Consider the following 114,190-nt stretch of genomic DNA (forward strand, 5'->3'; position numbering starts at 1 on the left):
GCTGACAGGGGCTTTTTTTATGCCTGTAGATTATTCGAAGTCGGGACAGAACTTAGCTTTAAGTAACTGCATAAAAGCCATAGTGTCCTGATCGTTAATCGAGTAGTAGATGCTTTGGGCTTCTTTACGAAAGGTCACCAGGCCCTGCTGCCGTAACACAGCCAGATGCTGGGAAAAGGCTGATGGACTTAGCGGAAAATAATGGTTTAATTCTCCGACACTTTTCTCACCGGCAGCAAGATGGCAAAGAATCTGCAGGCGGTGTTCATTTGCCAGCGAGCGCAAAAATGCCGCAGCATCGCGCGCTTCCTGTTGTTGCATATCGGAAACAGACAAAGTATCCATTCGACAAACCTCAATAATGCTTATTTGGCTAGTTCCCGTTCGGTTTTAAGGCCGAAGACCTTCCGCATAACCATGGATGCCGGGCAAAAGCCAGTAAATGACTGTTGAAATAAATTGGCGCCTACAAAAACCGTTAACCACATAAAACCCGGGTGAACCCAGACGCTCAGGGCTACCGATAATAGCACCATTATGCCTGCAAAGGCAGTTAATGCACGCTCTACACTCATACTCAACACTCCTGATTAAGATAAATTAAAATGCGTATCTGACCCGCAGATACAAATTATTGTTGTCGTTAAACTGCTTAAAAAAGGTCTGTTGCTGCTCCCCGAAAAACAGATTCAGGCCACCGGCGATATACCAGTGATCATTCAGACGGTAATCCACAGTCGGGCGTAGATAGCCATCATTCGCCGTTGGAGAATAGAAGGTAAAAAATGACAGTGTCAGATCGCTCGCTTCGTTCTGCCAGGTCAGACGGGACGTCACTACCAGCCGATTTTGATCAGGCTCATCCTGGCCAGCTGGCAAATTGTCCAGTAACGCGCTGTAATCGCTAAGGTGTTCCAGGTAGGCCTGAAAACCGCCGGTAAAGCGCGTCATCAGCTCCTGCTCATAGCCAACCAAGAAGCGCCACTGGCTATTGGGCACCAATGGCTGCCCCCCGTGGGGGTCATCAGTACTGCGATGGTAGGCCGTTTCCAGGTTGATTATCCCGGCCGCGAACGGGCGGCGCATGGAAGCGCCCACAACCTGCAATCCGCTAAAGGTTGGCACCAGTTGCTCAGTTAATGCTTCAGGGCTCTTAAAATAGCCGTCATAACCGTAGAGTGCCCACTCGGTGCCTCTTACTGTCTTAAACAAGCGGATAGCGATTTCATCGCCAGACGGCTTATCGACAGTGGTCATCTGCTCCGGACCAACAAGTTCTCCGGCCAACGGGTTAAAGAACGACAATCGTTCGCCGGAAATAAAGCGGTCAGAATCAAATTCCGGGGTCCAGACCAGATCAACATTGAACCAGTCAAAGTAAGCTGATGTTTTCAGCGCATCGGATGGTGCCTTTAGATACTCGTCATCGCGACCAGCAAAAAATGACTGCCAGTCTTTCGGAAACAAGTCATTAAGAAACAGATAGTCGCCGGTACCCCACGTCAGGATCTGACGGCCGGCCTTGATGTCCAGATTGTCGAGCAAACTGAACTGGGCATTGAGCTCCCGGGTGCGACCCTTCCATCCTCCGGCGACATCGTCGTAAGCCAGATCGCCTTTGGCGGTATAAGTTACGCCCTGCCAGGTGTAGTCGCTACCTAACCGTAAGCGCAGTTCGGCAAGACTCAGGCGCTGATGATAAGGGCTTGAGCTTAGCCGGCTGCCCATAGCGGCTTCAACAAAGCCGTATACCGGCACGCCGGTTGGCTCTTCGATTCCCCAGTCATCACCCCAGTCGCCGTCCAAGGTATTGTCCTGGGCTGCGACCGTTGCCGGGAATTGTAGCAACAGCAAAGCGCCGATGATAAGTAGTAGTCGCATATCAGTCTCTCAGTTCCAGCCATTCGGTCGGCGGATTACGCATGCTTCGTTCGCTGAATATGCTGTCCGGCAAATCCAGGTTGTAGCTGGTGAAGCGGAACTGCATTTCCGTCTGCCCACCGCTGACAAGATCCTTCACCCGCGAATGGGTGACCGTCGGATAGCCTTGTATTTCCTCAATGGTAACGGCTTCAACCTCGCGGTAAGCCTCTCCTTTAGCGTTATAGAAGCGACTTTTAAGTGGCAGCATGGTGTTCTTGTCGATCCGTACCTCATAGTGACTGAATTCGACACTGGCCGGATCCAGTGGTGTCGCTTTCAATACATAATGCGCATCGGTTTCGCTGATAAGTTCAAAGTCATCAAGTGAGGTGCCGCGTCCCGACACATCTTCGTAGAAAAAGTGCGAGCCGACAAATGAGGTACGTTTATCTCCGGCCGAAATACGTTTGATCAGATCCAGGCCTGGCAGGTATAGCCATCGATCGTCTTCACGTTCGATATTCTTGGCGACCCGGAACACGGTATCGCGCACGTCAGCTGGTCTGGAAAAAAATACCAGCATGTCCTGCCGGCCGCCGTCACTGTGATCCTTGCGTAAGATAATAAACTGGCGCAACTGCGTACGTCCCTGCGCATCGGTAATCATCATGCGAGCTGCGCTGCGGCCATCGTCGCCGGCATAATAGGCGGCGATTTCGGCTTGTTTGGCGATCGCATGGGGATCGGTTATCTCCTGCGCCTGCGCCCGGTCGAACGGCAGCACCGAAGTTACAGCAAGTAATGAAAGAAGCGTCAAAATTCTCATAGTTAATTCTCCGTTTTGAAGATTAGCCGCCGTGCCAACGTCATAACGGCAGGCAGCATGATCAGGGTAACCAGGGCAGATATCGCCATAATACTGGCAAGGAATACGCCCACAGTGATGTAGGGCACCAGCGGTGCGAATAGCAACGGCGTAAAACCGACGGCGATGACTATGGCATTGCGGGATATCGCCCGGGCCGGCTCATCAAACAAAATCGACAAGGTCGACTGCCAGTCCTTCGTTTCTGCCTGGGTGGCGCGGGCCCGCTCAATAAAGTGAATAGCAAAATCAACTGACAAACCTAATGTCAGTGACGACAATACCGCGATCGGCATATCGTAATCTTTGCCGATCCAACCGATCAGGCCATAGATAAAGCTGATGGTTAAAGTCAGCGGAAGCATGGCAAGCACACCGAACACCAGCGAGCGAAACAGCACCACCATCATCACGAATACCACCACAAAAGCGCTGATCAGGCTGGCCAGCATGCCTTCGACCATGGCTTCCTGCCACACCACGTTGAGGTATGCTTTACCGGCCCAGTTCAGTTCAAGCCCCGCGGGTAGCGGGTGCGTATCAAGGTAGGTATCAACCGCCGCGGTGACTGCCGTCATGTGCTGGTTATCGCCGCTGGTCAGTTGCAGCCAGATGAGCGACTGCTGATAGTCTGGCGTAACAAAGTGCCATAAGTCCTGCGGGCGATGGGACGACTGATATTGCATCAGCACCTGTGCCACACCCTGAGCGCTGGCTGGGATAGCGTAATCTTCTGGCGCGCCGCTGCCCAGCTCGCGGTTTACGGTTTTGACCACATCAGCAAGGCTGTTGGATTTACCGACCAGACCGGTAGTCAGCAGATAGTCCTGCAAGCCGTCCATGTACGCGAGGATCGCCGGTGAAGTAAAAGTTTTACTGTTGCTGCCAAGTTGCTCAGCGCTTTGCATCAGCTCACTGAGAGCCTCTGCTTCAGCACCCTTCACTTCATAGAGCTTATCCTCAAGGTTCCAGATGAACTCGCCGGCTGCCATATCGCCCAGCAGAGCATCCCGTTGCTCAGCCAGCCAGTTCCGGGTCTTAGTTGTTAATGCTGCATTTGAAAGTTGCTTATCCATTGCATTCACCAGCAACTGCTGAGAGTCAGCTTTGGATTGCAGCACCAGGTAAGCATCGTAGGTTCCGGCAAAATGCTTATTCAGAACCTTATCGGCAACACGAATTTCATGGCCCTCTTTGAACCAGCGGATAGGATTATCGTTAATATTTATCTGCTGGATACCCACCACGGATATAGCGGATATCGCGATAAAGGCAGCGACCCAGAATTTGGCATAGCGACCAGACCGTTTTCCCAGACCCTGAATAGTTCGCGCAAACCGACCGCCTTGAGCCGCTTCAACTTTACTGAGCCTGGCCAGGGTTGCCGGTTTCAGTGCACTGATATAAGCAGGTACGAAGATAACGGTGATGACAAATGCGAGTAAGATCCCGAAGCCGACAAAGGCGCCGAAGATCTGCACCGGAGGAATGGGTGTCAGTAAGAGGGACAGGAAACCGACAGCCGAGGTTACCGAAGTAAATAACATCGGTTGAAACAGATGGCGCATGACGTCAGCCAAGGTGTTCTTCACATCATCACCTGGTTTATGCCGATCAGCAAACTCGGAGAGGATATGCACTGAATCGACGACGGCGATGGGCATCAAAAAGATAGCAATCATGGAAGACATGATATGTACGGTGAAGCCAAGCCCAATCAGCAGACCCATAGTAATCACTACGGTTGCCATGGCAACGATCATGGCGGCAAGGATAAAAGGGACGTTCCGGAAGAACATGTAGAGCAAAATGAAAATCACCAGTCCGGCCAGCGGCGCGGAGATCCCCATCTGCACGAACATTTCGTAGCCGAACTGGTCTTCGGCCACCGGTAGGCCGGTGATATGCCAGTCATCAGCAGAGTCCAGACTATTGATATGGCCTCGGATCTGTTCAGCCAGACGATAGCTTTCATTTTTGTCTTTGATGGGAACATAAATAGCCGCCGCCTGATCACTGTCGGCAACTATGGTGTTATACAACAGGGGCAAGTCAGCGACCTGGTCGCGGATTGCAAGTGCTTCGCTGACCGTCTCCGGCGGTGTCTTCATCATCCATTCAAAACGGATAGTACCTGGCTCTGCCTGGCTGATATTGTCCACATCAGCAAGTGACATGAGGTCTGCCGCAATCACGCCGTCAAGGCCGGCGCTGAAGCGTGCCACTGAGTGCAATGCGGTAAGGGTGGCGGGATCATAGATTGAGTTTTCACTCACCACGCCAACCACAATCATATCGTGCATGGAGAAGGTTTCTTTCGCCTGATTATGAAAGGCTCGCTGCGGATGATCGACCGGCAGCATATTCTCTGGATCGGTATCAATGGTGATACGGGGCAGCTGGCTGGCCAACGCCAGGGTGAGGGCAGCCAACGCCCAGAACACCCAGCGTCGGTGCCTGGTTGATAGTGTCAGTAGCAGATTAACCATATGAACCTCATTACCGCGATCAATTCGCGATCATCTAATTTAGCAATATGCGAAATAATAAGGTATCGAAAAAGTCCTGTCCATCATTATTTCGTGTTTGTCTAAACAAAGGTATTGCTTGGTCAAAACCACTATTCGTTGGGCAGTTTCACCTACTAAACAAAAGCGCTGAGGCCCATGGCACTTTAAAATCAATAAAAATCATAACGTTATTGAAGTATTATGCGTCTGGCACGCTTCTTGAATGATCTCTGTCAGATTTATACAAACGGGTTATCTTCTGGAGTAAAACAATGCGATCAAAATCAAGTTCAAATTTCTGGTGGATTGTCGCTGCAATCGCCCTGCTGTTTATTTTTGGTGACGAAATCCTGGGTCTGATTGCTGGGGTATTTGCCATGCTGCTGGCTATCGGTATCACCGGCATTGTGGTTATTGCGGTGGTTGCTGGTGCCTTTGCGCTGGTACTGATGATTGGTGGGAGCGTCGCCCTGGCGATGATGGCCGCGGTCTTCGCCCTGGCGGTAGTGCTGTTCAGCTGGCTGTGGCCGTTCCTGTTATTGGCGGCAATTATCTACCTGATGGTGCGCAAACGCCCAAAAGCTGTGTAAACTGTCACTACGATGATTTTTACAAGGGCTGAGTACCATGCGAAACGGGGTAATCAGTCTGCTGCTTTCGTTGCTGATTGTTGGCAGCGTTCAGGCAGCAGATGTTGAAGTAAGTAATGCTTGGGTGAAAGAGACAATTCCCGGTACCGAGAACGGTGCGGGATATTTTACCCTGACGAATCAGAGTAACGAACCAGCGCTACTGATCGGCGCCTCGACCGACGCCGCCCGCGCGGTAGAAGTGCATCAGCATGTACTGGTTGAAGGTATGATGCGTATGCGGCGGGTGCCGGAGTTGGTGATCGGTTCGGGACAGACGATAGTATTCCAGCCGGGCGGCTATCATCTGATGGTGTTTGGTGTAAAATCGCCATTTATCGTCGGTGGACAGGTAGAATTCACCTTACACTTCGCCGATGGTGAACAGAAGACCATTCAAGCTGATATTCGGGCCATTAATTAAAAAAGGAAGCCTACTTATGAAACCGGCGCTCACACTCGTTCTGGCAAGCGCATTAGCAATGCCTGCAGCCGCAAGCGCTGATACTATCCTCGGCATCTATGCTGGCGGGCAGTATTGGAATACGGACAATTCAGGCAGTTTTGGTACCGCAGACCGGCAGCAATCTTTTGCTTTTGACGATGAGCAGCAAAGCAGCTTCTATATCGCGCTCGAGCACCCGATTCCGCTTATCCCCAATATTAAAATTCGTCAGAACAGCCTGGATGTATATGGTGATATTAGCCTGGCTCAGGACTTCAGTTTTGGTGGCGCGACCTTTCCGGCTGGCACCTCCGTAAATAGTATGGTCGACCTGTCGCATACCGACTACACCTTCTATTATGAAATTTTCGATAATGATCTGGTGTCTGTTGATCTGGGCCTGACAGCAAAACGCGTCGACGGGGTACTGGCGGTTCGCGACGGCGCTAGTTCAGGCAACATGTCCAGTGATGGTTGGATCCCTACTGCTTATGGCCATGTGCGGATCGGCATTCCGGCCACAGATCTGACGGTTTATGGTATGGCGAACGCTGTCAGCGTTGATGACAGCGCTATTCGTGATATTGAAGCGGGAATTGAATACCGGTTAATCGAAAATCTGGCGGTGGATTTAAATCTGCAGTTGGGTTACCGGGATATCACCATCGAGCTGGATGATCTCGATGGTGTTTATTCTGACCTGAGCTTTAAAGGCCCTTATTTAGGCCTCGAGATACACTTCTAAGCGTCTTGCTCAGTAATAAGGCGTAACCGTGGCGGCTGTCAGCTGATAGCCGACCACGGCGACTTCGCCTTCAGCCCGCTCCACATGCATAGTCCCTTCAACCCATACGGCATCGAAGGTATCTTCATATTTCACGCCTTCCGGAAACTTCACCAGAATAATCTGATTCGGTGGCGGCGGTGGCACGTGTACGCAGGCGCCGAAATAAGGCACCAGCAAAAACTCAGTGACGCGCTCAGAATCACCCTCCAGCTGCACCACATAACCCGGTATCTTCACTTTTTTGCCATCCAGGCTTTCGACTACTGGGGCATCAAGCTCAGGTTGGTTGGCCAGCTCAGGGTTTGCCTCATAAAAGGCCTGACTGCGCACTGGTGGCGGCTTATAACCTTCAGGAACCAACTCTTTCCAGGTGGTATTCACATACTCTTCGGCGCTTAGCGGTGCGCTGAAGGCGAGCAAAGATGCAATAACAAGGGTACTGAATAACTTCATAATTTTACCGAAAGTCCATCCGCCAGGGCGTTGCGATAAGCGCGCCAGGCCGGAAATAAACTGAGAAGACCAGCAGCAATTAAAATAGCTGCCATAAGATACCATTCGTTTAATGTGATCGCGGTGGCACTCAGGGTAATACCAATGGTGTCCTGAATCGCGGTGCCGCCAAGCACAATAATTAAATAAAGCAGGCCAACGCCGATGGCGACGCCGAAGAAGGTTAATAACAGTGCTTCACTGATTAACAGACCAAAAATAGTGCCAGGGCCAGCCCCTACTGAACGTAAGACCGCCATTTCACGACGGCGTTCACGCAAGCTCGCCAATAGGGTGGTCAGCATGCCGAGCAGGCCGGTAGCCACGACCAACACGGAAATAGCCAGCAGTGCCTGTTCAAACAGCCGCAAGGTTTTCCAGAATTCCTGTAAGGCCATACCCGGCATAATTGCGGTCAGCGGTTCACCCTTATAGGTGTTGATTTGCCGCTGTAAGCGCAGCGCCAGGGGTTTACTCTCAAGGCCAAGCAATACAGCGCTCAGGGTATAAACCGGCGGTTCGTCCGCGGCGTCATGATCATGCTCATGGTCGGGACGCTCGTCAGCGCGGATGTATTCACCGTGCACCAGCCCCAGGCCTGCCAGCGGAATATAAACGGCTACATCGGTTGGCGTGCCCGTACGTGCCAGCACGCCGCTTACCCGGAACGGGTGGGCATCATGATCACTGAAACTGGTGCCGCCACTGCCATGTGAAACAACCAGCTCATCGCCGCTGTTCAGGCCCAGCTTAGCAGCTACCTCCGCGCCGAGCACAGCATGGGTTTCGTCAGCGAAAGCTTGGCCACTGAGGAACCGCAACGGTTGTTTATCACCGTAACGAAAATGGTCAAAGAAGTCCGTGGTCGTCGCGACCACCGGAAAACCGCGGACGCTGTCGCCCAGTGCCATCGGAATGTGCCAGGCCACGCCGGGCAATTGCTGCAGTTCGGTATAAGATTCCCAGCTCAGGGTATTATTCAGCGCGCCAATATGGAAAACGCTGCTTAGTAGCAACTGGGTGGAGCCAGTACGCGGGCCCACGATCAGATCCGTGCCGGAAATGGTATTGGCGAAATTATCCTTGGTTTGTTCGCGCACGCGTTCAACGCCAAGCAGCAACACCACACTGATGGAAATCGCCAGTACCGTCAGCCAGGCGCTGGTACGGCGATTCCATAAGCTGGCCAGGGCGAGTTTAATCATGTACCGCCTCCCGTGGCCTGATTCAGCCGGGTTAACTCAATGGTGCGCGGGAAATGGCGATCCAGAGTTGCGTCATGACTGACAAACAGCAACGTCGTATTTTGCTGTTCACACTCTGCAAAGAGCAGCTTCACGAACTCGTCGCGATGGGCTTCATCAAGGGCAGAAGTAGGTTCATCGGCAATAATCAGAGCCGGTGAGCCGAGCAGCGCGCGCGCTGCCGCAACCCGCTGCTGTTGACCTACGCTAAGCTGATGGGCTGGCTGCTGCTGATGCGAGCGACTCAGGCCCAGGTGATCCAGCAGTTGTCCGGTGGCAGCTTCGCGGGTCGTATGTTGCTGTTGCAGGCGCATCCGGCGGGCCGGCGCGAACTGACAGGAAAGCATCACGTTGTCCCGGGCCGATAAATACGGAAGCAAATTGAACTGCTGGAAAATATAGCCGATTTCATTCGCTCGCAGGCGATCCCGGGCAGACTGGTTTAATTGGCCAAGATCCTTACCAAGAACCTCGAGCTGGCCAGGTGCCGGGGCATGAATGCCGGCGATGAGGCTCAGCAAGGTGGATTTGCCACTGCCACTGGGCCCTCTTAACAATACCCGTTCGCCCTGGTCGATCGAGAGTTCCGGAATACTGAGCAGGGGAGTCCGGGCTCCAGGCCAACTGAAGCTTAAATTGTTCAGCGTGATACAGGAGCCCATACTATTTTACTTACTTGGTCTGTGCGCGTTCGAACGACGACACAATTTCAGCTTTGGCGTCAGCGATGTCGCCCCAGCCTTCAACTTTTACCCATTTGCCTTTCTCGAGCTCTTTATAGCGCTCGAAGAAATGCGTGATCTGCGCTTTCAGTAGCTCTGGCAGGTCGCCGATATCTTTGATGTGGTCATATTCTTTCGTCAACTTGCTGATCGGAACCGCGATAACTTTGGCATCTTCGCCTTTCTCGTCAGACATTTTCAGCACGCCAATCGGGCGACAGGTAATGACCGAACCAGCTTGCAGCGGGTAGGGTGTCGGAACTAAAACGTCAACCGGATCGCCATCCAGCGACAAGGTGTCGTTAACATAACCGTAGTTGCACGGGTAGAACATTGGCGTTGACATAAAACGGTCAACCCACAGGGCGCCGGTGTCTTTATCAACTTCATATTTGATTGGATCCGCGTTGGCCGGGATCTCAATGATTACGTTTACTTCTTCTGGCAGATTTTTGCCGGCACCAACGTTATTTAAGCTCATGGCTAGTCCTATTAATGTCTGATATTAAAAACTGTGTCGTATTATACGTTTCGCTTGGTTGATTGCGAACCCTCTAAATACCCTAAACAGGTTGAAACTTCGTCAGCAGAGCCAAGAATTACACCGACGCGCTGATGAATGTCGGTGGGTTCGATATCCAGAATACGTTGTTCGCCGCTATGCGCCATCCCGCCAGCCTGTTCAACCAGCCAGGCCATCGGGTTACCCTCATACATCAGGCGCAGTTTGTAGGGTTTGTTGGGCTTACGGGCGTCCCAGGGATACGCAAAAAGTCCGCCCCGGCATAATACCCGGTGTACATCAGCGACCATGGCAGCGATCCAGCGCATATTAAAGTTGCGACCGCGCGGGCCTTCAGTACCCAATAGCAAATCATCAATATAATCCCGCATGGCTGGTTGCCAGTGACGGTGGTTCGACATATTAATAGCAAACTCTGAGGTTTGTCGGGGAATCTGTACATCGGTATCGGTCAGCAGAAACTCACCGACTTTCTGGTCCAGGGTAAATACCCGGACGCCACGGCCGGTGGTAAAAACCAGCATGGTAGACGGACCATAAAGTACGTAGCCCGCTGCCGTCTGTTGGGTCCCTGGCTGCAGAAACATGTCCGGCTTGCCGCTATTACTTTCAGGGGTTGGTAATACCGAAAAAATGGTGCCAACCAGGCTATTAATATCGATATTTGAACTACCGTCCAGCGGGTCAAAGGCAACCAGATACTTGCCATCTTCAAAACCTGAAACGATGCCTTCCTCTTCTTCTGAGGCAACGGCGCGAATGTGCTTACATTCCAGCAGAATATCTTTTAACAGCTGGTTTGCGAGTACATCCAGATGCTTCTGGGTTTCGCCCTGAATATTCTCGTCAAGCGTTGAACCGAGCACTCCGGCGAGTTCGCCCTGATGTACCCGGAACGAAATCTCTTTGGCACAGATTTGCAGGGTATTGATTACAGAAATCAGAGCTTCGTCGACCTGGTCGCGGCGTAAGGTCGGAATTAGGCGTTGCATGAAGTCCTCGCGCAATTAAGGTAGTTCGGTGAACAGTTAGGTTGAACGGGCGTAAGTTTACCGCAATTTTAGCCAAAATGCCTGCCTGGGATCTCGCCCTTAAGTAGCTGCATGCTACACTAAGCCAATTTTTCGTATTGAGACAGCTTCATGCACATTCATATCCTTGGCATATGCGGTACGTTTATGGGCGGTATAGCGGCGCTGGCCAAAGCGCTCGGCCATCAGGTGACCGGCAGTGATGCGCAGGTTTATCCGCCGATGAGTGATCAGTTGCGTGCGCTTGGCATTGATCTTATCGAAGGTTATGACGCCGCTCAGCTTGAGCCCCGGCCAGATCTTGTGATCATTGGTAATGCTATGAGTCGCGGTAATCCGGCTGTTGAAGCAGTACTGAATAAGCGCATCCCCTACTGCTCGGGCGCGCAGTGGCTTCATGATGCGGTATTGCAGCATAAATGGGTGCTGGCCGTGGCCGGAACCCATGGTAAAACCACTACGTCCAGCATGCTGACCTGGCTGCTGGACTATGCCGGACTAAAGCCCGGCTTTCTGGTTGGTGGCGTGTTGGCTAACTTTGCCGCCTCAGCGCGACTGGGTGAGAGCGATTTCTTTGTTATCGAGGCCGACGAATACGACACCGCGTTCTTTGATAAGCGCTCCAAATTTGTACATTACTGCCCCTCGACTTTGATAATCAACAATCTTGAGTTCGATCATGCAGACATCTTCAGCGATCTTGCTGCTATTCAGCGGCAATTTCACCATTTAGTGCGGGTGGTTCCCGGTTATGGCCGCGTGCTTTACCCGCCCGCTGATGCCGCGGTTACTGAAGTACTGCAGCAGGGTTGTTGGAGCGAGCAAATGGCCGTGGGTACTAATGGCGAGTGGCAAGCGGAACTGGCGCAGCCCGATGGCAGCGTGTTCCGTGTTCTACACCAGGGGCAACTGGTTGGTGAAGTCAGTTGGTCACTGATCGGGCAGCATAATGTCGATAACGCGCTGATGGCAATTGCCGCGGCCCACCATGTTGGCGTATCCGGCGCGGTGAGCTGTGCCGCGTTGGGCGAATTTAAAAACACCCGCCGGCGGTTGGAATTACGCGGCGAAGCCAGAGGAATCCGGGTTTATGATGATTTTGCGCATCATCCAACCGCCATCGACACCACTCTGAAGGGGCTGCGCGCCAAGGTGGGTGACGCGCGCATTATCGCCGTGCTTGAGCCACGTTCCAATACCATGAAGCTGGGCGTTCACGCGCAGCAACTGCAGGCATCCCTGTCCGCCGCCGACCAGATTATTATGCTGAAGCCGCCTGGGTTACAATGGTCCGTTGCGGAGGTCGTACCAAGGGCTCAAACTGATGATACGGTCGAGCAGATTCTGCAACGGCTGGGTGAACTTGTGCAGCCCGGCGACCATATACTCATTATGAGCAACGGCGGATTTGCTAATATTCATCAACGTCTGCTAACCCAATTGCAGGGATAAATCATATGACGGTTAACGCAAGTAAAGCGATCACGCTGGCAATTACCGGCGCCTCGGGAGCCCCATATGCGCTGCGTTTGTTAGAGCTGCTGCTGGCGCAACGGCAGCAGGTGCACGTACTCATCTCCAGCGCCGCGCGGGTGGTATTCGCGACCGAGCTCAACTGGCAGTTACCGGCCGCACCGCAGGCCATGGGCGATGCCTTACGCGAGCGCTTTAACGTAACCGCTGAACAACTTCAGGTGTATGGCAAAGAGCAGTGGTTTTCGCCGGTCGCCTCGGGTTCAGCCGCGCCAAAGCGCATGGTAGTATGCCCCTGTTCAACGGGTACCCTGGCAGCTATCGCTCAGGGTGCCAGTGATAATCTGATTGAGCGGGCGGCCGATGTCGTGCTGAAAGAGCGCGGCCAGCTAATTCTGGTGCCCCGGGAAATGCCGTTTTCAGCTATTCACCTGGAAAATATGCTGAAATTGTCGCGCCTGGGCGTAACCGTAATGCCGGCGGCGCCCGGATTTTATCATCAGCCACAAAGCATCGACGATCTGGTCGATTTCGTGGTGGCCCGTATACTGGACCATCTTGGCCTGGAACAAAAAATCCAGCCCAAGTGGGGTTATGGCGAGGAGTAGTCTGACACTATGAAAGCATTATCTATCCGTGGTTTACGCAAGGTCTATAAAGGCGGCCTCGAAGCATTAAAGGGTATTGATCTGGATGTCGAAGAAGGCGACTTCTTTGCGCTGCTGGGTCCCAATGGCGCCGGTAAATCCACTACCATAGGTATTATCGCTTCACTGATTAATAAAACTGAAGGTGAAGTAAAAGTATTTGGCTATGATCTCGATACCCAGCTGGTTGAGTTAAAACGGCAGATCGGGCTGGTGCCGCAGGAGTTTAACTTCAATCAGTTTGAAACCGTGCGGCAGATTGTAGTGAATCAGGCTGGCTACTACGGCGTACACCGCAACCTGGCTAATGAACGGGCCGAAAAGTATCTCAAACAACTGGGCCTGTGGGAAAAGCGCAATGAACCTGCCCGCAGCCTGTCTGGCGGTATGAAGCGACGGCTGATGATCGCCCGTGCTTTGTTGCATGAACCCAAACTACTGATCCTGGATGAGCCCACCGCTGGCGTGGATATCGAATTGCGTCGCAGTATGTGGGGCTATCTGGAAGATATTAACCGCGAAGGTATCACCATCATCCTTACCACGCACTATCTGGAAGAGGCTGAGAGCCTGTGCCGCAATGTCGCCATTATCGACAACGGGGTGATTATTAAAAACACCTCAATTAAGCGCCTGCTGGCGACCCTCAACATGGAAACCTTCGTGCTGGATGTAGAACCCGCAGAAGGGGATGAGTTGGGCGAAATTGAACTCGGTGAATTCAACTGGCGGCAGCCTGACGAACTTAGCATCGAAGTGGATGTCCAGAAGAGCCAGGGCTTGAATAGAGTATTTGAGCAACTGAGCAAACAGGGCATTAAAGTGTTGTCGATGCGCAACAAAGCCAACCGGCTGGAAGAACTATTCGTCGACCTGGTCGAGCAAGGTCGTCAACCGAAACAGAAAAAGACAGGATCCTGACATGGCATCATCGTTTAATTTTGTTGCATTACAGACCATCTGGATAAAAGAATGCACGCGCTTTTTGCGGATCTGGATACAGACCCTGGTGCCGCCGGCCATCACCATGACCCTCTATTTTGTTATCTTCGGTAGCATTGTTGGCGAGCGCATCGGTGAAATGGGCGGCCGTCCCTATATGGAATTCATCGTGCCTGGTCTTATCATGATGTCGGTGATCACCAATTCCTATTCGAATGTGGCGTCATCCTTTTTTAGCGCGAAGTTTCAGCGCAACATTGAAGAAATGCTGGTCGCGCCCGTCTCTACTGCGGTCATTATTGTCGGTTATATCGGCGGCGGTCTGGCGCGTGCACTTATCGTTGCGGTTATCGTTACCCTGGTGTCGTTTTTGTTTGTTGATAACGTGCAGATCCATCATGGTGGCATCCTGGTGCTGACCGTGGTGCTGACGTCGACGTTGTTTTCGCTGGCCGGGTTAATCAACGGCATTCACGCCAAGACCTTTGATGATATCTCGATAGTGCCGACGTTCATTCTGACGCCACTAACTTATTTAGGCGGCGTGTTTTTCAGCATCAGCCTGTTACCGGGGATCTGGTCAACAGTGGCGCAGGCCAATCCGGTACTGTACATGGTTAACGCCTTCCGTTATGGCTTTCTGGGGATATCCGATGTTGGCCTGGGGGTATCACTGAGCGTTATCATCGCCTTTAATATTGTCTTCTTTGCAGCGGCGTACATCCTGCTGCAACGAGGCGTGGGTATTCGTTCGTGAAGGCAGAGTCACGCGCGGTAACCACCAATCAGCATGGTAACCACGACGATTTAGTCGCCGTGGTGATGCGCCATTTGCGCTCACCCTTTCGCAAACCCATTCAGGAACACAATCGCGAAGCCTTTCAGCAGGCACAGCAACTGGTGGCCGACTGGGATGGCCCCTTGATTCTTGATTCTTGTTGCGGCGTAGGCGAGAGCACGGCGTGGCTGGCGGAACAGAACCCCGATGCGCTGGTGATCGGGGTTGATAAATCCGCCCACCGGCTGGGGCGGCATGCGCACTATGAGCGCGCTGAAGCTGGTCCACGCTATCTGCTGGTGCGGGCGGATCTGCACGACTTCTGGCGGCTGGCGCTGGAAGCCCACTGGCAGCTGAGCCAGCACTATATTTTATATCCGAACCCCTGGCCCAAAGCCGCCCATTTGTCGCGGCGCTGGCACGGTGGTCCGGTCTGGCCGTACGTAATTGGTCTGGGCGGCGAGCTGGTGATGCGCTCGAACTGGGTGATTTATCTGACCGAGGTTGCCAGCAGTCTGGCACTGGTCAACTGTTCGGCTACGATTCACCCGCTCCTGGCCAGCCATGAGCCGGTAACGCCGTTTGAACGCAAATATCAGCTTAGTGGCCAGCAGTTATGGGAACTGCGAGCCAGTTTGCCCGAAGACGGTCGCTATTTTTCAGCGATCGAGGCAGAATAGTTGCCCGGTTTTCCGGATACGAAAAAGGATACGCAATTGAGCGATCAGGTTTTTGCAGAAGTCAGTCAGGAAGCTTTGCTGAAGATCTTTACGATCCCGGAGGCGCCCGACTCGACCCTGGGGAAGATTGAAAAACACTTATCCGAAAATCTCATGGGCTTTTTGGGTGAGCGTATTGTTGCGCGTGAAAAACCGTTGCATGAAATCGAGCAGAACTTCCGCGACAGCAGTGTGCCCGAGCAACCCCGCTACGTGTCTGATCATACCGAGTTTCTGCTGAATAATCTGGTGGCCCATTCGGTGCATACCTCATCGCCGCGCTTTATTGGCCATATGACTTCAGCACTGCCGTATTTTCTGCTGCCGCTGGCCAAGTTGATGGTGGGGCTGAACCAGAACCTGGTCAAAATTGAAACCTCAAAGGCGTTCACTCCGCTCGAGCGTAATGTGCTGGGCATGTTGCATCATCTGGTTTACCAGCGGGATGATGCCTTTTATCAGCGCTGGATGCACAGCGCACAACACTCGCTTGGTGCTATGTGCTCAGGCGGCACCATCGCCAACATCACCGCGCTTTGGGTGGCCCGCAATATGCTGTTGAAACCCGACGGAGACTTCACGGGTATCAGCAATGAAGGGCTGGCGGCCGGGTTGGCTCACTACGGCTATAAACGGCTGACTGTGATGGTCTCTGAGCGCGGCCATTACTCACTGGGCAAAGCAGCGGATGTGCTTGGCATCGGCCGGCGCAACCTGATTGCGATTCCTACCGACAGCGAAAACCGTATACGCACCGATAAGCTTCGCGAAGCCTGTGCCCAGGTAGCCGCTGATGGCGGTAAGGTATTGGCTATTGTTGGTGTGGCTGGCGCTACCGAAACCGGGCACATTGATCCGCTCAGTGAACTGGCGGACATCGCTGCTGAAGTTGGTGCTCACTATCATGTGGATGCCGCCTGGGGTGGAGCCACACTGATGTCGGGTAAATACCGTAAGCTGCTGGCGGGTACCGAGCGCGCCGACAGCGTGACCATTGATGCGCACAAACAGATGTATGTGCCTATGGGCGCCGGTATGGTGCTGTTCCGTGAGCCGAGCATGGTAAGGGCGATTGAGCACCATGCTGAATATGTGATCCGGCACGGCTCTAAAGATTTAGGCGCGCATACGATGGAGGGCTCACGCCCGGGTATGGCGATGCTGGTTTATTCGGCGCTGCATGTAATGGGCCGTCGGGGTTATGAACTGCTCATCGACCAGAGTATTGAGCGAGCGCATCAGTTTGCTGAACTTATCAACGCGCAGGACGATTTCGAAGTCATCACCGACCCACAGCTGTGCATCCTGACTTACCGCTTTATACCGGCCAAGGTCAAACAGGTGATTGCTCAGGCTAATGCCGAGCAAATCCGTCGCATCATGCCGCATCTTAATGCGCTGACCCGCTTTATTCAGAAGCGTCAGCGTGAAACCGGGACCTCATTCGTATCGCGGACTAAACTGACACCGGCGCATTATTTCCGCGAACCGACCGTAGTATTCCGGGTGGTGCTGGCGAATCCGCTGACCACGCCCGCTATGTTGGCTGAAATTCTGCAGGAACAGCGGGAAATTGCCGGACAGGCTATGAGCCTGCGAGGCGCGCTCTATACTGAATTGCGGGAATTGGGACTGGTCAGAGAACAGTCCCGGTAAGTGTTAAGACGGGCGATCAAACTGCAGGTTGTCAATAAGCCGGGTTTTACCGGCAAAGGCGGCAACCAGCACGACCAGTTCCTTATCATCGGCATCTGCCTGCAGTAAATCTTCCCGGCGGCGAAGCTCGAGATAATCAATACGCAGACCAGCCTGCTCAATGCTGGCATAACCTTCGGCCAGTGCCGCAGCGTCGCTTTCGCCGCTACGGATCCGTTTGGCGATATCCTGCAGGGTTTTGAAAATGACCGGCGCTTTGCGGCGCTCTTCGGTACTCAGGTAGCCATTGCGTGAACTAAGCGCCAGACCGTCGTCCGCGCGCTCAGTAGGAATGCCAATCACATCAACAGGCATGCTTAAGTCATGCGTCATCAGGCGAATCACCTGCAGTTGCTGAAAGTCCTTTTCACCAAATACCGCGACATCCGGCTGTACCATATTAAAGAGCTTGGTGACTACAGTAGCAACGCCAAGAAAATGGCCGGGCCGGCTTGCGCCGCAGAGCAGATCGGAGATAACCGGGACCTCAACGATAGTCTGTTGCGCTAAACCCCGCGGATAAACGTCCTCGACCGTCGGCGCAAATATTGCATTCACACCCAGCTCCGCCAGGGCGTGACAATCCGCATCAAAGGTACGTGGATAGCTGTCCAGATCTTCGTTGGCGCCAAACTGCATGGGATTGACAAAAATACTGACAACCACCTGGTCGGCGTAATCTTTGGCGGTTTCCACCAGGCGCAGATGGCCCCGGTGCAGATTTCCCATGGTTGGGACCAGCGCCAGAGTGCCGCGTTGCTGCTTGCGCCAGGCGCGCAGTTCTTCGAGGCTCTTCAATAACTGCATAAACTGACCTCTTTATTCGAAGCTGTGTTCAGCACCCGGGAAAGTACCGGCTTTCACTTCTTTCACGTACAGCTCAACCGCGCTGGCGATATCACCGGTTTCAGTAAGAAAGTTCTTCACAAATTTAGGCAAATAATTCGAGTTCAGGCCCAGCATATCGTGCATGACCAGGATCTGGCCGTCACAATCGGCTCCGGCGCCAATACCTATGGTCGGAATGCTGAGCTTTTGGGTGATTAGTTTGCCCAGCTCAATCGGCACGCATTCCAGCACCAGCAGCTGCGCGCCTGCTTGTTGCAGTGCCAGTGCCTGGCGCACGGTGCTTTCCGCGGCGCTTTGCTCACGCCCCTGCACCTTGTACCCGCCCAGCACATTGACTGACTGCGGCAGTAATCCCAGATGCGCACAAACCGGCACGCCGCGTTCAACCAGGCCACCGATGGTCTCAAGCAGCCAGTCGCCACCCTCCAGTTTCACCATATTGGCGCCCGCACGCATCAGCTTCGCCGCTTCCTGATAGGCCTGCTCAGGGGTGGCGTAAGACATAAAAGGCATATCAGCGACTACGAAGGCTTCCGGTGCGCCTTTACGGACCGCCCGGGTATGATAAGCGACATCTTCGGTCGTCACTGGCAATGTCGACTGTTCACCCTGAATGGTATTACCAAGGGAGTCGCCAACCAGCATAAAGTCCATACCGCAGGCCGCAAAGAGTCGCGAAAAAGTCGCGTCATAGGCAGTAATTGACGCGATCTTGTCGCCATTTGCTTTCATCTTCGCCAATTTAGAAATTGTCATGCCAGCCATGCCGGACTCCCGTTGGTATAGGTATATGCACCTTGTATCTGCCTGATTGTATCAGGTAATTTTCTGCAGGTCATGAGGGCTGGGTGCGGCTCTGAGAGCCTCCGACAGCGCCGCCAGCGACTGCCCATCGGGGAGTTTCAGGTCGGGCTCCAGCTCAGCCAGCGGCAATATCACAAAGTCGCGCTCGGTCAGGCCTGGGTGCGGAACGCTTAAGCGCTCGGTGCGGATAATCTCGTCGGCATAGAGCAACAGGTCGAGATCAAGGGTGCGCTCGCCCCAGTGGCGGAGCCTTACGCGGCCGAACAGTTGCTCGGTTTGCTGCAATAAGTCGAGTAAATCGTGCGGGGACAGGCAGGTTTCAGCTGCCAGTACAGCATTGATATAATCAGGTTGATCGGCTGGACCCATGGGGCGGCTGCTATAAAAGGATGAGCAACGAGCCTGATGCAGGTCGGGGTGCTGCCCGAGCACCCTTGCGGCTTCCCGGAGTGTCAGTAAAGGGTCGCCAAGGTTGGCGCCCATACCAATATAAACCGCGGGCATGACGGCTTATTCAGATTGCTGTGGTTTACGGCGGCGACGGCCACCGCGGCGGCCACGGCGCTTGGCCGGAGCTTCATCGCTCCGGGCCTGGTCAGCGGCGGAAGGGATCTCTACACCGCGCTGCTGACGGGTCCAGTAGTCGGCCTGTTTTTCAAGATGCGGGCGCTCGGACGGAGTCGCGGTTTTTGCCCGTAATAGCAGAAAGTCATAAGCAGCCCGGAAGCGCGGGTGCGTCAATAGCGTCTGTACACGCTTACCTTTAGCACGCTCCATGCGTTGCTGCATCTGCCAGATTTCACGGGCGGGAATGGTGAAGCGTTTTGGTACTGCAATGCTTTGTACCTGTTTCCCCAGCACGTCGGCGGCGGCCAGGTTCATCGCGTCCATATCCGACAGTCCGCCCTCCAGCTTCAGCTGCTCCATGCGTGCCTGCAATGGCCACCAGAGCAGGGCGGCAAACAAGTACGCAGGGGTGATGCGCTGATCATTACGGATGCGCAGGTCGGTATCCGCAAAAGTCTGGCGAATCATCTGGTAGGGGGCCTCATCCGGCGCCTTCAGATAGCTTTTAAGCTGGGGGAATAATTGCTGGAACAGATTGTATTCACTAAGCATTTCAAAGTTTGCTACGCCCTTGCCGGCGGCGAACAGTTTCAGTGACTCTTCGAATAAGCGGGCAGCGGGTATATTCTGTAGCAGGCTCGCTAGCTCTTTAACAGGGCCGGATACGGATTTATCCAAACGCATATTCAATTTGGTGGCAAAACGCACGGCGCGCAGCATACGAACCGGATCTTCACGGTAGCGGGTTTCCGCATCGCCGATCATCCGGATCACGCCAGCTTCGATATCCTGCATGCCGTTGGCAAAGTCATAGATGCTGAAGTCAGCGATATTGTAGTAGAGCGCATTGATGGTGAAGTCGCGGCGCTGGGCGTCTTCTTCAATAGAGCCGTAAACGTTGTCCCGCGTGAGCATACCTTCTTTATCTTGTCTGGATACTTTGTCGGTTTGCTCATCAGCGCTAACTTCATGGTGGCCGCGGAAAGTAGCCACTTCAATGACTTCCCGGCCAAATACCACATGGGCGAGACGGAACCGGCGGCCGACCAGCCGGCAATTGCGGAACAAGCCGCGCACCTGCTCGGGACTGGCATTGGTCGCCACGTCGAAATCTTTAGGCTCGATATCCAACAACATGTCGCGCACACAACCGCCGACCAGATAAGCGTCATAGCCAGAATTATGCAGACGATAGAGTACTTTCAGAGCGTGTTCGGGGATCTGCTTACGGGAAATCGGGTGACTGTCCCGGGGGATAATAACCGGTTCACTTAGAATATTGGCCGGTAATTCGGCAGCTGCCGGCTGTCGGTTCAGCATGCGATCGGCCATGGCCTTGATACGCTTAATAATAGTAATTTCCCCGCACTAAATAGTGGTGTTAAGTTTCATCATCGTTGTTAAATAAATGCTCTGCTGCGCTATTGTATCCTGCTGCGCAGCTTCAGGGAAGATGCGTCGCTGCCCAATGCTCGGTCGCAGCCTCAAGCATCTGCACCGGGCTTGCTGATGGCACCTCAGGCAAGCCAAGAAATCTGAACGCCGCCTGCAACTGTTCGCGCACCTGATCTGCCTGCAGCGCCGGCGCATGGTTCTGTTTACTAAGCTTGTTACCATTAGCGTCGAGAGCCAGAGTCACGTGGGCAAAGCGCGGCAAGCGCTCGGTAAACTGGCGCCATAAATTAATTTGCCAGCTGCTGGCGGTCAGTAAATCAGCGCCGCGGACGATATCGGTAATGCCCTGATCAATATCATCAATGACCACTGCTAATTGATAAGTATAGAGTTTATCGCGGCGATAGAGCACAAAATCTTCGCTGGCAAAAGGCGCTTCGATGTCCTGGCGACCCATCAGGGCGTCGTCGAATTCAAGTACCGGCTGATTATTCAGGAAGCGTATGGAGCTGTCTTCAGTACGCCGCTGACGCTGGCGACAGACACCAGTGTAATAAGGGCCCCTGGCTTTAATCTGTTTACGTGAACAGGTGCAGCGGTAGGTCAGATTGCTTGCGGTTAGTTGATCCAGCGCCTGCTGATACCGCTCATGTCGCTGGCTCTGGTACAGAATGTCATCGTCCCAGCTAAAACCATGGTCACGCAGTTGCTGTAGAATAATAACATCGGCACCGGCCACAGCGCGGGGCGAATCGATATCTTCGATACGTACCAGCCATGCGCCCTGATGCGCCCGGGCATCAAGGTAGCTGGCAACAGCGGCGATCAGCGATCCGAAATGAAGTGGCCCCGACGGGGTCGGGGCAAAGCGTCCACGATAGGGAAGTGATGAAGCTGACGATGAGGCCAAATTAAGCGCCCGTCATTTGCTTCTCTTTGATTTCAGCCAGGGTTTTGCAGTCGACGCACTGATCAGCAGTCGGCCGCGCTTCCAGCCGGCGAATACCGATTTCGATTCCGCAAGAATCACAGAAACCAAAATCATCGGCTTCAATTTTATGCAGCGTCTTCTCAATTTTCTTAATGAGTTTGCGCTCACGATCCCGCGTGCGTAATTCCAGGCTGAACTCTTCTTCCTGGGCGGCACGATCGACCGGATCAGGAAAGTTTGCCGCTTCGTCTTTCATGTGATGGACGGTGCGGTCAACTTCTTCACGCAACTGCGCACGCCACACTTCCAGAATTTTCCGGAAATGGTTGCGCTGTTCCGCGCTCATATACTCTTCGCCCGCCTTTTCCTGGTAGGGCTCTAAGCCTGCTTGCGCCAGAATGCCATGGCTCTTTTTCGGCGTTCCTTGAGGCATTTATACATCTCCTGTACGGGACATTTTAAAGACAATTTTCAAAAAGGGCGGTACATATACCAGAATCCCTTAACCCGCGCAATTTATTTATTACATTTCGTCATTTGCAACTGGCAGGCTGCCAATCGCTTCAATAGCCTGTGGTGTTATTCTGCAATGCAGGGCGTAAAACTCGACCCCCGCTGCGGTCGCCAGAGCGCAGGTTTGGGCATAGACAGGGTCAATATGTGCGGCAGCGGCGACCTGTTTGATACCGGTATGAAACACTACATAAAGCACGATGCCACGGTGCCCTTCGTTAACCATATCAATAAGGCTCAACAGGTGTTGTCTGGCTCTGACGCTGACGGTGTCAGGAAAAAAGCCCTGCGCTCCGGTAGCCAGCGTCACGCTCTTGACCTCGATATAGGTTTCGCGCTGTTGTTGATCAAGGCCAAACCAGTCGATGCGCCTTTTGTCATAACCGTAACCCACTTCGGCTTTTAACTCCCGCAACGGACCTATTTCGCTAATCAGACCGGACTGCAAAGCCTCGCCGGCAACTGTATTGGCGCGCTGAGTATTCACACAGATGGTCTCGCCATTGCTGGTTTCGGCTAATTCCCAGGTATACCGGTACTTGCGTTTGGGGTTGTCCGAGTCGCTCATCCACACGCGTATGCCGGGCTCAGCACAGCCGGTCATGGCCCCCGTATTGGGGCAATGTATGGTTAGTGGCGCCGTCGGGGCGTCGGGAAAATCAACGTCCGCAAGAAAGCGTTTATAGCGTTGCTGCAACCGGGCCGGCTGCAGCGGGTTGTGAAAGCGCATTGTAAGCCCCATGTAGCTCAGCTAGGATATAACTATATAAACCCGCAAAAACATACTGGGAGCAGTCTACTATGTCTACCGCATTATCTGTGTTTTTATCAGCAGACAAACCTGAACTGAGTGCCTGGAAGGCAAGCGCGGCCGCAATCCTTGGCGAAAAAGGTGCCACTATTTATCTGCGCGACAACGAAGCTGACAGCTTGCGCAAAATTCAGAAGGCCGGTCGTCAGCTGGATAATATGGGCGTTAAGTCGGTCAAGCTGGCTGGTAAAGACTGGGATATAGAGCGCCAGTGGGCTTTCAGCAAAGGTTTCACTGATACCCAGACCAAAAATTCGATCACCTGGGCTGATGATGTCGAATCGGCCAACCACCTCAATCTGCTACGCAGCACTGCAGCCTGGACCCGTGAACTGATCAACCTGGGGCCCGAAGCTATTTATCCTGAATCGCTGGCCAAACGGGTGACGGACAAATTAACTGAGCTGGCCCCTGAGCATGTTTCGGCTAAAGTCATTAAAGGTGACGAGCTGTTAGCGGAAGGCTGGGCCGGTATTCATGCTGTCGGCCGGGCGAGCAAGCGACCACCGCTGTTGCTGGCGTTGGATTACAATCCGACCGGCGACGACAATGCGCCCGTCGATGTGGCCCTGGTAGGTAAAGGTATTACTTTTGACAGCGGCGGGTACAGCCTGAAATCCAGCGAAGGCATGCTGTCGATGAAATGCGACATGGGCGGTGCAGCGACTTTAGCTGGCGCGCTGGCTTATGCGATTCAGCGCGGGCTGAAAAAACGCGTGAAGCTGATTTTATGCTGTGCCGAAAACCTGGTTGATGGCAGCGCCTTTAAGCTGGGCGACGTGATCAAATACAAGAACGGCATGACGGTCGAAGTGGTCAATACCGATGCCGAAGGGCGGCTGGTGCTGGCAGACGGTCTACTCTACGCTGGCGAAATCGGCGCTAAGATGATTATCGATGCCGCGACCCTGACCGGCGCCGCCCAGGCGGCTGTGGGCAACGAATATAATGCTTTGTTTGGCCTGGATGACAAGCTGGCCGAGGCCACCCTGGGCACCGCCGCACAACACAATGAGTTGCTCTGGCGTCTGCCGCTGCAAAACTGGCACCAGGACAATTGCCCATCGGCCTTCGCTGATACAGCGAACAGCCGCCCGCAAAAAGGCGGTGGTACCGGTGGCGCCAGTAACGCCGCCGGGTTCCTGTTGCGCTTCGCACCGAATAACGGCGAGAACTGGTTGCACTTTGACCTCGCCGGCGCTTACCACGGCAGTGCCACCGCCCTGGTGCCGACCGGAGCCACCGCGCTGGGTTTCCGTACGATAGCGGCGAACTTACTGCAAGAGCACTACTCACTCTGAAGAAGACCTGATGAGCGGTACAGCCGAGCTGCCGGTAACGGCGCTGATTCCTGATGTTATAGCGCGATTACCTGGCGGCCGGATGGTGCTTGAGGCACCGCCCGGTGCCGGTAAATCAACGGCGCTGCCGCTCGCCCTGCTACAAGCCGATGCCTGGCAGCAGCAAAAAATCATCTTGTTGCAGCCCCGGCGCCTGGCTGCCATCTCAATTGCTAACTTCCTAGCCAGCCAGCTCGGTGAGCAGGCTGGTGCAACTGTTGGTTACCATATCCGGGGTGACCAGAAAATCAGCAAAACCACCCGTCTGATTGTCGTTACCGAAGGCATCTTCACCCAATATCTGCAGCAGGATCCTGAACTCAATGGCATCGGGCTGGTCATTTTTGATGAGTTTCATGAACGTAACCTGGCCAGCGATCTGGGGCTGGCAATGTTGCAGGAAGCGCTACCGCTGCGGCCTGATTTAGCGGTTCTTATCATGTCGGCAACGATTCCGGCGCAGGTGATTGCCGACTGGCTGGGCAATGCTGAAGTATTGATCAGCGCCGGGCGGCAGTTTCCGGTATCCGTGGCGCACCGGCCGCCGCCTGCTGGCAGCAACTGGCTGCAGCACCTGCCAGTGGTAATTCGCGAAGCCTGGCGTGCAGCAGAATTGGGTGTGCTGGTATTTCTGCCCGGGCAACGCGAAATTCATCGCACTGCAGAGCAACTCGGTGACTTGACGGATACCGATATCTTTATTCTGCACGGGCAGGTGCCGGTGCGGCAGCAACAGCAGGTGCTTTCAGCCCCACAGCAGGGCCGTAAGCGCATTGTGCTGGCTACCAACATCGCCGAAACCAGCCTGACGATTCCCGGTATCGATGTGGTGGTGGATAGCGGGCGTGAGCGGCAGGCGCAGTTTTATCCGCAGCATGGCGTTACCCGACTACTGACCCGCCGCATCAGCCGCGCCTCGGCGACGCAGCGGATGGGCCGCGCCGGGCGACTGCGGCCTGGTCGCTGCTACCGCCTGTGGGGTGAAAACGATGAACATGGTCTGGCGGATTATAATCCGGCTGAACTGGATACGGCTGATCTTGCCGGCCTGTTACTGGAATGCCGGCGTTGGGGCAGCGAACCGGAACAGCTGCGGTTTCTTACCCCGCCCAATACCGCTCACCTGCAGGCCGCCGAAAACCTGTTAAGGATGCTTGGTGCCTGTACTGTCCAGGGGCAACTGACCGCCGTTGGCCAGCAACTGACTCAGTATGGCACCGAGCCGCGACTGGCACGGGTGCTGGCCTGGGCCAGTGACCAGCCGGCGGCCGTCCGGGCGCAGGTTGCTTCGCTGGTGGCGCAACTTGAAGATCGTCAGCCCGCAACAGGTGCGTTTCCGCTGCCGCCAGAGCGGCTATCTGGTCTCACGCGGGAGCGTTACCGGCAGTGGCTGCGTGCTTTGCAGGTTGATAGCGCAGCAGCAAAAGCGGGTGTCTCGGAAGTGGCCTCTCATGCCCTGTTATGGGGTTTCCCGGACCGGGTGGCGCGCCGGCGGGGCAGCAGTGACCGCTACTTGCTCGCCTATGGTGGTGGCGCAGAAATCCATAGAGACGATGCCCTGCCGCGCCGCGAGTGGTTGCTGGTGCTGGATGTTTACTTCAGCGAACACCACTCAGATGCAATTATTCGCACGGCGCTGGCGCTGCCTGAGTCGGACCTGGACCATCCGGCGCTGGCTGTGGCCAGTGATACCGAAATAACCTGGAGCGGGCCGCAGCAGCGGCTGGAATCAGCTCGGGTACGCAGGTTGGGTGCTATTGTACTTGATCGGCAAATCCAGTCGGCAGCGATCACCGCTGAGCAAAGGCTGGCCGCATTGGTCGCCAGAGTTCAGGAGCACGGTCTGGCGCAGTTAAACTGGAACGAGCAGGTGCTGCAATGGCTGGCGCGGGTACGCTTGCTAGCGGCTTGTCAGCCCGACAGCGGCGCAGCGCAAGTGCCGGACTTTTCTGACAGCGCTCTGCTCAGTTCCCTTGCTGACTGGGCTGCCCCGTACTGGACGGCGATAAAAACCCTCAAAGAACTGCAACAGTGGCAGCCACTAACCGCGCTCAGGAGTCGGTTGACCTACCAGCAACAACAGTTGCTTGACCAACAATGTCCCACCCACTGGCGGGCGCCCGGTGGGCGCGAGCACCACATTAACTACCTGGAAGCCAAGCCCACGGTGGCAGTAAAACTGCAGGAAGTGTTCGGCGAGCCAGTGTCGCCGCAAATTTGTTTCAACCGGGTGACCCTGACCCTCGATCTGCTCTCACCAGCTGGTCGGTTATTGCAACGCACCAGCGATTTAGCAAGTTTTTGGCAAAATGCCTATCAACAAGTAAAAAAAGAGATGAAAGGGCGGTATCCTAAGCATCCATGGCCTGATGACCCGATTGCGGCCCAGGCAACCCATAAAACCAAGAGACAATTGCGATGACCCGGAAGCGTGCAGCGGTGTTCCGTTATTTATTCTGGACTGCTATGAAGCTGGCTCTGCTGCTGGTCGTTGTGGTCGGTCTTTATACTATCTATCTGGACAGCGCCCTGACCAAACGCTTCAGTACCGAGCGTTATCAGGCGCCAGCCTTGGTCTATGCGCGCGCAATGGAACTGTACCCGGGCGCCTCGTTATCGCTGGCGACGGTGGAAGCGGAACTGCAGCGACTCAATTACCGACCGGTCATGCGACTGACCGACTCAGGGCAGTATCTGCGCCAGGGCAATAGTCTGGCGCTGTACCGCCGGCCCTTTGATTTCCCGGATGGCCCCCGGATGGCGCAAGCCGTAAAAGTAGAGTTTAGTGGTGCTGACGGCATCGCACGAGTGCTGAGTTTGCCGGATGGTCGTGAACTAAACCGGTTTTCACTGGAAGCGCCCTATCTTGGTCGCATCACCGGTGGCAACAACGAAGATCGGTTGTTGGTGGGTCTGGAACGGGTTCCTAATCTGCTGATCGAAACCCTGCTACTGATTGAAGATCAGGATTTCTACCACCACTCCGGCGTATCGGTCAGTTCGATTGGGCGTGCGGCGCTGGCTAACCTGGCGGCTATGAAGACAGTGCAGGGCGGCAGCACGCTCACCCAGCAGTTAGTGAAAAACCTGTATCTGACCCGTGACCAGACACTGTGGCGCAAAGCAAATGAAGCCCTTATGGCGCTGATCATTGATTATCGTTTCAGCAAAAACGAGATCCTTGAGACTTACCTGAATGAGGTTTACTTCGGGCAGGATGGCGGGGCAGCGATTCATGGGGTCGGGCTGGCCAGCCGCCACTATTTTGGCAAGCAGGTACAGGAACTTGAAGCGGCTGAAATCGCATTGCTTATTGCCGTAATCAAAGGGCCTTCTTACTATAACCCGCGGCGCTATCCGGAACGGGCGCAGCAGCGCCGCGATATGATTCTGCAACTGATGTTCTCTCAGGATCTGATAAGCAGGGACGGTTACCTGGTGGCCCTTGAACAGCCGTTAACTCATTCGCCCGAAAGTGGCCGCGGTACACAACAACTGGCGCATTATCTCGAGCTGGTGAAGCAGGAACTCACTCAGCTGTACCTACCAATGAACTGGCAACGTGAGGGGCTCCGCGTCTTCACCTATCTGGATCCGATCGCCCAGCGCGCCGCTGAGCAGAGTCTGGCGGGGCAGATTGAACGGGTAAGTAAAGACCCACTATTACAAGGCGCGGTAGTGATCAGTGATCACCAACAAGCCGGTATCACGGCTCTGGTTGGAGATAGGCAACCGCACCGGGCCGGTTTTAATCGCGCCCGCGATGCGATTCGCCCGGTCGGTTCGCTGATTAAGCCGTTTATTTACGGCATCGCCCTTGAGTCGCCGGCAACCTATAACCTTGCCACGCCGATAGCGGATGATCCGGTGAAACTGGCAGGGCCAGATAATCAAATCTGGGAACCTAAGAATTTCGACAATACCTTTAAAGGGTCGATGTTGCTCTATGATGCCCTGGCGCAGTCACGCAACGTACCGGCGGTGCGGCTGGGAATGGATATTGGCCTGCCGGTACTGGTCGAGCGCCTGCAGCAGGCCGGCGTCAGCACCCCAATCGCCGCTTATCCGTCACTGACTCTCGGCGCGATGGCGGTATCGCCACTGACGGTTACCGAACTCTACAGTACGCTGGCAAGCCAGGGGCAGTACCGGCCACTGCAGGCGGTTAAAGCAGTCACTAATCATCAGGGGCTGTCGTTGTACGAACGGCCACAGCCAGCGGCGCATCAGGTTTTTGCCCGTGATGCCGCCTATCTGGTGACGACGGGCTTACAGGGCGTGGTTAACGAAGGCACCGGCAAGGCCCTGGGTGCTCGCTTTGGCAAGGATGTGTTGGCTGGCAAGAGCGGCACGACCAATGATTACCGCGACAGCTGGTTTGTGGTATTCGACGGACAGCAGGTTATTACCAGTTGGCTGGGGCGCGATGATAATCAGCCAATAGGATTAACCGGCAGTAGTGGTGCGCTGCATGTGGTGAGCGAGATTCTGGCGACGACGGGAATCAGACCTATGCAACGAGTGATGCCGGCTAGCCTGCAGTTGCAGGCCTTTCATCCGGTGACCGGCGTGGCAATTCCTGAAGACTGTAGCGAAGCCCGCCTGTTACCGGCTCCGCCGCAGCAATTAACGGAAGATATGAGTTGTTCCGGCGAACCCAGGGAAAAATCCTGGTGGCGCCGGATATTTTAAGTTTATTTCAGTGCTTTTAGCTCGCTGAATGCCTGTTCTGCGGCAGCAAGGGTGGCGTCGATATCAGCGTCGCTGTGTGCAGCGGACATAAAGCCAGCCTCAAATGCCGATGGCGCCAGATAAACGCCCTGTCTCAGCATGCTGTGATAGAAGGCTTTAAAGTGTTCCATGTTGCACTGCGTGGCTTGCTGGTAGCTGGTTACTTCGCTCGCTCCGGTAAAGAAAAAGCCAAACATGGAGCCAGCACGGTTGGTGGTGAACGGGATACCAGCGGTATCGGCGAGCTGCTGCATACCGTCCACCAACTTAGTTACCTTCGCTGTCAGGTTGCGGTAAAGCTCCGGATCCGCTAATTCTGTCAGCGCGGCCAGACCAGCGGCCATAGCAACGGGGTTGCCCGATAAGGTACCCGCCTGATAAACCGGACCCACCGGGGCGATAAAGTCCATAATCTCACGCTTGCCGCCAAAAGCCCCGACCGGCATACCGCCGCCGATAACTTTGCCTAAAGTGGTCAGGTCCGGGGTTACACCATAATGTTCCTGAGCGCCGCCGCGGGCCACCCGGAAACCGGTCATGACTTCATCAAAAATCAAGACACTGCCGTAGTCGTCACAAATGCTGCGCAGACCTTCCAGAAAGCCGGCAGCAGGTGGTATACAGTTCATATTCCCGGCAACCGGCTCGACAATAATGGTGGCAATCTGATCGCCGAACTGGGCGAAGATGTCCCGTACTGAATCCAGATCGTTAAAGGTCACTGTCAGGGTATGTTTGGCAAAGTCTTCCGGGATGCCCGGTGAATTTGGTACACCCAGAGTCAGCGCACCAGAACCGGCTTTAACCAGCAGTGCGTCAGCATGGCCGTGGTAACAGCCTTCGAACTTCAGGATCTTATCGCGGCCGGTATAACCGCGGGCCAGACGAATGGCCGTCATGGTTGCCTCGGTACCCGAGTTAACCATCCGTACTTTTTCAATTGATGGCACCATCGCTTTGATTTTTTCAGCCATAGTGATTTCAATTTCGGTCGGGGTGCCAAAACTCAGGCCGCGCTCAACTGCTTTTAAGGTCGCGTTGCGAATGGCCGGGTGGTTATGCCCCAGAATCATCGGCCCCCAGGAGCCAACATAATCGATATAGCGGGTACCGTCAGCGTCGTACATATAAGCGCCATCGGCGCGCTCGATGAAAATAGGTGAGCCGCCAACGCCGTTAAAGGCGCGGACCGGTGAGTTTACGCCACCTGGAATGCTGTGCTGTGCCTGGGCAAATAATTCTTCTGAGCGGGACATTGAATTCCTCGTTAGTTAGCTAATTACACGTTGCGCTTATCGCTGTACCAGTTGACCTCACACTCATGGCGATCAACCTGATCAGTGACGCCGAGGGTAAGTGCAAATAAGGCCATACGAATCAGTACGCCGTTATCTGCCTGACGGAATATGGCCAAATTCGGGTTTTGGTTCAGATCGTTATCCAATTCATTGGCTTCGGCGCGGGAATCGCGCGGCAACGGGTGCATAATGACGGTATTGGGTTTGTAGTGCTTGGTGTAGATTTCACTGTTTAAGCGGAACTTGCCGCGGTACTGGTTGGCTTCCTGCGGGCTGGTAAAACGTTCCTGCTGGATACGGGTCTGGTAAACGATATCGGCATCAGAAATACCAATGACCTGATCGGTGATGGTTACCTGATGTCCCGCTTGTTCAATTACATTAAGGATACTATCGGGCATCGCTAGTTCATGGGGTGCAATCAGGGTAAACCGGATATTCTTGTACATCGACAACAGGCGCGACAGTGAGTGCACCGTACGGCCAAACTTGAGGTCGCCCATCATACAGATATGCATGCCATCGATGTCGTGACCATGATAGGCCAGTTCTTTTTTAATGGTGTACAAATCCAGCAACGCCTGGGTGGGGTGTTCGTTGGCCCCGTCGCCACCGTTGATAACCGGTACCCGGCTGCCTTCGGCAAATTCGGCCACCGAGCCGGATTTGGGATGGCGCATGGCGATGATATCACTGTAGCTACTTAGCACCCGGGCGGTATCGTACAGCGACTCGCCTTTGGCCAGGGCCGAACTTTCCATCCCCGTGGTTTCACGGACTTCACCGCCCAGCAGGTTGAATGCTGTGCCAAAACTAATTCGGGTACGGGTAGAGGCTTCAAAAAACAGGTTTCCGAGAATGGCTCCGTCCAGTACGCGAGTTCTCTTCTGGCGCCGGGCATAGGGCAACATCCGATCAGCAATCTCAAAAATTTGCTCGATACTATGGCGATCAAATTGGTCGACTGAGAGGATATTCTTTCCGGTGAAATTCATGTTCAACAAACCTTACAGTGAGGGAAACACTGGACGGATACTCTAGCAGAAATAGCCTGTAAAAAGAACGCTTCGGCGCGTTAAAAGGGCTTCAGTACCGCCAGAATAATGATCGCCGCCAGCGCCAGTACCGGCACTTCGTTAAATACCCGGTAAAACTTATGGCTACGGCGGTTGCGATTGTGCCTGAAGTCGGCCAGCAATTTAAAGCAGTAGCCGTGATACAGATAAAGGCCGGCTACGATAACCAGCTTGGCATGCATCCAGCCACTATATTTAAACCAGGCCATACCGTAACTATAGATCAGTAACAGTCCAAAAATCAGCGTCAGAATGGCAAAGGGCGTGATAAAATAGAGCAGCCGTCGCTCCATCAGCTTAAACTGCCGGTCAACTTCCGGCACATCGGTCTGGGCGTGATAAACGAACAGGCGCGGCAGGTAAAAGATGCCGGCGAACCAGGCCACCATGAAAATTAAGTGCAGGGCTTTGTACCATAAGATGTCCATAATTTCGTTCCCATGCGGGTGGCTGATATTTCGGTTGCGAACTGATGTCCGCCTGCGTAGCATGACGCCGTTCCATCATAAGAAGTGTTGCCATGAATGAGAAGCAAAAAATCCCTGACTTAGCGAACCTGAACCGCGCGGCGCAGGCAGTAGTGCTTGCCGGCTTGCTGGTAGTTGGCGCGCTGCTGGGTTACTTGCTTGGTAACTGGCATGTATTTAGCCTGCAGAACGACGTTGAAGCTCTTGAGCAACAGATTGCTGAGCTCTATGATCAAACAGAACAGTTTGATTATCAACAGCATATGGCAAAAGTTGAGCTGGGAATTGAAAAAGCCGCAAGCAAAAGCCTGCAGCAGGAGCTACTGATGGCGCAGGATGAAAACTTTGCGCTGCGTCGCGAACTGACTTTTTACCAGAAAATCATGGCGCCGGAACTCGAAGCCGATGGAGTGGTTATTGATTCGCTGGAGCTGCAACAGAACCGCAATGCCGATCATTATCACTTCCGCCTGGCTATCGTGCAGACTGAACGGCAGCGCAATCTGACCAAGGGCAAGGTATCCTTGCAGCTACGCGGGCGATTAGATGGTTCAGTGACTTATTTTGACCTGCAGGATTTGGCTAATATTGAAGACAAAGACCGTAATTTCAGTATGCGTTACTTTACTGTGCATGCCGGCGACTTTGTGTTGCCCGCAGGCTTTTTGCCGGAACGCATTGATGTAGAAGTGGAATTGAGCGGTAGCGACCGGCAGACCCTTACCCGCAGCTTCTACTGGAACCAGCTATTATCGGTGAAACGTAGCCCGGGCCGCGACAATACTTGACCCTTTTAGTCAGGTAAGCGAAAATAGCACCAGATATTTCAGAGGTACTACGAAATCATGACTGCAGCAGCGCAACCTATGCCCATCCAGTTTACCGATGCGGCCGCCAATAAAGTAAAAACACTGATTGCCGAAGAAGAGAACCCCGAGCTGAAACTGCGGGTTTATGTAACCGGTGGTGGCTGCTCAGGCTTTCAATACGGCTTTACTTTTGATGAAAAAGTGAATCCCGGTGACATGGAAATTGAAAAAAGCGGCGTCACCCTGGTGGTCGACCCGATGAGCCTGCAATACCTGGTCGGCGGTACCGTAAACTACGAAGAAGGCCTGCAAGGCGCGCGCTTCTTTATAGATAATCCCAATGCCTCAACCACCTGTGGTTGTGGGGCCAGCTTCTCCGTTTAACCAGGTGAGAATAGCCTCGCTTTCGGGTAGACTGTTGCTACATTCTACAGGCGAGGTTTTTTATGAGCGCATATGCGGACCATATAGCCACGGTCAGAGCGCGTTTTGACGCGGCACTTGAGGCTTCCAATTTTGATTCTGTGCTGGTTTATGCCGGCCAACCCCGATTAGCTTTTCTCGACGATAACCCCTATCCGTATCGTGTAAATCCGCTGTTTAAATACTGGATCCCGGTAACCCAAAGCCCGAAAAGCGCTTTGTTTTATCAGCCTGGTCAGAAGCCGGTGGTATTTCTGTTCCAGCCGCGGGATTTCTGGCATGCCCAGGCCCAGGTGCCGAAGGAAGAATGGCAGGATTACGTTGAGCTGGTGATCGTTGACGACCAGAAAAAAATTGAGAGCCACCTTGGTGATAAACTGAAGGACGCGGCGCTGCTCGGTGAAGATTTTGCCGAGCCGGTTGCCAGCTGGCCGGTTAAAGCGTGGAATCCACAAGCGCTGCTTGATCATCTGCACTTCCATCGCGCTATAAAAACCGACTGGGAAGTACAGAATCTGCGCGTTGCCAATGAGCGTGCCGCCAAAGCGCACCTTGCTGCCCGTGCGGCATTCTTTGCCGGTGCCAGTGAACTGGAAATTCACCAGGCCTATCTGCGTGCTATCAATTTCCGTGAATCTGAGGTGCCATACAACAGCATAGTGGCCCTTAATGACCATGGCGCTATCCTGCATTATGATATTTACGATACCGAAGCACCAGCCGACCCGGCGCGTTCGTTCTTAATTGACGCTGGCGCGACCTACCGTGGCTATTGTGCGGATATTACCCGTACCTACGCGCGCGACGAAAAAGGCTTCTTCCAGGATCTGATCGATGCGGTTGATGAAGCCCAGCAAGATCTGCTTAAGGAAATCAAACCGGGCCGGGACTACTACGAACTGCATGTTTCACAGCATCTGAAAATTTCGGCTATTTTATCGCGCTTTGGCTTTGTCGAAGGCAGCGCCGAAAGTATTTATGAGCAAGGTTACAGCAGTGCATTTTTCCCGCATGGCCTGGGGCATTTTATTGGTTTGCAGGTGCATGATGTGGGTGGCTATCTGCGCAATGATCGCGGCGATAGCTACGATCGCGATGTTCGCCATCCGTTCCTGCGCTTGCTGCGTCCGGTTGAAGCAGGGCAAGTCTTTACTATTGAGCCCGGGCTTTACGTGGTTGATCAGTTGCTGGAAGACTTTTCGGGCAATAAAGATTTCAACTGGGATCGTATCGCCGAACTTCGTCCTTATGGCGGCGTCCGCATAGAAGATAGCATTGTTGTTGGCGAAAACGGCAACAATGAAAACCTGACCCGCGATGCTTTTGAAAAGCTGAAAAACTAGTCGGGCAGGTAAAGTCCACCTAATACTGCCGACCGGCTGGCGCCGGTAACTGCAGGCAGGTTGCCTGGCAGGCGTTGCAGATAGCGCTGGGCCAGCCAGGCAAAGGCCATAGCTTCCACATGCTGCGGGTGAATTCCCAGCTTTTGGGTTGAGTGCCAGTGGCACTCGGGCAAATTGCGGGTCAGTGCCTGCATCAACACCGGGTTAAAGGCCCCCCCGCCAGCCACATAAACCGTCCCCGGCCGTGCGGGTAGCCAGTCTTTCAGCGCCCGGCTGACAGACTCGGCGGTCAACTCCACTAAAGTTGCCTGCATATCGGCAGCATCAAACTGATCGAGGTCGCCCAGCTGCTGTGCCAGCCAGTTCAGGTTAAAAGCGTCGCGTCCCGTGCTTTTCGGCGGTGGACGGTGGAAATAGGGATCGCTAAGTAAGGTTTCCAGTATCCTGGCATCAACCCGGCCCAGGCTGGCCAGCTCACCATTGGTGTCATAGTCTGACAAGCTGTCGGGATAGCAGCGCTGGTACCACTGATCAAGCAGGGTATTCGCGGGCCCGGTATCAAAGCCAAGCACACTCTCTCTATCGCCGGGCAGCCAGGTGACATTCGCAATTCCGCCCAGGTTAAGCACCGCTCGCGGCGCCTCAGGGCTGGCAAATAATGCGTGATGGAAAGCCGGCACCAGGGGCGCGCCCTGGCCACCGAGAGCAATATCTTTGCGGCGAAAGTCGGCAACCACGGCAATCCCGGTTAGCGTCGCCAGCCGGTTCGGATCGCCCAGTTGCAGGGTATAAGCAGGGCTGGCATCAGGTTGGTGACGCACCGTCTGGCCATGGCTCCCAATGGCGCGAATGGCATCGGCAGCCAGCCCCTGGTCAGCCAGCAAGCGGTTCACCAAGTCGGCGCATAGCCGGGCAAACTGCTGATCAGCAATGGCCCAGTGATGCAGATCGTCATGGCGCGCGCGGCACAGGTCGTGCAGCTGTCGGGAAAGTTCAGATGGGAAGCTTTGGTGGCGATGGGCGAGTAACTGCAGGGAGCTATCATCAGCGGGAACCTTCACCAGCACGGCATCAATACCATCCATGCTGGTTCCCGACATTAAGCCGATGAATAACTCACCGTTCATCAGCGCATGGCCAGATAAACACGCTTGTTATCGTTAATGACGGCCAGGCGTTGGGCTGCGAGGTCTTTAAAGCGCGGTAACTCAGCTTTCGCTAGTGACTCGGCTTTAGGTAGTTCAACGGTGCGTGGATTGCGGTGCACGCCGTCGACCAGGAATTCATAATGCAGATGGGCACCAGTTACCCGGCCAGTAGCACCAACCCGGCCAATGGTTTCGCCCTGTTTGACGCGCTGGCCATTTTTAACCAGCCGTTTACTCAGGTGCAGGTATTTGGTGACGTAGCGCTCACCATGCTGGATGAACACATAGTGACCATTCAGGTTGTTATAGGCGCTGGCAATGACTTTACCGTCGCCGGACGACATCACCGGGGTGCCGACGCTGGCGGCGTAATCAATGCCGTTATGGGCGCGCACCTGACCGGTAACCGGATGCAGACGGCGCGGGTTAAAGCTTGAACTGATATAGGTAAACTTAACCGGCGAGCGCAGGAATGACTTGCGCATGGCCCGGCCATCAGCGGTGTAATAACGGTCATCGTCGTTCAGAATGGCCTGGAAATAGTTGCCGCGGTTAACGAACTCGGCGGCCAGAATACGGCCATAACCGATAAACTCACCGTCAGCGTATTTCTTCTCGAATAAGATACTGAACTCGTCGCCTTCGCGTAAATCTAATGCAAAGTCGATGTCCCAGCCGAACATATCGGCAATACTCATAATCTGTTGTTCGGTCAGACCAGCATCAATACCGGCATTCCAGAAACTGGTTTTAATTTCAGCGAACGCAAATGCGGGACGGGTCTCGACCGCTTTCTGTTCAATTTCGCTGACATAACCATCGGCGCTTTTGGTGATGATCAGGGTGTCAGTGGTATTCAACTGATAAGCTAACTGAACCAGCTCACCGTCAGTATCCTGAGCAAAGCGCAGAGTATCGCCCGGATGAATTTTGCGCAGTAGCTTATCGCTCTGCTTATCGCGGGTTACTTTGTATAGTTCTTGCGGGCTAAAACCCATTTTATCGAAGATCCGTGCCAGGCTGTCGCCGCTGCGGATCTGATAACCGCTCCAGCGAACTTCAGGTTCGCTGATCTTCGCCGCTGCAGCTGCCTGCTGTTCGGCAAGTTCCAGTTCCAGCTGGTAGCGCTGGCCAAGGATCAGTTGTTCGCCTTGTAACTGAGGTGCTTCACTGTGTCGGGATGCAGTGGCTGGCTCGGATGGCAGCAACAGCAATACCAGGGTCGCTGCACAGACACTGCTCAGCAACACCTGATGCCGGCGAGGGAGCCGGGCAACAGTTTTCGTCAGTAATTGTGGAATTTGTTTCATATTATTCCAGCCGCTTAGCGCACAATAATTGTTTAAACTTACGGCAGAATAATACGAAGCACCACGTTTTTCCAGTCGCTTTACCTTTATTTACGCTTAAAACCCCAGGATAAATAGAATACAATGCCACTTTTGTAGCCAGCTTTATGATTTTCCGGGGAGAATTCAGAACATGACTCACTCAGTTGCGGATGCGTTTGCAGCCATAGCGCGTGGTACCGAAGAGATTCTGCTTGAGGATGAACTCAAGGATAAACTCGCGACCGGAAAACCGCTGGTCATCAAGGCTGGCTTTGATCCTACCGCGCCTGATCTCCATCTGGGACATACCGTTCTTATCAATAAACTCCGGACGTTTCAGGATCTCGGCCACCAGGTGATTTTCCTGATTGGCGATTTCACCGGCATGATTGGCGATCCGACTGGCAAAAATGTGACGCGTAAGCCGTTATCCCGCGACGATGTTATTGCCAACGCGCAAACTTACAAAGAGCAGGTGTTTAAGATCCTGGATCCGGACAAAACCACGATCCGCTTTAACTCCGAATGGATGAATGATCTGGGCGCTGCCGGCATGATCAAACTGGCGGCACGACAGACTGTGGCCCGGATGCTCGAACGTGACGATTTCAAAAAGCGCTATGGTACTGGCCAGCCGATTGCCATCCATGAATTTCTCTATCCGCTGGTACAAGGCTGGGATTCAGTGGCACTGAAGGCCGATGTTGAGTTGGGCGGTACCGATCAGCGCTTTAATCTGCTGATGGGCCGCGAACTGCAAAAAGACGAAGGCCAGCGGCCGCAGACAGTGATCATGACGCCACTACTGGAAGGTCTGGATGGCGTACAGAAGATGTCGAAGTCGCTGGGTAACTATATTGGTATTACTGAACCGGCTAATGAAATGTTCGGCAAGATCATGTCTGTTTCCGACGATTTGATGTGGCGCTACTTCGAGCTGCTGAGTTTTGTTCCGCTGGCCGAAATAGACGAATTCAAAGCGGCGGTGCAGCAAGGTGCGAATCCGCGCGATTATAAAGTGCTGCTGGCGAAAGAGATTATCGCGCGCTTTCACAGTGCGGCCGATGCCGATGCCGCGGAACAGGACTTTATCCAGCGCTTCAGCAAAAATGCGATTCCCGACGAAATGCCGGAAGTGACCCTGACCAGCGATGACGGCGAAATGCCTATAGGCAATGTGCTGAAAGCCGCTGAACTGGTTGGCTCTACATCAGACGCTATGCGGATGATCAAGCAGGGCGCGGTTAAGATTGATGGTGAGAAGGTTACCGATACCCGCCTGGTTATTAAGGCCGGCTCGACTGCTGTCTATCAGGTCGGTAAGCGCAAGTTCGCGCGCATTACGTTAAACTAATTCGAACTTAGTCAGAGCGAAGTTCGGTTCGGGCCGGTTGTTTATAACGCCGGCCATCAGGCCAACGCAACAGCGTCATTTCATTGCCCCAGACGCAGCCGGTATCTAATCCAATCACATCGTCCCGCCCGGTTTGCCCTTCCAGGGCAGCCCAATGCCCGAATACCAGACTTTTATCCGTTATAGGGGCCAGTTCAAACCAAGGGATTAGATCGCTGTGATGGTCCGTTTCAGGGCCTCCCTTGGCACTGAAGTCCAGCCTGCCGTCATGGTGACAAAAACGCATCCGGGTAAAGGCATTAATAATAAAGCGGGTGCGGTCGGCGCCGGTTAATTTATCTGACCAGCGTGCCGGCTCGTTGCCATACATTTCTGTCAGCCAGCTTGCCAGGTTGTCGTCAGCGCAGGCTTCGCGTAGTTGCCGGGACACTTCATCAGCATAGTTGGCGGCTTCTGTTAATGACCACCAGGGGTAGATTCCGGCGTGGGTCATCACCAGGTCGTGGGATTCTCGCAATAGAGGCTGTTGGCAGAACCAGTGAATCAGCTCGCGCTGTTCGTCTTCACTGAGTGCCAGGATGGCATCCAGCTTATCGGCCGGGTTGGCTTTGCGTACGCCGCAGAGCACCGCCAGCAGATTAAGATCGTGGTTGCCCAGCACACAGCGAGCCGCGCTGCCGAGGGAGCGAATCAACTGCAGCGCTTCAAGAGATTCCGGCCCGCGGGCGATAATATCGCCAACACACCAGAGCTCGTCGTAGCTGGGCTTAAAGGACGCTTTATCCAGCAATTGCCGGAGTTCGCTGGCGCAGCCCTGAATATCCCCCACGATATAGCGTGTCATCGCGCGGCCTTAATGCAGAATATTAGGAACGGCGAGGCGGAACGACGGGATGGCCACTTTAAACGATTCCCCTTTGCTATCGATCATGCCGTAGTGCCCCTGCATGGAGCCCAATGGTGTCGCCAGTACGGTGCCGCTGGTGTAGCTGAATGTTTCACCCGGAGCCAGCTTGGGCTGTTGACCGACCACACCCTCACCGGCAACGCGCGTGACCTTGCGCTCTGCATCCGTAATTTGCCAGGCCCGATCTATTAGCTGCACGCTGTCGGTACCATTATTGGTAATGGTGATGGTGTAGGCAAAAACATACTGGTTGTCAGCCGGAACTGACTGTGATGCCAGGTACTGCGTGGTAACACTGATATCGATACTATTCATGAGTCTCCTGTTGGGTGCTGTACCAGTCGGCTAAGCGACAGAAATCGGCAACGGACAAGGTCTCAGGGCGCGCGCCCGGATCGATGCCAAGCGCTTCCAGTTGCTCGTCGTTCATCACTTGCTTCAGGTTATTGCGGATGGTTTTGCGGCGCTGGTTGAAAGCGATCAGGCAAATCTGATGCAAGGCTTTGCGATCTTTTACCGGGTAGGGTGACTCGTCATAAGGCACCAGGCGTACTACTGCAGATTCAACCTTAGGCGGTGGCGTAAAGGCGCCCGGCGGCACCATCAATACGGGTTCAACGCGGCAGGCTTGCTGTACGCTGACGCTGATGCGGCCGTAGGTTTTACTGCCAGGTTCCGCCGCCAGCCGTTCGACTACTTCTTTCTGCAACATGAAGTGCATGTCGCTGACGATATCCAGTTGCGCCATTAAATGAAAAACTAACGGCGTCGAAATGTTGTAGGGAAGATTGCCGAAGACCCTTAATTTGCCGGCGTCGGCGAACTGGCGGAAGTCGGTTTTCAGCGCATCGCCACAAAAAATCGTTAATTTGGGTGATAAAAACGGGTGCTGCTGCAGTCGCGCGACTAAGTCGCGATCCAACTCGACCACCGTCAGGTGCCCGGCGCGATCGGCTACGGGTTCCGTCAGCGCGGCCAGACCCGGCCCGATTTCGACCAGGTTTTCGCCCGGCTGGGGGTTAATGGCATCGACGATGTCATTGATCACAAATTGGTCATGCAGAAAGTTCTGCCCGAACCGCTTACGGGCTGTGTGACCCAAATGGCTTTTACTCATGTATGTACCAGTCTTATTTAAGAACCATGTCGATGGCAGATTGCAGCGCATAATGTGCGCTACCGGCGTCAATGTTGCCTGTTCCGGCCAAATCCAGCGCCGTGCCATGATCGACTGAGGTGCGGATAAAGGGCAGCCCCAGGGTGATGTTGACGGCGTTGCCGAAGCCTTTGTATTTTAGCACGGGCAGGCCTTGATCGTGATACATCGCGATAACTGTGTCGGCCTGTTCAAGGTAGCGGGGCTGAAAGACAGTGTCAGCAGGCCAGGGGCCGCTCACGTTAATGTTACGGCTTTGCAGCGCCTCAATAGCGGGGATGATCTGGTCAATTTCTTCGCGCCCAAGGTGGCCTTGCTCGCCTGCGTGGGGGTTGAGTCCGCAGATTAGGATCCGCGGTTTTTCAATGCCGAATTTGTGTCGGAGATCCTTGTCCACAATAGCGGTAACCCGTTCTACTAAATCCTGCGTGACGGCACTGGCAACGTCGCGCAGCGGTAAGTGCGTGGTCACCAGGGCTACCCGCAGGCCCGGCGTGGCAAGCATCATCACCACCAGTTCAGTGCAGCTGAGTTCAGCAAAGTACTCGGTATGGCCGCTGAAAGGGATGCCGGCGTCATTGATCACGCCTTTATGGACAGGGCCTGTCATCACAGCAGCAAATTCTTTGTCCAGACAACCTTGTCCGGCAAGGCGGAGGGTTTCGATTACATAGCTGCTGTTGACGGGATTAAGACGTCCGGTACTTACAGCTGTGGGGCAGCGCACCGGCAGTACAGTGAGACTGCCGGCTGCTTGTGGCTGTGCCGGCGTCTCTTGATCGTAGTTGTGCAGAGTAAGGGGAATTCCCAGTTGCACTGCACGTTGTGCTAAGACAGCGCTATCACCAATCACCACCAACTCAACGGGCCAGCTGCGCTGACTGAGCATAACTGCCAGGTCAGGGCCGATGCCGCTGGGTTCGCCTGGCGTGATGGCGATACGCCGTACTGTCATTCGTCGACCTGTTCGATATAAGCCTGGTCGCGAATTTCTTGTTGCCAGTTTTCCAGTTCTTCCTGATATTTACGACTGAACAGTAACTGGTAAGCACGGTTTTGCTTGTTGCGTTCGGTGGTATCCTGAACGCGGCGATCCATGACTTCGACAATGTGCCAGCCAAACTCTGTTTTGAAGGGTTCGCTGATGTCGCCGATATCGGAGCGTTGCAGTGCGTTTTTAAAGGCATCGGCATAAATTTCAGGCTCTGCCCAATCAAGTACCCCGCCTTGTGAAGCTGAACCCGGGTCAGCTGAGTGCTCGGCGGCCATCTCGGCAAAAGTTGCTTCACCACTAATCAGTTTTGCACGGATCTCGTTGAGTTTCTCCTGCGCGGCCCGATCGGACAAAATGACCGATGGCTTGATCAGGATGTGGCGCGCTTTGACTTCTTCAACTTCCGTGGTTTCAATACCGCGGGTATCCAGTACTTTCAGAATATGGAAACCAACACCGCTTTTAATCGGGCCGACAATTTCACCCGCTGGTTTATCACGGATTACTTCAGCAAACAGGGTCGGCATCGAGTTAATATTCATCCACCCAAGATCACCACCTTCCAGCGCTGCTGAACCAGATGATGTAGTAATCGCCGCTTCGGCGAAATCCGCACCATCGCGTAACCGCTCCAGCAAGGCTTCTGCGTTCCGGCGCGCGGTTTGTGCTTCTTCCGCTGTGGCGCGATCAGGTAAGGCTATCAGAATGTGGCCAAGGCGGTATTCCACCTCGTCTTCAGACATTTCAGCCATCATCTTCACCAGATTACTTATTTCCTGGGGTGATACATACACCCGGCGCTGAACGGCGCCACGCTGGACTTCACCGGTAATGATTTCGTTGCGGATATTCTCGCGGAAATTCGCCCAGCTGGTGCCCGAACGCTCAACTTCTTCGCGCATTTCATCGATGGTCACGCCATTTTCGCGGGCCATACCCAGCATTGCCTGCTGTAGCTGTGCGTCGCTGACCTGAATACCCATCCGGTCGGCCATCTGCAACTGCAACTGGCGCAACACCAGCCGGTCGATGGCCTGAACCCGCAATACCTCGTCGCTGGGAAGGTTCATTCCCCGCTCGGCGGCATTAGCTTTAACTTGTTGTATCATCTGGTCGACTTCACTCTCCAGTACAACCCCGTCGTTAACGACAACTGCGACCCGATCCAGCGTCTCTTGCGAGTAGCTGATCATACTGACCGATGCCAGTATCAGGACACAGAAAAACTTAGACATTTTATTCATGAATACTACCTAGTTACTCAGATGAAACGGATGGCGGTAACCGAATAAGCTTTGCTCAAGTAAATCCAGCAAACTTCGGTTATCAGAACCCAGCCCTTTAATTATAAATTGCACACTGATGCCATTATCAAACTCGGGCGCATCGAACCCGGGGTTATTCTGTTGTATTTCAAGGTTGCGGTTAATGCGCCGGTAAGCGCCAACCCGCATTGCCCAGCAACAATCGCTGTACTGTACCGCAAGCAGTCCATCGTTGGTACGCTTGTATTGCAAATCGTAGTACCAGTTGGCTGCCAGTTGCCACTGCGGAGCCAGCTCAAGTACTGATTGCAGGCCCAGCTGCTCGATATTATTGCCCAGAATATTGGTCGCCTTACGGTGGCTTATCTGCAGCAAATTTACCGGTCCTTTGCGGTACTCTAATGCGGTCTGACTCTTCTGAGTGCGATTCAGTTCCATATCGTATTGCAATGATCCGTTAAAATACCACCGCTCAGCAATCCGGAACCGGGTTTCCAGAGCCAGATCCGAGCGGTTGGTGGTCACTGCACTGTCGCTACTGAGTAATTGGGTGCGTGGTTCTTCAAAATAATAAACCTGAGCAGCGCTAAAGCGAAAAACTTCCCGCGACGCCGGATCATAAATACTGGTTGAGGCACCGACAGTGACCTGGTTCGCGTCTGAGATCCGATCCAGTCCGGAAAAGCGCCGGGCCCGGAACAGTCCGCGGTAATCATCCTGCATCAGCGTCGAATCATAAATCCCGATATCGGATTGATCTTCATAAGGCGCGTAGAGATACTGCACCTGCGGCTGCACCGTCTGGCGATAGCCGCTGTTATTAAAGATAAAATCACGTTCAAAGTTCAGGCGCCCGTGCCAACGTAGCTGAGGTATGCCGCGGCTGGGATTTTCCGCCAGCCCCTGGCTGGTGGCATTCTGATCATACTGGGTATAGCTGTAACTCAACTCGGCCAGCCAGTCGTAAGCCGGAGCTTCAACGTGATAGCTGACCTGAGGTTCAATATGGACCCGCGTGGCATAGTCATTATCGTCGTTCTGATTCTGGAAATGGCTGATTTCAGTGAACAAACGGTAATCCAGACCCCTAGGGTCCTGCCACTGATACTCGCTGGCAACCTGCGGTAAGGTTCGATAGGGCGAGCGGTAGTTACCGAGCAGCTCGAAATCTTCAATCCGTACTTTTACCTGCCAGTTGTCGGTGAGGTAGTTGGTTTGCGCATGGCGATACAACTGAGCATCGGCGCGACCAGCAAAATCGCTGCCAAAATCGTTCAGGTAGTCATCATCGCTGATAAAAATACCGTTCACATAGGATTGCCAGTGCGGGCTCCAGTCCTGCTGATGTTCAATGCGCCACAGATAGCGGGAATTGTCCGTCTGCCAGCTATCGTCTTCATTCAGGTACGCCAGGTTGAGCTGGCCGCCGCCGGTTTCGCTCAGATAGCGGTATTCGCCCTGCATCTGCAGACCCCGCTTATCCATATATCGCGGCGTAATAGTCGCATCCATATTAGGCGCGATGGCGATGTAATAGGGTACTTCAAACTCAAAACCGTTCTTTTGTGACGAACGGATAGTCGGGAATAAAAAGCCGGACTTGGCATCATCTGACGTCGGAAAGCTCAGATAAGGGATATAGAGTACGGGTACGCCGAACAGTTCGAAACGAGCGTGCCTGGCCTCACCCTGACCATCTTCTTCATTAAGGCTGATGGTCTGGGCTTTCATCTGCCAGGCCGGATTATCCGTCGGACAGGTGGTAAAGGTTGAGCCTTCCAGCGTTACTTGCCCGGGTGAAACAGAGAGTACGTCGGCTTCGCCGCGGGCTCCATTTTCAGCAACCTGATAACGGGCACCGCTCAGATAGGCGCGGTTCTCGCCGGAGTTCAGCCGGAAATTTTCGCTGGCGACCTGCAAGTAGCCGTCAGTAAAGCGGGTTTGCCCGCTGGCAACGATATTGCCGGTCTGCTGATTAATTTGAGCCTGCTCGGTACGCAGCTGTTGTTCATCAACCTGTACTTCAACGTTGCCGTAAAATGAGGCGACTGAGGTTTCAGAGTCAATGTCGGCACGGTTAGCGCGCACTGCGATAGCGCCTAAGGGTAAATCACCAATGGGGGTAAAAGGCTGTTCGATAAGTGGTTGTGGGATCGGGCAGACGCTGGCGAACTCGGACCCGGCCGGTACCTGAGCCTGGGCGACACTACTGCTGCCAATAAGCAACAAAGCCCCCCAGTTATATCGCCGAAAAAATTTGCGCATTTATTATAATACCTGATTTTGTCCTTAACCTTGTGCAAGGTATGATAAAGCAATTTTTGCTGGCCTGCCATTTGCGCGGCTGTGGTTTTTATGAATTATAGGTACCGCCTTGGAAAATCAACGAGAACTTGCGCTTCAGGCGTGGTGTGAAGCAGTAACCGGTCATAGTGCCGGGCGTTTAGAAACGGTTTCAGGGGACGCGAGTTTCCGGCGTTATTTTCGCACCCGCGATGGGGCGCGTACGCTGATTGCGGTGGACGCGCCACCACCCCAGGAGTCCTTGCAGCCTTTCATGGCTATTGCTGAAGCATATCGCGATGCTGGCGTGGCGGTGCCCGAAATTATCGCCTTCGACGAAGCACAGGGCTTTATGCTGCTGAGCGATTTAGGCTCGGTGCTGCTGCTCAGCGAGCTGAGCGATGCCAATATGAAAAACTGGTACCAGCAGGCGCTGATGGATTTGCCGGCCATAATGGCCGTGACCGCCACCGCACAGGGGCCGCTACCGGCCTATGATGAAGCTTTGCTGCGGCGTGAACTGGACTTGTTTCATGACTGGCTGATTGAACGTCATCTGGGGCTACGCCTGAATGATGACCAGCAACTTATCTGGCGTTCGTTTTGCGACACCCTGGTGGCAAATGCGCTTGAGCAGCCGCAGGTGGGCGTGCACCGGGATTATCATGCGCGAAATATCATGGTGAGTGCCGACCAGCGGTTAGCCTATATCGATTTTCAGGACGCTGTTAAAGGGCCGATCACTTATGATGCTGTCAGCCTGTTGCGTGACTGTTACGTGCGTTGGCCGCAAAAACGGGTAAGCGATCTTTCCGCTTCCCTGTTTAATGAGCTGCAGCGGCAGGATGTCATTGACGCAGGAGTCAGTCTGACTAAGTGGCAGCGATGGTTTGACCTTATGGGTTTGCAACGGCACACCAAGGCGGCCGGTATTTTTGCCCGTTTGTATCACCGCGATGGTAAGGGCGGTTACCTGCAGGATGTCCCGCGCACGGTTGGTTATCTGCATGATGTGGCAGCGGCGTATCCGGAGTTTGATGACTACCGGTTATGGCTGGCCAATACCGTGATGCCGGCTCTGGCGGGAGCCCGCTGATGCAGGCGATGATCCTCGCAGCCGGCCGCGGTCAGCGCATGCGACCATTAACGGACCAGTTGCCCAAGCCCTTGCTGAGCGTGCGCGGACAGCCGCTGATTGTTCATCATCTGCGTAAACTGGCGGCGGCAGGCATCAAAGAGGTCGTAATTAACCATGCCTGGCTGGGTGACAAAATCGAAGCCTATCTTGGGGATGGCAGCCAGTTCGGCTTAGTAATCCGTTATTCACCTGAGCCAAGTGGCGGACTGGAAACTGCCGGTGGTATCATCCGCGCTTTACCACTGCTGGGTGACGCCCCGTTCTGGGTGATCAACGGGGATATATTTACCAGCCTGGATTTCGCTGAATTACCCGCGCGTCTGCCGCCCGGGCGGACAGCGCATCTGCTGGTGGTGGCGAATCCGGCCCATCACCCCGAAGGTGACTTCGCTGTCCGGGACGGTTTACTGCAGCAGCGGGGCGCTGGTCAGCAAAGTTACACCTTCAGCGGGATAGGGCTATATCATCCGGCTTTTTTTGCCGATTATGAAGCCGGGGAGTCGCGTGTTCTGGCTTTGCGTCCGTTAATCGAACAAGGCATCGCGCAGCAGCAGATAGCGGCTGATGTGATTACAGCCGACTGGACAGACGTCGGTACACCGGAGCGCCTGCAGCAACTACAGGAGAAATCATGATTTGGGGAAAAGTTTTAGGCGCGCTATTTGGTTTTCTGATGCTGCGCATACCCGGTATTTTTATTGGTCTGCTCATTGGCCACTGGTTTGATCATGCGCTCAAGCATGCGGCTGGCGGGCCCGGCACCCAGGGTGGCCATCAGCAGCAGTTCAGTACCACGCTGTTTGCTGTGTTGGGCCACCTGGCTAAAGCCAAAGGCCGGGTCACCGAGCAGGATATAGGTTATGTGCAGGCATTGATGAGCCACCTGCGGTTATCGGGCGAAGGCCTGGCCCAGGCTCAGGAAGCCTTTCGCGATGGCAAGCGGAGTGATTACCCACTCACTGAGCGGGTACAGAAGTTCCGCCGGCAATTTGCCTGGCGCCGCGATATCCTGCAGTTCTTTATTGAGCAGGTACTGGTTGTTGCCTTGCACGATGGTCAGCTGGATAAAGCTGAATATGATGTGCTGCTACAGATCACCCGTGCGCTTGGCTTTAACCGGGCACAGCTGGACAACTGGCTGCGAATGGCCCAGGCCGGCCAGCGCTTTCGTGGTGGTGCGCATAGCGGTGGCAGCGCCGCCGATCAGGCCAGCCAGCTGGACAACGCGTATGCGGTGCTGGGGGTAGAACGATCAGCCAGCGCGAGCGAGGTCAAAAAGGCCTACCGTAAGCTGATGAGCAAGCATCACCCCGATAAACTGGCGGCCCAGGGGCTGCCGCCGGAAATGCGTGAATCGGCGCAAAAGAAAGCGCAGGAAATCCAGGCGGCTTACGAGCTGATTAAAAATCAGCTGGACACTCAAACGACATAGGCTCGCCGCGGGTGGGATGGTCGAAGCGGATGCGCTGGGCATGCAAAAGCAGCCGGTCAGCCGCCGCAAAAGCCGCGCCTTCGGCGTAAAATTTATCGCCGAGAATCGGGTTGCCCAGCAGTTGCATGTGTACCCGTAGTTGATGGGAACGTCCGGTAACCGGAGTTAACTCCATATCGGCATAGTGCTCATGCTGCTGCAACACCCGGTAGTGGGTCAGGGCCTGACGGCCCTCGGCCTCATCCACCATTTGCCGCGGCCGGTTTGGCCAGTCGCAGCGCAGCGGCGCGTCTACCGAGCCGCTTTCAGCCGGCGGGCGGCCCCAGACTCTGGCCCGATAACTTTTCTCTACCGTACGTTTTTCAAACTGCCGCTGTAATGCTGCCTGCGCAGTTTTGTGCAGGGCGAACACCAGCAGCCCTGAAGTCCCCATATCCAGCCGGTGTACCACGCGAATCGTTGGTAATACCCGCGCCAGGCGGCTCCAGGCCGAATCATAGTGCTCCGGTGCCTTACCGGGGACGCTAAGCAGACCACTGGGCTTATTCATCACCACAATGTCGTCGTCCTGATACACAATCACCAGCCAGGGATGCACTGGCGGGTGATAAGCGATGAGCGTCATTGGGGCAGGTTAATCATAATGCGCACCGAGTCGAGCTGCAGCACCGGCTGCTCAGTGGCCTGCAACAGTGCTGCTTTACGTTGCGCAACCGCTTCGATTTCGCTATCCCGCACCATGGGATTGCGCTGTTGTAGTTCCAGCAAGCGGCGATGCTGAGCATCCAGCTGTGCGGCGATGCGCTGGCGCGCTTCATTAAGTAATTCCTGCTGGAACTGTTCCGCTGGCGGCCAGGCTTGCTTAATTGCGGCCTGAGCAGCCTGACGCAGCTCGCGCAGGATTAAGCGGCTTTGCTTTTTATCAATAAATTGCAGCTGGTTATCTAGCGCGCCCGGTTTGACTTTGTCGGTCAGATCCCGGCCCTGGCTGTCCAGCAATACCCGAATCGACTGGCGCGGATAAAACTCCTGCATGACCAGGTCAGCAGGGGCCAGCGCAGCGCTGCTAAAGCCCAGCTCGATAAACCAGGCGCCGGTGGGAAGGGCGCGATTCTGTAACATGGCTACGCAGGTGCTGCCGTACGAGTCAGTGGTCAGCAGCTCCAGTGCTTGTTGCACCAGAGGATGGTCCCAGCTGAGGAATTCGACGTCTTCATGGACCAGCGCATAGCTGCGATCGAAGGTTACCGTGATGCCTTCGTCAGGCAGCCCCGGCAGACTTACCCGCATGTGTTCGGTCGGCCGCAGCCAGCCACTGTCATCGTTCAGCAGATCAAAATCGATACCAAAACGGGCCCAGAAATCCTGCATGAAGCCGGATAGTTCGGTTTTCTCATTAAGCGCTTCGATGCTTTCGATGAGCGTCGTTGCAGCATACGGTCGAAATGCATTCAGCTCCTGCAGCCGGTCACGGCCGGCGGCGACCTCGGCGCGCAGTCGCTCCGCCTCGGCTTCGGTTGCTTCAGCCAACTCAGTCAGCATCGGCTCGGCTTCCGCCGGGGCATCAAGCAGTGGCTCCAGTTCAGCCGCAAAGCGATCATAAAGCAACGAACCTATGGCATTGGTGCGGGTAAAAGCATCCATGCTCTCATACCAGGCAAAAAGCACCGCGTCGGCGCTATCTTCAACCACCGGCACGTGGATTTCAATGTCATGCTGCTGGCCTAGCCGGTCAAGCCGGCCTATCCGCTGTTCAAGCAGATCCGGGTGGCGGGGAAGGTCAAACAGGACCAGGTGCTGGGCAAACTGGAAGTTACGCCCTTCGCTGCCGATTTCGGAACAGATCAGCAGCGGACAGCCATCTTCCGGGCTGGCGAAATAGGCGGCGGCGCGATCCCGCTCCAGCAGCGATAACTGGTCGTGGAATACCGCCGCGTGGACGCCGGTTTTCAGCCGTAGTTGCTCGGCCAGGTGCAGTACCGTTTCAGTCTGGCGGCAGATGAGAATAAACTTGGTATTTCGGTAGGCTTTGAGTAAATCGATCAGCCAGTCGGTTTTGGCGGCAAACGCATCGGCGACGTCTGTCAGCGGATAGTGCTTGAGCTGGCGCTGCGGGAAACCTCCGACATGAGCCCGGGAATTACGGAACATCACGCGGCCAGTGCCATGCTGATCAAGGAGCTTATCCAGCAGCTTATGGGCGCCGGCTTTGGCCAATGCGTTAGCAAGCGGCGTGAGTTGCCGGTAGCCTTGCTGTTCCTGCTGAAACTGTTCAAAGTCGGTAAAGCGATCGGGATCCAGTAACTGCAGCCGGGCAAAATGTGCTTCAGGGCCTGCCTGTTCCGGTGTCGCTGTCAGCAGCAATACCGCTGGAATAGCCTCAGTCAGCTGGCGCAGGAAGCCGAACTCGCTCTGGCTGGGGGCAATCTGGTGCACTTCATCCACTACCAGTAAGTCCCAGCTGACTTCCAGCAGCTCCTGACTCCAGAACGGATGATTCAGCAGCGATTGCGGTATCACCACTTGCTGTTCCGTACTGAAAACCGACTGGGTATCCAGCGCGGCCTGTTCACAGCGCTCACGATCAAACAGACTGAAGCGCAGCGCAAAACGGCGTTGCAGTTCAACCAGCCATTGGTGTACCAGGCTGTCGGGAACGACCACCAGAATGCGCTGTGAGCGACCAGTCAACAGCCGGCGCTGCATGATCAGGCCGGCTTCAATGGTTTTCCCTAAACCTACTTCATCAGCGAGTAACACCCGCGGCTGGTAGCGATCGGCGACACTGGCGGCGATATACAGTTGATGTGGCAGCAGGTCGGCGCGCGCGCCTAATAATCCAGCCACAGGGCTTTGTTGCCAGCGGCGGGATAGTTGCTGGGCCTGCTGGCGCAGGCGGTACATATCCAGCCGATCAGCTTTACCGGCTAACAGCCGGGTCAAAGGGTGGTTAGTGGCTACCTGTGCGGCCAGCTGCGCCTCGGGCACTTCAACAGCTTCACCGGTATCTTCACGGGTACCCTGATACGAATAAACGCCGTTATCAAGCACCGGTTGCTCAACATGGAAATACCAGCCGTCAGCATGCTGGCCGCGCTCGTCGGCCAGCAGCTGATAACGCGCCAACGGCGCGTCACTGGCGGCGTAATGGCGGATTTCACCGGTCGCCGGGAACATCAGAGTAACTGAGCGGCCTTCTAACTGAGTCACCAGACCCAGGCCTTGTTCGAGTTCACTTTCGCTCAGCCAGCGCTGGCCGGCAGTAAAAAGGGGTGATGCTGCACGTTCATTCATCAAAATAGAGCCCGTTGTGCTTGCTTAAATACTTGAATAATAATGAGGCCGCACATGGTAGCGAAAAAATATTTAATGTTCACACCATTTTCATTAAATCTGCGCTAGTCTAGTAACTGTAAGGCAAGTGCATAACAATTATAGAACACCACTGCTGCTGAGGTCCCGAATGACAGAAAAACATCGGAAGTACTACCTGCTTGATACCAATATTCTGCTGCACGAACCACTCGCTTTTTTAAACTTCGATGAACATAACGTCATTATCCCCATGGTTGTGCTCGAAGAGCTCGACAACATTAAAGACCGCCACAAAGATGTTAGCCGCGAAGCCCGGGTTGCCATCCGCTCGCTGGAAAATGCGCTAAAAGATGCCACGCCTGAAGAGATATTAGCAGGCGTTCCGCTAGCGCGCGTACAAGGCAACCATCAGGCTGAGGGCCGGCTGGCGATTTATCCTGACTATCAGTTAAAACAAACCGATTCGGCGCTGAATTTATCCGAAAATGATCACCGCATTATTCAGGCGGCGCTGGAGCTACAAAAAAGTAAGAACGGCGAGAAAGTGGTGCTGGTCACGAAAGACATCAATATGCGTCTGAAGGCCAAAGGTGCCGGCGTTAAATGTGTTGAAGACTATCGCACCGATCAGTTAATTGATGACATCCGCTTTCTATCCAAAGGTTTCGCCGAAATTGAAGGTGATTTCTGGAGCCACGTGGGCGAGGTTACGAGCGTGCAGGAAGGGCGTGAGACGTTCCACGAGGTGGATCAAAAAGTCTTACCGACGGTGTTCCGCAATCAGTACGTGATCGATGAAGAAGAACAGTTTGCCGGTAAAGTCGTTGCCTATGATGGCAACTATGTGCGCCTGCATGATATCGGCTTCGAGCGGATGATGAGCTACCGCGCCTGGGGCATACAACCAAAGAATATTTATCAGGCCATGGCGCTGAATGCCTTGCTGGATCCGACTATCGATCTGGTGATCCTGACCGGTCCCGCAGGCAGTGGTAAAACCTTGCTGGCGCTGGCAGCCGCGCTGGAAATGGTCATCGAACAGAAGCTTTACGAAAAAATCATCGTGACCCGTAACACGCCGGAAATCGCTGAGTCTATCGGTTATCTGCCGGGTACTGAAGAAGAAAAAATGGCGCCGTGGCTGGCGGCTATCACCGACTCGCTCGAAGTGCTGCACAAAAATGATGAAAGCATGGAATCGAGTCTGAACTACATCATGAATAAGGCCAATATTCAGTTCAAATCACTGAACTTTATGCGCGGCCGCAGCATTCAGAACGCCATCGTGATACTGGATGAGTCGCAGAACCTGACCGCCTCACAGCTGAAGACCATTATTACCCGCTGTGGTACCGGCACCAAGATTATCTGTTCTGGCAACCTGGCGCAGATCGACAGCTACTACCTGACGGCAGTGACCTCGGGTCTGACCTATATCGTCGAACGGTTTAAGGATTATCCCGGTAGCGCCACCATTAACCTCAACGGCGTGGTGCGCAGTAACCTGGCGCAATATGCTGAAGAGAACTTATGAGGTTTTTGAGGACGCCCGGGAAAAGTAGTCTTCGAGGATGAGTTGCGCCGAGGCGCTGTCGATACGATCTTTCTGAAGTTTTCGATAGCCGCCCCGGGCAAATAACTCTTCGCGGGCGGCGACTGTGGTCAGACGTTCGTCCTGTAGTTCAACCGGCAGACCGAAGCGGCCATGCAGACGGTTGGCAAATTTGCGGGCCAGGTCGGTCAGCAGCTGCTCAGTACCGTCCATGTTTAGCGGCAGGCCAACAACCAGTAAGTCGGGTTGCCACTCGGCCAGCAGCCGCGCGACCTTATCCCAGTCAGGCTGGCCGTCTTTTGCTTTAAGTGCGGCCAGTGGCGAGGCAGTCCCATTCAGCGAATGTCCAACGGCCACGCCAATGCTATGAGTACCAAAATCAAAGCCCAATACCTGACTCATGCGTGTCCTACATCCGGGCCTAACTGCCATACGTCAATGCCGAGTTTAGCGGTGGCGCGCTTCCAGCGTTCTGGCGACGGGGTATTAAAGATGATATCGGCATCGGCGGGGATGGTCAGCCAGCTGTTTTCTGACAGCTCCTGTTCCAGCTGGCCTGGATCCCAGCCGGCATAACCCAGGGTCAGTAAATAATGCTCCGGCGCTTTGCCCTGGCCCATGGCCTCAAGAATATCCTTGGAGGTGGTGATCATCATATCATCGCTCAGCCGCATCGAGCTGCGCCAGCCTTTGCCGGGAGAATGCAACACAAAGCCACGATCGCGGGCCAGCGGACCGCCGGCATAAACCGGTCGCTGCAGTGCTTTTGATTTATCCGGCACCACAATTTCTAGTTGCTGCAATAGGCCTTCAACGGTCACATCCACCGGTTGATTAATGATAAGGCCCATGGCGCCACCGTCGTTATGTTCGCAGATATAAGTCACCGAACGCTGAAAGAAAGGGTCTTTCAGGCCCGGCATAGCGATAAGAAAATGATTTTCTAAGTTCGACAGTGTTTCCATAGAGACCTCTGGTTAATCTTTTGCAAGATACCCTTCAATGGTAGCAAATAACTTGCCGGCGATATTGATATCATATGCGGCCTCGATCTCGCGCATGCAAGTCGGGCTGGTTACATTGATCTCGGTAATACGGTCGCCAATCACGTCCAGCCCCACCAGGTACAGGCCGCGGCGCTTGAGTTCAGGACCGACTGCCCGGGCCAGTTGCCAGTCACTGTCACTTAACGGCTGGGCCCGGCCACGGCCACCCGCTGCCAGGTTGCCCCGGGTTTCACCGGCCGAGGGAACCCGTGCCAGCGAGTAGGGCATAGGTTCTCCGTCGATGATGAGAATACGCTTATCGCCATCTTTAATAGCGGGCAGGTAGCGCTGGATCATGGCATAGCGTGTGCCATGGGCGGTCAGGGTTTCGATAATGACGCCCAGATTACTGCCATCAGGCCCCACGCGGAATATCGAAGCACCGCCCATACCGTCGAGTGGCTTAAGAATAATGTCTTTATGCTCGGCGTGAAACGCGCGAATTTGCTCGGCCCGGCGGGTGACAATGGTTTCCGGCATATGCTTACTGAACCAGGCGGTAAACAGCTTTTCGTTACAATCACGCAGGCTTTGCGGCTTGTTGACTACAAAAGCGCCGCGCTCTTCAGCCAGCTGCAGCATATAGGTAGCGTAAATAAACTCGTTATCGACCGGTGGATCTTTGCGCATCATAATAACGTCAAAGTCAGCGAGCGGCACTTCAGCGGGCTCGCCCAAATCGTAAAAATCAGTCGGCTGATCGCGAACGCTCACGGCGCGTGCGCGGGCCATGGGTTCACCGCCCACAATGGAGAGATCACTGAGCTCCAGATAATAGCAATCGTAATCGCGCGCCTGCGCCTCCAGCAGCAGCCGGAAGCTGGTGTCCTTGTAGGTTTTGACCGTCGCAATCGGATCCATAATCATCGCGAGTTTCATTGCTGCTCCTTAATCAATCTGTTTAGGCTAAATCGCCGAACTGATACTGAATAACCGTAAGCGCCGCCAGCGCGGCAGTTTCTGTGCGTAATACCCGCGGGCCTAGTCTTACGGGCAAAAATCCGTGTTCTGCAGCAAGCGCTATTTCGGTATCGCTGAACCCACCTTCGGGACCAATGAGCAACTGCACCCGCTGTTGCGTCAGCTGCTGTTCGCGCAAGGGCTTATCGGCATAGGGGTCGAGCGTTAGCCGCAGTGCCGGTGCGAGGTCGCTGAACCAGGCCGCCATCACGACCGGCTTATGAACCACAGGAACCTGGCTGCGACCACTTTGTTCGCAGGCGGCGATGACAATCTTCTGCCACTGTTGCTGTTTCTTCTCCAGCCGTTCGCCCGTCAGTTTAACGCCGCAGCGCTCCGTAAACAGCGGCGTGATATCAGTCACGCCCAGCTCGACGGATTTCTGCAGCACAAAGTCCATGCGATCACCGCGCGAAATGCCCTGGCCAAGATGCACGGCGACGGGCGACTCGCTGGGGTTGGGCTGTTTTTCCTCAATAATGACTTCAACCGCGCGTTTACTGCTGCTGGTGATTCGGGCCTGATAGTTATAGCCATCGCCGTTAAACAGCTCAAGCTGCTGGTCGGCTTCCATACGCAACACGCGGCCGACATGGCTGGCTGCTTCCTCCGACAGCGAAACGCTGCTGCCGGGCGTTAAATCTGAGGCCGGATGATAAATCCGTGGTATCCGCATAGATCGATTCCAAAGCATTTTTTTGCATCTTACCAGAGTGGGCCGTCATGCGTCAGCAGGCAAAAGCATTTGACCTTAGCAGGCTGGCAGCAGATCATGAGGGCGTTAATTTCATGAGGAAGTGACTATGTTGCGAACGTTGTTTATGAATCTGTGTACGAGTTTGGTGCTGATTAGTGCCTTAGCCAGCACCCAGGCCCGCGCCGAAGATGCGCACAGTTATGCCAAACTTGATGAGGTGGAAACACCCCACCTGGACTTGCAGCTGACCGTGGATTTTGCCCAGCGCGAACTGCATGGTACTGCTACCTATACCCTGGTACGCCACGGGGACGTCGATAAGCTGCACATGGATACCAGCGAACTGACCATCGAAAAAGTTGAGCTGATTTCTGAGCAAGGCTGGCAGGCGACCAGCTATAAACTGGGCGAACTGCATGAGAGCCTCGGCCGGGAACTTGTCATTGATATTGGTAACGTCGCTGACCAGGTTCGCATTCACTACCGCACCGCACCAACAGCCAGTGGCTTGCAGTGGCTGACACCGGCGCAGACGGCCGGTAAAGAGCATCCTTTTATGTTCAGCCAGTCGCAGCCGATCCATGCCCGTAGCTGGATCCCAATCCAGGACACCCCGGCATTGCGGCTGACCTATAATGCCCGCGTTATCACGCCTGCCGGTTTACTGGCGGTGATGAGCGCTGATAACAGCCTGAGCGCCGAGCGCAGCGGCGATTATCAGTTCTCGATGCCACAACCCATTCCGCCCTATCTGATTGCTATCGCCGTCGGCGACCTGGAGATTAAATCGATCAGCGATCAGGTGGCGGTATTTGCTGAGAGCTACATCGTCGACGATGCCGTTGCCGAATTCGCTGATACCCCGCGCATGATTGAGGTGACCGAAGAACTGTACGGGCCTTATCGCTGGGACCGTTACGACTTGCTGATTCTGCCGCCGAGCTTTCCGTTCGGTGGCATGGAAAACCCGCGTCTGTCATTCATTACGCCAACCATTATCTCTGGCGATCGTAGCCTGATTAATCTGATTGCCCATGAACTGGCACACTCCTGGTCAGGCAATCTGGTGACCAACGCCAGCTGGCGCGATCTCTGGATCAACGAAGGTTTCACCAGTTATGTCGAGAACCGCATCATGGAGGAGCTGTTTGGTAAGCGCCGCGCACAAATGGAGCTGGCGCTGGGTTATCAGGATCTGCTGGCTGATCTGGAACGACTGGATAAAGAAGATACCGTACTCAATATTGAATTGGGAACGCGGCATCCCGATGATGTGTTCTCACAGATCCCCTATGTGAAAGGGCAGCTGTTCCTGGTGTATCTGGAGCAGCAGTTCGGCCGCGAGGTTTTTGATAAGTTCCTGCGGCAATACTTTGATGATTTTGCCTTCCAGAGTATATCGACTGAGCAGTTCAAGCAGTATCTGTCGCGTGAGTTACTGGCCAAACATCCGGACAAAGTCAGTCAGGACAAAATCGATGAGTGGATTCACCAGCCGGGACTACCGGAGGATGCGCCTAAGCCTGAGTCTGATGCGTTCGAGCAGGTTGAAAAGCAGATGGAGCGCTGGCTCAAAGGCGCACAGCTCAATACCGAAGGCTGGACCACACATGAGTGGCTGCATTTTATCAATAATCTGCCGCGCGATATCTCAGCGGTTAATATGGCGCGACTCGACAGCGAGTATAATCTGACCAATAGTCAGAATGCTGAAATTGCGCATGCCTGGTTAAAGCTGTCTATCATTAAAAAATATGAACCAGCACGGGATCGGCTGCGTAACTATCTGTTAACTATCGGCCGCAACAAGCTGGTGGCGCCGTTGTACCGGGAGCTAGCCCGCACGGCAGACAATCTGAAGTGGGCTCGTGAGGTGTACCAGCAAGCGAAATCCGGGTATCACCCGCTGACGCAAAGTGTGACCGAGTCACTTCTTTATCCTGACGGTTAAGACTTTTAGACGTCTAGATGTAGAAAGCCGGGCGTAGTTTCGTTAGACTACGCCCAATTTTTATCTCCATTTCAAAAAAGTTGAGACAAACTGGCTATGGCAAAGCATTTATTTACTTCAGAGTCGGTGTCCGAAGGGCATCCGGATAAAATTGCAGATCAGATTTCTGACGCAGTACTTGACGCAATCCTGGCGCAGGATCCTATGGCCCGGGTGGCCTGTGAGACCTACGTAAAAACCGGGATGGTGCTGGTTGGTGGTGAAGTATCCACTAAGGCCTGGGTCGATATTGAAGCAATTACCCGCAGCACCGTCCGTGAAATCGGCTACACACACTCAGATATGGGCTTTGACGCTGATTCGTGTGCGGTGCTGAATGCCATCGGCAAACAGTCGCCCGACATCAGTCAGGGCGTTGACCGCGCGAGCCGGGAAGAGCAGGGCGCTGGTGACCAGGGCCTGATGTTCGGTTATGCATCCAATGAAACCGATGTGCTGATGCCAGCCCCTATTACTTACGCTCACCGTCTGGTGCAGCGTCAGGCCGAAGTGCGCAAAAATGGCACACTGCCATGGCTGCGTCCGGACGCGAAAAGCCAGCTGACGTTTATTTATGAGAATGGCGAGCCGGTCGGCATCGATACCGTGGTGCTCTCCACTCAGCATGATGAAGACATCAGTCAGTCGGATCTGCGCGAAGCGGTTATTGAAACCATTATCAAACCGGTATTGCCAGAAGCCTGGTTCCCGGAAAAGCAGGATCGTATTTTCGTTAATCCGACCGGGAAATTCGTTATTGGCGGCCCCATGGGTGACTGTGGTCTGACTGGCCGTAAGATTATTGTCGACACCTACGGTGGTATGGCCCGCCATGGTGGTGGTGCGTTCTCCGGTAAAGACCCGTCCAAAGTTGACCGCAGCGCCGCGTATGCCGCGCGTTATGTCGCGAAGAACCTGGTTGCCGCCGGGCTGGCCGATCGCTGTGAAATTCAGTTGTCGTATGCCATCGGTGTCGCAGAGCCGACATCCATCAGCATTGAAACCTTTGGTACCTCAAAGTACGACGAAGAGAAGCTGATCGCCTTAGTGCGCAAGCACTTTGATCTGCGCCCTTATGGCCTGGTGCTGATGCTGGATCTGGAACGTCCGATTTATCAGGCAACGGCAGCTTATGGTCACTTCGGCCGCAATGAATTTCCGTGGGAGAAAACCGACCGGGCAGAGGCGCTGCGCAGCGACATCTGATTTGCTTACAAACCCCGAATTGTGGAGAATACGCGTTATCTGTGCTTTTTCTCTTTAAAGCTTCTTTTACAGTGAGATTCGGGGTTTTGTTATGACAACTGCAGTAACGGATAGAACTGAACTGGCTAACGCCATTCGCGCGCTCAGCATGGATGCCGTACAGCAGGCAAATTCCGGTCATCCCGGTGCCCCTATGGGGATGGCTGATATCGCCGAAGTGCTTTGGCGCGACTACATGAAGCATAACCCGGCTAATCCGGACTGGGCCGACCGCGATCGTTTTGTGTTATCAAACGGCCACGGTTCCATGCTCATCTACTCATTGCTGCATCTCACTGGTTACGATCTCAGCATTGACGACTTAAAAGACTTCCGTCAGTTGCACTCAAAAACACCTGGTCACCCTGAATATGGTTATGCTCCCGGCGTGGAAACCACCACCGGGCCTTTAGGCCAGGGCCTGGCCAACGCCGTTGGTATGGCGCTGGCAGAAAAGATTCTGGCGGCGCAGTTTAACCGCGACCAGCACGACATCATTGATCATCATACCTATGTGTTCCTTGGCGATGGCTGCCTGATGGAAGGCATTTCTCACGAAGCCTGCTCGCTGGCCGGTACCTTAGGCCTGGGCAAGCTGATTGCCTTTTATGACGACAACGGCATCTCGATTGACGGCGAAGTAGAAGGCTGGTTTACCGATGATACCGCTCAGCGCTTTAACGCCTATGGCTGGCACGTTATTGAAGCCATCGACGGTCATGATTCCGCTGCCGTTAAAGACGCGATTGAAAAGGCCCGCAGTGTTACCGACAAACCAACCCTGATTATCTGTAAAACCATTATCGGCTTTGGCGCGCCGAACAAGCAGGGCTCTGAGAGCTGCCATGGCGCTCCACTGGGTGAAGACGAAATCAAAGCCGCGCGTGAACAACTGGGCTGGGATCACGGGCCTTTTGAAATTCCGGACGAAATATACGCTGGCTGGTCAGCCACTGAAGCCGGTGCCAGCCGAGAAAATGACTGGCATCAGCGTTTCGCTAAGTATGAAGAAGCCTATCCTGAGCTGGCGCATGAACTGTCGCGCCGCCTGAAGAGCGAGCTGCCGGCTGATTTTGATGCCCAGGCCGATGCTTACATTGCCAAATTGCAGGCAGAGCCCGCTGACGTTGCCAGCCGTAAAGCCTCGCAAAATACCCTGAATGCTTTTGCCCCCATGTTACCTGAACTGCTCGGTGGCTCAGCGGATCTGGCCGGCTCCAACCTGACGATATCAAAAGAGTCCAAAGGCGTTAGTGCCGATGATGCCAGTGGTAATTACGTGTATTACGGCGTGCGTGAATTTGCCATGTCGGCGATGATGAACGGCATCGCGCTGCACCGCGGGCTGATCCCCTACGGCGGTACCTTCCTGATGTTTATGGAATACGCCCGTAATGCGATACGTATGGCAGCGCTGATGAAACAGCGCAGTATTTTTGTTTATACCCACGACTCTATTGGTCTTGGTGAAGATGGCCCGACCCACCAGCCGGTGGAACAGCTGGCGAGCTTGCGTTGCACACCGCAACTGAGCACCTGGCGCCCGTGCGATCAGGTGGAATCAGCGGTAGCCTGGAAAGCCGCGATTCAACGCGACGACGGCCCCACTGCTTTGATTTTCAGCCGACAGGGCCTGCCGCAACAAGAGCGCAGTGCTGACCAGCTGGCAGATATTTCGCGTGGCGGTTATATCCTGCTCGACAGTGAGCAGAAGCCGGAACTGATCCTGATTGCGACTGGCTCAGAGGTCGGCATTGCCATGGCAGCAGCCAAGACCTTGCAGGCAGACGGACACCAGGTGCGGGTAGTTTCGATGCCGGCAACCGACGTATTTGATGCGCAGCCAGCGGACTATCGTGAGCGGGTATTGCCAGCGGCCGTGACCAGGCGCATCGCGATTGAAGCCAGCTATGTCGATTACTGGTACAAATATGTCGGTCTGAACGGAAAAATTATCGGCATGGATACGTTCGGTGAATCCGGTCCCGCCAGTGACGTGTTTAAGCACTTTGGCTTTACCACAGATAACGTAGTGGGAACTGCCCGCGAGTTGCTGGATTTATGACGCAGCGCCCGGCACGCATCGCCCTGAATGGCTTTGGCCGTATCGGTCGCAGTGTGCTGCGGGCGTTATACGAGCGTGGTTATCGCGAGCAGTTGCAGGTGGTGGCTATTAATGAGTTGGCGCCGGCAAAAGATATGGCCCATCTGCTGAAATATGACAGCAGCCACGGGCGCTTTGGCAGTGCGGTCATCAGCCCTGATGAGCATATGCTGCAGGTGGGTGATGACGCGATCAGAGTAAGCGCCGAGCCGGAAATTTGTGCGCTGCAGTGGCAGGACTTAGAACTGGATGCGGTACTTGACTGCACCGGCGTACATGGGGAGCGCAGTCACGGCCAGGCCTATCTGGATATCGGCATGCCGCGGGTGTTGTTTTCCCATCCGGGCGCTTCGGATCTGGATTTTACTGCTATCTTCGGCGTCAATACTGACAACCTGACCGCCGCCCATAAAATGGTTTCTAACGGTTCCTGTACCACCAACTGTATCGTGCCGGTGATCAAAGTGCTGGATGAGGCTTTTGGTATCGACAGCGGCGCTATCACCACCATTCATGCTGCAATGCATGATCAGCAGGTGATCGACGCCTATCATAGTGATCCGCGTCTGGCCCGCGCTGCCGGCCGTTCTATTATCCCGGTCGATACCCGCCTGGCGCGGGGCATTGAACGTATTTTGCCGAAGTTTGCCGGCCGTTTTGAAGCTATACAGGTGCGGGTGCCGACCACCAATGTGACGGCGATGGATCTGAGTGTAACGGTGAACACTCCGGTTGATATCAACCAGGTTAACAAGATCCTCGCTGATGCTGCCCGGGGCCCGCTGGCGCCAATACTGGGCTTTGTAGACGAGCCGCTGGTATCCATTGATTTCAACCATGACCCGCGCTCCAGTATTGTCGATGGCACCCAGACCCGGGTGGCCGATAAACGCCTGATCAAAGTACTGTGCTGGTGTGATAACGAATGGGGTTTTGCCAATCGTATGCTTGACACGGTGCAGGTGATGTTGTCACAAGCTGAGTAATCAAATAGTTAAAGAGGGATAGTGAATGTCAGTAATAACCTTGTCAGATCTGGATGTGAGCGACCTGCGGGTATTGATCCGCGAAGATCTGAACGTGCCGGTTAAAGATGGGAAAGTCACCTCAGATGCGCGGCTGAAGGCGGCCATCCCAACCATTCAGGCAGCCCTTGACGGCGGTGCTAAAGTGATGGTCATGTCGCATCTGGGACGACCGGAAGAAGGGGTCTATGACGAGCAATACTCGCTGGGACCGGTCGCTGATTATCTGAATCAAGCGCTGAACGTGCCGGTGCGGCTGGAAGCTAATTATCTCGACGGGGTTGATGTAAGCAGCAACGAAGTGGTGCTGTTTGAAAATGTTCGCTTTAACAAGGGCGAGAAGAAAAACGACGATACGTTGTCGCAGCAACTGGCGGCTCTATGTGATGTATTTGTGATGGATGCCTTTGGTACCGCGCATCGGGCGCAGGCGTCAACCCATGGCGTTGCCAAGTATGCTGACGTGGCCTGCGCAGGTCCGCTACTGGCCGCTGAGCTTGATGCCCTAGGCAAGGCACTGGCTAACCCCGCGCGGCCACTGGTGGCGATCGTGGGTGGCTCGAAGGTATCGACCAAGCTCACTGTGCTTGAGTCACTGTCGTCGGTGGTGGATCAGCTTATTGTGGGTGGTGGTATCGCCAATACCTTTATCGCCGCCGCCGGCCATGATGTTGGCAAATCGCTTTATGAAGCTGACCTGGTCGATGAAGCGAAACGGCTGGTCGCGGCAGCGCAGGAAAAAGGCGGTGATATACCGCTACCAGAGGATGTGGTAACGGGTAAAGAATTTAGTGAGAGCGCTACCGCACAGACCAAAGACGTCAGCGAAGTAGCCAGTGATGATATGATCTTTGATATCGGACCAAAAACTGCGCAACAGTTCGCTGACATCATCAAGCAGGCTGGCACCATAGTATGGAATGGCCCGGTCGGCGTATTCGAATTTGATCAGTTCGGTGAAGGCACTAAGGTAATAGCCGAAGCCATAGCCGCAAGTGATGCATTCTCAATTGCTGGCGGCGGTGATACGCTTGCAGCCATTGATAAGTATGGGATCGCTGATAAAATCAGTTACATTTCAACCGGCGGTGGTGCCTTCCTGGAATTTCTGGAAGGTAAAAAGCTACCGGCAGTCGCGATTCTGGAAGAGCGCGCGTTAAACGGCTGAACAGCCGATCAGAACAGGAACTCAGGAGACTAATTTCATGGCTTTAATTTCATTGCGTCAGTTACTCGACCACGCCGCCGAACATAATTATGGTGTGCCGGCCTACAACGTTAACAACCTCGAACAGATGCGGGCCATCATGGAAGCTGCTGACGCGGCAGACAGCCCGGTTATCGTGCAGGCTTCAGCCGGTGCCCGTAGCTATGCTGGCGCGCCCTTCCTGCGCCACCTGATTCTGGCAGCGATTGAAGAATGGCCACATATTCCGGTGGTGATGCACCAGGATCACGGTACTTCCCCGTCAGTTTGCCAGCGCTCCATTCAGCTGGGCTTCAGCTCAGTAATGATGGACGGCTCGCTGAAAGAAGACGGCAAAACCCCCGCTGACTATGATTACAACGTTAATGTGACCCGCAAGGTTGTCGAAATGGCGCATGCCTGCGGTGTTTCAGTAGAAGGCGAGCTGGGCGTTCTGGGCTCGCTCGAAACCGGTGAAGCCGGCGAAGAAGACGGCGTGGGTGCAGAAGGCAAGCTGACCCATGATCAGTTGCTGACTGATCCTGAAGAAGCGGCACAGTTTGTTAAGGCGACCAATGTGGATGCTCTGGCGATTGCCTGTGGTACCTCGCACGGTGCCTATAAATTCTCGCGGCCACCGACTGGCGATATTCTGGCCATTGATCGGATTAAAGAAATTCATAAGCGTATTCCTGATACGCATCTGGTGATGCATGGTTCGTCATCAGTACCACAGGAATGGCTGAAGATAATCAACGAGTTCGGCGGCGAGATTCCGGAAACATACGGCGTGCCGGTTGAGCAGATTGCCGAAGGCATTAAGCACGGCGTGCGTAAGGTGAACATTGATACCGATCTGCGCTTAGCGTCCACTGGTGCGATTCGTCGCCACCTGGCGCAGAACGCCAGTAATTTTGACCCGCGCAAATTCCTTAAAGCATCTACCGATGCCATGCATGAAATTTGTAAAGCGCGTTACGAAGCCTTTGGTTCTGCCGGTCAGGCCAGCAAAATTAAGGTCGTTTCACTGGAAGATATGTTTAAGCGCTACGAACGGGGCGATTTAGACGCTAAAGTGAACTAAAACCCTCTTTAGACAGGCCATAATCACGGGGTATAATAGCGCCGTGGTTATGGCTTTTTTTATTTTTACGACGATCAAGACGAGGTAAACGTGAAATCAACAGTTGCACCTACTATTGCATTGCTGATGCTGAGCCTGGCGATGCCAGCGTCGGCATCCATCTTTATGTACGACGATGCCAGCGATCTTGATGTGGAAGAACAGGAAGACTGGGAGGCGAGCGCTGAATTAGGGCTGCTCTATACCTCTGGTAATACCAAGACTGAAACCTTTAAAACCAAATTAAACGCGGCCCGCGATTATAAAGAATGGCGGCATAAGGGCGTGGTGGATTATTACCGCTCAGAGCAGGAAGATCCGGCCACAGGCGAAAAGCAAAAAACCGCCGATAAGTTCTTTGTTTCGGGCCAATCCAACTACAAATTTGACCCCGAAAGTCGTTCGTCGTTGTTCGTGTTCGGTTCTTATGAAGCAGATGAGTTCAGTGGCTACGAGTATCAGGGCACTGTGGCAGTCGGTTATGGTGCGCGGTATCGCTACAGCGAAAAGCTATATGCAGATTACGAAGCAGGTCCTGGTTACGCGGTAAATAAGCCAATTATTGATGGGGTTCCGCAGGAGCAGGAAAGCAGCGCTATTTTGCGTCTTGCTGGTAGTCTGAACTGGGATATTACCAAAACCTCGGTACTAAAAAGTCTGGCATCAACGGAAATTGGTGAAGAAAATACCAAAACCCGCGCTGAAATTTCCGTTTCCGCCAATATTAATAGTTCGCTGGCACTGAAGTTCGCAGTGGCTGGTTCTCACAACTCCAATCTTGACGATGAGTCAAAAAAGAAACTGGACACCGAAACGTCGGTAACCCTCGTCTATAGTTTTTGATGCGGTTGCGTATTAATCTTTTGCAGGTGCGCAGCGTTTTCGTTAGTATGCGCGCACCTGAGTAAGGTAAATACATAACACCACCAGCAGCAACATAGGCGAACTTTTATGTCTGCAAATTCATTCCTTGGCATGTTTGCCAAGTCGCCGATCAAACCCATGATCGAGCACATCACCCAAGTACATGACTGTGCAATTACGCTGAAGCCGTTTTTCCAGGCTGTATATAAAAATGACTGGGAAGAGGCTGATATCCACCGTCAGGCTATTGTAAAAAAAGAATCAGCAGCTGATGATCTGAAGCGTGATATACGTTTAAACCTGCCCAGCGGCCTGTTTATGCCGGTAGAGCGTACTGATTTGCTCGAGCTAGTTTCCCAACAGGATCGTATTGCCAATAAAGCCAAAGACATTTCCGGATTAATCACGGGTCGCCAGATGCTGATCCCTGAGTCGATGATTGAAGGCTTTGATGCTTATCTGAATCGATGCCTGGATGCGACTGAAAAAGCTTGTGAAACCATTGGTGAATTTGATGACCTGCTGGAAGTGGGCTTTAAAGGTCGTGAACGCCAGCTGGTTGACAAAATGATTTCCGAACTGGATGCGATTGAAGCGGATACCGATACCCTGCAGATCGAGTTGCGCAAACAGTTGCGCGCGCTTGAGCGGGAGATGAACCCGTTGAACGCGATGTTTTTATATCAGATCCTGGACTGGGTTGGTGATCTTGCTGATCTGGCGGAGCGCGTGGGAGCGCGTTTTGAACTCATGCTTGCACGCGGCTAAGCCGGAGATAAAACTATGGATATCATAACTTCCTATAGTACGACGCTGATCGTTCTTGCCGCTGTGTTTGGCTTCTTCATGGCCTGGGGGATAGGTGCCAATGACGTAGCTAATGCGATGGGGACCTCGGTCGGTTCCAAAGCGCTGACCATCAAGCAGGCAATTTTTATTGCCATGATCTTTGAATTCGCCGGCGCTTATCTGGCGGGTGGTGAGGTCACTTCTACGATCCGCAAGGGCATTATTGACTCGGCCTACTTCGTCGATGTACCGGAACTGCTGGTATTTGGCATGATTGGCTCTTTGCTGGCGGCGGGCATCTGGCTGATGCTTGCTTCCTGGTTGGGCTGGCCGGTTTCTACTACCCATTCGATCATCGGTGCCATTGTTGGCTTTGCGGCCGTGGGTGTAAGCCCGGATGCGGTAAACTGGTTGAAAGTCGGTGGCATTGTCGGCAGTTGGATAGTCACGCCAATGATTGCCGGTTTGATTGCCTACTTTATCTTTCTGAGTGCCCAAAAGCTGATTTTTGATCAGGAGAACCCGTTAGCCATGGCGAAACGCTATGTCCCATTTTATATGGGGTTGACGGGCTTTATGATCTCGCTGGTTACTATTACCAAGGGCCTCAAGCACGTTGGCCTGGACTTCACCACCATGGAAGGCTACGCATTGGCTCTGGTCGTTGCTGTTGTGGTGTTTTTCCTTGGTAAATGGGCGATTGCGCGGCTCAAGTTTAATCCTTCCGATGACCGTGAAATGCACTACACCAACGTCGAGAAAGTGTTCGCTATTCTGATGGTGGTCACCGCCTGTGCCATGGCATTTGCGCATGGTTCGAACGATGTCGCAAACGCCATAGGCCCGGTAGCTGCAGTTGTAAGCGTCGTCACCAGCGGTGGTGAAATCGCCAGTAAAGCGCAGCTAGCCTGGTGGGTATTGCCAATCGGCGCCATCGGTATCGTGGCCGGTCTGGCCATGTTGGGTCGTCGCGTTATCGCCACTATCGGTGCCGGCATCACCCACTTAACACCAAGCCGCGGTTTTGCTGCAGAACTGGCAGCGGCCACGACGGTCGTTATCGCGTCAGGCACCGGCCTGCCGATTTCAACCACGCAAACGCTGGTTGGCGCGGTATTAGGTGTGGGCATGGCCCGTGGTATTGCCGCCCTGAATCTGGTGGTAGTAAGAAACATCGTCGTATCCTGGGTAGTGACTCTGCCAGCCGGTGCGATTATGTCGATTATTTTCTTCTACATCATCAAGGCTGCATTCGGCGTGTAACGCGCTCTGTAGATGAAAAAGGCGGCTTCGGCCGCCTTTTTTTGTGCCTGCTTGCAAATAAATTACAGTCAGAAACAACTTTTCGTGCTTTGCTAACGACTACAGTGACAAATCCATAAGGACTGAGATCACGTGTTTGCACCTTCAGATGAGCGGCTGATTAAACGGGCGCTGGAAAATAATAAGCAGGCGTGGCTGCAACTGGTAAAGCGCTATGAAGGGCTGGTCTATAACTATGGCCTGCGCATGCTGAGTAATCGCGATGACGCTATGGATCTGATGCAGGACGTATTTGTGTCGGTGTTTCGTAATCTGGCTGGCTGGCGCGGTGAATGCTCATTTAAGAACTGGCTGATGACCATCGCCCATCATCGCTGTATTGAGCATTACCGCCGGCGGCGTGATCACCACAGCGACGATCAGCTGGACGAGCAGGTCAGTGATGCCGACTGGGATAATCCCGAACGAATCTATGCAGGGCAGCAACGTGGGCAGCAGCTGATCCGTGCAATGCAACAGTTACCGCTGGAGCAACGTCAGATTGTCGAACTGAAATTTTTTCAGCACCTGAAGTTGCAGGACATCGCAACCCAGCTCGATACCCCGCTGAACACAGTGAAATCACGGCTTTACAGCGCCGTCAGTAAATTACAGGAATTGGTGGAGGTAGTATGACTAAACACACCGAATTTGAACAATGGCTGCAGTCGGCAGCGGATGATCTTCGGCCTGAGACAGTCCCCGAATGGTCACGCGAAAGTACCTTTCGCCATGCGAACGTGACGCAACCACTGTCGTGGTGGCAACGGCCCTGGTTACCGGTTTCAGCGATGGCTGTATCAGCCTGCGCATTATTGCTGGTTATGGGCCAGGTACAGTTCAGTCAGACCAATGATGGCTTTACCGTGCGCTTTGGTGACGGAGTGGATCCCGCAACCATTGAAACACTGGTTGAGCAGCGACTAGCCGACTATCAGGCCGAACAGAAATTACAACTGGCCAATTACGCCAGTACGCTGCGCAAAGACTTCCGTGAAGATTTCCGTGCCGAACTGACCACAGTCAACCAACAACTGGTGAACTATGTACTGGCCACCAGCCGTGACGAGCGCCAGGACGACATGGCCGATCTGATCCGCTATGTGAACTCGCAGCGGGAAGACGACCAGGTGTATTTTGCCAACCTGTTACAACAATATTCAGAAGACTATGTCGAACCCCGACAGTATCCGGTTTATCCGGCATCTCAAGTGAAGGAATAAAATTATGCGTACCAAACTTAGTGTAGTAGCGATTTCTGTCATTCTCAGCACCGCTCTGGTGAGCTCATTAGCTATGGCTCAGGGCAAAGGTAAGGGTAAGGGCGCCGGCGCCGAGCGCAACGAACTGCGGCAGCAGCTTGAAGTGATGGCGAGCATCTTTAACACCACACTGCGGCAGGAGCGCCACAACGATCGCTCGTTATGGCGTAGTGCCGGCAAACTGGATTATAGCTACCTGGCAGGCCAGGGCGTGGTATTCCGCACCCGGCTGGCGGGTGGCGGCCGGATGATAATGGGGAATGCGCCAATGCCACCAATGCCGCCGATGCCGGATGAGCCGGAAATTGAAATCGAGATTTTAGAAGGTGATTCACCTGATGTTCATCGGGTAATTCGCCGGGTGGGTGAGGCGATCGAAGACATTTATGAAGTTCATATTGAAGAGTCGATGGGTGTTACTGAATCGGTGAATTTCATTTCGGCCGACACCTTTACTGAGGAACAACTTGAAGCAATTGAGACACTGCGTGAAGAAGCGCGGGAAACCCGCGAGCTGCAGCGTCGTGTCCGGGATCTTGAATATGCTAAGCGTAATGCTGAAGGCAAAGGCGATAAAAAAGTCGAGAAAGAGCTGAAACAAGCTGAGGAAGCATTGGCCAAGAACCGGGAGAAGCTGGATAAAGCACGGGAAAAGGTTCAGAAAGTACGTAAAGACGTGCAACTGAAAGCCGAAGTTCGGCGCGCTGAACGCATGGAGCAACGCAACCAGCAGATCGCTCAGTTTGAACAAACTATGGCGCAGACTTTATGCGATTACGGTAATACGCTGAGAGCGCTACCAGGCAATGAAAGTATTACCCTGATTATTGAAGGTGCAGGGGATCCTGAGGTTGGCAGAAACAGTGACAAGATCCATATTTTCAGCAAACAGGCAGTAACAAACTGCAGCGGAAATAACGGACCCCTTGATCTTTTACGGAATGCCACCACGTATAGTTTCTAGAGACATTAGTTCGGTTGTTATATCTCTCTGCTTAGCGCGCCCCTGGCGCGCTTTTTTTTTGCCGCTAAAAACGCTAAAGTACGCGCTCGCAAAGTAACCAGCCAGTAGCTCCATGAACCTGAAAGATTTTAGTTTTGAATTACCCGATGAATTAATAGCCCATTATCCGCAGCCAGAGCGCAGCGCCAGCCGTATGTTGTGCCTGGACGGACCCAGCGGAACGGTCACTCATCGCCAGTTCCGCGATATCACTGAACAACTGCAGGCAGGCGATCTGCTGGTGTTTAATGATACCCGGGTAATACCCGCGCGTATGCTGGGTGAGAAGGCGAGCGGTGGCGGTAAAGTTGAAGTGCTGGTGGAGCGCATCCTGGACGACCACCGGGTGCTGGCGCATGTGCGCAGTAATCGCTCACCAAAGCCCGGGCAGCGGCTGCTGATGGAGCAGGCGGTTGAAGTGGAGATGCTGGGCCGGCAGGACGCTTTATTCGAACTCCGTTTTCATACTGATGAGCCCGTGCTGGCAGTGCTTGAGCAGTATGGCCATATGCCGTTACCGCCTTATATCGACCGGCCTGACGAAGCTAGTGACCGCGAACGTTATCAGACCGTGTATAACAAAAAGCCCGGTGCCGTGGCGGCGCCTACCGCAGGCCTGCACTTTGACGAACAGATTCTGCAGCAGCTCAAAGATAAAGGCGTCGAGTTTGCTTATGTGACTCTGCATGTAGGTGCTGGTACCTTCCAGCCGGTACGGGTGGATAATATCGAAGAGCACCACATGCACAGCGAATACGCCGAAGTACCGCAGGAGACCGTTGCTGCTATTGCTGCCACCCGGGCCCGCGGCGGGCGTGTAGTGGCTGTTGGGACCACTTCCGTGCGCTCACTGGAATCAGCTGCCCAGGCAGCAAAGCTGGCCGGTACCGACCTGGTGCCATTTTTCGCCGATACCGACATCTTTATTTATCCCGGCTATGAATTCCAGGTTATCGACGCCATGATCACCAACTTCCACCTGCCGGAATCTACGCTGATCATGCTGATATCCGCCTTTGCCGGGCGCGAAGCTGTGCTGCGAGCCTATGGCGAAGCAGTCGCGCATAAATACCGCTTCTTCAGCTACGGCGACGCGATGTTTGTGACCCGTAAACCGAGCTAAGGTATACTGCCTGCAGAAGCTCTTCGCACTAAACTAATTCGGTGATGAAATGAAATTTGAACTCCTGAAGACCAGCGGCAAAGCGCGTCGCGGTCGTATGACCTTTGACCGCGGGGTGGTTGAAACACCAGCCTTCATGCCAGTAGGAACCGCTGGCACCGTTAAGGGCATGACGCCAGAAGAAGTGGCCGCGACCGGCGCCCAGATTTGCCTTGGTAATACCTTTCATCTGATGCTGCGTCCGGGTACGTCCATCATCAAGCAGCACGGCGATCTGCACGATTTCATGAACTGGGATAAGCCGATTCTGACGGATTCCGGCGGTTTTCAGGTGTTCAGTCTGGGTGAGCTGCGCAAAATCACCGAAGAAGGCGCGACCTTCCGTTCGCCAATTAACGGCGAGAAGATTTTGCTGACACCGGAAAAGTCGATGGAAGTGCAGCGTGACCTGGGCTCCGACATCGTCATGATTTTTGATGAATGTACGCCGCATCCCGCTACTACCACCGAAGCCCGCACGTCAATGGAGTTATCGCTGCGCTGGGCCGAGCGCTCGAAAGCGGCGCACGGCGATAATCCGGCTGCACTGTTCGGGATTATCCAGGGCGGCATGTATGAAGAACTGCGCACCATCTCGCTGGATGGCTTAACCAAGATTGGCTTTGATGGCTATGCCATTGGCGGCTTGTCGGTGGGTGAGCCGAAAGAAGATATGATGCGGATCCTGGACCATACCGCACCGCAGATGCCGGCGGATAAACCGCGCTACCTGATGGGTGTGGGTAAACCGGAAGATTTGGTGGAGGCGGTGCGCCGCGGTATTGATATGTTTGACTGCGTGATGCCCACCCGCAATGCCCGCAACGGCCATTTATTTATCAGCACCGGGGTGGTGAAGATCCGTAACGCCGCGCATCGCACCGATACCGGCCCACTGGATCCTGAGTGTGACTGCTACACCTGCAAAAATTACAGCCGCGCCTACCTGCATCATCTGGATCGTTCCAACGAGATGCTGGGTGGCCGCCTGAATACCATCCATAACCTGCACTTTTATCAGAAAGTCATGCAGGATTTACGGGACGCGATTGAAGCTGACCGGCTGGAAGAACACGTGGCGGGATTTTACGCCAAGCGTGACCTGCCGGTTCCGTCGTTGCCGGCATAAGTCCCCGAATAAGGCTTTAAATAGCGCGGGCGATATCGACGATGTAGGGTTTGATGCCGGCGAAGAAGAATTCAACGGCAATCAGCATTACGATCAAGCCCATCAGCCGCATCAGAATTTTTGAACCGCTGCGGCCCAATTTAGCCAGCAGCTGCCGGCCGGTAGCAAGAAATACCGCCGTCAGCGCACAGACCGCAAGGATGGCGGCGAACAGGCTGATGCTGTTACTGGTGTCCGGACTGTCCTGAATAAACAGGATAACCATGGTAATCGCGCCGGGGCCGGCGACCATAGGAATGCCGATGGGCGTGACCGCGACATCCGAGCCAAAGTCACTTTCGGTTTCGCCGTCTACGCGTTTAGGTACGGTGCGGCCACGAAGCATTTCGTAACCCATTACGAAGAACAGAATACCGCCGGCGACCCGCAGGCCGTTGACCGAAATCGAAAAGAAGCTAAAAATCGCCTCGCCGAGCAGGGCAAATACACACAAAGCGATGGCGGCAGTAATGGATGCCCGCATAGCCACCCAGCGCGCAGCTTTGGGCGTCATCGCTTCGGTCAGAGCAATATAGATAGGAATCGCTGCGATCGGATTGATCATGGTAAACAGCGATGTGAACTGAAATAAGAATGTTTCCAGCATAGATTAATTTTCCGTGGTAGCGGGGTGCATAGCGACACGCACAGTTTAATGTATTCGTTAAAAAATTGCAGCGTTGCAACGCTGCTCATTTTTAATCATGCACAGGCTTTACATCAGCATATGAACTCGCTACAATTCAGCACCAAATTTAATCGTCGTGGTTAATTTTTAGCCGGTCTAGCTGGCAGGGATTAATCCAGCACAGAATTTTTCATTGAGGTGAGATTTTAATGCCAGTTGTTAAAGTAAAAGAAAACGAGCCTTTTGACGTAGCTCTGCGTCGTTTCAAGCGCTCTTGCGAGAAAGCAGGTGTACTTTCTGAAGTTCGTCGTCGTGAATTCTACGAAAAGCCAACTTCAGAGCGTAAGCGCAAGAAAGCTGCTGCTGTGAAACGTCACGCGAAGAAGCTGTCGCGCGAAAACGCACGTCGCACTCGTCTGTATTAATATACTGGTTTTACCGTAACGGCTCTGCCGAAACGCGGTGCCACTACGAAGCACAGACCTCGAAGCCGGATTGAGTTATGCTCAGTCCGGCTTTTTCATTTCCGTTGTTGCAGGTACAATCAGGTTCATTTTCCGCATAAGCGCTAGTTTATAAACAGGACACCGATGGCAGGGCTGATTCCAAAAAGCTTTATTCATGACTTAATTGACCGTGCCGATGTGGTCGAAGTGGTGGATAGCCGTGTGCCGCTGAAAAAAGCCGGTCGTAATTATCAGGCCTGTTGCCCCTTCCATAATGAAAAAACGCCAAGCTTCACTGTCGCCCCGGACAAACAGTTTTACCACTGCTTTGGTTGTGGCGAGCACGGCAATGCGCTGGATTTTCTGATGAAGTTCGACGGCCTCGAATTCCCTGAAGCCATCGAAGAGCTGGCCAGCATGCTGGGGCTGGAAGTACCCCGCGAAACTACTGCCAATCCGCAGGCCGATGCGAAAAAACGCGCTCAGGCAGCCGATGATTACGAGCAGATGGAAAAGGCGGCGCGCTTTTTTGCCCATCAGCTGCGCCATCACCAGAACTCCGCCAAAGTTATTGAGTACCTGAAGAACCGCGGGCTCAGCGGCGAGATCGTCAAAGCCTTCCAGATTGGCTACGCCCCTGATGAGTGGGATGGCATTCTGAAGGCGTTGTCGAACGGCACTGCCAGCCGTGAGCAACTGGTTGAACTTAAGCTGGTCAATAAAAACGAGAAGGGTCGCTATTATGACTTCTTCCGCGACCGGGTGATGTTCCCGATCCGCGATCGGCGGGGACGGGTAGTCGGCTTCGGTGGCCGGGTGCTGGAAGGTGATGGCCCGAAATACCTGAACTCGCCGGAAACCCGTATTTTCCATAAAGGCCGCGAACTTTATGGCTTTTATGAAGTGCGTCAGGCCCATCGACAGCCTGAGCAAATCCTAATCGTTGAAGGCTACATGGACGTGGTGGCGCTGGCCCAGGCCGGTATTAACTATGCCGTGGCCTCACTGGGCACCGCCACCACTACCGAGCAGTTGCAAATGTTGTTCCGCGCCACGCCCCGGGTGGTCTGCTGCTATGATGGCGACCGTGCCGGCCGTGACGCTGCCTGGCGGGCGCTGGAGAACGCGCTGCCGCTATTGACCGACGGCCTTGAACTCAAGTTTCTGTTCCTGCCTGATGGCGAGGATCCAGACTCGCTGGTGCGCCAAGAGGGCGCCGAACGCTTTGAAGAGCGCCTGACAAAAGCCCAGAGCTTTACCGATTACTTTTTCAGCCATCTGGCAGAATCGCTTGATTTGAATACCGATGCCGGTAAATCCACGCTGCTGAAGCAGGCCAAGCCGCTGATTGAGCGCATCGCCAGTGACTTCTACCGTGAGACCCTGATGGAACGGCTGGCCCGCCTGTTGCGCCGCGAAACCTCACAGATCGCGAACCATATCAAGGCGCCCGCCAGTGGCCGTCGCCCGGCGGAAAGCCTGAAAATCACGCCCATGCGGCGGGCTATCGGCCTGCTGTTGCAGCATCCTGAACTGGGCCAGGAAGTGCCCCTGCATGAAGAACTCAAAGCGCTGAAGCTGCCCGGTATTGATTTGCTGCTGGCGATGCACCGGCAAACCCGTGAGCGTCCGGTTAACAGCGCGCAACTGCTGGAAATGTGGCGGGGCACGCCGGAAGAAAATGCGCTGCGCCAGTTAGCGCGCTGGGACCATCATCTGGATCCCGAGAAAGTGCGGCAGGAGTTTCTGGATATTTTCCTGTTTTTTATCGACCAGTTTGTTGAGCAACGCGCCAGTGAATTGCTGGAAAAAGAACAGCAGACTCCGTTGACGCGTGCCGAGCAGCAGGAATACATGACCTTGCTGAAATACCGCTCCGGCAAAGGCAAGAAAAAATAGACCAATCAGCTAACGGATTAGTGAAATGGACTAACGAGTTGGTCAGATGCCTCACCCCGGGGCCTTATGCTTAAGCCAGCTTAATAATAAATTTCAGTTATAACAGTAAGATAGCTAGTATGGCATCGCTATTGCATAAGGTTAGCCTGTAAGTACATATCTTACCCCTGATAATTTAGACAATAAATCAAACAATTATGAATTGGAGTAACACATGAAAGGTTCTCAATTAGCCGCTTTAGGTTTAGTGGCCGCGCTTAGCTTTGGCCTGCAGGGCTGTATCGTCGTTGCCGATGGTGATGGCATACACAGCTACGACAAAGCCGATTACGAAGAAAGAGAAGAGCGCAACCGTAAAGCTATCGCCAGTTTTAATGAGGGTGCGACGCTGAAACAAGTCGAAAATGAGATGGGGACACCAAACTTCTCTGACCTGGTCACAGTGGATGGTGTGCGCTATCGCGTTATGTACTATCGCACAAATCGGGTTCACGCTGATGGCAACACCACCAAAGACGAGTGCACTCCACTGGTATTTGCTGATGGCGTACTGATTGGTACCGGCGACCTGGCGTTGGCCCGTATCCCGCACCACGACTGATTAATTTCTGGCTCAAAACGACAAAATCTGCTATAGTTTCCGGTCTTGAATTTTATCTTCGATAACGTTTAAGGTCGGTTACTTTTTCTATAAATATCAGGTGGTATTTCTGTATGCAGCAGAGTCGTCAATCACAGCTCAGAACGCTTATTGCCAAAGGCAAAGAGCAGGGGTATTTAACGTTCGCGGAAGTGAACGATCATCTGCCTTCTGAGATCGTTGATTCGGATCAGATCGAAGACATTATTAGTATGATCAACGACATGGGCATCAAGGTGTTTGAACACGCACCGGATGCTGATGAGTTGATGATGAGCGAAGACACCGCCGACGAAGACGCTGCGGAGGCTGCCGCGCAGGCGCTGGCCAGTGTTGACGGCGAACTAGGCCGCACCACCGACCCGGTGCGCATGTATATGCGCGAAATGGGTACTGTCGAACTCTTGACCCGTGAAGGCGAAATCGACATCGCCAAGCGCATCGAAGAAGGCATTAATCAGGTTCAGTGTTCAGTTGCTGAATACCCTGAAGCCATTAACTTTTTACTTGATCAGTGGGACACCTGTGAAGCCGAAGAAATGCGGCTGACGGATATTATCTCAGGATTTATCGATCCCAACGAAGTGGACGAAGCTCCGGTTGCAGCAACCCATATCGGGTCTGAACTGTCCAAAGAAGAGCTCGAAGACGAAGATGACGATGGCGACGACGATGATGACGACGATGACGCCTCAGAAGGCGGTATCGATCCGGAATTCGCGCGCCAGAAGTTCGGTCAGTTACGAGACCAGTACGAAAAAACCCGCAAGGCGATCAGCAAGCACGGCCGCGACCATGCCAAAGCCCGTTCTGAAATTGACGCCCTGAGCGACCTGTTCAAGCAGTTCCGTCTGGTGCCCAAGCAGTTTGATCGGCTGGTGAAAGACATGCGCGACATGATGCATCGTGTGCGTGTGCAGGAACGCCTGATCATGAAGATGTGTGTTGAACAGTCGGCGATGCCGAAGCGCGCTTTCATGAAGTCGTTCGCCGGTAATGAAAACAGCACGGCCTGGCTGGATGCCGCCATTGCCAGCGGCGAAGGCTATGCAGACGCCCTGAAGGTTCTGCAACCAGAGCTTGAGCGCTGCATTCACAAGCTGGCTGAAGTTGAGATTGAAACCGGGCTGACCATCGCCAAGGTGAAAGATATCAACCGTCGCATGTCTATCGGTGAAGCCAAGGCTCGCCGGGCGAAGAAAGAGATGGTTGAAGCCAACCTGCGACTGGTTATCTCAATTGCGAAAAAATACACCAACCGTGGCTTGCAGTTCCTGGACTTAATCCAGGAAGGTAACATCGGTTTGATGAAAGCCGTGGATAAGTTTGAATACCGCCGCGGTTACAAGTTCTCGACCTATGCCACCTGGTGGATACGTCAGGCCATTACCCGCTCCATTGCGGATCAGGCCCGGACGATCCGGATCCCGGTGCATATGATCGAAACCATTAATAAACTGAACCGGATCTCGCGGCAGATGCTGCAGGAAATGGGTCGTGAGCCATCGCCGGAAGAACTGGCCGAGCGCATGGTCATGCCTGAAGACAAGATCCGCAAAGTACTGAAGATCGCCAAAGAGCCGATCTCCATGGAAACCCCTATTGGCGATGATGAAGATTCGCATCTGGGTGATTTCATCGAAGATACCACGCTGGATCTGCCGGTAGACTCGGCCACGGCCGAAAGTCTGCGTAACGCGGTCCGCGAAGTTTTAGGCGGCCTGACCCAACGTGAAGCGAAAGTACTGCGTATGCGATTTGGCATCGACATGAATACCGACCATACTCTGGAAGAAGTTGGTAAGCAGTTCGACGTGACTCGTGAACGGATTCGTCAGATCGAAGCTAAAGCGCTGCGTAAACTGCGGCATCCAAGCCGCTCGGAGCAGCTGAAGTCGTTCCTGGACGAATAAAACGTACTCATTTCGCTGAAAAGGATGATTTATGATCGAAGTTGATCAGACCGAAAAACAGCAACCGCATCGCATTGTCGATGCGCACTTTCATATCTATAACAGCGCATATCCCCTGATCGAAAATCAGGGGTTTTTGCCACCGCCTTTTACCGTTGAAGACTACAAAGATCGCACCAAAGACCTGCCCATCGTTGGCGGCGCGCTGGTGTCTGGCTCAGTTCAGGGCTTTGACCATACCTACTTTGCCAATGCCCTGCCTAAGCTCGGCGAAGGCTTTGTGGGTATCACCAACTTACCGAGTAGTGTGTCTGACGCGAAGATTCTGGCATTAAAAGAGCAGGGCATTCGCGGCGTACGGGTGAACCTGAAGCGGCGCGTGGTACGTGGTTTAGACAACCTGGTGGATTTTGGTGAGCGGATCTGGGATCTGGCTGGCTGGCATCTCGAAATGTACGTGGATAGCCGCGAGCTGGACGAAGTACTGCCGAAGCTGCTGAAGCTGCCAAAAGTGTCAATCGACCATCTGGGCATGGCGCGTTCTGGCGTATCGCAGATTCAGCGTCTGGCCGAAGCTGGCGGTAAGATTAAAGCCAGTGGTTTTGGTCGCACCGAAGTGAACGTCAGCGAAGCCGTGAAGCTTCTGTACAAGACCAACCCCGACTGCCTGATGTTTGGTACCGACCTGCCATCAGTACGTACCGAGCGGCCATTCAACTTTGGCGACATCGATACTATCTGTAACGCCCTTGATGACGCCAAGGCAATCGACAAAGTCTTTGCCACCAACGCCGCTGAATTCTACGGCATAAAACTGTAAAAAAGCCTCCCTTTTTCTGTTCGAGGGGTCATGACAAGCGGGCCGAAATTTCATATACTTGCGCCCGCTTTACTAAAAGCACCCTACCGAAATACCAAATGGCCCCTTAGCTCAGTGGTTAGAGCACCCGACTCATAATCGGTTGGTCCCCAGTTCAAATCTGGGAGGGGCCACCATCTTAAGCCTATGTAGCTGGCCTATTTTTAATTTACTTCACCGGCAGCGAAATCCCGTTCTTGGTATATTAGCAGGCTCGTCGAAATAGGAAATTTATTAAGACTTGTCCTATACTTCTGAAAGTCTAGCGAGTATGGGGATATTACAGATGAACGATGGGACCCAGGCCAGCAGCGACAAAAAAAAGATCTTCGTCGTCGGTGCCGACGACTACAATCTCTCCCTGATCGAGAAAATCCCGGGCTCGGAGAACTGGGAACTGATCCGTACACTTGAATATTCTGACGTTCAGCCAGCCAGCGGGCGCATCGATTTCGACGAGCTTTACGAGCATGCCAGATCCATTATCGACGCGCATGGCGGCAGGCCAGATGCGATCATCGGCTATCTGGATTTTCCCGTGACCTCGCTCGTTTCGTTGCTGCGGCGCGACTACGCAATGCCGGGTGCTAGTCCCGAAGCGGTCGCGAAATGCGAGCATAAGTACTGGGCACGCCTGAAGCAGAAAGAGGCCTTCCCCGGTGCTACACCCGAGGTGCGTGCCATCAATCCCTTTGATCCGGAAAATGCGAAGAAAGACGCGCCGGACTATCCGTTTTGGCTCAAACCGGTCAAAGGTCATTCCTCCGTGCTCGGGTTTCTGGTCGAGGACGAGGGAGGATTCGATGAGGCGTTGCAAGCCTGTCGCCAGAAGATCCATCTGATCGGCGAGCCTTTCAACGCTTTCCTGGACAAGCTTGAGGACCGCAGCGAGATCGACGGTATCGACGGCAATTTCGCCGTGGCCGAACAACTCATTTCGGCCAAGCGGCAGTTCACGCTGGAAGGCTATGTCTGGCAGGGCGAAACTAGGATCTACGGCGCGGTGGAATCCCTGCGCGGGGGCGAGCACGCGTCCAGCTTCTCGCGCTATCAGTATCCCGCCGATCTGCCCGAAGACGTCATCGAGCGCTCCACCGAGATCACCGGCAAGATGATGACGGCGATCGGCTATGACGACTCGCCGTTCAATGTCGAATTCTTCTACGATCCCGAAAGCGGCGACCTGCATCTGCTCGAGATCAACGCCCGAATCTCCAAGTCCCACTCTCCGTTATTCCACATGGTCGACGGCGCGGCTCACCAGAAGGTGGCTATCGAGCTGTCGATGGGGCTCGAGCCGGACATGCCTTACCGCGAAGGAAAAGACGCCATCGCGGGCAAGTTCATGCTGAGAAGCTTCGAGGCCGATGGCATCGTCAAGCGCGTGCCCAGCTCCGAAGAGATCGCGGAGTTGAAACGTATCCTGCCCGATTTCGATGCGAACGTTCTTGTCGAGAAGGATCAGCGTCTCTCTGACATGTTTTATCAAGACAGTTATTCGTACGAGCTTGCCGACATTTTCCTCGGCGGCCACGACAAGGACATGCTGGAGGATGCGTATAACCGGATCCTAGCTTCGCTTCCCATCTACATTCAGCCGCTCCCCGAGAACTCATGAAAAGCGTATCCGACTTTCCCCGCGAGATCATCGAGGAGGAGAATGTCTGGATCCCGGTCGGCGACGGCCTGAAGCTGGCCGCGCGCGTCTGGCGCCCGAAGGATTCAGGCGACGATCCGGTACCGGTGATCCTGGAATACATTCCCTACAGAAAGCGCTTCGGTTCGACCGTGCGCGACGAGATCACGCACAAATACCTCGCCGGACACGGCTATGCCTGTGTTCGCCTGGACATTCGGGGCAGCGGGGAATCCGAGGGCGTGCTGACTGACGAGTACCTGCAGAGCGAGCTCGATGACGGCGTGGCCGCCATCCACTGGCTGGCCGAGCAGGACTGGTGCGACGGCAATGTCGGAATGATGGGCATCAGCTGGGGCGGGTTCAACGGTCTGATGATTGCGGCGATGCAGCCCGAACCCCTCAAGGCCATCGTTACGGTCTGCTCCAGCGACGACCGCTATGCCGACGACATCCACCACATGGGCGGCACGCTGTTGGGCGACAATCTCTCCTGGGCTGGCGTCATGTTCTCTTACAACACCATGCCGCCCGACCCCGCGCTAGTGGGGGACCGCTGGAAGAACATGTGGATGGAGCGCCTGACGGGTAGCGGACTGTGGCTGAAGACCTGGCTGCAGCATCAGCGCCGCGACAGCTACTGGCGGCACGGCTCAGTTTCCGATCATTACGGCGACATCAAGATCCCGGTCTTCGCAGTCTCAGGGTGGGCCGACGGCTATACCAATACCGTCTTCCGCCTAATGGAAAATCTCGACGTGCCGCGTAAGGGCCTCGTCGGGCCCTGGGGTCACACCTATCCGCATATCGGAAGCCCCGGGCCGGCCATCGACTTTCTCGGCGAGCTTCTCGATTGGTGGGATCACTGGCTGAAGGGCAAGGACCTCGGCATGGACGACGAGAACATGCTGTGCGCCTACATGCAGGACTCCGCCCCGCCCAATCCCCAGTACAAATACCGCAAAGGCCGCTGGGTGGTCGAGGCTGAATGGCCGAGTCCGGATATCGAGCCTCGCGCCTACAGCTTCGGGACCGGACGCCACCTCGTCGCAGAGGATAGCGGTGAGGAGACCGAGGAGGTGGGCATGAAGGTCCAGTCCCCGGTCACGCTGGGACTGTTCGCCGGCAAATGGTGTTCCTACGCCAACGGGCCGGATCTCGCCGGTGACCAGCGTTCCGAGGACGGCGGCGGACTGATCTTCCAGACCCACGAGCTGGAAGAGGACGTGGAGATTCTTGGTCAGCCGGTCGTCGAACTCGACTTGGAGAGCGACCAGCCGATCGCCATGGTCGCGGTGCGCCTGTCGGATTTCCTGCCCGACCATCAAATCACGCGCGTGACCTACGGAATGCTCAACCTCACCCATCGTGACAGTCGCCAACACCCCGAATTACTGGAACCAGGCAAGCGCTACAGGGTTAAGGTGCCCTTGAACTATATCGCCCAGCGCTTCGAGAAGGGCCACCGAATTCGGGTTTCGGTATCCACGGTCTACTGGCCGATGGCCTGGACCCCACCGGAATCCACCAAGCTCACGGTCTATACGGGCAAGAGCCGGATCATCCTGCCTTGCCGCACGAAAAATGTCGGCGGGGAAGAGGAGGCAAGCTTCGATCCGCCGGTCTGCGCGCATCCCCCCTCGACCACTGTGTACGAACCGGGTGAGCATCGCTGGCTGGTCCATCGCGATCTTGCTGACCAGCGCTCCGAACTCGAGGTCATCGATGATCGCGGCCTGTTTCGCTTCGACGATATCGGCCTGACGGTCGGCACCCGTGCAGTGGAGAAATATTCAGCCGTCACGGGCGATTTCACCAGCGTGAGGGGGCAAACTGAGTGGATCCGGACGCTTCAGCGCGACGACTGGAAGATCAAGACCCGGACCTATACCTGCCTGACCTCGGACGAGAACAATTTCTACATCCGCGCCGAACTCGATGCCTATGAAGGCGAGACGCGGGTGTGCTGCATGAGCTGGGACGAGACGATCCCGCGCGACCATATCTGAGCGTACCTAGCTGCGTTTCTAACTTCTCAGTTGCCTCGACCGCTTTTTCATGGCGCGCCATCCAGAACATATTACTTGCGACTCGTGACAACATGATTAAGCCTCCGTACCCACTATCCGGATATGGCAGGAACCTATACTTTGCGTGTTACCGGGTATATTAGTGTTGCTACACCATTCACCAACCAGAAGCATGCGTGTCGTTAACTGCAACCAGTAAGGAGTTCATGTGAACTATCAGGCGATAAATTTCAAAAACAAACTCGGTCTCTTTACTGAGCAGTGGTCGCCTAAGGTAATTGCCGAGATGAATAACTATCAGTTCAAGGTGGTCAAGATCCAAGGTGAATTCGTTTGGCACGATCACAAAGACACCGATGAAACATTCATCGTGCTTGAGGGAAATCTCAGGATCGACTTCCGGGATGGGTATGTAAGTTTGTCGGAAGGCGAAATGTATGTTGTTCCTAAGGGCGTTGAACACAAGCCATATGCCGAGAATGAAGCGAAAGTTCTACTTATCGAGCCGCAGGGGGTCGTGAATACAGGGGACGAGACCAGTATGCAAACTGCAGAAAACGATGTTTGGATCTAACTCATTTAAATCCTCTGTCGTTTCGACGATAGCTCGAACCGGGTGGCGCTCATTGCCTGGCGGTTCTACAAAGCGATCGTCTTGACGTACGTACTAAAAAGCGTACACTTGGTGAAAGATTGGACAGTAAAGAGGTATGTCATGACCGGAATCACAGTAACTGAAGCGCGCAGCAATCTTTACCGGTTGATTGATGAAACTGCCGAATCCCACCAACCGATTACTATCACAGGTAAGCGGAACAAGGCTGTCCTGATCTCCGAAGAAGACTGGTCGGCGATTCAGGAAACGCTTTTCCTGCTCTCTGTTCCGGGCATGCGTGAATCTATTCGCGAGGGGATGGATGCCGGCGTGGATGAGTGCGACGAGGAGCTGGACTGGTGACATGGAAGTTGGTTTACACTAAGCAAGCTTCGAAGGATGCAAAGAAACTGGCCGCCAGCGGTCTCAAGCCCAAAGCCCTGGAACTGTTAGCTCTGATAGCAGAAGACCCCTACCGCAAGCCGCCTCCGTTTGAAAAGCTCATCGGTGATCTTGCGGGAGCCTATTCCCGTCGAATTAATATTCAGCATCGCTTGGTTTACCAAGTTCTTGATGACAAAAACGTAGTGAAAGTTCTCCGGCTTTGGAGCCACTACGAATAGCGTGAACTCAGGCTCTATTGCCGATGGTAAGGTGGCTTATCAGCTTGATGGCTTCGACTGCCTGGAATGGAGCCAGAGCAAGCTCCGCGGGATAATCCTTTCGGCTATGATATTAAATTCACGCCCTATGGCGTCTCGCTAATAACAGGAGAACTCGATGATTAGCCTGGTCGCTTTAAAGGCATTGGTGATTTGGGCAGGTATTCTGCTGCTGGCTATTATCAACGGTGTGCTGCGCGAATCTGTGCTTATGCCAGCGCTCGGAACCCCGGCAGCTCTCATACTGAGTGGGTTGCTGCTTTGCGCCTTGATTATTGGCGTGGCTTACTTTTCGCTTCCCTGGTTACAAATCCAGCGGCCTGTTGAGCTGGGCTGGCTCGCACTTACCCTCGCGTTCGAGTTTTCATTTGGGCTCTGGCAAGGCAAGTCATGGCCTGAGTTGCTGGAGGCCTACACCTTCACAGGTGGCAATATATGGCTTATTGTCCTCGCCGTGACAGCACTCGCACCTTACATTGCCGCTAAGCTCAGGGGCTGGGCTTAGCGGCTCGCTGGCGGACTTTAAAAGTACGTCTCATCAATCTCCTCAGCAATCTTAATCAACCCCACCTGCATCTCATCAATAAATTCGTGCAGGCTTCCCTGTTTTAGTGATTGCGGTTTGCCGTCAGACAGCCTGGACTGCAGCGTGTCGACCGCCTTAATGGCGTTCTCGTTGTGCGGCAGGTCATGCAGCAGCGACTTCGCCTGTTTGAGGGTGTGCGCCAACGAACGCGGAAAGCGTTCCTCCAGGAACAGGAACTTGAGTACATCGGGGCGGTTGATACGCAGGCGAACTTTCTGCCGGTACATTTGGTATGCCGACATGGATTTGAGTACGCCCATCCACTGAATGTTTTCAAAAGCCGGCTGTTCATCATTGAGTTCAGGTAGCAGGCTCGCTGAACGCACATCAATAATCCGCGTACTCATATCCCCGCGCTCAAGGTTGCGGCCCAGGCGCAGAAAGGCATAACCTTCATCATGGGTCATAATACCGGCCAATATGCCAGTGAGGGTCTGATTAGAGCGGATTACAGCGGTCAGCGACTCATAGCGGTGACGGCGGCCGACCATCGATGCGCGGTTTTGCATGGCCGACAGGTATAGAGCATTGATCTGCTCCCAGCTTTCGGTAGGGATAATTTCCCTGACTGTACGGGCGTTTTCCCTCGCCATGGTCAGCGAGTTGATAATCGAGCTGGGGTTGTGCTTATCCGTGACCATAAATTTGACCACGCTGTGTTCATCGGCTTGCTCGTAGTGCTCGTAAAAATCGTCCCGGGCCGACAGAATATCGATAATCGGCTCCCAACCCAGCTTTACCGTTGTGGGTAAATCCATGAGCAGGTGCGAGTTTACGTTGATCAGCCGGGCGGTGTTTTCAGCCCGCTCTAAGTACCTGGCCATCCAGAATAGATTGCTTGCTACACGTGACAACATTGATTAAGCCTCCATATCTACTATCCAGGTATCCTTACTGCCCCCGCCTTGCGACGAGTTGACGACGATAGATCCTTTGCGCAGGGCCACTCGAGTGAGCCCGCCCATAGTGACTTTGATATCTTTGCCACTTAATACAAACGGCCGTAGATCCAAATGCCGTGGTTCCGCTTTGTTCTCAATCATAGTCGGTGCCGTGGACAGCATTAGCATTGGCTGGGCCACGTAATTGCGTGGGTCTTTGCGAACCAGGCGCTTAAACTTTTCACATTCTGCTTTAGTGGCATGAGGACCGATCAACATGCCGTAACCACCGGACTCATTGGCCGGTTTGACCACCATGTTATGGATGTTTTCAATCACATAGTCGCGTTCATCTTTATTGATACACTTGTAGGTGGGTACGTTCGGAATCAGCGGATCTTCCTCCAGATAGTACCTGATAATGTCAGGCACAAAGGCATAGACCACCTTATCATCCGCAACGCCTGACCCCGGCGCATTAGCCAGAGCCACGTTGCCGGCCTGCCAGGCCCGCATCAGCCCCGGAACACCTAGCATCGAATCGGGGTTAAATACTTCAGGGTCGATAAAATGGTCGTCAACGCGGCGGTAAATAACATCCACGCGGGTCGGCCCCTCGATAGTGCGCATATAAACCACATCGTCCTCATCGACAAACATATCCCGCCCTTCAACCACCTCCGCGCCCATCTGCTGGGCCAGGTAAGCATGCTCAAAATACGCTGAGTTGTAGATACCCGGGGTCAGTATCACGATTTCCGGCTGCTCAATGTCTCGCGGCGATAGCTCACAGAGCATGTCATAGAGGTGAGAAGGGTAATCGTCTACCGGTAGAATACTGTATTGCTGGAACATTTCGGGGAAGACCCGCTTCATGACTTTGCGGTTTTCAAGCATGTAGGACACGCCGGAAGGCACCCGTAAATTATCTTCAAGCACATAAACGGTGCCGTCGTTATCCCGGACCAGATCCGAGCCGCAAATATGCGCCCATACGCCCAACGGCGGGTGAACACCCTTGCATTCAGGCAAAAAGTTCTTTGATTTATTCAGCAGGTCGGCGGGGAATACGCCGTCTTTGATAATGTTTTGGTCGTTGTACAGATCGTCAATAAACATGTTAAGGGCTTTGACGCGCTGTTTCAGCCCGGCCTCGATCTTTAACCATTCCTGCTTGTCGATAATTCGGGGAATAATGTCAAAGGGCCAGGCACGGTCGATAGAGCCTTCGTCTTCGTGATAGACCCGGAAGCTGATGCCCATTACGTGGATGGCAGACTCTGCGGCAACCTTAAACTCTTCGATATCCTGATCCGACAGGCCGCGCAAATAGCTACATATAATTTCGGCTGCAGCACGCGGTTTTCCTGACGCTCGTAATAACTCATCGTACAAGTTCGTTACTTTATAGCTTCCCCAGCGAATGGTCATGCACAACTCCCTCTGGTGTTTTATTGAGCAGCTATAACCATAGTGGCAATTCAGTGAAAAAGACAAAATGGTTTGTTTTTATTTCTGGTTGCATAGAGAATACGAGGAATTAGGCTGAACCTCAGCCGAGATTTCTGGAGTTTGTTTGTGACTTATTGTTTGGCAATCCGTGTTAACAAAGGCCTGGTTTTTGCGTCGGATTCGCGCACCAACGCAGGCGTCGATTATGTGGCTACCTACAGTAAAATGAATCGCTTTGCCTGGGAGGGGGAACGCACTCTGGTGCTGCTTTCAGCGGGTAGCCTGGCAACTTCGCAGGCGGTGGTCAACGCCATCAATTCCGATCTGGAAGATCCCGACGCACTCTTTAATCTGCGCAAAGGCAAGCATCTGTATGATGTTGCCAGTTACATCGGCAGTTTGAGTCAACGCGAGCAGCTACAGCATGCGCCGGCGCTCGAGAAGAGTAATTCCAGCGCCGAAGCGAGTTTTATTCTCGGCGGCCAGATTGCTGATAATCCTTGTGAAATCTATATGATTTATCCGCAAGGCAATTATATCAGCGCATCCGACGATACCCCGTATTTGCAGATCGGTGAAAATAAGTATGGTAAGCCGATTCTGGATCGCATTATCACGCCCAACACATCTTTAGAAGACGCTGCCCGCTGTGCCATGGTTTCGCTTGATTCTACCGTGCGCAGTAACATCAGCGTGGGCTTACCTATTGAGGTAGCGATGTATACCTGCGGCAGCCTGGAAACTCCCTGGCACAATAAATATCGCGCGTTTAGCCCCATGTATAAATCCATGCAAAAACAGTGGAATGAGGGGCTGCGACAGGCATTTTCCGGCCTGCCGCGGTTCGACTGGGAAAAAGAAGATTAGTTTGGATTGCTATAAGCTGTGCTGATCACCTTGTGAACAAAGCGTAATTTATCGATGGCGCTGGAAGACAGGACAAACGGATAGGCATCATCCAGCCCCATACTGCGGTTGAGTGCGTTGAGTACCGCCGTTAGCCGGCACCAGTCGTTATACAGCTGATTAAAATGCGCTGCGCTTCTGGCTTCATCACTTTGCGGTAACTGCTGCAGCGGGTCGATGACCTGATGCGAGGATACGCTGAAATCAAAATCACTGGCGGTTTCCAGGGTATCGACCATATGCAGGTAATGCGCCCAGGTTTCTGCCCAGTCCTCCCAGGGGTGCATGCTGGCATAGGCACTCACCCATACTTTGTGCCAGTCCGCAGTAGGGCCGTTCTGATAATAGTTTTGCAGAGCATAGGTATAGTTGAGGCTCTCATCCCCAAAAAGCTCACGAAACTCACTAAGCCAATGGCTATTACGGACCAATCTATCCCAGTAATAGTGACCGGATTCATGGCGAACATGCCCAAGCAGCGTGCGATATTGCTCGTTCATTTCTTCGCGTATTTTCATCCGCGAGCTGGCTTCTGCCTCTCTCAGATTGAGCGTAATAATGCCGGCATTGTGGCCAGTGGTAACGAAGTTTTTAACGGTAAGCTCATTGCCATAGTCGTCTTCAGTTTCGTCTTCGAGAAACTCAAAGCCCAGGCCATGCTGTGGATCCTGATAGCGTGATACCACCGGCAGCTCCAATTTGTAAAGGGTATAGAGCAGCCGTCGTTTGGCCTGCTCCATACGCGACCAAAGCTGCCGGTTCTCTGGCTGATCCAGATTGGGAATAGTGCGGGTTAACTGGCAGGAAGCACACAGATCGCCAGACTCTTCGGCCGGAACCATCCAGTTACACACATCCTGCACCGAATAATTTATGCACTGCCGGTACAGTCGACCATTATCTGCGGCGCGCCAGACGCCTTCCGCATGCCGGGTAAAGGCACTCAGCTTCTTTTCATCGGGCATAAAGCCCAGCATCAGCCCGCACACCACGCAACGGGTGTTGGCAAAATGCAGCGTATTACCGCACTGACATGAGAAAGTTCGCATAATTTTGGTACCAACAATGAGCGTTCGGTTTATGCATTAACTTAGCACGTTAATGAGGAAAAGGAGTGACTGGGGTGAAGATAATCTGCGTAAAATTAGTCTACGCTTAATCTGTTGCCGCGGAATTTCGCCGGCAGCTATAGCTAGAGGATTGGCCTGATGACACTACATTCAAACCGCCAGATACAGCCAGCTTCAAGTGGCAGAGTAGTCGGACTGAGTGCAGCCTTTGTGGCGCTGGCGGCATTATGCTGGGGTTTGTCTGGCGGTATTGGGGGCATGCTTACTGACCGCGGTTGGGATCCTGTCGTGGTGTCGTTTTACCGCGGCGCGCTCGGCCTTGTGTTCGTGCTTATCTGGCTGGCATTGCGCCCGGCTGGCAGCGGGCTAACAAAAGGCCGGTTATGGTTCTGGTCGGCGATTGCCGGTGTCGGTGTTGCCGGCAATTTTGGATTTTATTTTTTAAGCATTGCTGAGGGCAGTGTGGCGGTGGCAGCCACCTTAATGTACTGCGCGCCAGTTTTCGTCTATCTCGTATCATTCGTCCTCAAGCTCGAGCAGCCCAGCCTGTATAAATGGTTGGCCATCCTTATGGTGATGGTCGGTATCCTATTACTGACCGGAATTTACAATATTGACGATGGCGATGTCACCTTGTTGGCGGCCGGCGCCGGTCTGCTTTCGGGTCTTTCTTATGCGCTATTCATTTTTGGTTTTAAGTACGCGGCGCCGCACGGCAGTCCCCAGGCAATTTTGGTGATCGCATTCGCTGTGCTTGCCGTCATACTTGGTTTGTTCGGTGATGCCAGTGAGCTGGTGGCCGCGCTGGCGACTTCAGCATGGCCACTGTTTTTGATTCTGGGCGTACTGGGCGCCGGGCTATCATTTATCTTATACATTGTCGGCCTGAACTACACTGCGCCCGCTGTCGCCTCTGTAGTGGCTATGGTTGAACCCGTCACCGCCTCGCTATTCGGCGTTGCGGTTTTAGGTGAAAGCCTGACGGCGTTGCAGATCCTGGGGATGGTACTGATCCTGGTTACGGTGACTGCGCTGAGCGTATACTCGAACAGCCGACGGCATCCGGCCGAGTAGCTGCGCTAAAGTCACGTTACAGATTGTCATACTCTTTTAGTGCGGGCCGCTGTGTTAGCTGGCTGCCAGCGTTTGAGGTTTACGTTGTGAACTCAGTTGATGAAACCACGGCGCTCAAAGAATTACTGAGTTTCTCCGACCCGCATGAGATAGTGCGTAAAAGCGGTTACTCGGAGTCATTGGATTAACGGATACTACGGAGGATCTTATGCCAGAAACAGGAATCATTAATTACGTTGAAATGCCTGCTAAAGATATCGCAGCCACGAAGCAATTTTTCGGCGATGCGTTTGGCTGGGAATTTATCGACTACGGGTCAGATTATGTTGCTATTCAAAAGGCCGGGCTGGATGGCGGCTTTTTTAAGTCGGATAAAGTCGCGACCACCGGTTCTGGCAGCGTACTAGTAGTGCTTTACAGTAGCGAGCTGGAGACTACCCTGGAGCGGGTTAAATCCGCTGGTGGTGCAATTGTACAGGAGATTTTTTCCTTCCCGGGTGGCCGTCGATTCCACTTTTCCGATCCCAATGGCAATGAGTTTGCGGTGTGGTCCGAGTCAGAATGATGGACGCTTCCTTCGCTTAATAACACTTGAGATAGTTGTAAAAATGTATAAGACTCGTGTGATTATTATATAAAGCAAGGAAGCCTTAATGAAAGTTTTACGACTTTTAGTTCTTACGTTGTATGTTGCCGGTCTTGTTTCTGTGAGTCCCATCGCCTCGGCCACGACGAAGTTATTGGGGCAACAGAGCTGCTTCTCCGGCCCGTTCTCGAGCCATGAGGAATGGCTGAGTTTTATCAGCGCCAAAAATCAGGACGAAGATCCTGAAAAATTAAAAAAATTCTTGGTTTTGATGGGAAAAGCTTTTCCCAAAGACAAGTTCGACTCCTTTCAGAAAGAGCTGGATTGCAAATTCTTTCGCTACACGGTTAACGGAGAACTGGTGCGCGGATTTATCGTTCATCCAAAAGGCGCTGTAGCTACCGAAACAATCGTATATAACCGCGGCGGTAATGCGACTTTTGGCGCAATGACTTTCACGCAGTTGTTCAAAAATGTTTTCGACATCGCGAATCAGGGCTTCACCGTTATCGGTTCCCAGTACCGGGGCGCAACGGTGAAAGGTCCCGAAAGCAAAGACGAATTTGGCGGTGCTGATGTTCAGGATGTTTTGGCACTAAGAGAATTATTTGCTGAGTTTAAAAGTATCGACCCCAAGCGCGTTGGGCTAATGGGCTGGAGTCGCGGAAGCACCCAGGCATTACTGGCGCTCAAACAAGGATTTGATACACCCGCAGTCGCGTTGCTTGCTGGCGAGTACGATAAAAAAAAGGGTTTCGAATTCCGACCAGAGATGGAACGAATTTATCAGTTAAGAGTTCCGAATTACGCCGAAGATAAAACCAAAGCACTTGAACACAGGTCGGCAGTGGTATGGGCGAACGAATTACCAAAGCAAACAGCTTTCTTGCTTATTCATGGCATCGAAGACATTAAAGTGCGCTATGACAGTAGTGTCGAGTTGTACGATAAATTACGCGGTCATGGTTTTGACGCTGAATTAATGACATTAAAAGATGGCCATAATCTTCGCACTGATTGGCCGGGCGTGGTCGGGCGGCTTTCGGAATTTTTTAAACGTGAACTCAATGCGCTGTAATTCGCCATTAGGATCAGTTTACATGGAGTGTTTATGAAGTACTTAATATTAGCTTTAGCATCGTTGTTCTTATTTGCCTGTCAGTCGCAGGCACCTTCGAAAGATTATAAGGTTGGTAATCTCAATACCGTTGAAGGCTTGCTTACTGGCCCGGAGTGGGCTGATTTACAGCGGTTTCCACCGCGCTATCCAGTGGAAGAAGCGCTTTCCGGAACTGAAGGTTGTGCCACTGTTGAGTATGTAATAACACCGGATTATACCGTACAAGACATAAGTGTCATCGAAAGCACGAGTAAAGAGTTTGCTGCGGCGGCAAAGGAAAACATAGAAAAATGGAAGTGGTCAGAATTACCCGCCGGTAGATTGCAAGAACCTGTCAGAACACAAACACGATTTGAGTTTTGTCTGGAAGAATTCGCGGGTAAATGCGCAGAAGAGAAGTTGGCAAATAATTCTCAGTGCACTGGTGCTGATGTGGTGGCCTCAGTAGGTCGCCGAGTTAACTGATAAAATAAATCTACCCTGTGAAGCGGCGGCTAATCGCAGCAGCCCCGCTTTTCTTCACTCATCCCCGCCAGGCTTTCCGGTGCCTCAATACAGCACTCGGAATACAAAAATCCCAATAACGCCTCAACCTGCTCAAACTTAAGCGTGCAATAAAGCGTGCGGCCGTCGCGGCGCTGCTCCATCAAATCGACTTTGCTCATTTTGCTCAGGTGGTGCGAGAGGGTGGAGTTTGGGATCTCCAGCACTTGCTGGATGTCGCCCACGGCGATGCCCTGGCGACCGGCGCGTACCAACAGGCGAAAAATACCCAGGCGGGTTGGGTGGCCGAGTTCGGCTAGTTGGGCTGCTGCCTGTTCGAGTTCAAGAGTTTGTTCCATTCTATCCAATCCACAGTTGCTATCAGTTAGTTGCCTCTCAGTTTACTGCTCCTGAAAATAATTTCCAATTTAATAGAAATATAGATTGACACTTCGATATATGTCGAAATAATATGTTTCGACAATAATCAAAATATCGGAGCCGTCATGTCTACTTCATTCTTATCTGCCGCGCAGTTCTTTGCAACTACGCTGAGCGAACTTCTGCTGTTGTTTGTGCTGATCAGTATGCTTGTTTACTGGTTGCAGGATCGCTTCCCGGCTAAACGCATCCAGGCGATGCTAAGCGGCGGCAGCGGTTATTTTACCGCCGCGGCGCTGGGTTCAATCACGCCGTTTTGCAGTTGCTCAACACTACCGATGCTGGTCGGCATGCTGCGCGCCCGTGCAGACTTCGGCCCGGTGATGACTTTCCTGTTGACCTCGCCGCTACTGAATCCGGTGCTGGTGGCACTGCTATTCACTATATTTGGTGCAAACTTAACGCTAATATATGCCGCCGGCGTACTGGTGCTGTCGCTTAGCGCGGGTTTTGTGCTCTCGGCGCTGCATTTCGAGCGCTTTATCACCCTCCCCGATGAACAGAAGGGTTGTTGCAACGCGTCCTCTGTTGGTGCCGTTGAGCCGGTAAAGCCGACGCTCAGCGAGTACCTGGCGGGTCTATTTAAGCGCGCCATGAAAGAAACCCGCGCCTTTCTGCCGCAGCTGGTTGCTGCCGTTGTTGTGGGTGCCTGGATACACGGCTACGTTCCCGCTGCGTTTTTCAGTCAGTTCAGCCAGGTATCAGGCTGGTATCTGATTCCGGCTGCGGCGCTGTTAGGCATTCCTTTGTACGTTCGCGCCAGTACCATGATTCCGTTGGCGCTAAGTTTGGTCGGCAAAGGCATGAGCTACGGCAGCGTGGTTGCGCTGACCATCGGCGGCGCCGGTGCCAGCCTGCCGGAGATGATTATCCTTAAGCGTATTTTCCAGTGGCCGTTGTTGCTCGCTTTTATTGGTGTTGTTTTTGTCACTGCGTGCCTGACCGGCTTCGCGATTGATCTGGTGATGTAGGAGGCGTTGATGAACATTCAGGCTTATTCAGGAGATGACAGGGCCAGCGCGTTGACTGCCGCTGAGTGGCGCGACTGCCTGCGCCGCGGTTCGGTCGGGCTTGAGACCTTGGGGCAGGGGTTTTCCCATGCCCCGGTTTCCCTCAGCCCCTGGCGTTTAACCGATGGCCAGTGGCAGCAGGCGCTGGCTGGTGCGCGCTTGCTCGGCGGGTTGTTGCAGAAGATGGTCAATGACCGGGACTGGCTGCTGGCGCAGACTGCGGGGCTCGAAGCTTCGGACTCGGTGCCGGGTAAGATTTGGCGGCTGCTTAATAGCATTCCCGCTGATCAGGTGCGCACGCTGCCAGTCGCATTGCAACGCCATGATCTGATGCTGGATAACCGGGGTAAATGGCGCTGGGTTGAAACCAACCCGATTGCCGCCGGCATGGGGCCTTTGAATCAGCGCTGGCTGGAGACGTTAGCTGCTGTTCAGCCTGAATCCTACGCTGCTAATCCGGCGATTGAAGCGCAGGGGCATCTGCTGGCGGACGCCGCTCGCAGAATTGCGGCGGAGTTTGGCTCGGAATCGCCGCTGATGGTTATGGTTGTCACCGATGATGAAGACAATATCTATGACCAGCGGTTGCTCACCGACGAAGTGGCGCGCCTGGGCGTCCATGTAGTGCGGATGACGCTGCGGCAGCTAGCTGCCGCGGCTACTGGTGCCGATCATCGGTTAGTACTGCCTGATGGCCGGGCGGTTGACTTAATTTACTGGCGCACCGGCTACAACGCCGAAGACTATGGTGATCAATCACTCTGGCAGTTTCGCGCTGATCTGGAAAAAACGCGTGTCGCACAGTGCCCCGATTTAGCCTCGCAGCTGAGCGGCAGCAAGTGGCTGCAACATGTGGTGAGTGCGCAGGTTCGCTCTGATGCGGGTTTTGCTGGCTACTTTGATTTGAACGAGAGTGAGCTGGCGCTGCTGCAGCAGCTCTGTTTGCCATCCTTCGCAGTGGTAGACCTATCCTTACTTGAGTTTCACCGGCTGGTTCATCAGTGCTACTGGTATAAAACCCAAAGCGAAGGGGGCGGTAATGTCGCCCGCGGTGCTACGGCGCTGGCAAATTACAACGGGCATGACGCTGCCGACGTACTGATGGCAAACATCGATGCCATAGTGCGCATCGAACCTGTCAGTAAATTAGTGAATGGTGAGTTGCTCAGCCAGCAAGCCCATATCAGCGAGCTTGGCATCTTTAGCCTCGGTGCAACAGCCGAATATGGTGGCTACCTGTGCCGCACCAAAGCGCAGCACAGCCTCGAAGGCGGCGTACATCGTGGTGGCGCGGTGCTCGATACCATTGTCGTACAGAAATGCTATCCGTAATCAGCACAAGCAGATAAAATCTCCGCAACGCAAACCTGCGGGTTCATGCCGGAGAACGCCATGCCATACGTAAATATTCAGATCACCAAGGGCGCTACCAGAGAGCAAAAAGCTGCGCTGGTAAAAGATGTTACTGACTCGCTGGTTCGGGTTTTGGGCAAAAAACCCGAGCATACCCACGTGGTTATTCAGGAAATCAATGAGGAAGACTGGGGCTACGCCGGTTTGCTCACGGATGACTGGAAGAAGACCACAGCCGCAAAATAAACCAGCTATTTAGTCCAGCTTCGGCACCCAGATCGCGTCGTCTTGCTGCGGGTCGCCGAAGTATTCCCGCTTGCTCTCCGGTAAGCTCGCCACCCAGGCGACGCTGTAGGCGTCGACTTTGTCGTGCAGGGCGCCTCGGCAGATGTGTTTCAGTTCGGCCCAGTCAGTTTCGCTGGCGGGCCAGCCAGTATGCTCGCTGACAGCTTTGAGCTGCACCAATGACTGGCCTTTTTTGGTTTTATGCAATGAAGCCGATCCCAGTCGCCGTGCTATCGCTTGCGGATAGATCTCCAGACAGGGCGCCACTTTGGCCATTTCCTCGGCAATCGCGATTCCGGGCAGCATAAATAGCTGCATGGCATGGGGCATCCGGTTGGCCGCACCGCCCTGCGCAAGATGTGCCTGACCCTTGGCAATGATGCGGTCAAAATCTTCACCGGATGGCGTTTTGTAGCAACTGATTCCGCTAGCGTTTAGCGCACTTTCTGCGAGCCGTCGGTGCATATGATTCGGCCGGGCCCGCAGCGCTGAATCGATGCCAATGCGCACCGGGTTCAGATGGTGTTGTAGGCACACTTCTTCAATATAGTGCCGCGTTTCACGGGCGTAAGCCTGGTTAGTTTCAGCCGACACCGTCGAGGGATTCCCTCGCCCTCGTGGCGGTTGTTGAGCGAAGCTGTTTAGCAGTAGCGGGCGCAGCGTATCGCCATCCTGATAGCAGATAACCACCGGCAGCGGTTTGTCCTTCGCACAGGCCACATCAATTCCGATAACTACGTCTTGCATGCGGGCTCCCACAGCTTATCTTTACGCTATCATAGCGGCTGTCGGCTCGTTATTCAGCCTGGATTTGCCCATTCCCACATTCGCTTACTACACTTATCGTTACGCATTTTACTAACGCGCGAATTTAACTGGAGATTTAACACACACAGAAAACAGACACAGGTAGGTATCACTATGAGCACCAGGGAAACGATGATTGAACGCCATCTAAAAGGCAGAGATGTTCAGGATTCACGGGTCATAGAGGCAATGCGGGCGGTCGACCGATCGCTGTTTGTGCCGGAAGAGTTGCAGGAGCACACCTACGATGACCGGCCCCTGCCGATAGGTAAATCACAGACCATCAGCCAGCCGTATATCGTGGCCTATATGGCTCAGGCACTGCAACTAAACGCCGACGACAAGGTGCTGGAGATTGGCACCGGCTGTGGTTACAACGCCGCGGTGCTGTCGCATCTCGCCGAGGAAGTTTATTCCATAGAAATTATCGAGTGGCTGGCGGATCTGGCGAAGGAGAACCTCGCTAAAACCGATATCAGGAATATCGAAAGCCGTTATGGCGATGGCTACGAGGGCTGGCCGGAAGAGGCGCCTTTCGATGCCATTGAGCTGACCGCAGCGCCGTCGAAGATTCCTGAAACCCTGAAGAAACAGCTGAAGATAGGCGGTAAATTGCTGGCGCCTGTTGGCAAACTAGAGCAGGAACTGACTCTGGTTGAACGCATCAGCGAGGACGAATTCAAGGAGACCAAGCTGCTGATGGTGCGCTTTGTGCCCATGACCGGAAAAGCCGAGAAGGAGTAATCATGAGCACATCAACAGACACCAGCAAGCTGGATCAAGCCCGTGAATTGATGCAGGGTTTTGCTGAGCGTACCGGTCTTGCCAATGACAGCGGCGATGCCGCCCGGCGTTATCTCTGGACCGACGCCTTCGCGACGCTGAATTTTCTCGCCCTCAAGCGTATTGATAACGATAAGGCCTTTGAGGCGCGGGCGTTGCGCACCATTAAAGAGGTGCATTGCCACCTGGGCCAATATGCGGAGAAAGATTCCCGTGACGGCTGGATTAGCGGCCTGGAGGGTGAGAAAGCCCGTGAACACCCCACTGTTGGCGGTCTTCGTATCGGTAAGAAAATGTTAGAGCGTCAGGAAGACGAACGCTACGATCAGAACCTGGAGTGGGAACGCGACGGTCAGTACTACCATTACCATACGCGTTGGATCAACGCGCTACTCACCGCCAGCAAGCATTTTGATAACGAACAACTCGCGACCTGGGCCGCTGAGCTGAGCATTGCCGGCTCACGCTTCATTGCCGATAAGGAAGGAGCAGGCACCAAAATGTACTGGAAGATGAGCGTGGATCTATCACGCCCGCTGGTACCTATGATGGGTGCGCATGACCCGTTGGAAGGCTTGCTTTGCGCGATGCAGGCCTACGATGAAACGGGCTCGTTCAAGTATGAGTTTGATGGTTATATCGAGAAGCTAAAAGAACTCTGCGCCCGTTCGCACTGGGCAACGGATGATGCACTTGGCGTCGGGTCGCTCCTGCTTAATGTGGTGCGGGCGACTGAGTTGCAGGCCTTTATGGAGCTGCCGCCAGCGGTTAAGCCAGAACGCCTGCTGCGCGACGCTGAGCAGGGTCTGGAATCGATTTATCGCTCGTTTGACGCCAATGAGTCAGCCCGGTACCGGCTGGCGTTTCGTGAATGCGGACTGTCACTAGGGCTGCGCTGCCTGAAAGGCAATTTAGCTTTCCTCAAAGAAAACGCAGTAGAGCCGCAGATCGATTCACCGATCTGGCAGATGGCCGAAGACATCGAAGCCTTCTGGCTGGACGAGCAAAATCAGCAGGCTCCGACTTTTCAGAATCATCTGGATATTAATGAAGTGAGCCTCGCCGCCAGCATTCTGGCGCAAGCGAAACCGGAGATCTACACCCGCGTTTAACCGCATTTTTCATAACAGCATTCCCATAACAAAAGGGAGCAGACTTATGACAGATTCAATTCTTAAGACAGTTCAGGACAATAAGCACGATTTCGAGAGCACTGAGGATTTGCGCCCGCTGCTGGAGCAGATTAAGGACAAACAAGTGGTGATGCTGGGTGAAGCCTCCCATGGTACCCATGAATACTATAAATGGCGTGCCCGCATGTCAAAAGTGCTGATGGAAGACTATGGCTTTGACTTTGTCGTGGTGGAAGGCGACTGGCCACCCTGTTATGAAATCAATCGCCATGTAAAACATTACGATGATGCCGCGCAGGATACCAAACAAGTACTCAGGAAATTTGAGCGCTGGCCGACCTGGATGTGGGCGAACTGGGAAGTACATGAGTTTGCCCGGTGGCTGCGCGAATTCAATGAGTCGCGGGACGAAGAAAAACGCAAAGGCTTCTTCGGGCTGGATGTTTACAGCCTGTGGGAGTCGATGGATGCCATTATGGATTATCTGCGTGAGGAAGATCCCGAGGCCTATGAAACAGCAAAAACGGCGATGCGTTGCTTTGAGCCCTACCGTGATGAAGATGGCCAGCGCTACGCGATATCCACACGGTTAGTGCCTGAGGGCTGCAGTGATGAAGTCAGCCGCCTGTTAGCCGAGGTGCGCAGCAAGGCGCCAACCTACGATCAGGATCGGGAAGAAGCCTTCAGTGCCGAGCAAAATGCCAACGTGAGTAATAATGCCGAGCGCTACTACCGGATCATGGCGACCGGCGGCGAATCGACCTGGAACCTGCGTGACCGCCATATGATGGATACCCTGAAGCGACTGATGGATTTTCACGGCAAAGACGCCAAAGGCATTGTCTGGGCTCACAACACCCATATCGGCGATGCTTCCTTTACCGACATGGGCAATCAGGGGCTGTTTAATCTTGGTGAACTGGGTCGTGAGGAATACGGCCGCCACAATGTCGCGCTGGTCGGTTTTGGTAGCTATCAGGGCAGTGTATTGGCTGGCAGCGCCTGGGGGTCGAAAGTAGAAGATATGAATTTGCCGGCGGCGCGCGAAGGCAGCTGGGAAGATATCTGCCATCAGGCCGGGAAGCAGTTTTTCTTACATTCCGAAGATTTGCAGTCCAATCCCGGGCTGGAGCGGCGTATCCCTCACCGCGCTGTAGGGGTAGTTTATAATCCGCGGCACGAGCGCTATGGTAACTATGTACCTACGGTGATCCCGAAGCGATACGACCATTTTGTGTTCTTCGATGAGAGCCAGGCGTTACATCATATCGATATCACAGCAGATACGGTCAAAATTCCTGATACTTATCCGCACGGGCTCTAGCCAGATGGCCGCCAGGCAGCTGCAGCTTACCAGTTAGCCAGGTAAGCCCGCAGTTCCTGCGCGCCGCCTTCTAAAAATTCTTTGCGGTCGGCCAGATAGTCCGCGTTGCTGGAATTGCTGCGGCGACGTTCCGGGGTATCACAGTAATCGCTGTAATAGCCAGACACCTGCCCAATGCGGGTTCGCAGTGATTCGAAGTTCCGATCAAAGGTTTCGATATCGCGTTCCAGTTTTGGCGATGCGGCTTCTATTGGTCGTACCGCGTACGTCTGGCACCAGTTTAACAAGGCATTGTACTGATCCACCTCGCGCGCTTCATTCATATAACTGATGCACTGATTCTGACGATAGGTATCGTTGGGGAATTCGTTAACGCAGGCCAGTGAATCATTGAGCGCGTCCAGTTCAGCTGCGGTGCAACCAGCCAGTAACCACGCACTTACCGCCATCACCGACAATTTAGCCCATGACATACGGATCTTCCTTCTGGTAGCGATATTCCGGATTTTATAATTCGGGCAGGCGCTGCTGTCAATAAGGTTTTTTTAGTAAGCGGTTACTTCGTCTCTGCGGCAATTTCCAACAGGCCTTTCTTAAGCAGTTCGGGTTCCTGCGCGCCGCTGATTATATATTTTTGGTCAATGATAAAAGCGGGTACGGCAGTAACGCCAGCTTGTCGGTAGACGGCCTCATCCTGACGTACATCGTCGCCGTAGTCATCAGACTGCAATACCTTTTGCGCTGCGGTGGCGTCTAAACCAGCCCGGTCGACACAGGTGAGCAGTACATTGTGATCCGATACGTCATCGGCATGCCCGAAGTAAGCCTCAAACAGCGCCATTTTCAGTTCGGTCTGGAGGTCAAACTGTTTGGCCCATTTGACCAGGCGATGGGCATCGAAGGTGTTGCAGGTCAGCCGTTGCTGCATTTTGCTGAAATCCAGGCCCAGATCGCTGGCGATAAGCATCATCTGCTCCTGACTTTGCTCCATTTCAGCTTCGCTGCGGCCGTATTTACGGCTTAACGCCGGCAGGATTGGTTCCTGCGGGGCATTGGGATCAGGATTGAGCTCAAAAGCGTGCCACTCAAGGGTGAAATCGTGCCCGTCCGCCAGTTGCTTCATGGCGACTTGCAGTCGCGCGTAACCAATGGCGCACCAGGGGCAGGCAATGTCAGAAACAATATCAATATGCATATTAACGGTCACAACCTTTTCTGTTTGATTTAAAGCATGATTTACCAAGAGTATAGCGAACTATTGGCGGCTCTGCTGCGGTGCTGGACGGCGCTACTGGTCATCGACTAGGGTTAAGTTTAGATATTTAACTATTTTTTTGGAGGTTCATGATGCTCGTGGTAGCGGCTTTAGGCGGCAATGCGCTGTTGCGTTGTGGTGAGGATGTCACCGCCGAAAATCAGCGGGAAAACGTGAAAAAAGCGGTGCATGCGCTGGCTGATATCGTGCGCGCTGGCCACCGGCTGGTGGTAACCCATGGCAACGGACCGCAGATTGGTTTGCTGGCGCTGCAAAACCACGCCTATGATCCGGACAAGACCTTCCCGTTGGATATTCTGGGCGCTGAAACTGAGGGCATGATCGGCTATTTGCTGGAGCAGGAACTTGAAAATCAACTTGGTGAAGGTTTTCCGGTGGCCACCGTTTTGACTCAGATCGCTGTGGATCCCGGTGATCCGGCGTTTGAGAAGCCCACTAAGTTTATCGGGCCGGTTTATAGCAAAGATGAAGCCGAAAAATTAAAGGACAAGCACGGCTGGGATATCGCCAGAGACGGTGATAACTGGCGGCGGGTGGTGCCATCGCCCGAGCCGAAGAAGATTCAGGACCTCAAAGTGCTGAAGATTTTGCTGGAGCAGCAGGTGATTGCTATCTGTATCGGTGGCGGGGGTATTCCCATTGTGAGACAGGACGACGGCACCTATACCGGCGTTGAGGCAGTGATTGATAAAGATGCGGCCAGTGCGCTTCTGGCCGAAGAGGTGCAGGCGGATGCCCTGCTGCTGCTGACCGATGTGAAGGCAGTTTATAAGGATTTTGATGGTCCGGATGAGCAGGCTATCAGCCAGATTACCGTTACCGAGGCCGAAGCATTTGATGCTCCGGCAGGTTCTATGGGGCCGAAACTCGCTGCCGCCGCGCGTTTTGCCCGTACCGGTGACTTTGCTGCTATTGGTCGGCTGGAAGACGCGCCGGCAATGCTGGCGGGGAGCGCTGGTACCCGCATTGTGCGCGGCGATTAAAGCCGCTCAGGTAACCGTATTGCGCTGCTGCCAGCGAGGGTCTAAATGGGCTTTGCTGGCCAACACGTCTTTTAAGACACCTGCTGCGTCCCATACATCGGCATAGCTGGTATACAGCGGGGCAAAGCCAAAGCGCAGGTAGTCCGGAGCACGAAAATCAGCGATCACGCCAGCTTCAATGAGTGCCTGACAGATACCGTAAGCATGCTCATGACGATAGGATAGCTGGCTGCCGCGAGTAACCGGATCGGTCGGCGAGATCAGGTGTAGTTCGTTGCTGAGGCCATGCTGCTCAATTAAGGAATGAAACAGCTCTGACAGCTGAATGGATTTACTGCGCACTTCGGCCAGGCTAACGCCGTCAAAGGCCTCCAGCGCAGCATCTACGGCGCACATGGATAGCACCGGCGGTGTTCCTGACAGAAACTGTGTCATATCGTCAGCGGCTTCATAGTGCGGACTGAAATCAAAGGGTCGCACATGCCCCATCCAGCCACACAGTGGCTGCTGCAGCGCCCGGTGGTGCCGCTTCGCCGCGTAGACAAAGGCCGGGGCGCCGGGGCCGCCGTTCAGGTATTTATAGGTGCAGCCAATAGCAAAATCTACCTGCCAGTTATCCAGCTCCACCGGCATCACGCCGGCGCTATGGGCGAGATCGGCAATCATCAGCGCGCCATGCAGCTGGGCAGTGGCAGTTAATGCCTGCAAATCCAGGCGGCGGCCGGTGCGGAAGTTCACCTCAGTGGCCAGTACCGCGGCGGTTTTTTCACTGATACTGTTCGCTAGCTCGCTTTCTTCCACCATTACCAGATGACAGCGGCTGGCGCCCAGTAATTGCTCAAGCCCCTGTACCATGTAAAGATCTGTGGGGAAGTTATCCACGGTCGAGAGGATCTGATTGCGCCCCGGCTGAAGCTGCAGGGCCGCGGCCAGCACTTTGAACAGATTCACGGAGATCGAGTCGCAGCACACGACCTGGCCGTCAGCCACACCAATCAAGCGGCCGATTTTATTGCCAACCTGCTGCGGTAGTTGAATCCAGTTATGGCGGTTCCAACTGGTGATCAGATGCTCGCCCCACTGCGTGGTGGTAGTGTCGGCCACCCGTTGCTGCGTGGCATAGCTCATCAGCCCCAGTGAGTTGCCGTCCAGATAAATCGTATCGGCGGGCAGATGAAACTGACCGCGGCGGCTCGCCAGCGGATCCTGTTCATCCAGCCTGCTGATATCCTTTTTAGTGATCGATCTTGTCATTTACCTGGCTCCTCGGGAAAGGCCGTTTTAAGGGATTCAATTATCTGTGCCCATGCCGGTGCACCGGGGTGAATCATATCAAAATGGCCGGCATTCTGAACCCATACGGTGGTTGCGCCCGGTAGCCCGGCCTGACTGGCAGCAACGATCTTATCGGCGGTACCCTGAATAAGAATAGTTTGGGAGTGGGCTGGGCGGGCGGCAGGATTGGCCTGCTGATAGCGCTCCGGTATAGCGTCCGGCTTGCCCCCCATAAATGACGGTGTTGCGCGCTCGCAGCTGTTGTCGCCGTTAGCGTAAGCCGGAAGATTCGTTATTGCTGCGAGGCCAATCACCGCATCGACGCCAAGTTCAGCGGGCGCATCTGATGCCGCTAGCAATGCCAGATGGCCGCCGGCAGAGTGCCCCATTAATGCCACCCGCGATAAGTCCAGTTGCTGTTCCGCAAGGGCCTGAAGCGCGGCCTGCACATCCTGATAGGAACCGGGCCAGCCGCCACCGGCATCACCGGTGCGACGGTATTCGATGGACCAGACCGCATAACCGGCGTCAGCGAGGGCGGTGGTAAAAGCCCTGGTATGCCCGATATCGTAGGCATTCAGCCAACAGCCGCCGTGGATAAAGGCGATTACCGGCGCCGGACCCGTCTGCTCCGGTAACCATAGCTCAGCATATTGCAGTGGATCGGGGCCGTAACTTACAACTTGATCCGGATTCCCTGGTTGCAACTGAGCGACCGCCGGATAAGGAACATCAGAGGCAACCGGCGCATAACGTGGCGGAGTGGCTGTACAGGCCAGCAATGTCGCGGCCGCGACCAGCAAAGCCTTGGTGCGGATTGCAGTTGTAAATCGTTGAGTTAAACCCGGCATGATAAAAAACTTCCTTATGAATCCCGTTACGGCGCTCGGTGCTTCAGCTATAATACCAGCATTATTTCTGTCAGGATCAGTTATGCAAGACCAACATATTATCGTCGTCGGCGGTGGTGCCGGCGGTCTGGAACTGGTTACGCGCTTAGGCAAGAAGTATAAAAACGATCCCCGCGTACGGGTAACGCTTATCGACCGTTACCTTACCCATGTCTGGAAGCCATTGCTACATGAAGTGGCGGCCGGTGCCCTTGATGCCGACTCCGATGGCGTTGATTACCGCATTCAGGCGGCGAATCATGGCTTTCATTTCCGGCCCGGCGATTTAGCCGACATTGATGTCAAAAATAAGAGTATTGTTCTGGCACCAATCTTTGACCGGGATGGCGAGGAGCTGGTGCCCGGGCGCACCATGAGCTATACCCGGCTGGTGCTGGCCATTGGTTCAGTGACCAACGACTTTGGTACCAAAGGGGCAGAAGAGCACTGCTATTTTATTGATGATGTGAAGCAGGCCACGCGTTTTCACCATACCCTGATGAATACCTTTTTATCGATGCAGGCGCATAACTACGACCATCCGATGCGGGTAGCCATAGTCGGTGCCGGTGCCACCGGCGTAGAACTGGCGGCGGAACTTTATAAATCCGCGGAATTAATCCGGGCCTATGGCTTCGAGGATTTTGATCTCAGCCAGTTACAGATCTGCGTGATTGAAGCCGCGCCACGAATCTTGCCGATGCTGCCGGAGCGTATTGCGGATTCAGCGCGTAAGAAGCTTGAGAAAATCGGCGTTAAGGTGGTTGTCGACACCCCTATCACTGAGGTGCATGACAAAGGTTTTGAAACCCAAAGTGGCGACGTTATTGAGGCCGAACTGAAAGTCTGGGCTGCGGGTGTACGGGCGCCGAAGTTCCTGAGTCAGATTGATGGCCTGGAAACTAATAAAAACAACCATATTCTGGTTACTGCGCTGCTGCAGGCTACGACTGATCCTTCTATTTATGTGATTGGTGATTGTGCGGCCTGTACCCAGCCCGATGGTTCGCGGGTACCGCCACGGGCGCAGGCAGCTCATCAGATGGCCAAGCATGTTTATGATGCGATCCAGCGCGATTTTAATGGCCAGCCATTAAAACCTTTTATCTATCGCGATCATGGTTCGCTGGTGTCGTTGGCAGATTACACCGCCGTCGGCACAGTGATGGGACGTGTAACCCGCGGCGCCATGATGGTGGAAGGCTGGCTGGCGCGGCTGATGTATAAATCGCTGTACCGTATGCATCAAGTTGAAGTGCACGGCTATTTTCGTACCTTCCTGTTTATTATCGTGCAGAAAATTAACCGCCGCCTGAAGCCGCGATTAAAATTACACTGACCCTATAGCATGTTGGTTAAAATTTGTACTAAACTAATCAGTGGCAACAGACTGCCAGGAGGTGATTATGCGGTACTTATTAATTGTTATCGGTATTAGTGTAATGAGCTTCAACTTATCAGGCTGTCAGCAGACGAACTCTGCGACTGTAGCTAAACGAACTGTAAATCATGAGTACGTACAGGCCGTCGAAGATGCAGCCAACAACAGCTCAGTAAAACGAGTTGAAATTATCTGGGTTAATCCGCCTACCGTCGAAGTCGCGAATAACGACACCAACTAAGGATCTCTCAGACACGGATGTCTTTATTCGTGTTGAAACCGGGATTCAATATCCTGGTGGAGTTGCTTTTTCAGCCCCAACAGAAATAGCACTTCAGTAACCACAAACAGCGGACCTACGGCGAGGCCCATCACATCATCAACAAATGCAGGTTTACGACCTTCAAAATAATGCCCGATAAACTGAATGATCCAGCCGACCACGAACAGGCCGATGCCCCAGCTTAGCCAGGCAGCGGTACCAAGCTGTGCGACTATGCCGCCAAGCCATACGGCGAGCAGCAATAATACGGTCATTACCAGGCCGATACCCAGATCCAGTCGCGCATAAAACGCTGAGGCGAACAGGCTGATAATCAGCGCCGGGCTAAGCCAGAGGGTTAGGTTTTCAGCGCCGGGTACGCTGGTTATAACCAGCGGTCGCGATAGTAAAATCTCGATGGCGATCACAATCATAGGCACGCCCAGAATATGAGTCGCTACATTACGGCGGTCGCGGTGATAGGCGGCGTAGCTGGCAAGGTGCTCGGTTATTGTTTTCATGGGCTTGCTCACTTGTTGTTTTGTTGTCAATATTACCGCGTTTGCTCTAAACCACAAGGATAACTAAATGCGTGAGCAACTGGAACGTAAAGCTTTTCTGATTTTGCTCGCTGGCGTCTCGCTGGCCTTTTTTCTTATTCTGAAACCCTTCTGGTCGGCCATATTCTGGGCCTGCGCCATCGCGATTATTTTCACCCCGATGCAGGGATTCCTTAAGAAGCGGCTGGGCGATCATCCCAATAGTATTGCCTTGCTGACACTGCTTATCTGCGTGGCGATTGTGGTTATTCCGGTGATCTTTCTCAGTGTAATGTTTGTGCAGGAGGGCATTCAGTTCTACCAGCGGCTGGATACCGGCGAAATTGATCCCCAGCTTATTTTGCAGCAACTGCGCGAAGCTTTCCCGTTACTTGATTCACTATTGGCTGAGTTCGGCGTGAATACGGAAAACATCCGTGAGCATATTACCCAACTGGCGAAAAATGCCAGTCGTTGGCTGGCGCGGGAAACGCTGACAATTGGTCAGAATACTTTTAGTTTTCTGGTGAGTCTGGCGCTGATGCTGTATCTGGCGTTTTTTCTGCTGCGCGACGGCAGCAAATTGCAGCAGTTGATGATTCGCGCGCTGCCACTGGGCGATGAGCGCGAGCATGCGCTCTTTAAAAAGTTTGTGGAAGTTACCCGGGCTACCGTGAAAGGGAACCTGGTGGTGGCGGTAGTACAAGGCGCACTTGGCGGAATTATCTTCTGGGCGCTGGATATTCCCGGGCCGTTCCTGTGGGGTGTGGTGATGGCCTTCTTATCTCTGATCCCGGCTGTCGGGGCGGCCTTAATCTGGTTGCCGGTCAGCTTATACCTGTTCGCAACGGGTGACTGGGTCAGCGCTTCGATTCTGGTTGCCTATGGCGCCGTGGTGATCGGCTTAGCGGACAACGTGCTACGCCCGGTGTTAGTCGGCCGCGATACCAAGTTGCCCGATTACGTGGTGTTGTTCTCCACCATTGGTGGTTTGGCGCTGTTCGGTATCAACGGCTTCGTTATCGGTCCGCTACTGGCGGCGCTATTTTTAGCGTGCTGGCAGATTTTTATGACTGACTTTAATCAGGATCACAAAGCCTGAGCATCAGCGGCGTCACTGTCCAGTCGTGGACGGTGATAGCCGCCGGTGACACCACGTTTGCTGAACACCCACTGCCATAGTTGCAGATCCCGCGCCCGGAATGCGCCGGCACAGGATAGCAAATAGTACCGCCACATTCTGAAGAAGGTCATGTCGTATTCCCCTTCCAGTTTGGGCCAGTTAGCTTCAAAATTACGATACCAGTCCATCAGCGTCGGGTCATAATCGGCGCCGAAATTATGAACATCTTCGGCACATACCAGGTCCCGCGATACGTCGTCGATATGGGCCAGGCAGGGCAGTTCACCGTTAGGGAAAATGTATTTGCTAATCCAGGGGTCGGTGCCGCGCACATCGCGGTTGCGGCCGATGGTATGCAATAAAAATAGGCCGTCATCGCGCAGACAGCGTTCTACGACTTTAAAATAATCTTTGTAGTTACGTTGACCAACGTGCTCAAACATACCCAAACTAACGATGGCATCAAACTTCTCGTTGAGATCACGGTAGTCCTGCAACCGGAATTCAACCGGTAATCCTTTACATAATTCTTCGCCCAGCCGGACCTGCTCTTTGGAGATAGTCACACCCACACACTCCACCCCGTAATTCTCGGCGGCATACTTCATAAAGCTACCCCAGCCACATCCGATATCAAGAATCTTCATGCCCGGCTGCAGTTGCAGTTTCTGACAAGTGAGTTCAAGTTTATTGCGCTGGGCCTGATCCAGGTTCTGGGCATGGTTCCAGTAGCCGCAGGTGTATACCATGCGTTTATCCAGCATCTGCTGATATAACCTGTTGCCGATATCATAATGGTGTTCGCCCACTTTCCAGGCCCGGCGGGTATTTTGCAGGTTAAGGAACCGGCTTTTCAGATGATGCCACAACAGCCGGCTGGGTTTGATCTTATCGCCGATGCGGGCGCTTAGCAGCCGGTGGAAAAATTCGTCCAGCTGCTCACAGTCCCACTCACCGGCCATGTAAGCTTCGCCAAGGGCAAGGTTGCCCCGCGCCAGGACATCATTGAAAAAGCCGTCGTCATGAACCTGAATATCCCAGGGGCGATGTCCGTTGATCTCAATATCCGCTTCTTGTAATAGTTCTTGAATAAAGATCTTGGCCTGACTCATGAATTCCTCCTGAAAAGTAGTCGCTGCCCCATTCTAGGACGAATTTCAAAGTTTTGCATATTTTGAGAAAAGTTCTGACTGGACACTGGCGGGAACAGGCCGTAATGTTTGAGTGAGTAAGACGAAACAACCAGAAGGGGCCTGCAAAGTGCGGATTAAAGTAATCACGGTTGCCATTGCCGGAATGCTGCTAGCGGCTTGCAGTAGCACACCAGATAGCCTGACTGAGCAGCAATTGCAACGAGCGGCCACAGTGCAATTTATTAAGCCTTATGAATTATCACGTACTGATGTGGAGTTTATTAGCCGGGGCGAGGTGGTTGGTGAATCCTGTCAGGGGAATTTTATGGCGCCTGAGGCAACTCAGGAACGCGCCCTGCTTGAACTCAAAATTGCGGCGGCTGAACTTGGTGCCAACGCTGTGGTTTTACAGAGTTGTCAGCAGCCGACAGCCAGCGCTTGTAAAAAGCTCTGGATCTGCACCGGCACGGCCCATGATATGCAGCCACTTCAATAAGTAATAAAGAGGTTTAGTTATGCGCAATGCGCGACGAGCGATCGATCTCATCGGTCAGACCGATCTGCTGAGAGTCAATTCACTATCAGAGTTAACCGGCTGCGAGATCCTGATCAAGCTGGAGTCACAGAATCCCGGCGGATCAATTAAGGACCGGGCGGCACTGCAGATGATCACGGACGCCATGGCGCGCGGCGAACTGCGGCCGGGAATGACAGTGGTTGAAGGCACAGCGGGCAACACCGGCATCGGCCTGGCGATTGTCGCCCGCGGCTTCGGGCTGGATATGCTGGCGGTGATGCCCAACGATCAGAGCCCCGAGAAAGAGCGGATGATCGCATTGCACGGGGCTCAGTTGAAAACGGTCAACCCGGTGCCTTTTCGCGATGAAAATCACTTTTACCACACCGCCCGCCGGCTGGCCGAATCCCGTGCAGATTACTGGTGGGCCAACCAGTTTGAAAACACCAGCAACCTGCGAGCCCATTATTTGCATACCGGCCCCGAAATCTGGCAACAAACCGATGGTAATATAGATATTCTGGTGTCGGTAGCCGGTACCGGCGGCACCATTGCTGGCAACTCCATGTTTCTTAAAGAGCAGAATCCGGAGATCCAGGTGTGGCTGACTGACCCCAACGGCTCAGGCATATTCAGTTATCTGAAAACCGGTGAATATATTGCTGACGGCAGCTCCATGACTGAGGGCATCGGCATTATGCGACTGGTCGAAAACTTTAAGCAGGCGCGGATTGATGCGGCGGTCAATCTGCCGGATCAGGACCTTATCAGCATGTCGCGCCATGTACGGGAACATGACGGTATTGTGCTGGGCAGCAGTTCGGCGCTGAACCTTGCGGGCGCGCTGCAGGCCGCAGCGCTGCATGGCCCCGGTAAAACTATTGTTACTTTTGCCTGCGATCTGGGCGAGCGCTCGGCAAGTAAGTTATATAACCCTGATTATCTCCGCAGCAGGGGCCTGAGCGATCAGGCCGAGCCGGTAACCGAATTGCTGGCGCGCTACTATCAGGCTGGCGACAAAGTATGGTATCGCTGACATGAAACTGAAGTCACTGCTGCTAATAGCCTTACTGGCGCTGGGTCAGCTGATACCGCTGACCACCGCTACAGCACAGCAGCAGGAGCCGCTTATCATTGCGCACCGTGGCGCCTCAGCCTATGCCCCTGAACACAGCAGCGTGGCGGTAGCACTGGCGCATGCGATGGACGCGGATTATATCGAGCAGGATATCGTTCTCACCCGCGATAAAGTGCCGGTGGTATTACATGATATTCAGCTCGATGCCGTAACCAATGTGGCAGAAGTTTTCCCTGAAAGAACCCGGCCAGATGGCCGTTATTATGTGCTGGATTTCAGTTTTGCTGAACTCCAGCAGCTAACCTTGCAGGCCCGTATTGATCCGAATAGTGGTCAGGTGAGATACCCCCGGCGCTTTCCGGCTGGCTACGGGCAGTTCCGGATCATGAGTCTGGCGGAGCAGCTGGAACTGATTCAGGGGCTGAATATCAGCCGCAACGAACTGGTTGGTGTGTACATAGAGATTAAGGCTGCCCGCTGGCACCGGGAACAGAATTACGACATCACCGCGGCGGTGATGCGGGTGTTACATGACTACGGTTATACCGGTGTGGTGCCGCCGACCCCGGTTTATCTGCAGAGCTTCGACCCGGAAGTTGTGCGCCGGCTGAAACGCGAATTTCATACCCGCTTACCACTAGTGCAGCTGATCGGCGAAAACCGCTGGAATGAAAGCCCGGCGGACTATAATGTCATGCGCACCGCGGCGGGGCTGGAAGCGGTTAGCAGCTATGCTGACGGTGTCGGGGTATGGGGACCACAAGTGTTGCTGGGAGTGAATGACGAAGGCCAGCCGCAGTTTTCGACGCTGGTTACTGATGCCCATAAAGCCGGACTCTTTGTTCATGCCTATACCTTGCGCGCCGATGACTTGCCGGCCGGGGTCAAAAATTACGCGCAACTTTATGAATGGCTACGGCAGGCAGGAATTGACGGAGTCTTTACGGATTTCCCTGATCGTCACGACTGATCAGTAGCAAAAGTATGCCGCATCCGGTAGCCATCGCTACCTTCGTCGTTCTCTTCGTGGTTCTCTTCGTCGTAATAACCGACCAGGACGTCGGTGACCGCGAAGTCGAACTTTTCGTAGAGCCGGATGGCGGGCAAGTTATCGGTTTTAACCTCAAGCGAAATACTGGCGGCCCCCTGCGCCCTGGCGTACTCCATCGCGTTGATCAGCAATGCTTTGCCAAGCCCGGTACCCCGTGTACTTTCCAGCGTCGCGATAGAATACAACCGCCAGTTACGGCTGTTACTGCGGCTTAGTAACATGGAATAACCCACCAGTTGGTGCTGCTTACTGATGGCAACGTGGATTGTCGCACTGGGAGATTGTAGTAGCCGCCGGAAACTGCGGCGGCCAAGCTGACTATAATTAAAGGTTGCAGCTTCCAGTGCGACGAGTTGGTCGAGATCACCGGTTACTGCGGGCCGGATAGTCCAGCCCGGTTCCGTGGTCATGTTATTTTTCGTCCAGCCGCCGCGCAAAGTCCCGCATAATGATGTGGTAGAGCTCATCACCAAGCAGTAAATCTTCGACGCCCGAGTCAATTGAGGGGTTATCATTAATCTCGATAATCACCGGGCCATTGGTGGTATTCTTCACATCGACACCGTACAGGCCATCACCAATCAGGCGCGTGGCTTGCAGTGCGGTTTTCACGATTTCCTTCGGCACCTGGTGCAGGCTGATCGTCTCAAAGCCACCGGTCTTACCGCGGCTACTGGCACTGGCATGGTTATAGATCTGCCAGTGATTACGCGCCATCAGGTACTTACAGGCATAGATAGGGCGGTTATTCAGTACGCCGATACGCCAGTCAAAGTCGGTGCGGACAAACTCCTGGGCCAGCAGAATCGTCGATTTTTTGAAGAGCTCAGCCGCAATCTGCTTAAACTCGGTTACATTTTCGGCTTTCTCAACACCAATCGAGAAAGATCCGTCAGGAATCTTCAACACCACCGGGTAACCCAGACGGCCGCCAATCTCCTCGTAGTCCACCGGTTGCTGACTAAGCAGCAGTTCAGTGCGTGGGGTAGGAATGTGGTGTTTATCCAGTAATTCTTTCAGGAATACTTTGTTGGCGCACTGCAGGATAGCATCCGGCGCATCAATAACCACCAGCCCGTTGGCTTCTGCTTTTTTGGCAAAGTGGTAGGTGTAATGGTTAATCCGCGTGGTTTCGCGAATAAACAGCGCGTCGAACTCCAACAACCGGTTAAAGTCATCGGCAGTGATAAGCTCGGCTTCGATATCCGCGTCTTTAGCGGCTTTCACGAAGCGTTGCAGGGCTTTCTTATCACTGGTCGGAATATGCTCGTCGGGGTCATGCAGAATCGCCAGGTCATAGCGGTACTCTTTGCGGGCACGCGCTTTGCGCCAGACCCGCTTACTGAATGCATCCAGTGAATCGCCAAAGAAAGTCTGCTGTTCGTCATTCAGTTCAGGTAAACCACCGGCGCGCAGCTTGTTAATAAACCAGCGGCCCTGATAGGCAAATTCAACCCAGATCACCGGGCACGGGTAGCGATCAAAAATCTGCCGGGCAAAGTGGCTGAGCTGTGGCTGCTGGGCATGCCCAAAGCAAATCAGCACGGTCACCGGCTCATTCTGATCCGCGGTTGCCAGAAACTTGCTGAGCTGTTTATCGGTATTGGCCAGCAATAACTGATAATGCGAGAAGTTTGCTAAGTCAGTGATGGTAGATACTGACGGCAGCACACGCTGGCCCCGCGCTTCAGCCAGCAGACTCACGTAATATCCCGTTGACAGGTAACTTAAGTCACCGCACAGATTCAACAGCTGGGTACGGGTTTTTGAAGGCTGTTGAAGTAAGTATTCACTTGCTGTGATAGTTGATTGACTAGGGTAGTATGGCTGCCAGTCGGTAATATCATCAAGAATAATTAAAGCAGAGTTTTGCATAGCGGCTCCGGGGTGGATATGCGGCGCATTTTTATGCTTATTAAGCTAAAAATACAAGAACTATTTTACCAAAATAATCGTAAAGCATTCGTCCATCAATAGGATGTAAGCTATTCTCATTAATCAATAATATAGCTAAGTGTATCAAACTTACGCTACTTAAAGGTGATGGAGGCCTGTACATGCTGACTCTGCTGGCAAAATTTCTGCGCGCGCTCAACTCGGAGACCGGCGCCTGGGCGCTGGCCTTTGCTTTTGTGCTGGGCATGATTATGGGGCTGACGCCATTATGGCGCGTTCACAACCTGGTTATCCTGCTGATTGCATTACTGTTCCGGGTAAATCTGACCGGCTTTATTTTAAGCTTTCTGCTGTTTTCGGGTTTTGCCTATCTGCTGGACCCTCTGTTCCATCAGCTCGGCTTCGCTATTCTATCCGCTGAGAGCTGGCAACCGGTATGGCAGTCCATGTATGACTCGGCTTTCTGGCGGGTTCTGCAATTCCATCACACCATTACTATTGGCAGCGTTGTTATCAGTGTGGCATTTGCGCCGGTGCTGGCGGTGGTCAGCTTCTGGATTGTCAGTCAGTACCGACGCCGTATTCAGCGCTGGTTTAATCAGCTGCGCATTGTACAGGCGCTGAAAGCCAACCGGTTTTGGGCGATCTACTCAGGTTTACGGGGGTAACGGATATGGCAACTCAAGTTCGTCGTAGTGCGGTGCGCTGGCCTGGATTGGCTGCCTTTTTGATCATCCTGGCGCTACTGGCCGCATTTTCGTGGTTACTGCTGGATAGCATTTTGCGCTGGACCTTTGAACGCAGCCTGGGCACGCTCAATGGCGCCGAAGTGAACATCGAACGGGTCGATCACCAGTGGGTGCCCCTGACCATACAGCTGGATGGTGTGCAGATGACCGACCCCGCTGAACCTGAGTTTAACCGGGTGGTGATTGGTCAGGCTCGCGGCGTATTGAACTGGGAGCAGTTATTGCTTGGCCGCATCCACTTTGAAGATGTGGTCAGTACCGGTATCCGGGTACGGCAGGAACGCGAATCACCGGGCGAGGTGTACAGCCTGCCCGATAAAGCAGCGATGCAGGGCTGGGCTAAAGGGAAACTGGCGGATTTAGGCCTGGAAATGCCTTCGGTCGATGAGATTATCAGTAGGGTTGATCTCAAGACCCCCGCTGCGATAGAGCAGGCCCGTGCTGCATTTGAAGAACAGCAAGAGCAGGTGCAGACTGCGCTGGACGGTCTGCCGAGCAAAGAGAAGCTGACGGAATATGAAGAACAGGTAAAAACACTGAGTGAAGGTGATGTCAGTAATCCGCAACAACTGCAGCAACGCATGGAAAAGTTCGAGCAGTTAAAAGCGCAGTTTGAAAAAGATCGCACCGCCGTACAGCAGTTTCAGGAACAAGCCTCAGAAGCGGTAAAAGTACTGCGGGAAAACCTCGATCGGGTGAAGTCCGCGCCACAGCAGGATCTGAATCGGGTCGAAGAGCTGATGCAGTTTAATGCCGAAGGGCTGGGTGAGATTACCGAAGTGCTGTTTGGGGAACAGCTGCGGGTATGGAGTAAGTATATCCTGCTGGCCTACGAGCAGTTAGCGCCGATGATTGCCCGCGCCGCTGATGAGTCGGTGGTAAAACCACAGCGCGGCGAAGGCATCTGGTTTTCTTATACAGGCGCTGATGCGGCGCCGGACTTTCTGATTAAACAGGCCCGCACTGAGTTTCAGCTGTTCGGCACTGTGCTTGATATCGACTGGAACAATATTACCCATCAGCATCAGCAACTGGGTCAGCCAACGGTATTTCGCGCTTCTGCCGACAACAAGGAACTCTGGCGCAGCCTGAATCTGAACGGCGAGCTGAAGATGACGGACGCCGGCGTGGATGCCCGCCAGCAATGGCAACTGCAGGGCGTTAACCTCAGCAATATTGGTCTGAGCGACAGCGATGAGTTCACAGCAAGCCTGATCAATGCGCTACTGGACAGCGACGGCTCAGTCTCGCTGCGTGATAGCCAGCTGGACGGTTCGGGTGTGGTTCGTTTGTCGGATATGCAGGTGAACGCCGCAGCCGACAATCGTTTCGCTGAAGTCGTGGCAAATGCTCTGGAAACGCTACAGCGGCTGGATATCCAGGCTGACATTAGTGGCGCTATGACCACGCCGCAGTTTAATTTACGCTCGGATCTGGATAAACAGCTTGGTGGGGCGCTGAAAAGTGCGGCACTGGAAGCTGGCCAGCAGGAGCTGTCAGCGTTACGCAGCCGCCTCCAGAGCGAGGCTAGCGGCTTCACCGAAGCGAATCAGGACGATCTGAACGATATTCTGGCGTTGCTGCAGGATGCAGAGAATCGCGAACAGCGGTTAAAGGATCTGTTATCGGTGAAATTGCAGGATCGTTTGCAGGATAAACTAAAAGGCCGGTTAAAAGGGCTACTCGGAGATGGTGAGTAGCCCTGCCTGAAATTAGTGCGCTAAAAAGGCTTTGATGGTTTCAGCTTTGGTCTGGATACTAAAGATGCCGTCCAGGTGGCCCCAAATGCCGTCAATTTCTTCATAGATGGGATCTTTCCCCTGGGCTTCCAACAATTCAACGGTTTGCTTTGCCAGATAAGGCTGAAGCAATAGGTCATTGCTGGCTGGCAGAAACAGGGTTTTTGCTTTGA

114 protein-coding genes and 1 tRNA gene (1 of these 115 cut by a window edge) are annotated in these 114,190 nt (G+C 53.8%); 66 read left to right on the forward strand and 49 right to left on the reverse strand.

Annotated elements, in window-relative coordinates; genetic code table 11:
* Positions 1-30 precede the first annotated feature (30 nt).
* The 5 genes from IDSA_RS09200 to IDSA_RS09220 are packed head-to-tail and all read right to left on the reverse strand — an operon-like array spanning position 31 to position 5,217.
* Entirely contained in the window at positions 31-345 is a 315-nt protein-coding gene (locus tag IDSA_RS09200; RefSeq protein WP_034776257.1) for an ArsR/SmtB family transcription factor, read from the reverse strand.
* A gap of 20 nt (positions 346-365) precedes the next feature.
* Positions 366-575: a YgaP family membrane protein gene (locus IDSA_RS09205; protein WP_034776258.1), complete on the reverse strand. Its 210-nt coding sequence runs from the start codon at positions 573-575 to the stop codon at positions 366-368.
* Positions 576-600: 25 nt separating this feature from the next.
* A complete protein-coding gene (locus tag IDSA_RS09210) occupies positions 601-1,881 on the reverse strand; it encodes a hypothetical protein (RefSeq protein ID WP_051986212.1) in 1,281 nt (426 codons plus the stop codon).
* A gap of 1 nt (position 1,882) precedes the next feature.
* Positions 1,883-2,689 (reverse strand): outer membrane lipoprotein-sorting protein, encoded by an 807-nt coding sequence (locus IDSA_RS09215; protein WP_034776259.1) that lies wholly within the window; start codon positions 2,687-2,689, stop codon positions 1,883-1,885.
* Between the two features lie 2 nt (positions 2,690-2,691).
* The gene (locus IDSA_RS09220; RefSeq protein WP_034776260.1) at positions 2,692-5,217 is read right to left on the reverse strand and encodes an efflux RND transporter permease subunit; all 2,526 of its coding nucleotides are present in this window, start codon (positions 5,215-5,217) and stop codon (positions 2,692-2,694) included.
* Positions 5,218-5,510: 293 nt separating this feature from the next.
* Between IDSA_RS09220 and IDSA_RS09225 the strand changes: the two genes are divergently transcribed.
* The 3 genes from IDSA_RS09225 to IDSA_RS09235 are packed head-to-tail and all read left to right on the forward strand — an operon-like array spanning position 5,511 to position 7,057.
* A complete protein-coding gene (locus IDSA_RS09225; RefSeq protein WP_034776262.1) occupies positions 5,511-5,828 on the forward strand; it encodes a hypothetical protein in 318 nt (105 codons plus the stop codon).
* Positions 5,829-5,865: 37 nt separating this feature from the next.
* Positions 5,866-6,291, forward strand: coding sequence for a copper chaperone PCu(A)C (locus IDSA_RS09230; RefSeq protein ID WP_034776264.1), 426 nt, complete (start codon positions 5,866-5,868; stop codon positions 6,289-6,291).
* A gap of 16 nt (positions 6,292-6,307) precedes the next feature.
* Positions 6,308-7,057, forward strand: a complete 750-nt coding sequence (locus IDSA_RS09235) for a TIGR04219 family outer membrane beta-barrel protein (protein WP_034776266.1) — start codon at positions 6,308-6,310, stop codon at positions 7,055-7,057.
* Between the two features lie 9 nt (positions 7,058-7,066).
* Here IDSA_RS09235 and IDSA_RS09240 read toward each other — a convergent pair whose 3' ends face one another.
* The 5 genes from IDSA_RS09240 to IDSA_RS09260 are packed head-to-tail and all read right to left on the reverse strand — an operon-like array spanning position 7,067 to position 11,072.
* Positions 7,067-7,552: a DUF3299 domain-containing protein gene (locus IDSA_RS09240; protein ID WP_198024062.1), complete on the reverse strand. Its 486-nt coding sequence runs from the start codon at positions 7,550-7,552 to the stop codon at positions 7,067-7,069.
* Entirely contained in the window at positions 7,549-8,796 is a 1,248-nt protein-coding gene (locus IDSA_RS09245; RefSeq protein WP_034776267.1) for an ABC transporter permease, read from the reverse strand. The genes IDSA_RS09240 and IDSA_RS09245 overlap by 4 nt, the downstream gene beginning before the upstream one ends.
* Complete coding sequence (locus IDSA_RS09250; RefSeq protein ID WP_034776269.1) at positions 8,793-9,497, reverse strand: ABC transporter ATP-binding protein; 705 nt, start codon at positions 9,495-9,497, stop codon at positions 8,793-8,795. Before IDSA_RS09250 ends, IDSA_RS09245 begins: the two co-directional genes overlap by 4 nt.
* A 10-nt stretch (positions 9,498-9,507) precedes the next feature.
* Positions 9,508-10,038 carry an inorganic diphosphatase gene (ppa, locus tag IDSA_RS09255; RefSeq protein WP_034776270.1) on the reverse strand — a complete coding sequence of 177 codons (531 nt, stop codon included), beginning with the start codon at positions 10,036-10,038 and terminating at the stop codon, positions 9,508-9,510.
* 41 nt (positions 10,039-10,079) lie between these two features.
* A complete protein-coding gene (locus tag IDSA_RS09260) occupies positions 10,080-11,072 on the reverse strand; it encodes a class 1 fructose-bisphosphatase (protein ID WP_034776271.1) in 993 nt (330 codons plus the stop codon).
* A gap of 150 nt (positions 11,073-11,222) precedes the next feature.
* Here IDSA_RS09260 and mpl point away from each other — a divergent pair, with 150 nt between their 5' ends.
* Genes mpl through panP form a run of 6 tightly spaced genes read left to right on the forward strand, consistent with a single transcriptional unit; the run spans position 11,223 to position 17,326 of the window.
* Complete coding sequence (gene mpl, locus IDSA_RS09265) at positions 11,223-12,563, forward strand: UDP-N-acetylmuramate:L-alanyl-gamma-D-glutamyl-meso-diaminopimelate ligase (RefSeq protein ID WP_034776272.1); 1,341 nt, start codon at positions 11,223-11,225, stop codon at positions 12,561-12,563.
* Between the two features lie 5 nt (positions 12,564-12,568).
* A complete protein-coding gene (locus IDSA_RS09270; protein ID WP_034776273.1) occupies positions 12,569-13,192 on the forward strand; it encodes a flavin prenyltransferase UbiX in 624 nt (207 codons plus the stop codon).
* A 9-nt stretch (positions 13,193-13,201) separates the two neighbouring features.
* A complete protein-coding gene (locus tag IDSA_RS09275) occupies positions 13,202-14,152 on the forward strand; it encodes an ABC transporter ATP-binding protein (protein ID WP_034776274.1) in 951 nt (316 codons plus the stop codon).
* 1 nt (position 14,153) lies between these two features.
* On the forward strand, positions 14,154-14,930 hold the full coding sequence (locus IDSA_RS09280; protein ID WP_034776275.1) for an ABC transporter permease: 777 nt from the start codon (positions 14,154-14,156) through the stop codon (positions 14,928-14,930).
* Positions 14,927-15,631 (forward strand): tRNA (guanine(46)-N(7))-methyltransferase TrmB, encoded by a 705-nt coding sequence (trmB, locus tag IDSA_RS09285; RefSeq protein ID WP_034776276.1) that lies wholly within the window; start codon positions 14,927-14,929, stop codon positions 15,629-15,631. The genes IDSA_RS09280 and trmB overlap by 4 nt, the downstream gene beginning before the upstream one ends.
* 36 nt (positions 15,632-15,667) lie before the next feature.
* On the forward strand, positions 15,668-17,326 hold the full coding sequence (gene panP, locus IDSA_RS09290; protein ID WP_034776277.1) for a pyridoxal-dependent aspartate 1-decarboxylase PanP: 1,659 nt from the start codon (positions 15,668-15,670) through the stop codon (positions 17,324-17,326).
* A gap of 3 nt (positions 17,327-17,329) precedes the next feature.
* Here the strand turns inward: panP and panC are convergent, their stop codons facing one another.
* The 7 genes from panC to sfsA form a co-directional block, all read right to left on the reverse strand.
* The gene (gene panC, locus IDSA_RS09295) at positions 17,330-18,172 is read right to left on the reverse strand and encodes a pantoate--beta-alanine ligase (protein WP_034776279.1); all 843 of its coding nucleotides are present in this window, start codon (positions 18,170-18,172) and stop codon (positions 17,330-17,332) included.
* 12 nt (positions 18,173-18,184) lie between these two features.
* Positions 18,185-18,979 carry a 3-methyl-2-oxobutanoate hydroxymethyltransferase gene (gene panB, locus IDSA_RS09300; protein WP_034776280.1) on the reverse strand — a complete coding sequence of 265 codons (795 nt, stop codon included), beginning with the start codon at positions 18,977-18,979 and terminating at the stop codon, positions 18,185-18,187.
* A 51-nt stretch (positions 18,980-19,030) separates the two neighbouring features.
* Entirely contained in the window at positions 19,031-19,522 is a 492-nt protein-coding gene (gene folK / locus IDSA_RS09305) for a 2-amino-4-hydroxy-6-hydroxymethyldihydropteridine diphosphokinase (protein WP_034776282.1), read from the reverse strand.
* A gap of 6 nt (positions 19,523-19,528) precedes the next feature.
* Positions 19,529-20,917 carry a polynucleotide adenylyltransferase PcnB gene (gene pcnB, locus IDSA_RS09310; RefSeq protein ID WP_051986213.1) on the reverse strand — a complete coding sequence of 463 codons (1,389 nt, stop codon included), beginning with the start codon at positions 20,915-20,917 and terminating at the stop codon, positions 19,529-19,531.
* Positions 20,918-21,029: 112 nt separating this feature from the next.
* Positions 21,030-21,890, reverse strand: coding sequence for a tRNA glutamyl-Q(34) synthetase GluQRS (gluQRS, locus tag IDSA_RS09315; RefSeq protein ID WP_034776284.1), 861 nt, complete (start codon positions 21,888-21,890; stop codon positions 21,030-21,032).
* A gap of 1 nt (position 21,891) precedes the next feature.
* On the reverse strand, positions 21,892-22,344 hold the full coding sequence (gene dksA, locus IDSA_RS09320; protein ID WP_034776286.1) for an RNA polymerase-binding protein DksA: 453 nt from the start codon (positions 22,342-22,344) through the stop codon (positions 21,892-21,894).
* 90 nt (positions 22,345-22,434) lie between these two features.
* Positions 22,435-23,154 (reverse strand): DNA/RNA nuclease SfsA, encoded by a 720-nt coding sequence (gene sfsA / locus IDSA_RS09325; protein ID WP_034776287.1) that lies wholly within the window; start codon positions 23,152-23,154, stop codon positions 22,435-22,437.
* Positions 23,155-23,225: 71 nt separating this feature from the next.
* Here sfsA and pepB point away from each other — a divergent pair, with 71 nt between their 5' ends.
* From pepB to mrcB, 3 genes are read left to right on the forward strand one after another with little or no spacing between them, the layout of a single operon-like run.
* Entirely contained in the window at positions 23,226-24,536 is a 1,311-nt protein-coding gene (gene pepB, locus IDSA_RS09330; protein WP_034776289.1) for an aminopeptidase PepB, read from the forward strand.
* Between the two features lie 10 nt (positions 24,537-24,546).
* Positions 24,547-26,997, forward strand: a complete 2,451-nt coding sequence (gene hrpB, locus IDSA_RS09335) for an ATP-dependent helicase HrpB (protein WP_034776290.1) — start codon at positions 24,547-24,549, stop codon at positions 26,995-26,997.
* Complete coding sequence (mrcB, locus tag IDSA_RS09340; RefSeq protein WP_034776291.1) at positions 26,994-29,267, forward strand: penicillin-binding protein 1B; 2,274 nt, start codon at positions 26,994-26,996, stop codon at positions 29,265-29,267. The genes hrpB and mrcB overlap by 4 nt, the downstream gene beginning before the upstream one ends.
* Before the next feature lie 2 nt (positions 29,268-29,269).
* On the opposite strand, the gene hemL is transcribed toward mrcB, so the two are convergent.
* The 3 genes from hemL to hemJ form a co-directional block, all read right to left on the reverse strand.
* Positions 29,270-30,562, reverse strand: coding sequence for a glutamate-1-semialdehyde 2,1-aminomutase (gene hemL, locus IDSA_RS09345; RefSeq protein ID WP_034776292.1), 1,293 nt, complete (start codon positions 30,560-30,562; stop codon positions 29,270-29,272).
* Positions 30,563-30,585: 23 nt separating this feature from the next.
* A complete protein-coding gene (locus IDSA_RS09350; RefSeq protein WP_034776293.1) occupies positions 30,586-31,599 on the reverse strand; it encodes an aspartate carbamoyltransferase in 1,014 nt (337 codons plus the stop codon).
* An 80-nt stretch (positions 31,600-31,679) separates the two neighbouring features.
* Complete coding sequence (hemJ, locus tag IDSA_RS09355) at positions 31,680-32,108, reverse strand: protoporphyrinogen oxidase HemJ (RefSeq protein ID WP_034776294.1); 429 nt, start codon at positions 32,106-32,108, stop codon at positions 31,680-31,682.
* Positions 32,109-32,200: 92 nt separating this feature from the next.
* On the opposite strand from hemJ, the gene IDSA_RS09360 reads away from it, so the two are divergent.
* The 3 genes from IDSA_RS09360 (at position 32,201) to pepQ (ending at position 34,722) form a co-directional block, all read left to right on the forward strand.
* Positions 32,201-32,935 carry a DUF6776 family protein gene (locus IDSA_RS09360; RefSeq protein WP_051986214.1) on the forward strand — a complete coding sequence of 245 codons (735 nt, stop codon included), beginning with the start codon at positions 32,201-32,203 and terminating at the stop codon, positions 32,933-32,935.
* 57 nt (positions 32,936-32,992) lie between these two features.
* Positions 32,993-33,340, forward strand: coding sequence for an iron-sulfur cluster insertion protein ErpA (gene erpA, locus IDSA_RS09365; protein ID WP_034776295.1), 348 nt, complete (start codon positions 32,993-32,995; stop codon positions 33,338-33,340).
* Positions 33,341-33,402: 62 nt separating this feature from the next.
* The gene (gene pepQ, locus IDSA_RS09370; protein WP_034776296.1) at positions 33,403-34,722 is read left to right on the forward strand and encodes a Xaa-Pro dipeptidase; all 1,320 of its coding nucleotides are present in this window, start codon (positions 33,403-33,405) and stop codon (positions 34,720-34,722) included.
* Here pepQ and IDSA_RS09375 read toward each other — a convergent pair.
* Both IDSA_RS09375 and IDSA_RS09380 read right to left on the reverse strand, forming a co-directional pair.
* Entirely contained in the window at positions 34,719-35,849 is a 1,131-nt protein-coding gene (locus tag IDSA_RS09375; protein ID WP_034776298.1) for an anhydro-N-acetylmuramic acid kinase, read from the reverse strand. The two genes, pepQ and IDSA_RS09375, sit on opposite strands and share 4 nt — an antisense overlap.
* Positions 35,849-37,180, reverse strand: a complete 1,332-nt coding sequence (locus IDSA_RS09380) for a peptidoglycan DD-metalloendopeptidase family protein (RefSeq protein WP_034776299.1) — start codon at positions 37,178-37,180, stop codon at positions 35,849-35,851. The genes IDSA_RS09375 and IDSA_RS09380 overlap by 1 nt, the downstream gene beginning before the upstream one ends.
* A 172-nt stretch (positions 37,181-37,352) precedes the next feature.
* Here IDSA_RS09380 and tyrS point away from each other — a divergent pair, with 172 nt between their 5' ends.
* On the forward strand, positions 37,353-38,555 hold the full coding sequence (gene tyrS, locus IDSA_RS09385; protein WP_034776300.1) for a tyrosine--tRNA ligase: 1,203 nt from the start codon (positions 37,353-37,355) through the stop codon (positions 38,553-38,555).
* Positions 38,556-38,562: 7 nt separating this feature from the next.
* Here tyrS and IDSA_RS09390 read toward each other — a convergent pair whose 3' ends face one another.
* Genes IDSA_RS09390 through IDSA_RS09415 form a run of 6 tightly spaced genes read right to left on the reverse strand, consistent with a single transcriptional unit; the run spans position 38,563 to position 45,142 of the window.
* A complete protein-coding gene (locus IDSA_RS09390) occupies positions 38,563-39,399 on the reverse strand; it encodes a symmetrical bis(5'-nucleosyl)-tetraphosphatase (RefSeq protein WP_034776301.1) in 837 nt (278 codons plus the stop codon).
* A 9-nt stretch (positions 39,400-39,408) separates the two neighbouring features.
* The gene (gene apaG, locus IDSA_RS09395) at positions 39,409-39,777 is read right to left on the reverse strand and encodes a Co2+/Mg2+ efflux protein ApaG (RefSeq protein ID WP_034776303.1); all 369 of its coding nucleotides are present in this window, start codon (positions 39,775-39,777) and stop codon (positions 39,409-39,411) included.
* Positions 39,770-40,579: a 16S rRNA (adenine(1518)-N(6)/adenine(1519)-N(6))-dimethyltransferase RsmA gene (gene rsmA, locus IDSA_RS09400; protein WP_034776304.1), complete on the reverse strand. Its 810-nt coding sequence runs from the start codon at positions 40,577-40,579 to the stop codon at positions 39,770-39,772. The genes apaG and rsmA overlap by 8 nt, the downstream gene beginning before the upstream one ends.
* A 13-nt stretch (positions 40,580-40,592) precedes the next feature.
* A complete protein-coding gene (gene pdxA / locus IDSA_RS09405) occupies positions 40,593-41,573 on the reverse strand; it encodes a 4-hydroxythreonine-4-phosphate dehydrogenase PdxA (protein WP_034776306.1) in 981 nt (326 codons plus the stop codon).
* On the reverse strand, positions 41,570-42,856 hold the full coding sequence (gene surA / locus IDSA_RS09410) for a peptidylprolyl isomerase SurA (RefSeq protein WP_034776308.1): 1,287 nt from the start codon (positions 42,854-42,856) through the stop codon (positions 41,570-41,572). Before surA ends, pdxA begins: the two co-directional genes overlap by 4 nt.
* Positions 42,857-42,865: 9 nt before the next feature.
* Entirely contained in the window at positions 42,866-45,142 is a 2,277-nt protein-coding gene (locus IDSA_RS09415; RefSeq protein ID WP_051986215.1) for an LPS-assembly protein LptD, read from the reverse strand.
* 109 nt (positions 45,143-45,251) lie between these two features.
* Between IDSA_RS09415 and IDSA_RS09420 the strand changes: the two genes are divergently transcribed.
* From IDSA_RS09420 to djlA, 3 genes are read left to right on the forward strand one after another with little or no spacing between them, the layout of a single operon-like run.
* Positions 45,252-46,256, forward strand: a complete 1,005-nt coding sequence (locus IDSA_RS09420; protein ID WP_034776310.1) for an aminoglycoside phosphotransferase family protein — start codon at positions 45,252-45,254, stop codon at positions 46,254-46,256.
* On the forward strand, positions 46,211-46,933 hold the full coding sequence (gene murU / locus IDSA_RS09425; RefSeq protein ID WP_332248933.1) for an N-acetylmuramate alpha-1-phosphate uridylyltransferase MurU: 723 nt from the start codon (positions 46,211-46,213) through the stop codon (positions 46,931-46,933). Before IDSA_RS09420 ends, murU begins: the two co-directional genes overlap by 46 nt.
* Positions 46,930-47,730 (forward strand): co-chaperone DjlA, encoded by an 801-nt coding sequence (gene djlA, locus IDSA_RS09430; RefSeq protein WP_232221292.1) that lies wholly within the window; start codon positions 46,930-46,932, stop codon positions 47,728-47,730. The genes murU and djlA overlap by 4 nt, the downstream gene beginning before the upstream one ends.
* On the opposite strand, the gene IDSA_RS09435 is transcribed toward djlA, so the two are convergent.
* Positions 47,699-48,355, reverse strand: a complete 657-nt coding sequence (locus IDSA_RS09435; protein WP_034776313.1) for an RluA family pseudouridine synthase — start codon at positions 48,353-48,355, stop codon at positions 47,699-47,701. The two genes, djlA and IDSA_RS09435, sit on opposite strands and share 32 nt — an antisense overlap.
* Positions 48,352-51,024, reverse strand: a complete 2,673-nt coding sequence (locus IDSA_RS09440; RefSeq protein WP_051986216.1) for an SNF2-related protein — start codon at positions 51,022-51,024, stop codon at positions 48,352-48,354. Before IDSA_RS09440 ends, IDSA_RS09435 begins: the two co-directional genes overlap by 4 nt.
* Positions 51,025-51,193: 169 nt before the next feature.
* Here IDSA_RS09440 and IDSA_RS09445 point away from each other — a divergent pair, with 169 nt between their 5' ends.
* On the forward strand, positions 51,194-52,579 hold the full coding sequence (locus IDSA_RS09445; RefSeq protein WP_034776314.1) for a PhoH family protein: 1,386 nt from the start codon (positions 51,194-51,196) through the stop codon (positions 52,577-52,579).
* Here the strand turns inward: IDSA_RS09445 and ruvX are convergent.
* From ruvX to IDSA_RS09465, 4 genes are read right to left on the reverse strand one after another with little or no spacing between them, the layout of a single operon-like run.
* Entirely contained in the window at positions 52,574-52,999 is a 426-nt protein-coding gene (gene ruvX, locus IDSA_RS09450) for a Holliday junction resolvase RuvX (protein ID WP_034776315.1), read from the reverse strand. The two genes, IDSA_RS09445 and ruvX, sit on opposite strands and share 6 nt — an antisense overlap.
* Positions 52,996-53,553, reverse strand: a complete 558-nt coding sequence (locus tag IDSA_RS09455) for a YqgE/AlgH family protein (protein WP_034776469.1) — start codon at positions 53,551-53,553, stop codon at positions 52,996-52,998. Before IDSA_RS09455 ends, ruvX begins: the two co-directional genes overlap by 4 nt.
* Positions 53,554-53,574: 21 nt before the next feature.
* Positions 53,575-54,522 carry a glutathione synthase gene (gene gshB, locus IDSA_RS09460; RefSeq protein WP_034776316.1) on the reverse strand — a complete coding sequence of 316 codons (948 nt, stop codon included), beginning with the start codon at positions 54,520-54,522 and terminating at the stop codon, positions 53,575-53,577.
* Positions 54,523-54,544: 22 nt separating this feature from the next.
* Positions 54,545-55,279: a 16S rRNA (uracil(1498)-N(3))-methyltransferase gene (locus IDSA_RS09465; RefSeq protein ID WP_034776317.1), complete on the reverse strand. Its 735-nt coding sequence runs from the start codon at positions 55,277-55,279 to the stop codon at positions 54,545-54,547.
* Between the two features lie 127 nt (positions 55,280-55,406).
* On the opposite strand from IDSA_RS09465, the gene IDSA_RS09470 reads away from it, so the two are divergent.
* From IDSA_RS09470 to tgt, 14 genes are all read left to right on the forward strand, one after another.
* Positions 55,407-57,251 (forward strand): M1 family metallopeptidase, encoded by a 1,845-nt coding sequence (locus IDSA_RS09470; protein WP_034776319.1) that lies wholly within the window; start codon positions 55,407-55,409, stop codon positions 57,249-57,251.
* A 96-nt stretch (positions 57,252-57,347) separates the two neighbouring features.
* Positions 57,348-58,496, forward strand: a complete 1,149-nt coding sequence (gene metK / locus IDSA_RS09475; protein WP_034776320.1) for a methionine adenosyltransferase — start codon at positions 57,348-57,350, stop codon at positions 58,494-58,496.
* Between the two features lie 91 nt (positions 58,497-58,587).
* Entirely contained in the window at positions 58,588-60,600 is a 2,013-nt protein-coding gene (tkt, locus tag IDSA_RS09480) for a transketolase (protein WP_034776321.1), read from the forward strand.
* Positions 60,597-61,625 carry an erythrose-4-phosphate dehydrogenase gene (gene epd / locus IDSA_RS09485; protein WP_034776323.1) on the forward strand — a complete coding sequence of 343 codons (1,029 nt, stop codon included), beginning with the start codon at positions 60,597-60,599 and terminating at the stop codon, positions 61,623-61,625. Before tkt ends, epd begins: the two co-directional genes overlap by 4 nt.
* A gap of 25 nt (positions 61,626-61,650) precedes the next feature.
* Positions 61,651-62,832, forward strand: coding sequence for a phosphoglycerate kinase (locus IDSA_RS09490; RefSeq protein ID WP_034776326.1), 1,182 nt, complete (start codon positions 61,651-61,653; stop codon positions 62,830-62,832).
* A 37-nt stretch (positions 62,833-62,869) separates the two neighbouring features.
* Entirely contained in the window at positions 62,870-63,934 is a 1,065-nt protein-coding gene (gene fba / locus IDSA_RS09495) for a class II fructose-bisphosphate aldolase (RefSeq protein WP_034776328.1), read from the forward strand.
* Positions 63,935-64,024: 90 nt separating this feature from the next.
* Positions 64,025-64,816 (forward strand): DUF481 domain-containing protein, encoded by a 792-nt coding sequence (locus IDSA_RS09500; RefSeq protein ID WP_232221293.1) that lies wholly within the window; start codon positions 64,025-64,027, stop codon positions 64,814-64,816.
* 108 nt (positions 64,817-64,924) lie between these two features.
* Positions 64,925-65,605, forward strand: coding sequence for a TIGR00153 family protein (locus tag IDSA_RS09505; protein WP_034776329.1), 681 nt, complete (start codon positions 64,925-64,927; stop codon positions 65,603-65,605).
* Between the two features lie 15 nt (positions 65,606-65,620).
* Positions 65,621-66,889, forward strand: coding sequence for an inorganic phosphate transporter (locus IDSA_RS09510; protein WP_034776330.1), 1,269 nt, complete (start codon positions 65,621-65,623; stop codon positions 66,887-66,889).
* A gap of 132 nt (positions 66,890-67,021) precedes the next feature.
* On the forward strand, positions 67,022-67,564 hold the full coding sequence (locus IDSA_RS09515) for an RNA polymerase sigma factor (protein WP_034776331.1): 543 nt from the start codon (positions 67,022-67,024) through the stop codon (positions 67,562-67,564).
* On the forward strand, positions 67,561-68,151 hold the full coding sequence (locus IDSA_RS09520) for a hypothetical protein (RefSeq protein ID WP_034776332.1): 591 nt from the start codon (positions 67,561-67,563) through the stop codon (positions 68,149-68,151). The genes IDSA_RS09515 and IDSA_RS09520 overlap by 4 nt, the downstream gene beginning before the upstream one ends.
* Positions 68,152-68,155: 4 nt before the next feature.
* Positions 68,156-69,154, forward strand: coding sequence for a hypothetical protein (locus IDSA_RS09525; RefSeq protein ID WP_034776333.1), 999 nt, complete (start codon positions 68,156-68,158; stop codon positions 69,152-69,154).
* Positions 69,155-69,266: 112 nt separating this feature from the next.
* Complete coding sequence (gene queA, locus IDSA_RS09530) at positions 69,267-70,316, forward strand: tRNA preQ1(34) S-adenosylmethionine ribosyltransferase-isomerase QueA (RefSeq protein ID WP_034776334.1); 1,050 nt, start codon at positions 69,267-69,269, stop codon at positions 70,314-70,316.
* A gap of 49 nt (positions 70,317-70,365) precedes the next feature.
* Positions 70,366-71,484 carry a tRNA guanosine(34) transglycosylase Tgt gene (gene tgt, locus IDSA_RS09535; protein WP_034776335.1) on the forward strand — a complete coding sequence of 373 codons (1,119 nt, stop codon included), beginning with the start codon at positions 70,366-70,368 and terminating at the stop codon, positions 71,482-71,484.
* A gap of 16 nt (positions 71,485-71,500) precedes the next feature.
* On the opposite strand, the gene IDSA_RS09540 is transcribed toward tgt, so the two are convergent.
* Positions 71,501-72,130, reverse strand: a complete 630-nt coding sequence (locus IDSA_RS09540) for a MarC family protein (protein ID WP_034776336.1) — start codon at positions 72,128-72,130, stop codon at positions 71,501-71,503.
* Between the two features lie 230 nt (positions 72,131-72,360).
* Here IDSA_RS09540 and rpsU point away from each other — a divergent pair, with 230 nt between their 5' ends.
* The 12 genes from rpsU (at position 72,361) to IDSA_RS09600 (ending at position 83,336) form a co-directional block, all read left to right on the forward strand.
* The gene (gene rpsU, locus IDSA_RS09545) at positions 72,361-72,576 is read left to right on the forward strand and encodes a 30S ribosomal protein S21 (RefSeq protein WP_034733010.1); all 216 of its coding nucleotides are present in this window, start codon (positions 72,361-72,363) and stop codon (positions 72,574-72,576) included.
* A 165-nt stretch (positions 72,577-72,741) separates the two neighbouring features.
* Entirely contained in the window at positions 72,742-74,496 is a 1,755-nt protein-coding gene (dnaG, locus tag IDSA_RS09550; RefSeq protein ID WP_034776337.1) for a DNA primase, read from the forward strand.
* Positions 74,497-74,710: 214 nt separating this feature from the next.
* A complete protein-coding gene (locus tag IDSA_RS09555; RefSeq protein WP_034776338.1) occupies positions 74,711-75,097 on the forward strand; it encodes a DUF3192 domain-containing protein in 387 nt (128 codons plus the stop codon).
* A gap of 113 nt (positions 75,098-75,210) precedes the next feature.
* On the forward strand, positions 75,211-77,049 hold the full coding sequence (gene rpoD / locus IDSA_RS09560; protein WP_034776339.1) for an RNA polymerase sigma factor RpoD: 1,839 nt from the start codon (positions 75,211-75,213) through the stop codon (positions 77,047-77,049).
* A gap of 31 nt (positions 77,050-77,080) precedes the next feature.
* Positions 77,081-77,869, forward strand: coding sequence for an amidohydrolase family protein (locus IDSA_RS09565; protein WP_034776340.1), 789 nt, complete (start codon positions 77,081-77,083; stop codon positions 77,867-77,869).
* 100 nt (positions 77,870-77,969) lie between these two features.
* A tRNA-Ile gene (locus IDSA_RS09570) sits at positions 77,970-78,045 on the forward strand.
* Positions 78,046-78,194: 149 nt separating this feature from the next.
* Positions 78,195-79,526: an ATP-grasp domain-containing protein gene (locus tag IDSA_RS09575; RefSeq protein ID WP_084694100.1), complete on the forward strand. Its 1,332-nt coding sequence runs from the start codon at positions 78,195-78,197 to the stop codon at positions 79,524-79,526.
* On the forward strand, positions 79,523-81,553 hold the full coding sequence (locus tag IDSA_RS09580) for a CocE/NonD family hydrolase (RefSeq protein WP_034776341.1): 2,031 nt from the start codon (positions 79,523-79,525) through the stop codon (positions 81,551-81,553). The genes IDSA_RS09575 and IDSA_RS09580 overlap by 4 nt, the downstream gene beginning before the upstream one ends.
* Before the next feature lie 229 nt (positions 81,554-81,782).
* Positions 81,783-82,148, forward strand: a complete 366-nt coding sequence (locus tag IDSA_RS09585; RefSeq protein WP_034776342.1) for a cupin domain-containing protein — start codon at positions 81,783-81,785, stop codon at positions 82,146-82,148.
* 141 nt (positions 82,149-82,289) lie between these two features.
* A complete protein-coding gene (locus IDSA_RS09590) occupies positions 82,290-82,532 on the forward strand; it encodes a type II toxin-antitoxin system Phd/YefM family antitoxin (protein ID WP_034776343.1) in 243 nt (80 codons plus the stop codon).
* A complete protein-coding gene (locus IDSA_RS09595; RefSeq protein WP_034776344.1) occupies positions 82,529-82,792 on the forward strand; it encodes a Txe/YoeB family addiction module toxin in 264 nt (87 codons plus the stop codon). Before IDSA_RS09590 ends, IDSA_RS09595 begins: the two co-directional genes overlap by 4 nt.
* A gap of 157 nt (positions 82,793-82,949) precedes the next feature.
* Positions 82,950-83,336 carry a hypothetical protein gene (locus tag IDSA_RS09600; RefSeq protein WP_034776345.1) on the forward strand — a complete coding sequence of 129 codons (387 nt, stop codon included), beginning with the start codon at positions 82,950-82,952 and terminating at the stop codon, positions 83,334-83,336.
* Between the two features lie 17 nt (positions 83,337-83,353).
* On the opposite strand, the gene IDSA_RS09605 is transcribed toward IDSA_RS09600, so the two are convergent.
* The gene (locus IDSA_RS09605; protein ID WP_034776347.1) at positions 83,354-84,274 is read right to left on the reverse strand and encodes an alpha-E domain-containing protein; all 921 of its coding nucleotides are present in this window, start codon (positions 84,272-84,274) and stop codon (positions 83,354-83,356) included.
* Positions 84,275-84,277: 3 nt separating this feature from the next.
* Positions 84,278-85,729 carry a circularly permuted type 2 ATP-grasp protein gene (locus IDSA_RS09610; RefSeq protein WP_034776349.1) on the reverse strand — a complete coding sequence of 484 codons (1,452 nt, stop codon included), beginning with the start codon at positions 85,727-85,729 and terminating at the stop codon, positions 84,278-84,280.
* 147 nt (positions 85,730-85,876) lie between these two features.
* Between IDSA_RS09610 and IDSA_RS09615 the strand changes: the two genes are divergently transcribed.
* The gene (locus IDSA_RS09615; RefSeq protein ID WP_034776351.1) at positions 85,877-86,617 is read left to right on the forward strand and encodes a hypothetical protein; all 741 of its coding nucleotides are present in this window, start codon (positions 85,877-85,879) and stop codon (positions 86,615-86,617) included.
* Here the strand turns inward: IDSA_RS09615 and IDSA_RS09620 are convergent.
* On the reverse strand, positions 86,614-87,705 hold the full coding sequence (locus IDSA_RS09620; protein WP_034776353.1) for a zinc-binding metallopeptidase family protein: 1,092 nt from the start codon (positions 87,703-87,705) through the stop codon (positions 86,614-86,616). The two genes, IDSA_RS09615 and IDSA_RS09620, sit on opposite strands and share 4 nt — an antisense overlap.
* Positions 87,706-87,864: 159 nt before the next feature.
* Between IDSA_RS09620 and IDSA_RS09625 the strand changes: the two genes are divergently transcribed.
* The 4 genes from IDSA_RS09625 (at position 87,865) to IDSA_RS09640 (ending at position 90,971) form a co-directional block, all read left to right on the forward strand.
* Positions 87,865-88,800: a DMT family transporter gene (locus IDSA_RS09625; RefSeq protein ID WP_034776355.1), complete on the forward strand. Its 936-nt coding sequence runs from the start codon at positions 87,865-87,867 to the stop codon at positions 88,798-88,800.
* Positions 88,801-89,008: 208 nt separating this feature from the next.
* Entirely contained in the window at positions 89,009-89,365 is a 357-nt protein-coding gene (locus tag IDSA_RS09630) for a VOC family protein (RefSeq protein ID WP_034776357.1), read from the forward strand.
* A gap of 88 nt (positions 89,366-89,453) precedes the next feature.
* Positions 89,454-90,464 (forward strand): alpha/beta hydrolase family protein, encoded by a 1,011-nt coding sequence (locus tag IDSA_RS09635; protein ID WP_034776359.1) that lies wholly within the window; start codon positions 89,454-89,456, stop codon positions 90,462-90,464.
* 33 nt (positions 90,465-90,497) lie between these two features.
* Positions 90,498-90,971 carry an energy transducer TonB gene (locus tag IDSA_RS09640; RefSeq protein WP_034776361.1) on the forward strand — a complete coding sequence of 158 codons (474 nt, stop codon included), beginning with the start codon at positions 90,498-90,500 and terminating at the stop codon, positions 90,969-90,971.
* 29 nt (positions 90,972-91,000) lie between these two features.
* On the opposite strand, the gene IDSA_RS09645 is transcribed toward IDSA_RS09640, so the two are convergent.
* On the reverse strand, positions 91,001-91,348 hold the full coding sequence (locus IDSA_RS09645) for an ArsR/SmtB family transcription factor (RefSeq protein WP_051986218.1): 348 nt from the start codon (positions 91,346-91,348) through the stop codon (positions 91,001-91,003).
* Between the two features lie 147 nt (positions 91,349-91,495).
* On the opposite strand from IDSA_RS09645, the gene IDSA_RS09650 reads away from it, so the two are divergent.
* From IDSA_RS09650 to IDSA_RS09660, 3 genes are read left to right on the forward strand one after another with little or no spacing between them, the layout of a single operon-like run.
* On the forward strand, positions 91,496-92,401 hold the full coding sequence (locus IDSA_RS09650) for a permease (protein WP_034776362.1): 906 nt from the start codon (positions 91,496-91,498) through the stop codon (positions 92,399-92,401).
* 9 nt (positions 92,402-92,410) lie between these two features.
* Entirely contained in the window at positions 92,411-93,772 is a 1,362-nt protein-coding gene (locus IDSA_RS09655) for a hypothetical protein (RefSeq protein ID WP_051986219.1), read from the forward strand.
* 45 nt (positions 93,773-93,817) lie between these two features.
* A complete protein-coding gene (locus IDSA_RS09660) occupies positions 93,818-94,039 on the forward strand; it encodes a tautomerase family protein (RefSeq protein WP_269624553.1) in 222 nt (73 codons plus the stop codon).
* Positions 94,040-94,048: 9 nt separating this feature from the next.
* Here the strand turns inward: IDSA_RS09660 and IDSA_RS09665 are convergent, their stop codons facing one another.
* Entirely contained in the window at positions 94,049-94,825 is a 777-nt protein-coding gene (locus IDSA_RS09665; RefSeq protein ID WP_034776478.1) for a DUF429 domain-containing protein, read from the reverse strand.
* A gap of 174 nt (positions 94,826-94,999) precedes the next feature.
* Between IDSA_RS09665 and IDSA_RS09670 the strand changes: the two genes are divergently transcribed.
* From IDSA_RS09670 to IDSA_RS09680, 3 genes are read left to right on the forward strand one after another with little or no spacing between them, the layout of a single operon-like run.
* Entirely contained in the window at positions 95,000-95,629 is a 630-nt protein-coding gene (locus IDSA_RS09670; RefSeq protein ID WP_084694101.1) for a protein-L-isoaspartate(D-aspartate) O-methyltransferase, read from the forward strand.
* 2 nt (positions 95,630-95,631) lie between these two features.
* The gene (locus IDSA_RS09675) at positions 95,632-96,780 is read left to right on the forward strand and encodes a hypothetical protein (RefSeq protein WP_051986220.1); all 1,149 of its coding nucleotides are present in this window, start codon (positions 95,632-95,634) and stop codon (positions 96,778-96,780) included.
* 46 nt (positions 96,781-96,826) lie between these two features.
* On the forward strand, positions 96,827-98,125 hold the full coding sequence (locus IDSA_RS09680; protein ID WP_084694102.1) for an erythromycin esterase family protein: 1,299 nt from the start codon (positions 96,827-96,829) through the stop codon (positions 98,123-98,125).
* Between the two features lie 26 nt (positions 98,126-98,151).
* Here IDSA_RS09680 and IDSA_RS09685 read toward each other — a convergent pair whose 3' ends face one another.
* A complete protein-coding gene (locus tag IDSA_RS09685; RefSeq protein ID WP_034776365.1) occupies positions 98,152-98,598 on the reverse strand; it encodes a hypothetical protein in 447 nt (148 codons plus the stop codon).
* 83 nt (positions 98,599-98,681) lie between these two features.
* Entirely contained in the window at positions 98,682-99,320 is a 639-nt protein-coding gene (locus tag IDSA_RS09690; RefSeq protein WP_034776366.1) for a DsbA family oxidoreductase, read from the reverse strand.
* A gap of 149 nt (positions 99,321-99,469) precedes the next feature.
* Between IDSA_RS09690 and arcC the strand changes: the two genes are divergently transcribed.
* The gene (gene arcC, locus IDSA_RS09695) at positions 99,470-100,384 is read left to right on the forward strand and encodes a carbamate kinase (protein WP_198024063.1); all 915 of its coding nucleotides are present in this window, start codon (positions 99,470-99,472) and stop codon (positions 100,382-100,384) included.
* Positions 100,385-100,390: 6 nt separating this feature from the next.
* On the opposite strand, the gene kynU is transcribed toward arcC, so the two are convergent.
* Positions 100,391-101,626, reverse strand: a complete 1,236-nt coding sequence (gene kynU, locus IDSA_RS09700) for a kynureninase (protein ID WP_126760590.1) — start codon at positions 101,624-101,626, stop codon at positions 100,391-100,393.
* Between the two features lie 8 nt (positions 101,627-101,634).
* Positions 101,635-102,510, reverse strand: a complete 876-nt coding sequence (locus IDSA_RS09705) for an alpha/beta hydrolase (protein ID WP_051986221.1) — start codon at positions 102,508-102,510, stop codon at positions 101,635-101,637.
* Between the two features lie 82 nt (positions 102,511-102,592).
* Between IDSA_RS09705 and IDSA_RS09710 the strand changes: the two genes are divergently transcribed.
* Positions 102,593-103,888 carry an NAD(P)/FAD-dependent oxidoreductase gene (locus IDSA_RS09710; RefSeq protein WP_034776369.1) on the forward strand — a complete coding sequence of 432 codons (1,296 nt, stop codon included), beginning with the start codon at positions 102,593-102,595 and terminating at the stop codon, positions 103,886-103,888.
* Positions 103,889-103,955: 67 nt separating this feature from the next.
* Positions 103,956-104,171, forward strand: a complete 216-nt coding sequence (locus IDSA_RS09715) for a hypothetical protein (protein ID WP_034776371.1) — start codon at positions 103,956-103,958, stop codon at positions 104,169-104,171.
* A gap of 23 nt (positions 104,172-104,194) precedes the next feature.
* Here the strand turns inward: IDSA_RS09715 and IDSA_RS09720 are convergent, their stop codons facing one another.
* Positions 104,195-104,713, reverse strand: a complete 519-nt coding sequence (locus tag IDSA_RS09720) for an Mpo1 family 2-hydroxy fatty acid dioxygenase (RefSeq protein WP_034776373.1) — start codon at positions 104,711-104,713, stop codon at positions 104,195-104,197.
* A gap of 67 nt (positions 104,714-104,780) precedes the next feature.
* Here IDSA_RS09720 and IDSA_RS09725 point away from each other — a divergent pair, with 67 nt between their 5' ends.
* The gene (locus IDSA_RS09725; RefSeq protein WP_034776374.1) at positions 104,781-105,833 is read left to right on the forward strand and encodes an AI-2E family transporter; all 1,053 of its coding nucleotides are present in this window, start codon (positions 104,781-104,783) and stop codon (positions 105,831-105,833) included.
* Here IDSA_RS09725 and cfa read toward each other — a convergent pair.
* Positions 105,821-106,966 (reverse strand): cyclopropane fatty acyl phospholipid synthase, encoded by a 1,146-nt coding sequence (cfa, locus tag IDSA_RS09730; RefSeq protein ID WP_034776375.1) that lies wholly within the window; start codon positions 106,964-106,966, stop codon positions 105,821-105,823. The genes IDSA_RS09725 and cfa overlap by 13 nt on opposite strands.
* A 148-nt stretch (positions 106,967-107,114) precedes the next feature.
* Between cfa and rcsF the strand changes: the two genes are divergently transcribed.
* The 3 genes from rcsF to glpQ are packed head-to-tail and all read left to right on the forward strand — an operon-like array spanning position 107,115 to position 109,552.
* Positions 107,115-107,483, forward strand: coding sequence for an Rcs stress response system protein RcsF (rcsF, locus tag IDSA_RS11910; RefSeq protein ID WP_051986222.1), 369 nt, complete (start codon positions 107,115-107,117; stop codon positions 107,481-107,483).
* Positions 107,484-107,502: 19 nt separating this feature from the next.
* Positions 107,503-108,540 (forward strand): cysteine synthase A, encoded by a 1,038-nt coding sequence (locus tag IDSA_RS09740; protein WP_034776376.1) that lies wholly within the window; start codon positions 107,503-107,505, stop codon positions 108,538-108,540.
* 1 nt (position 108,541) lies between these two features.
* Complete coding sequence (gene glpQ / locus IDSA_RS09745; protein ID WP_084694103.1) at positions 108,542-109,552, forward strand: glycerophosphodiester phosphodiesterase; 1,011 nt, start codon at positions 108,542-108,544, stop codon at positions 109,550-109,552.
* On the opposite strand, the gene IDSA_RS09750 is transcribed toward glpQ, so the two are convergent.
* Positions 109,543-110,043 carry a GNAT family N-acetyltransferase gene (locus IDSA_RS09750; RefSeq protein ID WP_034776377.1) on the reverse strand — a complete coding sequence of 167 codons (501 nt, stop codon included), beginning with the start codon at positions 110,041-110,043 and terminating at the stop codon, positions 109,543-109,545. The two genes, glpQ and IDSA_RS09750, sit on opposite strands and share 10 nt — an antisense overlap.
* Position 110,044: 1 nt before the next feature.
* On the reverse strand, positions 110,045-111,508 hold the full coding sequence (locus IDSA_RS09755; RefSeq protein WP_034776382.1) for a RimK family protein: 1,464 nt from the start codon (positions 111,506-111,508) through the stop codon (positions 110,045-110,047).
* Between the two features lie 182 nt (positions 111,509-111,690).
* Here IDSA_RS09755 and IDSA_RS09760 point away from each other — a divergent pair, with 182 nt between their 5' ends.
* Positions 111,691-112,197, forward strand: a complete 507-nt coding sequence (locus IDSA_RS09760) for a TIGR03546 family protein (protein ID WP_051986223.1) — start codon at positions 111,691-111,693, stop codon at positions 112,195-112,197.
* Positions 112,198-112,202: 5 nt separating this feature from the next.
* The gene (locus tag IDSA_RS09765) at positions 112,203-113,978 is read left to right on the forward strand and encodes a TIGR03545 family protein (protein ID WP_034776383.1); all 1,776 of its coding nucleotides are present in this window, start codon (positions 112,203-112,205) and stop codon (positions 113,976-113,978) included.
* A gap of 12 nt (positions 113,979-113,990) precedes the next feature.
* On the opposite strand, the gene IDSA_RS09770 is transcribed toward IDSA_RS09765, so the two are convergent.
* On the reverse strand, positions 113,991-114,190 hold the 3' end of the coding sequence (locus IDSA_RS09770; protein WP_034776384.1) for an E22 family MetX-like putative esterase. It continues 976 nt past the right edge of the window; the window shows 200 of its 1,176 coding nt (coding positions 977-1,176); the start codon falls outside the window, past its right edge; it ends in the stop codon at positions 113,991-113,993.

This window comes from Pseudidiomarina salinarum (assembly GCF_000753715.1).
Lineage (GTDB): Bacteria > Pseudomonadota > Gammaproteobacteria > Enterobacterales > Alteromonadaceae > Pseudidiomarina > Pseudidiomarina salinarum.

Excerpts from the sequence above, each read along its gene's own strand:
- panB (WP_034776280.1), bottom strand. The coding sequence starts at position 18,979 with ATGGCTGGCATGACAATTTCTAAATTGGCGAAGATGAAAGCAAATGGC.
- surA (WP_034776308.1), bottom strand. The coding sequence starts at position 42,856 with ATGAATAAAATGTCTAAGTTTTTCTGTGTCCTGATACTGGCATCGGTC.
- erpA (WP_034776295.1), top strand. The coding sequence starts at position 32,993 with ATGACTGCAGCAGCGCAACCTATGCCCATCCAGTTTACCGATGCGGCC.
- arcC (WP_198024063.1), top strand. The coding sequence starts at position 99,470 with ATGATGCTCGTGGTAGCGGCTTTAGGCGGCAATGCGCTGTTGCGTTGT.
- gshB (WP_034776316.1), bottom strand. The coding sequence starts at position 54,522 with ATGAAACTCGCGATGATTATGGATCCGATTGCGACGGTCAAAACCTAC.
- glpQ (WP_084694103.1), top strand. The coding sequence starts at position 108,542 with ATGAAACTGAAGTCACTGCTGCTAATAGCCTTACTGGCGCTGGGTCAG.
- pcnB (WP_051986213.1), bottom strand. The coding sequence starts at position 20,917 with ATGGCCGATCGCATGCTGAACCGACAGCCGGCAGCTGCCGAATTACCG.
- hemL (WP_034776292.1), bottom strand. The coding sequence starts at position 30,562 with ATGTCCCGCTCAGAAGAATTATTTGCCCAGGCACAGCACAGCATTCCA.
- rsmA (WP_034776304.1), bottom strand. The coding sequence starts at position 40,579 with ATGAGTAAAAGCCATTTGGGTCACACAGCCCGTAAGCGGTTCGGGCAG.
- ruvX (WP_034776315.1), bottom strand. The coding sequence starts at position 52,999 with ATGAGTCAGGTATTGGGCTTTGATTTTGGTACTCATAGCATTGGCGTG.
- IDSA_RS09720 (WP_034776373.1), bottom strand. The coding sequence starts at position 104,713 with ATGAAAACAATAACCGAGCACCTTGCCAGCTACGCCGCCTATCACCGC.
- IDSA_RS09610 (WP_034776349.1), bottom strand. The coding sequence starts at position 85,729 with ATGACCATTCGCTGGGGAAGCTATAAAGTAACGAACTTGTACGATGAG.
- IDSA_RS09465 (WP_034776317.1), bottom strand. The coding sequence starts at position 55,279 with ATGCGGATACCACGGATTTATCATCCGGCCTCAGATTTAACGCCCGGC.
- IDSA_RS09350 (WP_034776293.1), bottom strand. The coding sequence starts at position 31,599 with ATGAATTTCACCGGAAAGAATATCCTCTCAGTCGACCAATTTGATCGC.
- hrpB (WP_034776290.1), top strand. The coding sequence starts at position 24,547 with ATGAGCGGTACAGCCGAGCTGCCGGTAACGGCGCTGATTCCTGATGTT.
- IDSA_RS09645 (WP_051986218.1), bottom strand. The coding sequence starts at position 91,348 with ATGGAACAAACTCTTGAACTCGAACAGGCAGCAGCCCAACTAGCCGAA.
- murU (WP_332248933.1), top strand. The coding sequence starts at position 46,211 with ATGGCTGGCCAATACCGTGATGCCGGCTCTGGCGGGAGCCCGCTGATG.
- IDSA_RS09750 (WP_034776377.1), bottom strand. The coding sequence starts at position 110,043 with ATGACCACGGAACCGGGCTGGACTATCCGGCCCGCAGTAACCGGTGAT.
- IDSA_RS09640 (WP_034776361.1), top strand. The coding sequence starts at position 90,498 with ATGAAGTACTTAATATTAGCTTTAGCATCGTTGTTCTTATTTGCCTGT.
- IDSA_RS09440 (WP_051986216.1), bottom strand. The coding sequence starts at position 51,024 with ATGAATGAACGTGCAGCATCACCCCTTTTTACTGCCGGCCAGCGCTGG.
- IDSA_RS09685 (WP_034776365.1), bottom strand. The coding sequence starts at position 98,598 with ATGTCATGGGCTAAATTGTCGGTGATGGCGGTAAGTGCGTGGTTACTG.
- ppa (WP_034776270.1), bottom strand. The coding sequence starts at position 10,038 with ATGAGCTTAAATAACGTTGGTGCCGGCAAAAATCTGCCAGAAGAAGTA.
- IDSA_RS09755 (WP_034776382.1), bottom strand. The coding sequence starts at position 111,508 with ATGCAAAACTCTGCTTTAATTATTCTTGATGATATTACCGACTGGCAG.
- IDSA_RS09635 (WP_034776359.1), top strand. The coding sequence starts at position 89,454 with ATGAAAGTTTTACGACTTTTAGTTCTTACGTTGTATGTTGCCGGTCTT.
- IDSA_RS09360 (WP_051986214.1), top strand. The coding sequence starts at position 32,201 with ATGAATGAGAAGCAAAAAATCCCTGACTTAGCGAACCTGAACCGCGCG.
- IDSA_RS09470 (WP_034776319.1), top strand. The coding sequence starts at position 55,407 with ATGTTGCGAACGTTGTTTATGAATCTGTGTACGAGTTTGGTGCTGATT.
- IDSA_RS09605 (WP_034776347.1), bottom strand. The coding sequence starts at position 84,274 with ATGTTGTCACGTGTAGCAAGCAATCTATTCTGGATGGCCAGGTACTTA.
- IDSA_RS09600 (WP_034776345.1), top strand. The coding sequence starts at position 82,950 with ATGATTAGCCTGGTCGCTTTAAAGGCATTGGTGATTTGGGCAGGTATT.
- IDSA_RS09525 (WP_034776333.1), top strand. The coding sequence starts at position 68,156 with ATGCGTACCAAACTTAGTGTAGTAGCGATTTCTGTCATTCTCAGCACC.
- tyrS (WP_034776300.1), top strand. The coding sequence starts at position 37,353 with ATGACTCACTCAGTTGCGGATGCGTTTGCAGCCATAGCGCGTGGTACC.
- hemJ (WP_034776294.1), bottom strand. The coding sequence starts at position 32,108 with ATGGACATCTTATGGTACAAAGCCCTGCACTTAATTTTCATGGTGGCC.
- IDSA_RS09260 (WP_034776271.1), bottom strand. The coding sequence starts at position 11,072 with ATGCAACGCCTAATTCCGACCTTACGCCGCGACCAGGTCGACGAAGCT.
- IDSA_RS09575 (WP_084694100.1), top strand. The coding sequence starts at position 78,195 with ATGAACGATGGGACCCAGGCCAGCAGCGACAAAAAAAAGATCTTCGTC.
- IDSA_RS09205 (WP_034776258.1), bottom strand. The coding sequence starts at position 575 with ATGAGTGTAGAGCGTGCATTAACTGCCTTTGCAGGCATAATGGTGCTA.
- IDSA_RS09715 (WP_034776371.1), top strand. The coding sequence starts at position 103,956 with ATGCGGTACTTATTAATTGTTATCGGTATTAGTGTAATGAGCTTCAAC.
- IDSA_RS09565 (WP_034776340.1), top strand. The coding sequence starts at position 77,081 with ATGATCGAAGTTGATCAGACCGAAAAACAGCAACCGCATCGCATTGTC.
- IDSA_RS09230 (WP_034776264.1), top strand. The coding sequence starts at position 5,866 with ATGCGAAACGGGGTAATCAGTCTGCTGCTTTCGTTGCTGATTGTTGGC.
- IDSA_RS09490 (WP_034776326.1), top strand. The coding sequence starts at position 61,651 with ATGTCAGTAATAACCTTGTCAGATCTGGATGTGAGCGACCTGCGGGTA.
- dksA (WP_034776286.1), bottom strand. The coding sequence starts at position 22,344 with ATGCCTCAAGGAACGCCGAAAAAGAGCCATGGCATTCTGGCGCAAGCA.
- IDSA_RS09505 (WP_034776329.1), top strand. The coding sequence starts at position 64,925 with ATGTCTGCAAATTCATTCCTTGGCATGTTTGCCAAGTCGCCGATCAAA.
- tgt (WP_034776335.1), top strand. The coding sequence starts at position 70,366 with ATGAAATTTGAACTCCTGAAGACCAGCGGCAAAGCGCGTCGCGGTCGT.
- IDSA_RS09510 (WP_034776330.1), top strand. The coding sequence starts at position 65,621 with ATGGATATCATAACTTCCTATAGTACGACGCTGATCGTTCTTGCCGCT.
- IDSA_RS09630 (WP_034776357.1), top strand. The coding sequence starts at position 89,009 with ATGCCAGAAACAGGAATCATTAATTACGTTGAAATGCCTGCTAAAGAT.
- fba (WP_034776328.1), top strand. The coding sequence starts at position 62,870 with ATGGCTTTAATTTCATTGCGTCAGTTACTCGACCACGCCGCCGAACAT.
- apaG (WP_034776303.1), bottom strand. The coding sequence starts at position 39,777 with ATGAATAGTATCGATATCAGTGTTACCACGCAGTACCTGGCATCACAG.
- IDSA_RS09590 (WP_034776343.1), top strand. The coding sequence starts at position 82,290 with ATGACCGGAATCACAGTAACTGAAGCGCGCAGCAATCTTTACCGGTTG.
- folK (WP_034776282.1), bottom strand. The coding sequence starts at position 19,522 with ATGCCCGCGGTTTATATTGGTATGGGCGCCAACCTTGGCGACCCTTTA.
- queA (WP_034776334.1), top strand. The coding sequence starts at position 69,267 with ATGAACCTGAAAGATTTTAGTTTTGAATTACCCGATGAATTAATAGCC.
- IDSA_RS09375 (WP_034776298.1), bottom strand. The coding sequence starts at position 35,849 with ATGAACGGTGAGTTATTCATCGGCTTAATGTCGGGAACCAGCATGGAT.
- djlA (WP_232221292.1), top strand. The coding sequence starts at position 46,930 with ATGATTTGGGGAAAAGTTTTAGGCGCGCTATTTGGTTTTCTGATGCTG.
- IDSA_RS09445 (WP_034776314.1), top strand. The coding sequence starts at position 51,194 with ATGACAGAAAAACATCGGAAGTACTACCTGCTTGATACCAATATTCTG.
- IDSA_RS09665 (WP_034776478.1), bottom strand. The coding sequence starts at position 94,825 with ATGCAAGACGTAGTTATCGGAATTGATGTGGCCTGTGCGAAGGACAAA.
- IDSA_RS09200 (WP_034776257.1), bottom strand. The coding sequence starts at position 345 with ATGGATACTTTGTCTGTTTCCGATATGCAACAACAGGAAGCGCGCGAT.
- dnaG (WP_034776337.1), top strand. The coding sequence starts at position 72,742 with ATGGCAGGGCTGATTCCAAAAAGCTTTATTCATGACTTAATTGACCGT.
- IDSA_RS09660 (WP_269624553.1), top strand. The coding sequence starts at position 93,818 with ATGCCGGAGAACGCCATGCCATACGTAAATATTCAGATCACCAAGGGC.
- IDSA_RS09650 (WP_034776362.1), top strand. The coding sequence starts at position 91,496 with ATGTCTACTTCATTCTTATCTGCCGCGCAGTTCTTTGCAACTACGCTG.
- IDSA_RS09740 (WP_034776376.1), top strand. The coding sequence starts at position 107,503 with ATGCGCAATGCGCGACGAGCGATCGATCTCATCGGTCAGACCGATCTG.
- IDSA_RS09540 (WP_034776336.1), bottom strand. The coding sequence starts at position 72,130 with ATGCTGGAAACATTCTTATTTCAGTTCACATCGCTGTTTACCATGATC.
- IDSA_RS09580 (WP_034776341.1), top strand. The coding sequence starts at position 79,523 with ATGAAAAGCGTATCCGACTTTCCCCGCGAGATCATCGAGGAGGAGAAT.
- IDSA_RS09270 (WP_034776273.1), top strand. The coding sequence starts at position 12,569 with ATGACGGTTAACGCAAGTAAAGCGATCACGCTGGCAATTACCGGCGCC.
- mpl (WP_034776272.1), top strand. The coding sequence starts at position 11,223 with ATGCACATTCATATCCTTGGCATATGCGGTACGTTTATGGGCGGTATA.
- IDSA_RS09390 (WP_034776301.1), bottom strand. The coding sequence starts at position 39,399 with ATGACACGCTATATCGTGGGGGATATTCAGGGCTGCGCCAGCGAACTC.
- IDSA_RS09435 (WP_034776313.1), bottom strand. The coding sequence starts at position 48,355 with ATGACGCTCATCGCTTATCACCCGCCAGTGCATCCCTGGCTGGTGATT.
- pepB (WP_034776289.1), top strand. The coding sequence starts at position 23,226 with ATGTCTACCGCATTATCTGTGTTTTTATCAGCAGACAAACCTGAACTG.
- IDSA_RS09680 (WP_084694102.1), top strand. The coding sequence starts at position 96,827 with ATGACAGATTCAATTCTTAAGACAGTTCAGGACAATAAGCACGATTTC.
- IDSA_RS09620 (WP_034776353.1), bottom strand. The coding sequence starts at position 87,705 with ATGCGAACTTTCTCATGTCAGTGCGGTAATACGCTGCATTTTGCCAAC.
- IDSA_RS09705 (WP_051986221.1), bottom strand. The coding sequence starts at position 102,510 with ATGCCGGGTTTAACTCAACGATTTACAACTGCAATCCGCACCAAGGCT.
- IDSA_RS09655 (WP_051986219.1), top strand. The coding sequence starts at position 92,411 with ATGAACATTCAGGCTTATTCAGGAGATGACAGGGCCAGCGCGTTGACT.
- IDSA_RS09220 (WP_034776260.1), bottom strand. The coding sequence starts at position 5,217 with ATGGTTAATCTGCTACTGACACTATCAACCAGGCACCGACGCTGGGTG.
- IDSA_RS09760 (WP_051986223.1), top strand. The coding sequence starts at position 111,691 with ATGCTGACTCTGCTGGCAAAATTTCTGCGCGCGCTCAACTCGGAGACC.
- IDSA_RS09380 (WP_034776299.1), bottom strand. The coding sequence starts at position 37,180 with ATGAAACAAATTCCACAATTACTGACGAAAACTGTTGCCCGGCTCCCT.
- IDSA_RS09625 (WP_034776355.1), top strand. The coding sequence starts at position 87,865 with ATGACACTACATTCAAACCGCCAGATACAGCCAGCTTCAAGTGGCAGA.
- rpsU (WP_034733010.1), top strand. The coding sequence starts at position 72,361 with ATGCCAGTTGTTAAAGTAAAAGAAAACGAGCCTTTTGACGTAGCTCTG.
- metK (WP_034776320.1), top strand. The coding sequence starts at position 57,348 with ATGGCAAAGCATTTATTTACTTCAGAGTCGGTGTCCGAAGGGCATCCG.
- IDSA_RS09225 (WP_034776262.1), top strand. The coding sequence starts at position 5,511 with ATGCGATCAAAATCAAGTTCAAATTTCTGGTGGATTGTCGCTGCAATC.
- pepQ (WP_034776296.1), top strand. The coding sequence starts at position 33,403 with ATGAGCGCATATGCGGACCATATAGCCACGGTCAGAGCGCGTTTTGAC.
- panC (WP_034776279.1), bottom strand. The coding sequence starts at position 18,172 with ATGCAGTTATTGAAGAGCCTCGAAGAACTGCGCGCCTGGCGCAAGCAG.
- IDSA_RS09415 (WP_051986215.1), bottom strand. The coding sequence starts at position 45,142 with ATGCGCAAATTTTTTCGGCGATATAACTGGGGGGCTTTGTTGCTTATT.
- IDSA_RS09725 (WP_034776374.1), top strand. The coding sequence starts at position 104,781 with ATGCGTGAGCAACTGGAACGTAAAGCTTTTCTGATTTTGCTCGCTGGC.
- cfa (WP_034776375.1), bottom strand. The coding sequence starts at position 106,966 with ATGAGTCAGGCCAAGATCTTTATTCAAGAACTATTACAAGAAGCGGAT.
- IDSA_RS09275 (WP_034776274.1), top strand. The coding sequence starts at position 13,202 with ATGAAAGCATTATCTATCCGTGGTTTACGCAAGGTCTATAAAGGCGGC.
- IDSA_RS09555 (WP_034776338.1), top strand. The coding sequence starts at position 74,711 with ATGAAAGGTTCTCAATTAGCCGCTTTAGGTTTAGTGGCCGCGCTTAGC.
- IDSA_RS09710 (WP_034776369.1), top strand. The coding sequence starts at position 102,593 with ATGCAAGACCAACATATTATCGTCGTCGGCGGTGGTGCCGGCGGTCTG.
- IDSA_RS09235 (WP_034776266.1), top strand. The coding sequence starts at position 6,308 with ATGAAACCGGCGCTCACACTCGTTCTGGCAAGCGCATTAGCAATGCCT.
- IDSA_RS09280 (WP_034776275.1), top strand. The coding sequence starts at position 14,154 with ATGGCATCATCGTTTAATTTTGTTGCATTACAGACCATCTGGATAAAA.
- IDSA_RS09670 (WP_084694101.1), top strand. The coding sequence starts at position 95,000 with ATGAGCACCAGGGAAACGATGATTGAACGCCATCTAAAAGGCAGAGAT.
- pdxA (WP_034776306.1), bottom strand. The coding sequence starts at position 41,573 with ATGACAGTACGGCGTATCGCCATCACGCCAGGCGAACCCAGCGGCATC.
- IDSA_RS09210 (WP_051986212.1), bottom strand. The coding sequence starts at position 1,881 with ATGCGACTACTACTTATCATCGGCGCTTTGCTGTTGCTACAATTCCCG.
- IDSA_RS09765 (WP_034776383.1), top strand. The coding sequence starts at position 112,203 with ATGGCAACTCAAGTTCGTCGTAGTGCGGTGCGCTGGCCTGGATTGGCT.
- IDSA_RS09690 (WP_034776366.1), bottom strand. The coding sequence starts at position 99,320 with ATGCATATTGATATTGTTTCTGACATTGCCTGCCCCTGGTGCGCCATT.
- rpoD (WP_034776339.1), top strand. The coding sequence starts at position 75,211 with ATGCAGCAGAGTCGTCAATCACAGCTCAGAACGCTTATTGCCAAAGGC.
- IDSA_RS09675 (WP_051986220.1), top strand. The coding sequence starts at position 95,632 with ATGAGCACATCAACAGACACCAGCAAGCTGGATCAAGCCCGTGAATTG.
- epd (WP_034776323.1), top strand. The coding sequence starts at position 60,597 with ATGACGCAGCGCCCGGCACGCATCGCCCTGAATGGCTTTGGCCGTATC.
- tkt (WP_034776321.1), top strand. The coding sequence starts at position 58,588 with ATGACAACTGCAGTAACGGATAGAACTGAACTGGCTAACGCCATTCGC.
- IDSA_RS09245 (WP_034776267.1), bottom strand. The coding sequence starts at position 8,796 with ATGATTAAACTCGCCCTGGCCAGCTTATGGAATCGCCGTACCAGCGCC.
- sfsA (WP_034776287.1), bottom strand. The coding sequence starts at position 23,154 with ATGCGCTTTCACAACCCGCTGCAGCCGGCCCGGTTGCAGCAACGCTAT.
- IDSA_RS09215 (WP_034776259.1), bottom strand. The coding sequence starts at position 2,689 with ATGAGAATTTTGACGCTTCTTTCATTACTTGCTGTAACTTCGGTGCTG.
- IDSA_RS09520 (WP_034776332.1), top strand. The coding sequence starts at position 67,561 with ATGACTAAACACACCGAATTTGAACAATGGCTGCAGTCGGCAGCGGAT.
- mrcB (WP_034776291.1), top strand. The coding sequence starts at position 26,994 with ATGACCCGGAAGCGTGCAGCGGTGTTCCGTTATTTATTCTGGACTGCT.
- IDSA_RS09250 (WP_034776269.1), bottom strand. The coding sequence starts at position 9,497 with ATGGGCTCCTGTATCACGCTGAACAATTTAAGCTTCAGTTGGCCTGGA.
- IDSA_RS09240 (WP_198024062.1), bottom strand. The coding sequence starts at position 7,552 with ATGAAGTTATTCAGTACCCTTGTTATTGCATCTTTGCTCGCCTTCAGC.